Source organism: Nocardia callitridis (genome assembly GCF_039543305.1).
In the GTDB taxonomy this organism is placed as follows: Bacteria; Actinomycetota; Actinomycetes; order Mycobacteriales; family Mycobacteriaceae; genus Nocardia; species Nocardia callitridis.
The window spans coordinates 954,365-1,069,707 of the sequence record NZ_BAABJM010000001.1; the positions used below are offsets into that span (position 1 = coordinate 954,365).

The following is a 115,343-nucleotide window of genomic DNA, read 5'->3' on the forward strand; positions in this document are numbered from 1 at the left end:
TCGAACTGTGGAGCGACACCGAAGGCAGCGACACCGATACCGCGCAGCGCGACAAGGTGGTCGACGCCTGGCTCGGCAGCGAGGCCTACCGTTTGCACACCTTCGGCACTGTCACCCGGCTCGAGGAGGGCGGCAAGCTGGGCGCGGAATCCTCGATCACCAAGGTGTTCTGGTCGGAACTCGATATCGCGATGCACGAGACCGCGCTGGAGGTACTCGGCGCGAACGCCGAACGTGCCAGCACGTGGACCGACGGTTACCTGTTCGCGCTCTCGGGCCCGATCTACGCGGGAACCAACGAGATTCAGCGCAATATCATCGCCGAGCGGCTGCTCGGACTACCGAGAGGAAGCAGCCGATGAGGTTCGCGCTCAGTCCCGAACAGCTCGACTTCGGCGCCAGCGTGCGCAAGATTCTCGAATCCGGTCGCACCCCCGACGCGGTGCGGGCGTGGGCCAAGGGTGATCCCGCGTTCGGACGCCGCCTGCTCGGCCAGCTCGCGGGCGCGGGCGTGCCAGGGTTGCTCGTCGAGGAGCAGTACGAGGGCGTCGGCGCGGAGCCGATCGATCTCGTCGTCGCGTTCCTGGAGATCGGTCGCGCGGCGGCACCCGGCCCGCTGGTAGAAACAGCAGCCGCGATTCCCGCGCTGCTGCAGGCGCTTGCGGACCGGGCGGCGGCGGCGCGATGGCTGCCCGGCCTCGCCGACGGCAGGGCGCTGGGCACCGTGGCCTTCGGCACGACCGGCGCGCTCGACGCCGACGTCGCCGACGTGGTGCTCGTAGCCGAGGGTGACCGGCTGTCGGTCGGTCACCGCGCGGGACTGATCCGGTCGATCGATCCGGCGCGTCGACTGTTCGTACTCGACACCGACGCGGTGGTCGCCGAGGGGCCGCAGGTCGCCGAGGCCATCGCCAGTGGCTTCGACACCGGCACGCTCGCGGCCGCCGCACAGCAACTCGGCGCAGGTCGAGCCCTGCTCCACGTCACGACCGAATACGCCAAGCAGCGCAAGCAGTTCGGTAAGCCGATCGGCGAGTTCCAGGCCGTGAAACAGAAGCTCGCCGACGTCCTGATCGGCCTCGATCTGGCCGAGCCGCTGCTGTATCGCGCGGCGCTCACGCTCGACGACCCCACTCGCGCACGCGATGTGTCGGCCGCCGCCCTCGCCTGTGGCGAGGGTGCCTATCGGGCGGCGCGGGCGGCGCTGCAAGTGCACGGCGCGATCGGCTACACCGCCGAATACGATCTGTCGCTCTGGTTGACCAAGGTGACGGCGCTACGTTCGGCATGGGGCACACCGGATTTCCATCGCGCGCGCATCGCCTCGGCACTGCGCACACCGGCCACGACACCGCGAGGAATCGCATGACCGACACCGAACTCCAGGAGTTCACCGCCTCCGTCCGCGCGTTGCTCGTCAAGCACGCGGATTCGGCCGCCGTGCGCGCGGGCGCGCGCACCGAACTCGGGTACGACACCGCGCTGTGGCGACGACTGTGCGAACAGATCGGCGTCGCGGCGCTCGCGATTCCCGAGGAGTACGGCGGTATCGGCGCCAGCCTGGTCGAATCCTGCCTTGCCGTGGAGGAATTGGGGCGCGTCCTCGCGGACGTTCCGTTGCTGGGTTCGGCGATTCTCGGCGCGCAGGCGCTGCTGCTCTCGGGCGACGAGCAAGCGTGCGCCCGACTGTTGCCCGAGGTCGCCGAGGGTACGCGGGTGCTGGCGGTGTGCTGGGCGGACGAACACGGCTGGGACGGCTACGGTGTTACCGAGACTGCCGGAATACTTTCCGGTACAGCGTATTTCGTGCTCCACGGCGCACATGCGGGCACGTTGATCGTTGTCACGCCGACGGGCCTGTTCGAGGTGGACCCCGCGACGGTGACCCGCCGCACGGTAGCCACCATGGACCCCACCCGAGCACTGGCCGAGGTCACCTTCGATGCGACGCCCGCGCGACGGCTCGGCACCGCCGACCCGGCACCCGTCATCGCACGGTTGCGCCACATCGCCTGGGCGGCACTGGTCGCCGAGCAGGTCGGTGCCGCGCAGCGCTGCCTGGACATGACGGTGGAATACACCAAGTCGCGGGTGCAATTCGGGCGGCCGATCGGCAGCTTCCAGGCACTCAAACACCGCATGGCCGACATGTATGTTCTGGTGGAGTCGGCGAAATCGGCGGCACAGTCGGCGATTCGGGCGGTCGCCGACAACGCCGCATCCGCCGAGGAGGACGTGTGGGTGGCCCGGGTGCACTGCGACACGGCGTTGTCCACGATCGCCGCGGAGACGCTGCAATTGCACGGCGGCATCGCGATCACCTGGGAACACGACGCGCACCTTTTCTTCAAACGCGCGCACGGTGACGGACAGCTGTTCGGGACACCGCGCCGACCGATCCTCGCCGCGACATAATGCCACTTCTCACGCGTGGAAACCCCTGCGGAAACCGGGATTTCACACCTGCGTAAACAGACGAAACCGCAGGTGAATCCGTAGGAGAGCGTCGTCACAGCCCGCTGGTTTCGGCGGCGGGCGTCGGTAGTGTCGTTTTCATGGGGCAGCTAGCGGGCAGGCAGGTCGACGTGCTCGGCCGCATCGACGGCGAGCAGGATGCCGGTTTCGCGCTGCCTCCGGTGACGCGGATGCTGTTGCGTTCCGACGGCTCGACCACCCGACTGTTGGAAGCATTGCTGGACCAAGCGCTTTCGGTGCAATTGGTCGACCAGCACGGCGACACCGCGGGCGCGCTGCCGGCGCACCTGCGCGAAGTGCTGGGTTGTGTGGCCGACGAGGCCGTGGTTCGCCGCAGGTCGGTGCTGGTCACCGCCGACGCGACGCAGGTCTCGCGCAACGAGGTCACCGTCGTCTGCCGCGATTCCGAGCTCACCTCGATCCTCACCGACGCCAGCACACCGATCGGGCACGGGCTAGCGACCGCACGGCGGATGCTCGGGCGCATCCGCATGAGCACCGGGTCGACCCGGTGGGCCGACGAGATCGAAATACCCTGCGTCTACAAGGAATACGTGCTGGTCGACCCGGCCGGTCGGGCGATCGCGCACGTCTACGAACGGTTCAATCCCGACTACGTCCCGCACGGAGTGGCAGCGTGAAGATTCTGATCGTCGGGGCCGGTATCGGTGGGTTGACCGCGGCGCTGAGCCTGCATGCCGCTGGCATCGACGCGCTGGTGATCGACAGCGTCAGCGAGTTGCGTCCGCTCGGTGTCGGGATCAATCTCTTGCCGCACGCCACCAGGGAACTGATCGAGCTGGGACTCGGCGACGCGCTCGCCGAGCTCGCGATCCCCACGGCGGAGGCGATTCACCTCGACCGCCACGGAAATCGCATCTGGGGCACTCCGCGCGGTCTCGCCGCCGGATATCGCTGGCCGCAATATTCCATTCACCGTGGCGAACTCCAGGCGGCGCTGCTCGCCGCGGTCCGCGACCGACTCGGCGCCGCATCGGTGCGCACCGGACTGCGTTTCGAGAGTTTCACCCAGAACACGACGGAAATCACCGGTCGCGTCAGTGATTCGGTGACCGGCGTGCACACCGTGTTGTCGGCGGACGCGGTGATCGGCGCCGACGGACTGAATTCCGCGGTGCGCGCGCAGCTGCACCCGCACGAGGGCAGGCCGCTGTGGAACGGCATCAGGATGTGGCGCGGAATCGCCGAGGCCGCACCCTTTCTCACCGGCCGCAGCATGATTCTGGCCGGTACCAATTCCGCGGCACGGCTGGTGGTCTACCCCATTTCCCGTGCGGCCGAGCGGCGCGGGCGGGCACTGGTGAACTGGGTCGCCGAGGTGCGGGTCGCCGACACCAGGCATCCGACACCCGACTGGAATCACGCGGGACAGCTGGCGGACGTGCTCGCGCACTACGCCGGGTGGCGTTTCGACGGCGTGGAGGTGGCCGCGCTCATGTCGGCCAGCGAGCAGATCCTGGAATATCCGATGGTCGACCGAGACCCGTTGCCGTACTGGGGGTCTGGCCGTGTCACCCTGCTCGGCGATGCGGCGCATCCGATGTATCCGATCGGCTCCAACGGCGCCTCACAGGCCATCCTGGACGGCCGCGTACTCGCGCGCGAGCTCGACGCCGCCGACGACCCGATCGCTGGCCTGGCCGCCTACGAGGCGGCGCGGCGCGAGACCGTGAACGCGATTGTCCTGGCCAACCGCGATATTCCGATGGACGCCGTGCTCAATACCGTCGCCGAACGCGCACCCGAGGGCTTCGACCGGATCGAAGATGTGCTCAGCGCAGCGGAATTGGCCGCGATCGCCGCGGGCTACGACCGGACCACCGGCACCGACGCCGAAGCACTCAACAACAGACCCAGTTTGAGCCCACCGAAACGGCAACACGCCGAGTAGCAGACGAGGAAGCAACCCCCGCGCGGCGGCTCACTTCGGCACAGACGCTCGTGCGCGGTGTCTATCGACGAGCGCGCAAGTACTCGTCGTGTTCCTTGTCTTCGAGGTAGAAGCGCTGGGTATGGGTAGCCAGGCGGTAGATCTCGTTGGCCATGGCGCTGGCGTTCATCGGCCTGGCGACGATCGGATCACCGGTCTTCACGTAGTAGCGGCCGTCCGCGTAATCCATCCACCAGAACCCGCGCCCGTAGCTGGGCCTGGCATCGATGGCGGGGCCTGGGCAGACCATCACCTCACCGAGGGCGATCCGTTCGCGCTGGAAGATCCGGTCGAGCTGATCGATAACGCTCACCTCGTAGTCGGCGCGCACCGGCCGGGTCCGATCGGCGCCGACCTGTTCGCGACGCACCTCGATCGGCGGGTGGGTGCCCGCCGAGCGCTTGGGCAGCGAGGTGACCGCCCGCTTCGCGACTTCTTTCGCGGTGCAGAAACTGGCGAGCACATCCGCACCCGTGTCCTGGTCGCTGCCGGGCAACTGCACGAGGGTGGCGCCGGCTCGGCCACGCACGGCGCCGTGGAACCGGAAGGCGACATCGTGGCCACCCAGTCCCTTGGACTCGATGCGCACTTCGGGGTCGAGCAAGAGGTCGAGCGCTCGTTCCAGCTCGGTGGAGTACCGGGTGAGCAGGGTTTCGACCGCCGCCTCCCGCTCCCGTTTGAGGTCGGCGAAATCCATTTCCGCCGGGCGATACTGCAACGGATAGGGCAAACGGTCGCGGCCGTAGGCCGACCAGAGGATCTCGAATTCTTGTCCGGTGAACCGCCAATCAGCCATGGACACCGTCCTCACCGAGCACGGGAGGCACTGTTGGCCCCTGCGGCGACGGTCGGTCCGCGGCGAGCGGTTTCGGCGTCGGCAGCACGGGGACTCCGTGATCGGCCTGCGTCACCACCTGGCCGTACACCGTGCGCAGCACGCGGCGACCTTCCTCGGTGGCCTCCTGCTCGGTGAAATCCCCCGCCTTCATCACCCCGCCCTCCGGCAATTTCTTGTCGCGCGGGTCCACCGACTGGGTCGCCTGCGGCATCAGCGCCCGGGTTTGATTCAGGCCGGTGTGCAGCTGCGCGAGCGTGCGATACACGATCGTCGCGGCGTCGGCGAACAGCTGCGACTGCACCGTGTAGTTGTTCACCGCCTCCGACGCGGCCCGCGCCGCCTGCCCCGACCACCCCTGGTGCACACCGTCACCCGCGATGGTGCGTTGGAACTGGTGATTGAAGTCGGTGGCGTGGGTGGTGACCGCGGTGGCGATTCTCTGCCACGCCTCGGCGGCCTGGCGCACCGTATCGGGGCGCATACCGTTCACCGCGTCGACCATCTGCGCCAAGGTCATGCTGTCGTAGTTGTCCGGTGCCGCGATCGCTGGAGGTTCGAACTCCCCGGGGAAATCGACTCCCGCCTGCTCGGTAGCGATCTGATCGCGCTCACGATTCCACTGATCCTGTGCGGCGATGACTCGACTGCGATAGTCCGCGTAACTCACCGATCCCCCAACCCCCCGAACTGGTCTGCCCTGCTCTGATCCTGCGCTACGAAATTCGAGATCGCCTTGGCGACCAGCTCTTTCATCGTTTTCACGGCATCGATGTGTTGCTCGAGGACCGCGTCGAGGGACTGCTCGGTGCCGGTGGCTTTGCGCTGGAACTTCCCTTGCAGCGCGATACCGGAAGGCAGCGGCCCGAATCCGGTGATGTCGTGCAGGTACCCCACCTGCTCCACGAGGTCACCGAGATGTTCCAGATAGTCGTCGCAAGCCTTGTCCAACCCCTTCCCCACGTCGGGGTGCAGGGTCAACGCCCCCGCGTCGGCCTGGTCGAGAACCTTGCGCCACTGCGCGGGATCAACGCCGAATTCCACCTGTCCCCCTGTCAACTTCCCGGTAAGTGCGCTGCCAGAAGTTCCTCACCGCCGATGGGGTGCTGTGCTTGCTCGGGCCGGACCGGCTGTTGCGGCCCCCTGACCGTCTTCGGGTCGAGATTACTGACCGGCTCAGTAGCGAGCAAGGCTCGCGGTTTCGGGACGAACCACGCGGCGACCTTCGAACAGGGGGCAGTACGCGAGTTTTCGCCGGTGTCCGCATCAGGCAAGTACGCTGTGCGCATGCCGTTCGCCGCCACCCCGGCGAGGTCGCGAGCATGAGTTCCGCCGAACCGCCGACCACATTGTGGCAGCGCGACGAGGAGATCAAGCGCGGTCCTCGGCCGAGCTTCACCCTCGATGACATCGCGGACAACTGCGTGCGCATCGCCGACGCCGATGGTTTGTCCGCCTTGTCGATGCGGCGCGTCGGCGACCGACTCGGTACCGGTGCCGCCTCGCTGTATCGCTATGTCTCCGGCAAGCAGGACTTGATCTCGCTGATGTGTGATCGCGTCGCCGCAGAGTCCGGTTTCGCTCCGCTCACCGGCGACATCCGCACCGACGTGCACGCGAGCGCCGGGCGAGCGAGAGACACCCATCGTGGCCATCCGTGGCTGGGACTCGTCACGCCCGAACGCATCGGCCCCAACGCCATCCGCTATCTCGACCACATGGCGGGGGCGCTCGCTCCCGCCGGGCTGACACCCGCGGCGACCATGATGGGTGTCGCCATGATCACCGGGTGGATCAAGAGTTTTGCCGCACAGGAGAATTCGGCGGCGGCGGGCGCCACGGTCGGGGTGACCGGCGCCGACCTGGCCACGCTCCTGCCACTCGGGAACTATCCTCACCTTTCCCAGCTTTTCACCGATCGATTTCCGGACGACCCCGTCGACAACGACACCTCGTTCCGCACCGGCATCGACACCCTTCTTTTCGGCATCGCCCCCGCGCGCTGACGCACGACAGACCCGCCGCGCGGCACCCCCTCATGGTGTCGCGCGACAGGTCTGTCGGTCTGCCTGGCCGGACGGATCCGACCGGCCAGGCAATCACCGTCGGTGCCGGGGGTTACCCGGTCGAGACGGCGTGTACCGAGGCGCGCAGATCGCTGTGTCGGATCTCCAGCACCCGCCCGTAGGGCAGCGTCTCCCAGGTTCCCCGGGCTCCCCGGCTTTCCCTGGCCTTCCCGATTTCCCGGTGCCCTTCGGGAGCCATACCGCTCGAGGCCACCACCGCGTCGTCGGGGCCGAGGCGGTAGTACATCCGGAAGAATTCGGGGCCGCGACGTTGGCTGACCTCGGACTCCGGGTCCTCCTGCGAGTACGCGTAGAGCGCGCTTTCGGTGAGCAGCACGCAGTTGAGGCTGGCGAACTCGGCGCGAGCCGTGATGTCCTGCGCGGTATGGACGAGGGCATCGACGGGGTCGGGGTCCTCGCCGCGCAGACGGGTGAGCACGCGCAGGAAGAAGCGTTCCGAATCGGTGTCGCCGCTGGCTCCCGCCAGTAGCTCGGGGGCGATCAGATCGTCCAGCGCGTTTCCTGGGGAGAAGAAACCGTTGTGCGCGAAGGAGAGTGCGCCCGCGGTGAAGGGGTGGGTGTTGCCCGGCTCGATTCGCAGACCCGGTGAAGCCATCCGCAGATGCAGCAGGGCCGTACCGGCGACGGTCTCCAGGGCCGCACGGTAGGCGGGGCTGGCGTGCGCGGGATCGATTCCACGAAGGACGGTGTGCTCGCGGCCGGTGCGGGCGGCGAGGCCCCAGCCGTCGGCGTGCTCATGCGACAACGCGGTAAACGGATCGAGCAGATCCGAGAGGGTGTCGGTGAGCGGCCGGGGGACGCGGGAGACCACGCCGAGCAAGCGGCACATTCCAGAGACCTTTCGATAGAGGCGGCACGAATCCGACACCGCCCGACGGGTTTTCATACGCGGTGTTCGAGCCAGCCGGCCAGCCTGGCCAGCAATGCGTTGACCAGGATGAAGGCCGCGGCGGTGACCAGATAGGCCGAGAGCACGGTGTGCTGGTACTCCCCGAGCACCTGTGCGCGGTGCAGCAGTTCCAGATAACTGACGACGTAACCGAGCGTGGAGTCCTTGAGCAGCCGCACCAACTGGCCGACCAGCGCGGGGACGAGCCGCCGAATCGCCTGCGGCAGAATGACGAAGCGCATCGACCGCCAGCGTGTGAAGCCCAAGCTCGCGGCGGCCTCGCCCTGTCCGGGGTCCAACGCCAGCACACCCGCGCGGACGAGTTCGGCGACCACCGCCGCGTTGGTCAGCACGATGGGAATCACCAACTGCCAGAACGGCGAGAGCGCCACACCGAGCCGTGGCAGCCCGAACAAGAACAAATACAGCAGCAACAGCAGCGGCATCGCGCGCAACAACTCGACCACGCCACCGGCGAGGACCCGCGGCACGGCACTGCGACTGAGCCGCATCAGCGCCAATCCCGCGCCGAGCGGAAAGGCGAGCAACGCGGCGACGGCTGCGACCAGCAGGGTATTCGCCGCACCGGTCAGCAGGTACTGGATGATCGGCGCCATCGTGTACATCTGCCACTGATCTGCCGAAAGCTGGCCGTGCACGGCGAATTGGCGAACCACGAGGGCGACCAGCGCGAGCAGCAGCAGCGGCGAGAGCACGGTGGCGATCCGCACCCGGCGCAGGGCGCGCGGTCCGAGCGCGTCGAACAGTGCGTCATCGGCGCTGGGCCGGGTGCCACGCCGCGAACCGACGAGTTCTTGCGAGGGGTCGGCGTCCAGGGTTGTCATCGGTGCATCGCCACCTTCTTCTCCACCCGCGCGGCGGCGAAGCCCGCGGTCAGGGTGATCGCCACGTAGAGCGCCGTGACCACCGCGAAGGAGGTCAGCGGCTGCCCGGCGAGATTGGCCTGCTGCTGGTACCAGAACGTGAGTTCACCGACACCCGCCGCGGCCGCCAGCGCGGTACCGAGGGCGGACCCGATGAGGATGTTGGTGAGCGGCTGCACCATCGAGCGCAGGGCCTGCGGCAACACCACCAGCCGCAGACAGGCGCCGAGCGTCATGCCGAGCGCCCGCGCTGCTTCCACCTGTTCGCGGGGGACGGTCCGCACGCCGCTGCGCATCACCTCGCAGACGAACGCGGCCCAGTACAGCGCCATCGCGATCGCGGCGTTGTAGTACAGCGGCACAAGCAATCCCACCGCTGGCAGCCCGAAAGTGAACAGCACCAACAGAACCAGCAGTGGCACGTTGCGCAATACCGTCACGTAGGCGGTGGCCGCGGCACGCAGCGGAGGCACCGGAGCGATGCGGCACACCGCGAGGATGATGCCGCCTACGAGCGCACCCGCGAAGGTCAGCACGATCAGGCCGAGTGTTCGCAGCAGCGCCGCGCCGAGATCTGCCCACATCATCTCAGGTCTTCCTTCCCGCTTGGCTGTGTTGTGTTCTCGCCCAGTGCCATCGGTGTCAGCTGCCGTCCACGGAGCCGATGACGGGGGCGGTGGGAGCCCGACCGTCGACGATGGTGCCGACGGTGGATTCCCACAGTGCGGCCCAGGATCCGTCGGCCTGGATCTTCTTCAGCCAGTCGTTGACGAAGGCCTTCATCTCCGGGTGCTCCAGCGACAAGCCGATGCCGTAGGGCTCATCGGTGAAGGGTTGGCCGACCACCTTCACCTTGTCCGGCTGCCTGGACGCGTTGCCCAACAACAGCGCCTCGTCGAGCACATAGGCATCGGCGCGCCCCTGCTCGACCGCGAGCGTGCATTGCGCGTTGCTGTCGAAGAGCACCAGCTCGGCGCCGGGCGCGAAGCGCCGCACCTCCTGTGCGGCAGTAGAACTCGACTCCGTGCACACCTTCTTGCCGTTCAGGTCGTCGACCGTCTTGATCGCGATGTCGTCCTTCTTGACCAGGATCGCGTCACCCGAGGAGTAGTAGGGTCCGGCGAAAGCGACCAGCTGCGCGCGCTTGGGATTGATCGTGTAGGTGGCGATCACGGAGTCCACGGCGCCGGTTTGCAGCAGGGCCTCACGGTTGGCGACCTGCACCTGCACCAGTTTCACGGCGGTCTCACCGGTGATGTATTTCGCCAGCATCGCGGCCAGCCCGGCGTCGAAACCGGTCGTCTTTCCCGTCGTCGGATCAGTGAGGGAGAACACCGCCGCGGTGTCGGTCCCGCCGACGACGAGTTCGCCTCGGGCCTTGATCGCCGCCATCAGGCTGCCTTCGGGGATGTCGGCGGGCGCGGCGACGGGCGCGTTGTCGATCGCCTGTTCGTAGGCGTCGTGGTCGATGCCGCCTTGCCCGTTGACCTGCGGCAGCGTCGACCCGCCACACGCGGTCGCGAAGAGGGTGGTGGCGGTCAGAATCGCGAGGGGCAGTGCCCGGCGCAGCACGGATTTACTCATGGCGGTGCTCTTTCGATGGGTTCGAGGGATGCGGTGCTGATACGGATGCGCGTAATGCGTTCAGTGCGTGAGGATCTTGGACAGGAAGTCGCGGGCCCGCTCGGTGCGCGGCGCGGCGAAAAATTCTTGGGGCGGGGCGATTTCGACGATCCGCCCGGCATCGAGGAACACCACTCGGTCCGCGGCACGGCTGGCGAACCCCATCTCGTGGGTGACCACGACCATCGTCATGCCGTCGGCGGCGAGTTCGCTCATCACGTCGAGCACCTCGTTGGTCATCTCGGGGTCGAGGGCGGAGGTAGGTTCGTCGAAGAGCAATATCCGCGGGTCCATGGCCAGCGCACGGGCGATCGCCACCCGCTGCTGTTGACCACCCGACAGCTGCGCGGGGTAGGCGTTCGCCTTGTCGGCCAACCCGACCCGTGCGAGCAGCAGCTGCGCGCGCTCGCGCGCCCCGTCCTTCGGCAAGAATTTCACCCGAGTCGGCGCGAGGGTGATGTTCTCCAGCACGGTTTTGTGCCCGAAGAGGTTGAAGGACTGGAAGACCATGCCCACCTGGGTACGCATCCGCGCCAATTCCCTGCCCTCCAGCGGCAGCGGGACACCATCGAGGAGGACTTCACCGGAATCCACGGCTTCGAGCCGGTTCACACAGCGGATCAACGTGGACTTGCCCGAGCCGGACGCACCGAGCAGTACCACCACCTCTCCGGCATGGACGTCGAGCTCGATGTTATGCAGAACCTGTTGTGCGCCAAACGATTTGTCGACGCCGGAGAGTCGGAGCAGCGGGGGCGATGCGGTATCGGCGGGCATGGAATAAAGCATGCGCAGCGACGTTGCGCACGTCCAATGCGGGTTTTTCGACCTTTGCGTGGAATTTGTTTATGGATGTGTTTAACCTGAGCCGATGTACGACCCTCGACAACTCCAGGTGCTCGTCGAGGTCGCCCGCCACGGCACCTTCACCGCCGCGGCGGACGCGCTCGGGTACACCCAGCCCGCGGTCAGCTATCAGATTCGCGCACTGGAACGCGTTGTCGGAGCGGCGCTGACGACCCGCTACGGCCGACGCGTCCGGCTCACGCCCGTCGGCGTCGCCTTGGCCAAGCACGCCGATTCGGTGCTCGCCACGCTGCGTAGCGCGCAAAACGAACTGGCCGCGCTGATGTCGGCGGGCGGGGGTCAGGTACGAATGTCGGCGTTCCAGAGCGGTTGTGTCGGCCTGGTCCCCTCGGCGCTGGACACACTGCGGCGCACCCATCCCGAACTGGAAGTCGTACTCACCCAGACCGAGTGCGCGATCTCGCATCGGCTGGTACTCAGCGGCGAGGTCGACCTGGCGGTGGTGTGCGATCTCGACGACGCCGACAACCCACCCGACCCACGTCTGCGGCGCATCCCGCTGCTGAGCGATCACCGCTGTGTGCTGCTGCCCGCCGACCATCCTGCCGCGAATTCCGCCTCGGTCTCGCTCGCCGAACTCGCCGACGAGCGGTGGATTCTGGAGACCGTCCGCACCCGCTTCCTGCGTGCGTGCCGCGAGGCCGGTTTCACCCCGCGCATCGCCGCGACCTCCGACGATCAGCTCACCATCCATTCGCTGGTGGAACACCGTGTCGGACTGGCCATCATGAACGAACTCGGCGTCACCGCGCACACCCATCCCCATGTGGTCGCTCGCCCCTTGCGCGACTGGCCCACCCGCAATATCTACGCCATGCTCTGGCCCGATCTGATGCGATCGTCGCAGGTCTCCGCGATGCTGTCGGCGCTGGGCGCGGCATCGAAAACGCTCGGCCTCGGGTCGGCGGCCTAACTCCGGCCCGACCCCCGAAAGCATCCGCACGGCGGTACCTCCACCCGCCTCGCACCAGGTCCTACTCCGGTGACGTATTCGCCGACAGGACAAGCACTTCGACGAGAAGATCGACCCGCGCGTATCGGTCATTCGATTCACCGCGATCGAAACTACTGACCGCCCAACGTGTTTACGCGAAAGTCATCTGAAGTTACCGGCGCACGACGTCCAGGGCCTGCACGCCGGAACTGAGCAGGATCGACTGACTGTCCATGCCAGGCACCGGCGGTCGACTCGTCCGTGGCATCGGCGCTCGGCGCGAGCCGACCCACGCGGAGGTGAGCGGGGGGTGACGGATGCGCACGTGCCGAGGGGCCCGCATCGGCTACGTCGCACGACCGTGTCGATCGAAAAGCCCTGATCGATGAGCATCGAAATGCCCGAGGGGCTGCAGTGGCTCAGCTATCTCGCTGGCGCGGCATGGCCCAAGGGCGACGAAGACGCGATGTTCGCGCTCGGCGAGGATTGGCGCACGGCCTCCACCGCACTGAACGGCATCGTCGATGCGTTGCGGGCCGCGTGCGACACCGCGTTGGCGAACTATTCCGGATCCGGCTCCGACCAGCTGCGCAGCCAGTTCGACCTGTTCTTCTCCGGCGATCAATCCATCGAGAAGCTCGCCGAAGGCCTGCGGCAACTGGGTGAATCGGCGCGCGAGTGCGGCGCCCAGATCGAGCACGCGAAACTACAGATCATCATCACGCTCGCGCTGCTGGCCGCCGAAATCGCCTACGCGCTTGCCACCCTGTGGGGTGCGTGGGCGGTTCCGCTGCTCGAGGCCGAAGCCGCGGGGATCATGCAGATCATCGGGCGGGCGCTGATCAACCAATTGGCCGCCCGCGCGGCCCGGCTCGCGCAGATGCCGCTGTGGAAACTGGCCGCCATCACCGGTTTGGAACAGGCGGCCATCGGCTTCGGTGTCGAATTCCTCACCCAGGCCATCCAACTCGACAAGGGCCATATCGACGGCTTCGACGTCAAGGAGATGGCCATCATGGGCGCCGTCGGTGGGGTGTCCGGCGCGGCGGCGGCACCGGTCGGCAGCCTCCTCGGTAAGGGACTGAGCACCTGGGTCGGCCGCGATTCGATGACCTGGTGGAAGGCCGGTGGCATCGCCATCGGCGCGGGTATTCCCGCCGGATTGGTCGGTGCGGGTGCGGGTTTCGTCGCCAGCGGCGTACTCACCGGGCAGTGGGAATTCGATCCCGCGATGATCGCCGGTGGCGTTGGCGGTGGTCTCGTCGGTGGCGTGCACGGCGTGGTCAACCACGCGAAGGGTTCGCTGACGCCCGGCGGGTGGACCGCCGACCTCGACCTCGCTCCCCCGGCCAACGACGGCAGCCACGATCGGCAGGGCGGCCGCAACGGCAAGTCCGACGAGGGCACCGGCGGCGACGACCAGTCCCGTGGCCTCCCTAATTTCCGTGGTGCGGTGGAGAATTCGCCCCCGCCGTCGACGCACGCCACGGCGGGCGAGTCGAGCCCGCCGCCGAACGCGGCGCCGACGCGGGGAAACGACTTCGGTACGCCGCCCTCGCGTGTCGAGTCTTTCCACAGCGGCCCGCCCGCAGCACCACATTCGCCGACACCCGCGCCGCCGGCACGGCCGGGAGAAACGTACTCGCCGACGTCCACAAGCCCGAGCAGCAGCAACGAAACAGCGCCGGTGACGTCGGGGAGCGAGCACCGGGCAAGGGTCAGCGACAACGCATCCCCGCCCCCGGCATCCGCGCGAGCCGACAGCGTCTCGCAACCGCCGCGCTCGCCGGTCGCCGCGCCGTCCTCGCGACCGGCGGTCATCCCCCGCGCGAATCCGGACGGCGCGAATGTCCTGGACGGGTCCGCCGCGCACACCGCCAACGAATTCTCCGCACAGCCACCGCCGCCGCGCTCGGCCAGCGCTCCACCACCGGTGACCAACCCGTTCGAACCAGCACCCCGGCCGGAATCCGCGCCGACCTCCCGTTCCGCGTTACCGGTACCGCCGAGGGCGGACCCCACGATCACCTCCCGGCCCTCGTCCGCCGTGTCCGAGGGGGAGAGTTCAGCTCGTCCCCAACCGTCCACAGCCGGACCCAAATCGCCTGTGGACCGTCCGAACGCCGGAATCAGCGCGGCAGCGGCGAAGTCGCCCGAGTCACCTCAGGCCAGGGTTGTCGCGGACCGTCGTGAGCCCGCTCAGGAAACCCGGATCGAGCAAGAAGGACCGGCCGGCCGCGCCGAGCGGGAAATCGGTGGCGACCAGGCTGTTCGACCGAGGCCGGAAGAATCGCCGATCGAGCGGCAGGACCCGTCGCGCCGACCGACGGTCATCGACGAGTCCAACCCCGCGACGAATCCCGCAGGGCCGCAGGAGCTTCCCGCTCGCCCGGACCCTTCGCGCCCACCGGCATCGACCTCGGCGCGTGACGACGGCGCGTATGTCGGCAACGGCCAGCAGGGCAATCCTCCGGCCAAGGGTTGGGCCACGGTGACCGAACTCGGCTCCCACCCACAGCCGATCACCAAGAACGCGTTCGCCAAGCTCACCGAGGACGCGCGCGGTGTCGTCGCGCTCGGCGACAAGTCGGGTGCGCACTATCTCTGGTCCAAGACCGCGGGAATCACCCGCGCCGACGGGAGCCCCCCGCCGAAGTCGGTGCACCTGTCCTCCGTGCTCGCCGACCCCAGGATCACCGATATTCGTGTCTCCGGCGGCACCGATCGGCCGCCCTCGGCCCGGCCGGCGCCGGACGGCGCACGACCCGATGACCGCACACCCGACGCGAATCGTGCACAGCCGCACCAAGAATCCCCGCAGCACCGTGATCCGTCGAATCCGATCGACCCTTCCGGCAACCCCGCACGCGGCGGGAGCGAAGAAACCCCGGCGCAGACCCGTCAACGCATTGCCGAAGCGGAAACCCTTGCCGCCCGACAACGCCAAGAGCAGACCGACCGCATCGCCGAATCCAAGCAGCGAGTCGAAGACGCCAAGCGCGCACTGGATCGGGCCACCGACTCGAAGGACACCGACCTCGGGGCCGCCGAAACCACCTACGCCCAGGCGGTTTCCGACCATCTGCGCACGGTGGATCTAGCGCTGGACACACTGGTCGCGGCCTCACGTGCCAGTGGGTCGCCGCGGTGGGAGGCGTTCCAGAACGGGAAGATCGGCAAAGCGGAAACCTTCGAGGCGGTCGCGAAGCAGCGCGTACTCGCGGCGAAGGCGGCGGCCGACGCACGGCAGGAATACTACGAAATCCAGGCCGGACCGGGAAAGCCGTCGGAGAAATCCGGTCCGCTGGCCAGCATGCGCGACGCGGATCTGGAAAACACCATCAAGTCCGGCTCGGAGAACGAGAAGAACGCGGCGCTCAACGAGCTGAATCGCCGCGTAACGGGCAAGGTGAAGCGGTTCACCCAGGACACGGCGGACCTGCTGATGGAACACGCTCCCGTCGAGGTGGATACCGGCGAGGGCAAGGAGATGCTCGTCGTGCTGCGGTCGGTGCACATCGCCATGGAAGACGGCATCGCGCACGTCATGACCAGTAGCGATCCGCTGGTCGACCATATGCAGCACGAATTCCTGAAGTTGGTGTCCGACCGCAGTCTGAATCTGAATATCTACCACCTGGATTCCGATCTGCCGTTCCCGCGACGGGCGGACGGGGAAAACCTGATCGTGGTCGGCACCGCACAGGACTACGGCTTCCGCGCGGTCAAGGAAGCGCAGGGGATGATCAACGAGCTGAAGGAAGCGGGACTGTCGGGCGGCGACCTGAGGGCTCTCCAGTCCGGACTGGAATCGGCACGGACATTTCCCGAGTACCAGGCATTGCTCGATGACGCGGCGCAGTCCAGGGGTTCGGATTCGCGCTTCGAGCCGTTCCCGGGCGGAAAACTGACCGTCGACGAGATCGATGCCCAGATGGTCGATGAACAGACGCACTACGTGCTTTCTCCCGGCAAGGACGCGGCGGCCAGCCCGGAGTTCGTCGCGCGGACCAAGGATATCTGGAACAGCCTCCAGCAGGCCAAGAACGCAGGCGTCTTGGCGCCAGGCGATTTCGGCAAGAACCCGGACATCCCTGGCATGTTCGATGCCACCTTGTCCGACGCCGGTCGCGCCGAACTGGAAACGATGCTGGACCGCAAGATCACCGATGACGAAGCCGAGGAGTACGCACACGCCGCGCAAGCCGAGTGGGGTCCGCGCGAGAACTCGGACTACCACGTTGGCGAGGGCGGCAAGATCAAGATCATTTCCTCGAAGACCAATGATCAGCTGATGGACGACCCGGAGAAGCAGAGTTCGAGCCGGTGGAACGGCTTCGCGAAATACCTGGAGGCCAAGCACGGCCAAGGCGACGACAGCAATATCACCGCCGATCCGGAGTATTCGATCAGCATCACCGGCAAGCAACTGTTCACCGGCGGACACTTCGATATCCGCGGCACCTCGGGAACCCTGCTCACGCCGACGGAGCACACCCCGCGCGGTGTCGAGGACGTACTGCACAGCGAGTACGGCACCGGACCGATCGCCAGGGTGGAGCGGTTCTTCACCTCGCAGCTCGAGCGGTTGCCCGACGAGCATTTCAGCAGCCGCGACCACAAGTTCGCCCGAATGGCCGAGGACATCCTCGACACGGCCTTCGTCGAGAATCCGGTGACCGGAAAGCTCGAACAGCTCGGCTCGCCACAGCTCGGTGTGGCCATGGACAACGCCGATGTCGCCCGGATCGCCGACGCGGTGCGGATCGAGGCCAATGCGCGCGGTCTCGACGTTCGTTTCGACGCCATCGACGCCGCGTGGATGGACTCCTTCGGCAGCAAGCGCGCGGCCTACGACCGGCTGCAAGAGATCATCGCCGACGGCGGCGGGGTGGGGAAGATCATCCTCGGCAACAAGGTGATGAGCCGCGGCGTGGACATCACCCCCACCCCCGAGGCCATCGAGAAGGGTGGCCTGAAGGTGAAGATCAGTGGTGGTCCGGCCTATTCGGCGCGGGTGAACCACCAGGTCGAGACCAGGGCCGCGCGCAGTGGCGATCTCGAACGTGGCGGTCGGGAAAACGGCGGCACCCCCGGCGAGGCCGTGCACTACATCTCTCCCGAGGACTACCTGAGCAGCGCGCCGACCGACCGGGTGAAGATCATGGTGACCCGTTACGAGGACGCGGCGGCGGCGCACCGCGAAGCCGAGACCGCACACACCGCGGCCGAGCAGACACATCGGGCGGCGCCAACCGCGAAGAACGAAGCCGACCTCGAACAGACCGCGGCCGACCTCGACCGGACCTCGAATGATGTGCGGCAGGCGACCGGCGACCTGCGCGAGTTCGCCACGCCGTGGCAAAAGGCCGCGGTGGAGCAACAATTGGTGAATTCGCACGCCCCACGGGCCTACCTCGCCAACGCTCCCCCCGTCGAAGATGCCACCTTTTCACAGCCGACTACGCCGCCACCCGATCGGGCCGCATCGCAGGAGTCGACTCCCCAAGAAGCAGCGGCGCACGAGCACACGCCCGATCCCGTGGTCGGCCGCCGAGACGATATCCCGCCCGCACTCGACGGCCATGCGCCACGAACACCGCACTTCGACGACACCGACTCCGCGTACGAAACGGATCCCGAGAATTCCCCTCGGACAACGGGTCCGAAAGCGAAATCCACCGAACCCACCAACGAGACGCTGCCGCACCCGAGCGAAACACCACCGCCGCACCACCTGTCGGACAATGCAGAGCCGCGATTCGTCGAGGACGGCCTCGCCACGAATCTCAACGCATGCGGCCCACTGTCGTTGGCGAAGGTCATCGAGCTGACCGGAAGCACCGTCGCCAAGGTGCCCGAGCCCCGGGTCGGGCACACCGGCATGAGCACCGCCGAGCTCGAAGAATCCGCGGGCGCGCCGCTCCAACGTTTCGACGACCACGACGACATCGCCGAACATCTGCTCGACCCCGACCTGGGGCCCGGCTCGGTCGCACTGGTCGTGGACGCCTACCACGGCCCCACCGACCGCTACGGTGTCGGCGCGCACGCCTACCTGATGCGCAACGAGAACGGGAAAATCCAGGTCATCGCACCGGATACCGGGCAATCGCGTCCGCTGCCCGCGCTGAATCGCGGGGATGTCAGCTCCACCCACGCCATCCTCTACACCAACCGCGGCGTGCCGCATCTGCTACCCGATCAGCGCACGAGCCATGCGGAGGATTTCGCCGAGGTCCGCATCGGCACGCATCCCACCGAGGCAGCGCCGGTCACCGAACCGGTCGTCGAAGACGGCACCGAACCAACCACCGAAGACGGCACCGATACGTCGCAGTCGACAAACCCCACCATCGAGATCAGTCCACCCGCCGAGGACGAGCTGCCCGCTGCTGTACGGGAATTCGGCACGCGTCAGGACGGTTCCCAACCGTTGGCACACACCGATCCGGTGCCGCAGGAGACGGTGGACTGGCTACACGAGCAGGTCTTCGCGGTCGTCGAAGGCGACCGTGGCGCGGATCAGAACTTCCGCGACGCGGTCCGCCGGATGCTGACCCCTCGGCTGCTCTCCGGCGAGTGGGGTCGCCTACTGAGCGCATCGGGCATGCCGCTGCGCGTGAAATACCGCGGTCAGAACTATCCGATCTCGTTGCGCCTTTCGCTACGTGCCATCGGCCCCTCGAAAGACCAGATCGAGCCGCTGGCCGACGGACACCCGGTGGGAATCCAGCGCTGGGCGTTCGGCATTTCCGACCTCACCGACAACACCGGAAGCACGAATACTCGAACTTTCTCCCCGCTCGGCTACACCCATACGTGGGACACCGATTACGGCCCGTTGCAGCACATCGCCCTCGGTGGCCAGCTCGACTTCGTCAACAATCAACTGAACTCGACGGTCACAGGCACCTCGACCGTGCAGCCGATGATCCTGATCCGCAGCAAGGGCCGCTCCACCCCCTACGACTACGAGATGGTGTGGGAATTCCGGCGCAATACCGGTTCGGACGCAACGCCTGCACCCGAGATCCCGCTGAAAGGCTGGGAACCCTCGAAGGACAAAGCCCCCAACAAGATGGTGACCTGGTTCCCGAAATATATGTCGGGGCAACCGAACACGCCGATGGATCCCAACGATCCGGGAACGCTGCCCGCCTCGATGAAGCAGATCCTGGACGAGGTTCCGCTCTACGGACCAGTGACCATACCGAATCACGACCGGCTCCTACCCTCGGTCATGGCGACGTTCGGCACCCACCTGCGCGATATCTCCGAACGCTCCGCCGAGCAGCTACGGGAATTCTTCACCGAGGGAAATATCCGCAGCATGATCCCGCTGGCCTGGGACGACCCGGAGGCATGGGCGGCAAGTGCCCATCAAGCGCCCGGCGCGGATTCGCAGACCCTCTACACCAAGTCCGGCTACGCGATCGGGTACCTGCAAATCCGTGTCGAAATGGGCGGCGGCGAGAAAACCACCGGCCCAACCACCGCTTCGTCGGTGCTGGAATCGCATGTGCTGCGGTCACTTCGGAAGTACGGCGGCTCCACGATCGCCAATTCCTTCGGCGGCACGGGAACACTCACCTTCGGTTTCGGTGGCGAAGACACCGACCCCAACACCGGTGTCGCGAGCCGAGGCGGGCAAGTCGCCTTCAAGGGCGGCGGGTCGCAGCAGTTCAGCCACACCCTCGATTACGGAGGCAGCGCGCGGACCTCGCACTCCTTGCGCACCGGCGAGCCGCTGCTACAGGTGACGCCGGACATGACCGTCCACGTCACCCTCGTGCGCCCCACCGGCCCACCGGTCGAAGCACCCGAGGGGACACCGCTGCGCGACGGTCAGGTCTATCCGGTCGAGATGCTGGTGCCCTCACAGCAGACCATCGGTCACGCGCCCACCGAAACGCGCTACCCGCCAGCGGAAATCGTGCATCTGCGCCAACTCGGTGTTTCCACGACACCCGCGCGGGTCGACGGCGTCGCACCGCTGCTGGAGGAGGCCGGGCAATGGCTGTCGGATCACGGTTTCTTCCCACCCGAACACGACGACACCGGCCTGATGAGCAAGGCCACCCAGGAAGCCACCCGCACACAGCGCCTGGCCAACCTGCGCAAGTTCGACGAGATCAGAAGCAGGCTCGGCCAGCGTGCGCTACTCGACGAGATGGTCGAGGCCGGTGGCGTCGTCTGGTTCGAACGACCGGGCAGGAGCGGAACCGAACGGGTATCGATCACCCTCACCGCCGAACGTCGATACGAGTCCGAGGACGACCCGTACGAGGGGATTTCCCACGACTGGACGATCCCGAAGGTGCAGACGCTGAACTACACCGCGTCCACCATTCCTGGCGACGAACAGTTCTCGGAGACGCCGCACGCATGGAAGGCGGGCTTCAACGGCTCGATCAGCAATCCGTTCGACGACAACAGCAGCTTGCCGGTACAGGGCTACACCCCGCTCGACTACACCTACGCGTCGCAGACATCGACGACCAAGGGCTCCAGCGCGGGTACCGGCCACGAGTACTACACCCTCAGTCCGACCGAAAACGGCACCCAGGTGTTCACGGTGCCGGTCACCTACGGATTGACGATGAACTACAGCCACGGCACGGCGCTCGACCCTCGGCACGAAGACGGCAGCGTCCGCCTGATCGTGCCCACTTACCGCACCTCGCCGGAGAAGTCGCCGCAGCCACGCCCGGAACCGGCCACCGTGCGCGAACTCACCGATGAGGACACCGATCTGCTCGCACTGCCCACCAAGGGCCGCTCCCTCGAAGAGGGCGTCCTGCGACCGCCCGAGACGATGCTGCCGGTCATCACCCTCGGCAGCAAGGAGATCATCCAGACCGTCGACGAACTTGTCGCCGACATCCAGGCCGAAGCCGCCAAGGAGGCCGCCGAACCCGACCCACCGGTGCCCGGCTCGTTTCCCACCGAAGAGCACGAGACCGGCACCGAAGCACCGGGGGCGCAGACCGGAGTCACCCCATCGGGCGAGATGACGGCGGTCGGTAATTCCGGCGAAATACATACCCCCGCATCGAATTCCGTCCGCACCGCGCCGGTCGAAGCCATCGAACTCGAGACCTTCGACGCCACAGAAACCACGACGGAACCGACGACAGTCGCCGAAACGGAGACCGAGGCGCAACACCGTTCCGGCACCGCTGCGGACGACACCGAATCGGTGTCGTCGGTAGCCCGCACCGACACCACCGCGACCATCGGCGACACCCGACCCAGCACCGTGTGGTCATCGACGAGTCGGCTCGCGAGCAAGTCCGCGCAGTGGGTGGCCGACCTAGCCGTCGACGGGGCGGTCGGTACAGGTCGGTGGCTCTGGCGTACCGCGGTCGGGGAACCCGCCACGAATCCGGAGTCGATGGGACATGAGGTCACCCACCTCGCGTTCTCGCCACACCATATGCACGGCAACGGGTTACGAATGTTCCGCGACACCTACGTCGTCGAGGGTGCGGGGACCCCTGGCGCGCTGGCCGGTACCGACACGGTCATCGAAGTCACCGCCTATCTCACCGACGTCAAGGTTCTTCCGCAACCACCGAAAATGGATGCCGAACGCTGGTTGCAGTCGGTGACCATGTCCGCCCACTCCGACAGCTCGCAAAACTCGCATCAGATCGGCACCTCACTGAACGGCTCCTACGGACCCGGCAACCGCAGCTTCATGCCCGGCGGCGGCTACCGGTACCAAACCAGCAAGAACGAGAGCGTCACCTACAACGACAACACCGGGGTCTTCCGTGTCACCGTCGAGGACACGACCCCCGTCTATCGCTTCTCCGCGACCCCGCACTACGTCGTCACCGTGCACTCCGGAAGACGCAATTTCGCCGCAAGCAGCATCGGCGCCGGCGAGCGCCGCAAGCGCACCCGCGTGATCGACGTTCCCGACGGCGTGGAATTCCTGCTGGTCGACAACGATCTCCAGAACAATCCCGACCTACTCGCCCTCGTCGAGGCCGCCACCGAGCCCGGGTACGCGCCGGTCGAAGCGAACAAGCCCGATCGTCTGCTGCCCACCTGGTTCGTCGACAGCGGAGGCGTCCTCGGCTACGCCGCCGTCACCGACGCCAACACCGAAGGCGGCCGCGGCAGCTTCCACAAGCTCACTCGAGAACTGGTCGAGCAGCAGGCACCCGGCGTCACCAACCCCACCTCGGCCAACTATCTACCCGGCGTGCTCGAACGCATCAACGAGCACACCACCACCTTGGCGCTGCGCACACTGCCCAATGCCGGGCCGCGTGGACGCGTCGTCTTTCATTTCATCGATCGCTCCCACTTCCTCGGGCCTCGACTGGTCGAGGTCGCGTTCTCGGCCCGACCCGACCCCGACCAGGATCTGCGCGACGTACGGGGCAAGCGGGTGACCAAAACCTCCGGCGTGGACAATATTCTCGGCAACTCCAGTGGTGAGGGCTCGGCACTGGCCATTCCCGGCGCAACCAAGGTGTCCACGGGCAATCAGCGCGGCCACCAGTTCGCTTTCTCCCTCAGCGGCCAGTACAACGGCCATCGGCCCAAACTCGACCTCACCGTCGAACGCCAGAGCAAGCTGACCGAGAACCAGACCTCTTTGCGCGAAATACGTTCGTGGGAACGCAGTTTCGGGAACACCAGTGAATTCCCCGTCCGCTACGTCTACGCCGTCGAAGTCTTCTCACGGCCCCCGGACAAGGTGCTGCTCGCCAAACTGCTCCGGTATGGCCTAGCGGGTTTGGTCATGACCGGGCAATACGCGCAAGTCCTTGGGCCAACCGATGTTTCGCAGTTGATCACACCGACGAGCAAGAGTGGCGACACCATGAAGGTGGACACGCTCATTCGCTTCAACACCTCCGAAACCGAGGACGCCGACGCCCCCGCCAGAGCCGCGACCGCCCCCCGCCTATACCGATCGAACCCCACGATCGCACGCCCCGCGCCGACCAACGGCGATGTCGCGATCGAGATGGAGCTCGACAAAGAAGTCGCGGCCCTGCTCACCGAGTCGAGCTGGGCACCCAAGCGTCCCATCGCAATCTACGAATTCGGTGGTGTCGACCAACTCGCCGACGCCCTGCGCCTCGTCGACCCCGCGCTGGACAACGGTTCGGAATCGGCGGGTAGCACTTCCTCCGAAGGAATGTTCCTTCGCCTGTCCACCTTGGTTGCCAAGAATCGCCTCACGCTCGTGGGACCCGCCGCGACCGCGCCCTTCGTGACCACCAGGGGAACCGACGACCACGAGCAGCTGGAACCAGTGCCGCACCCGAAAGGCGGAAAAACCACCGAGACCTCCATCAAGGTCACGCTTTACGCGCCGCACATCGAGAAGTCGAGCAAAGACGAAGCCATCGACCGCATCGAATGGTCGGGTGACGGCTTCGGGACCCAGGTCGACAACACGCTGGTCACCAACGCGAGCTTCAACCTCAACTACCGCGAGGACGGCAACAATCGCGGCACGTTCTCGAACCCGATCACCGGTGAGAGCGCGAACTTCGGTCAATCCAGCGTCATCACCTCCAACCGCCGCGAATTTCTCCGCTTCGGCACTCCCGCCGAGGGCGCCGAAGGCGCGGGAACGCTCGGTCACCGCGTGCGAAGCGTCGCTGTCCTGGAGGTACGCGGCCCCAAGGGCACGATGTGGGTCACCGGAGATGTGCTGCTGCGTACCACCGAGACGCCACCGGAGCTTCGCGGTCACACGAAAACCATTGCTCCACCGAAGAAGACCGATCCAGAGCAGCCACCCCGATCCGAGGAGGACAAGGCCGAAGCGGAAAAGTCCGGCACCACAAAGAAATCCACTCCGGAGGACAAGACCGAACCAGAAGACAAGGACGAAGCCGCCGAAGCGAAGGCGAAAACCGAGGCGGACGCCAAAGCCGCGGCCGAGACCAAAGCCGCCGCCGAGTCGAAGGCCGCCGAGGACAAAGAAGCGGCCGAACCCAAGGCGCGCGCCGAGGACAAGAACGAGACAGCGGCCGCAGCTGAAGCCGAGGCGCAAAAAGACGCCGAAGCCACCAAGACCGCCGAAGCCACCAAGACCGCCGAGGCCGCGACCCCGGCCCAGCCCGAGGCAAACCCCGAGACAAAGGCCGTAGCAGCCAAGAATGAGCCGACGAAAACCGAGGAGCAGGACAAATCCACGGTCCCCGACCCCGATAAAACCGAGCACCACGCGCTTCCGCCGATCCCGCGCACGAGGGGCGCGCGATCAACCACCGTCGACGGTATCCGCGCACCGGCAGGACACGCATGGGAATCGATGCCCCCCGACGGCGACTGCTTCTTCCACGCCCTCGAACGCATCGTCTACCCGGACCCCGGCGCCCCGGAAACCGATCTCGGCCAACACATCCGCGACCTGCGCAACCGCACCGCCGACGAACTGTCGGGTCCACGGCGCGAGCGATACTTCGAGGTCTTCCGCAGCATCATGCTCGCCGCGGAGAACAACGGTAGGAACCGCGCTCCCGGGCAAGGCGGCGACCGGACTTCCGCGAGCGACATCGCTCAACACCGCGCGGCATACGACGAGCAGGTGCAACAGATCAGAACGCGGGGGGTCTGGCGCACCGGCGTCTTCCACCTCGTTCCCTGGGCCGCATCCGCCGCGCTCGCCGAGCAAAACCTCCTCCTGCGTGTCTACAGCCGACAAATCCGTGGTGGCTGGACCTTCGGCGAAGACACCTCGGCCGCGCCGCACGGCTCGACCCTCGTCGCAGGCGACCACTACTACCTCGCCGTACCGGTCGGCGACGCCGAATCCGATCCGCCACCCAGCGCGCCCGCGACCGAACCGCACACCAGGCCATGGAACGAATTCACCGGGCTCCTCGGACCCGGCGCCCAGATCCACACCCCGCACACCTACGCCGAACCCGTTCTCGACACCACCCGGATCGCGGTCTTCGGCAACCGTGACGCCGCCCGCTACTTCTGGCTCCCGCAGGCAGATACCTGGCCGGGCCAAATGCATGACGCCGTCGGCCAACCGGTGAACCGCACACCTGAGCAGGTCCGCACCGACCCCGCCATCACCATCGTCCACGCCGCCGCCTCCGGCACCGGCGAGTCGAGCCTGGATTGGCACTACCCCGACCTGGCCGCCGCCCTCGCCGCGTCCCTGGCCGAGGTCACGCCACCAACCACCACCGGAACCGACCTCCACCCCGTGCCCAACGAATCGTCTTCCGCGACACCCGCCATGCTGGTCGAAGACCAAGAGCCCGTCCCGGAACCGGCGCCCGTCATCACCGAGGCCACCGAGGCCACCGAGGCCACCGAGGCCACCGAGGCCACCGAGGCCACCGAGGCCACCGAGGCCACGGTACCGACCCCACCCCGCACGGGCGCCGTCGTCGACAAACCACGGTCCGAGGACAACAAAGCAACACCGCCCGACAGCGAGTCGGTCTACAGCACCGACGGTCACGGGCCGGATATCGCCTTCACACTGCGCCCGCGCAGGTCCGCCGCGCCCGCACCGACCCACAAACCACCCACCACCATCCCCCCGCTCGAGCACGATGAGGACAACGTGCTGCACAGCCTGTTCGGCGAACACGACGAACCGGCTTCCGACGGCCGCCACCACGAAATCGGCGTACCACCCACGGCTACCGAGTCTCCCGCCGCGACCGCGACCACCAACGAACCCGAACCCGAGAACTCCAACTCCGAGCCAGCCAAGGTCAAAACCAGCACGACGACGAAAATCGAAGACGAGCACGTCGGCACCGAACTACCGACAGCCACCGTCCCGCAAACCCCGCAGCGCGTCACGACCGGCCTCGGCACCGAGCCCACCGGACAGCAGACCGAGACCAATCCTGCTCTGCCGCAAGAGAAACCCCACACCATTTCCACCGAGACTGCCGAGCTGCCATCTCCGGAGTATTTCGAACAATTCGTCGACACCCAGGCCGCCACGCCTCATCTATCGACCATCCCGCCACCCGAGCACTTCGAACAGCTCCACAACTACTCGGACGTCGACAGTCTTTCGGAACAACAACCATCCCCACCGGCGAAAGCAAGCACGCCACCGACATTGCCTGAATCCACCGAGACTGCCGAGCTGCCACCTCCGGAGTATTTCGAACAATTCGTCGACACCCCGGCCGCCACGCCCCGTCCATCGACCATCCCGCCACCCGAGCACTTCGAACAGCTCCACAACTACTCGGACGTCGACAGTCTTTCGGACAAACAACCATCCCCACCGACGAAAGCAAGCACGCCACCAACATTGCCTGAATCCACCGAGACTGCCGAGCTGCCACCTCCGGAGTATTTCGAACAATTCGTCGACACCCCGGCCGCCACGCCTCGTCCATCGACCATCCCGCCACCCGAGCACTTCGAACAGCTCCACAACTACTCGGACGTCGACAGTCTTTCGGACAAACAACCATCCCCACCGGCGAAAGCAAGCACGCCACCAACATTGCCCGCACCCACTCAACCGCAACGTCAGCCATCCGAGCCGATACCGCAGCCAACCCTCGATACCGACCCTCCGTCCCAGCAACACACCACCGCTTTCCCTACGGTCCGATCCGCGCGGTCCACCGAGTCGATCCGGTACGGACCCATTCCAGAAGGGAAGGAACAGGATTCGTTCGGCCTCAACCATCACCACGAGGTACAGAAGACCGAGTCCGACCAAGAATCCCACGACCGAACGCCGCCAGCGACCCCGTCGGACATACGACACACCGTCGCCGAATCCGAGCTACCCACGGCCCCATCAGGCTCGACACCCACACCCATCAGGCTCGAAAACATCCGAGCCGCACTTCGCATAGACGACGAGGACTCCGCCGAGACACGCGGACCCCACGTCCAGGACCCTCGAACCTCGGCTCACGAAACGTCAGTCGAGCCAGGCACCGCCCGCGATCGTTCGGTCTCCCCGCCGCCGCGCAACCAACGGTCGCGCTCGGTCACCGAGCTGCGGCGATTCACCTTGTCCCCAGAGGAAGCAGCACCGACCCTCGATCCCCGCCTACGCGCCAGCGCACCCACGAGTGCGACATCATCTGTCGAAAACTTCCTATTACCCGGCGATTTCGGGATCACACCGACCGCACAGGCGCAGACTCGCCCGAAGAACATGACAACCGCCGTCCCCACCTCGAGTGGTCTCCCCCACGCCGAACAAGTGACCACTTCGGAGAGCAGCCCCAAGATCCCCGAGGCCAGCAAATCGAGCGGGGCCACCACACCCACCGAACAAACCGCGCCACCACGCGACACCGAACTCACCAAAACAGCCGAGAACCGCACACCACCCGAGTACTCCACACCCGCCGCCGAATCCACACCAACCCGCCAACCCGCAGTTCCCGAAAACTCCACAACCCCCATAGCCTTCGGCCCCGTCGAGCGTTTAGCGCGCTCCGAAACCAGAACCGCCCCCGGGGGCCTCGCGCACGCCGAGCAGGTCGCGCCGGAGGAGAATATCGTTTCGGCCAAGGAATTCACGCCGACCGAGAAAGGGCCACGCACCGAGGATGTCGCGGTCGCGATGGACCTCGCATCGGTCGAGAACGTCACGTCTGCCGAAGATCCGACACATTTCGAGGCACCCGAGGTCGTCGCGGAATCCACGCCCGTCGCGACACCGCTCACCGACAATGTCCCCGCAGCACGGCAAATACCAGGCCGAACTCGCACGGCCCCCGACTTCGACGGCAGCGCACCCGTGCACGCCACCGATGACTCGACCGCACCCACCCCCGGTCTGCGCCGACGCGCGTGGAACCGACTGCGCCGCTTCGCCGACCGAATCCACCTCACCTCGGACCGAACAACCGGCACCCCAACGCCTCGCCCCACCGAAACCACGCCGCGAACACACGTTCGCCTGTTCCGACGCCGTCTGGACCGGGTAGGCCCCCTCGCCACACCCGCCATCCCCGCGCCTACCGCGAGGACACGCGGCGACGGCACCGCTACCCACATCGCGATCGCGCCCCGCACGGTCTCGGTCACACCACCGCACCCACAGTCGAGCATCGACTACGTCGCCGAAACTCTCCACGCCATCCGAAACGACCTGCCCAGCAGCGGAATCCGCCTGCCCGTACGCCGTTCTTCGCTGCCCGGCCACAGCCGAAGCGAACTCGAGCGGGCTGCGGGCGGCAGCCTCCACGGCTACCCCGACGCCACCGCGATCGTTCGCAACCTCCAAATCCACGGACCCGGCGCACAGGCACTCGTCGCCACCCACGCGAGCGGCAGCGGTGCACACGCCTACCGGATGATCAACGACGGTGGCTTCATTCGCGTTCACGACGTCACCGATCCGACCCACACGCTGCCGGGCCGCCACCCCGGCGCTCTCCACGCCATTCTCTACACTCCCGAGGGCAAGACGGCCCGCCCGCTGCTTCCGCCCGGTACCGCGGTCGGCGAGTTCCCGTTCGACATCCGGATCGGCGCCGCTGCAGGCCGTGTCGTCGCCACCGTCGGCAACCTATCGGCCAGCCAGGGCGGAGAAGACAACTCATCGACTTCCCAGGCCGTCCCGGTGTCTCGCCGCGCCGGGGGCCGACTCGACGGCAGTGCACCCACGGGCAATCCCACACACCCACCCGCGCGCAGCCGTGGACTGCGACACCTACAAGGGTTTGTCGACCGTCTACGCAACTGAGAACAGACCTCCGACGGAAACCACCTCCCGCGCACCCCGAGCCAACTACAGCCGAAACCGCACAGTCGCACGCGCAACCATGAACTGGCAACGCGACGCCGACAAGTCAGCCATGGGCCCACCCGCGCACGCGAGCCGTTCCGGAGCTCATTCCCGACGAAGTCACCGCGCTTCGACAACCCACCGGGCGCTACCACGCTGTACGTTCCACGAATTTCGACAAAGCACCGAAATTGACCGAACAGCCCGACCGCGAGACGCGTTCCACGACAACGAAAGCCGCCACCGACCCCGGAGACGCAGGCACCTCGCCATCGCCGAGGGCACTGCGCTACAGCGATCCGACTGGCGCGCCACGCAGCCCGATCCACAGATTTCGCGGCGCGTGTGCCGAGATCCGCACAGGAGGATTATTGTCGGACGGGTGACCGCTCCCGTTGGGGAGCCACGGGGCGAGTTGGGCCCGGTCGCACGCGTTCGCTGAATGATGAGGCAAGAGTTTGAGTTCCATGAAGAAGTTGGCCGGGATGGTCGTCGGCGCATTGGTCGCCACCGCGCTCACGATCGGATTCGCGGCGAACGCGACCGCCGAGCCCGCCCAGGCACCCGCACCGAAAACCGCGCATGTCGTCGCCACCACCGGCGGTCTCACCTATATCGAGGTGCCGTGCGGACTGCCCGGTGACAGCATCGAATTGCGCACCGGCCTCGGCGCCGCCATCGGTGCCGTCGTCGGCGGAATCGTCGGCCTCCCGGTGTTTCTCGTCGGTGCGGTCCCCGGCGCGATCATCGTCGGATTCATCGGCGCACTGATCGGCGCCTCCTCCTACGCCATCGACACCGGCCGCCTGCAACAACAGGGCCTCTGCGGATAACTCGACCGCCGGGCCGTGCTCGTCTGCTGGTCACGACCCGGTGTACGAAGCGAACTCCGCTGCGCCCCTGACATCCTGCGCACGGCGCGGGGACGTCCTGCGCACGATGCGGGCCGTAACACGCATCCCGACGCGGCCCCGTGTGCTAGTGAGCCCACGCGCACCAACACGGACTCCGCCACCGAACCGCCGATGAGCGAACTGGAGATCGCGCCGACCCGCCGACGCGCGGACCGGCGGATCGGCAGCGCGAAACCACGATGCGGCCCAGGGGGCACTTTCCTTGCCGCACTCGCGCCCTCGGTGCGCTGGAGGCGTTACGGGACGATCCCGAGCAGACGCGTCCGCTCATGCATCGATCGCGAGTAACGGCACCGAAGACACCGGCGTTCGTACAACGGCACAGGCATCAGATTGACTGAGCCGTTGTGCGTACGGTCGGCGTATGGCTCTCGGGCCAAACTCCATCACCGGTCAGCAATAGGCTCGAGCCGATGTATCACCGAAACAGCCGGGACTAGGCCGATTCCCGTGGCGCGTTCAGCGCCGCGTGCAGCGTCACCGCCCACTGATGCACGATCGCCTTGCGTCGCACCGAATCATCGGTGAGCACGTCGGCCAGGCCGAGACCACGCGCCAGGTCGAGGGTGGCCTGCACCAGGTGATGGGTCACCGGGTCGCCGTCGTCGACGCCGAGCGCTTCGATGGCGCGGCGGTGCGAGACCCGGCCGAATCGGGCCTCCAGCGGCACAATGCGTTCGCGCAGCGCGGGGTCGGCGGCGGCGTGCGTCCAGACCTGAAGCGCCGCTTTGAACAACGGATCGGTGTAGGACTCGACCAGACCGGCCACCACCGCCTCGGTGCGGCTCACACCGTCGGCCGCGCGCACCTGCGCGGCTTCTTCCTTGGCCTGCTCGGTGCGCGAGTCGAACATGTACTCCAGCGCGGCCGTGATCAGGTCTTCCCTGGTGGGAAAATGATGCTGGGCCGCACCCCTGGACACTCCAGCGCGTTCGGCGACAACCGCGACTGTCGCTGCCGCCCAACCTGTTTGCGCGAGGCAATCGATCGTCGCCTCCAACAGTCGCTGCCGGGTAGCTCGGCTGCGGTCCTGTTTGGGTTCGTGGAGTGTGGCCATGCGCCTATTGTGCCCAGCGTGCCGGACGGCGTTGCAGGAAGGCCGTGATGCCCTCGACCGCTTCTGGCGTGCCGAAGAAACTCGCCGAGCGACGCGCCAGTTCCTCGGCGGAGGCATCGAACTCGGCCAGCGTCGCGGTGTTCACCAGCCGCTTGCTCTCGGCCAGGCCCTGCGGCGACCCCTTGCGCAATTCGGCACACAACCGCGCCACCTCGGCCCCGTGGTCCTCGGCCGCCACGGTGATCAGGCCGATCCGCTCGGCGACCTCGCACCCGAACTTCTCACCGGTGAGGTAATACCTGCTCGCGGCACGTGCGGTGAGCCTCGGCAGCAACGGCAGCGAGATCATGAAGGGCGCGACCCCGATCCGCACCTCGGTGAGCGCGAAACTGCTCGACGGCCCCGCCACGGCGATATCGCAGGCCGCGACAATCCCCATGCCACCAGCACGCACGTGCCCGTCGATCGCGGCGATCACCGGCTTGGGCGTGGACAGCAGCGCGCGCAGCACCTCGATGATCGCGCGGCTACGATCGTCGGCGGCGACGGCGGGGTCGGCCGCGCTCGCCTCGCCGAGATCGGCTCCCGCACAGAAGGTATTGCCGGTGTGGGTGAGCACGATCGCGCGCACCCGGTCGTCGGCGGTCGCGGTGGCGAGGCCGTCGAGGAGTTCGGCGACCAACCGCGCCGACAAGGCATTGCGATTGTGCGGCGAGTCGAAGGTCAGCGTGGCGCGGCCCGCGTCGACATCGACGTCGTAGCGAACCATCGGCGCGGTGCCCCGCAGTGCGTCGTCACTCATCAGTACGACTTCGGGAGGCCGAGCGAATGCTGGGCCACGAAATTGAGGATCATCTCGCGACTCACCGGAGCCACCCGCGCGATCCGCGCCGAAGCCAGCATCGCCGCCAAACCGTATTCGCTGGTCAGACCGGATCCGCCGTGTGTCTGGATGGACTGATCCAAGGCGCGAATACTCGCCTCGGCGCCCGCGTATTTCGCCATATTGGCCGCCTCGGCGGCGCCCATCTCGTCACCGGCGTCGTAGAGCTGCGCGGCATTGCGCATCATCAGTCCCGCGAGTTCCACCTCGATCTTCACCTGCGCCAACGGGTGCGCGATGCCCTGATGCGCGCCGATCGGCGTCTTCCAGACGATGCGCTGGTTGGCGTATTCCACCGCGCGATCGATCGCGTAACGCCCGAGGCCGACGGCACTGGCCGCGCCCATGATCCGCTCGGGATTGAGTCCGGCGAACAACTGCATCAGCGCGGCGTCTTCGCTGCCGACCAGGGCGTCGGCGGGCAGCCGCACATCGTCGAGGAACAGGCTGAACTGGTGATCCGGCTCGATAATGTCCATTTCCTGCGGCGTCTTGGTGAAGCCCGGGGTGTCGGTGGGCACGATGAACAACGCGGGCTTCAGCTTGCCGGTCTTGTTGTCCTCGGTGCGCGAGACGATGAGCACGGCCTCGGCCTGGTCGACCCCGGAGATGAAGACCTTGCGGCCGTTGAGAACCCAGTCGGCACCGTCGCGGCGCGCGGTCGTGGTGATCTGATGCGAATTCGACCCGGCGTCGGGCTCGGTGATACCGAAGACCATCTTGCTGGTGCCGTCCGCGATCTTCGGCAACCACAGCGTCTTCTGCGCGTCGGTGCCGTACTTGCTGAGAATGGTTCCGCAGATCGCGGGTGAGACCACCATGAGCAACAGCACCGCGCCGTGAGCGGAAAGTTCCTCCAGCACGAGCGAGAGCTCGTACATGCCCGCGCCACCACCGCCGTATTCCTCCGGCAGGTTCACTCCGAGGAAACCGAGTTTGCCTGCCTCGTCCCATAATTCGGTCAACGGCTGATTCGCGCGTGCTCGCGGAAGCACGTAGTCGCGGTAGTTGTATTTGGCGGCCAACGCGGCGACAGCGGCGCGGAGGGCGCGCTGCTCCTCGGTTTCGATGAACGTCATGAATTCTCCTCGGATTCCGTCTCGGTATCGACCACCGCGAGCACCGCGGCGACCTCGACCTGTTGACCGACAACAACATTCAGCGCACTGAGCACGCCGTCGGCGGGTGCGACGATGGCGTGCTCCATCTTCATCGCCTCCAACCACAGAATCGGCTGCCCCCGTTCGACCCGATCACCCGCTTCGGCGCCGACGCGAATCACGCTGCCAGGCATCGGCGCGAGCAACGAACCCGCGGCGACCTGCTCGGCCGGATCGAGAAAACGCGGCAGCCGCCGCGCGGCGACCGGACCGAGCGGCGAGTCGACGCACACGAGATCGCCGTAGCGAGCGATCTCGAATTGCCTTCGTACTCGACCTCTTTCGCCGGGCACCGCAAGCGCGACCCGATGCGCGGACGCCTCGATCAGTTCGAGACCCTCGTACCCGGACACGGTGACCGAGCTTCGCCCGAACGAGTAGTCGACATCGTGAATGCCGGTACGGGCGCTGTCGTAGGACTTGCGCTGCGGCTGCGCGGGCAGGTTGCGCCAGCCGCTGGGAAAACCCCCGCCGACCGGTGCGCGTCGACGATTCTCGGCGACTTCGGCCAAGGCGGCGGCCACGATCGACAACGCCTCGTCCGCCTCGGACACCAACGGCGCCGACAGCACATCCAGGCCGTGCGTGGCGAAGAACGAGGTATCGGTGTCACCCGCGAGGAAGGCCGGGTGGCGCAGTACCCGCACCAGCAGATCACGGTTGGTGACGAGGCCGTGGATCTTGGCTCTACTCAGCGCGGCGGCCAACAATCGGGCTGCCGCACTCCGGGTTTCGGCGTAGGAGATGACCTTCGCCAACATCGGGTCGTAGTGCACACCGATCACCGAGTCGTCCACGACACCGGTGTCCAAGCGCACGCCAGGCCGCTCGAAAAGGTCGAATTCGGTGACTACCGAGGGGATCTCGAAGCGATGCAGCGCACCGCTCTGCGGCTGCCAATCCTTGGCCGGGTCCTCGGCATACAGCCGGACCTCGATCGAATGCCCGCGTGTCACAGGCGGTTCGGGCGCCAGGGCCGCACCGGACGCCACCGCCAATTGCGCGCGAACGAGATCGAGTCCGGTGGTGCACTCGGTGACCGGATGCTCCACTTGCAGGCGGGTATTCATCTCCAGGAAAAAGAAATCACCCCGCTCGTCGGCGAGGAATTCCACGGTGCCCGCGCCGGTGTAGCCGATCGCCTCGGTGGCCAGGCGCGCGGCCTCGAACAATCGGGTCCGCATCCCGTCGACCCGCCCGACCAGCGGCGACGGCGCTTCCTCGACCACCTTCTGATGCCGACGCTGAATCGAGCATTCGCGTTCGCCGACCGCCCAGACCGTGCCGAGGGTATCGGCGAGCACCTGCACCTCGATGTGCCTGCCGGTCTCGAGGTAACGCTCGCAGAACACCGTCGGGTCGCCGAACGCCGATTGCGCTTCCCTGCGCGCGCCTTCCAGCTCGGTAGTCAGCTCGGCGAGCTCACGCACCACGCGCATTCCGCGACCGCCGCCGCCCGCCGACGCCTTGATCAACACCGGCAGGTGCGCCGCGGTGACCTCGGCGGGGTCGAGTTCGGCGAGCACAGGGACACCGGCCGCGTCCATCATCTTCTTCGCGGCGACCTTCGAACCCATCTGTTCGATCGCCGCCACCGGAGGTCCGACCCACACCAACCCCGCGTCCAGCACCGCGCGCGCGAATTCGGCGTTCTCGGAAAGGAACCCGTAGCCGGGGTGCACGGCGTCCGCCCCAGCAGCCAGCGCGGCCGCCACCACGAGGTCGCCGCGCAGGTAGGTCTCCGCAGGAGCATTGCCGGGCAAGCGGACGGCGGCGTCGGCCTCGCCGACGTGCGGGGAGTCGGCGTCGGCGTCGGAATACACCGCGACCGTGCCGAGACCCATCCTGCGGCAGGTGGCGAACACCCTGCGCGCGATCTCGCCCCGATTGGCGACCAGAACATTCGTGACAGTCATCGCGCGGCTCACATTCGGAAGACGCCGAAGCCCTCGGCGCCCTTGATCGGTGCGTTGTGGATCGCCGACAACGACATTCCCAACACGGTGCGGGTATCGCGCGGATCGATGACGCCGTCGTCATAGAGCCGTCCCGACATGAACATGGCCAGCGACTCGGCCTCGATCTGTGCCTCGATCATCGCGCGCATTCCCGCGTCGGCCTCCTCGTCGAACGGCAGCCCCTTGGCCTCGCTCGCGGCCCGACCGACGATGGAGATGACACCCGCCAGCTGCGCGCCACCCATCACCGCGGATTTCGCGCTCGGCCAGGCGAACACGAACCTCGGGTCGTAGGCGCGCCCGCACATGCCGTAGTGCCCGGCACCGTAGGAGGCGCCCATCAGTACCGAGATATGCGGCACCGTCGAATTCGACACCGCGTTGATCATCATCGCGCCGTGCTTGATGATCCCCTTCTGCTCGTATTCCTTACCGACCATGTAGCCGGTGGTGTTGTGCAGGAACAGCAATGGCGTGTTCGACTTGTTCGCCAACTGGATGAACTGGGTGGCCTTCTGGGACTCCTCGGAGAACAGCACACCGCGCGCGTTGGCGAGTATGCCCACCGGATAGCCGTGCAGCTGCGCCCACCCGGTGACCAGACTGCCGCCGTAGAGCGGTTTGAACTCGTCGAATTCCGAACCGTCGACGATACGGGCGATCACCTCGCGCGGGTCGAACGGGATCTTCAGGTCCGAAGGGACTATGCCGAGTAGGTCTTCCTGGTCGTAGCGCGGTTCGACCACCTGCGCGCGCGGCGGCGGACCCTCCTTGCGCCAGTTCAATCGCCGAACGATACTGCGGCCGATCCGGATCGCGTCGTGCTCGTCGGTCGCGTAGTAGTCGGCCAGGCCCGAGACCCGCGCGTGCATATCGGCGCCGCCGAGGGATTCGTCGTCGGACTCCTCCCCGGTCGCCATCTTCACCAGCGGCGGACCGCCGAGGAACACCTTCGAGCGTTCCTTGATCATCACCACGTGGTCGGACATGCCGGGAATGTAGGCGCCACCGGCGGTGGAATTGCCGAAAACCAGCGCGATGGTGGGGATACCGGCCGCCGACGCGCGAGTGAGGTCGCGGAACATGCGTCCGCCGGGAACGAACACCTCCTTCTGCGTGGGCAGATCGGCACCGCCCGATTCGACCAACGAGATCACCGGCAGCCGGTTCTCGCGCACGATGTCGTTGATGCGCAACGTCTTTCGCAACGTCCACGGATTCGAGGTGCCGCCACGCACCGTCGGGTCCGGCGCCACGATCACACATTCGACGCCTTCGACCACGCCGATGCCCGCGACAGTGCTGGCCCCCACATGGAATTCGCTCCCCCACCCGGCCAGCGCACACAGCTCCAGGAACGGCGAGTCCTCGTCGACCAGGAGATCGATGCGCTCACGGGCGGTGAGTTTGCCGCGCTTGCGGTGGCGGGCCAGCTTTTCCGGACCACCACCCGCGATGGCCTTGGCGAACTCCGCCTCCACCTCGGCGAGCTTGACATTCATCGCCGCGGCGGCCTCGGCGTACTCCGGCGCCGCGGTGTTCAGCGCGGTGCGCAGGACGGTCATGACTGGTACCCCAATCGTTTCGCGGCGAGGCCGGTGAGGATTTCGGTGGTGCCGCCACCGATGCCGAGCAGCCGCATATCGCGGTACTGCCGTTCGATTTCGGATTCGCACATGTAGCCGAGTCCGCCGTAGAGCTGCACGGCCTGATTGGCGACCCATTCACCCGCCGCCACGGCGGTGTTCTTGGCGAAACACACCTCGGCGATCAGATCGGTTTCGCCAGCCGCGCTGCGCACCACCACGTCTCGGGTATAAACCCTGGCGACGTCGATGTGCCGCGCCATCTCGGTCACCGTGTTCTGCACCGACTGCCTGCTGATCAACGGGCGGCCGAAGGTCTCGCGCGCACGCACCCAGTCCAGGGTGAGGTCGAGGCAACGTTGCGCGCTCGCGTACGCCTGGATCGCGAGGCCGACGCGTTCGCTGACGAACGCGCCCGCGATCTGCGCGAACCCGGAATTCTCCTCGCCGACCAGATTCTCGACCGGCACCCGCACATCCACATAGGACAGCTCGGCGGTGTCGGAAGCCAGCCAACCCATCTTGTCGAGTTTGCGACCGACCGTGAAACCCGGTGTGTCCTTGTCGATCACGAGCAGTGAGACGCCACCGGCGCCGGAACCTCCCGTGCGAACGGCGGTGACGACGAAATCGGCGCGCACGCCGGAGGTGATGTAGGTCTTGGACCCGTTGACCACGTAGTGGTCGCCGTCGCGGCGCGCCGAGGTGGTGAGGTGCCCGACATCCGAGCCGCCGCCGGGCTCGGTGATCGCGAGCGAACCGATCCGGTCACCGGCGAGCGTGGGTCGCACCCACCGCTCGATCTGGGTTTCGTCGCCCGCGGCGATCAGATGTGGCACGGCGATGCCGCAGGTGAACAGGGAGGCGAACAGGCCACCGGAACCACCGGCCTGGTGCATCTCCTCGCAGACGATCATCGCGTCGACAGCGTCGCCGCCCGCGCCGCCGACGGATTCGGGATATTGGATACCGAGCAGCCCGAGCGCTCCGGCCTTGCGGTGCAGCGCGCGCGGGAGCTCGCCGTCGCGCTCCCATTCGGCGAGATGGGGCAGTACCTCCCGGTCGACGAAAGAGCGGACGGTGGCACGCAATGCGCGGCGTTCGGGGGTTTCCCATGCTCGGGTCACGGCAGCAGCTCCACGGGGATCTCCAGGTGTCGAGAGCGCAGCCATTCGCCGAGCCCCTTGGCTTGCGGGTCGAAACGGGCCTGATAGGCAACGCCCTTGCCGAGTAGACCCTCGATGATGAAGTTCACGGCGCGCAGATTCGGCAGTACGTGCCGGGTGATCGTGTGCGCCTCGGTCTCCGGGAGCAGTCGGCGCAGGCGCTCGACGGTGAGCGTGTGCACCAACCACCGCCATTGCGCTTCGGTGCGCACCCACACACCGATATTCGCGTTGCCCCCCTTGTCGCCGCTGCGCGCCAACGCGACGGTTCCCAGTGGCACGCGTCGTGTTTCACCGGTGGGCAACGGTTTTGGCAGCTCGACCGGATCGACGGCCGCCAACTCCCTGGTCTCGGAGGACGGTGCGATCAACCGCTGCGTGCCGTCCGCGAGCACGGCGCGGTGCGCCACCAGCGCTGCGTCGACGAACCCCGGCGTGTAGACGCCATACGGTGAACCATTGCCGGGCAGCGTGGTGAAGCTGCAGCCCGGGTAGCTCGCCAGGGCCAGTTCGACCGCGACCGAGGAGAATGCCCTGCCGACCTTGTTCGGGTCGCAATCGCGTACCACACAACGCAACAGCGCGCTCGCCTGTTCCTCGGTGTCCGCGTCGGGACGATCGAGCCTGGCGAGCGTCCAGCTCAATTCCTCGGGGCGCGCGGGCAGCCAGGATTCCAGCTGGCGTTGCGCCAGTGCGGCTTTGGCCTCGATATCGAGCCCGGTGAGGACGAACTCCATGGCGTTGCGGAATCCACCGAGGGTATTCAGCGAGACCTTCAGACGCGGCGGTGGCGGTTCGCCGGTCACCGCGCTGATCGATACCCGGTCAGGGCCGAGCTCGGTGAGTTCGATCGAATCCAACCGCGCCGTCACGTCGGGCCCCGCATAGCGCGCGTCCTGAATCTCGTACATCAGTTGTGCCGCAACGGTATCGACGGTGACCGCGCCTCCCGTGCCCGCGTGCTTGGTAATAACACTGCTGCCGTCGCGACGAATCTCGGCCACCGGGAAGCCCGGCCTGCCGAGATCGGCCAGTTCGGTGAAGAACGCGAAATTGCCACCGGTGGCCTGGGTACCGCATTCGATCACGTGTCCGGCGACTACCGCGCCCGCCAACTGATCGTAATCAGTTCTGCCCCAACCGAAATGCGCTGCCGCGGGGCCCACGACCACCGACGCGTCGGTCACCCGGCCGGTGACGACGATGTCGGCACCCGCGTGCAAACATTCGGCGATCCCCCAGGCACCGAGGTACGCGTTCGCCGTGAGCGGGGCGCCGAAGCCGAGTTCATTCGCGCGTTCGAGTAGGTCGTCGCCGTCGACGTAGGCGATCTTCGGTGCGAGCGCACGCTCGGCCGCGAGCGTGCGCAGCCGGTCGGCCAGACCCGAGGGGTTGAGCCCGCCCGCGTTCGTCACGATGCGCACGCCACGCTCCAGCGCGAGCCCGAGACAATCCTCCAGCTGCCGCACAAAGGTTTTCGCATAGCCGAGCCGAGGGTCCTTCATGCGATCACGGCCGAGGATGAGCATGGTGAGCTCGGCGAGATAGTCACCGGTGAGCACATCCAATTCGCCACCCTCGAGCATCTCCCGCATGGCGCCGAGCCGGTCGCCATAGAAACCCGAACAGTTTCCGACCCGCAACACATCCGGGTCCGCGGCGAGCATACTCATGAGCGCGATCAACCTCCGAGTTCTGACGAAACCCCGCATAGCCCCACGCCGCGGCACCGATCCGTCCTTGCACCCAGAATCACACCCGCAGCACAAAAAAGCAAGCACGCGTGCTTGTTAATTCAGCTAGTCCACCAATTCACCTCCTCCCGAAGTAATGCCGTCAACTGGACGTGTGCGCGGAGGCTGCCCGGAGGCAGCGCGAGGAAACCCTGGTGATCTTGGTTTCGGCCGTGCCGAGACCCCTGATTGTCGAGCTGGGGGAAGGACCGCGAGACTGGTCGGGTGTCGGATGAGTTGATCGGGGTTTTGTTGGTTGCGCTGGGCGGATTTTTGATCGGCGGCGCCTACACCACGTGGAAGGGGACTCGGCCGCTGGCGATCGCGCTGGGGGTGTGCGCGGTGCTCGCGCTCGGTGGGGCACTCGCCTACTGGATGGGGTAGGTCAGCGGGGCGAGAGGCGGAAGATGCGCAGGTCCTCGGGGACACCGCTGAGTGGGGCGGCGAAGAAGCCGCGGCGATACGGCTTCACCTGGTGGCCCAGTTCGCGCAGCGTCTGCTCGTCCAATGCTGCCAAAGTGGCCTGCGACAGCATGGTGTTGCCGTTGCCGCCCGCCTCCATCACACGCGCGGCGATGGTGACATCGACGCCGAGCCAGTCGCCGCCGATCTCCCTCGGCGTGCCCGTATGCAGCCCCATCCGCATCTGCGGGCGATAACCGTCCACCCGCACCTCGTCCAGGTTGCGCTTCGCGGCGATCGCGGCATGCACGGCACGATCGGGCGAACCGAACACCGCCATCAGGCCGTCACCCATGCGCTTGACGACCTGGCCGCCGCGCTCGGCGATCGGCGGCTCGATGGCCTTGGCGACATGCCGCAACAACTCCAAGGTCGCCTCGTCGCCAGCCGTCAACGACCAGCGCGAAAACGCCACCAGGTCGGTGAACATCACGGTGACTTCCTCGGTGCCCTTGCCGCGACCGACCCGCTCCAGCATCGCCTGCCACACCTGCAACGCGCCGAACCCGATTTCGCGTGCGGCACTGGGGGAATCGCCGACCAGCTTGTCCGCGGCGCGGGCGACCGCACGCGCGCCGCCGGGACCGGTGACCGACAACGGATCACCGAACGCGGGATCGCCGGGCAACTGTTCACGCGCCTTACGCAAGGCGCCGATGAAATCCGGACGCTGATTGGCCGCGTTCATCAACGTGCTGAACTGCGCGCGTCGACCGGGTGAACTCGACCTACGCCGCTGTCCCGACCTCCGCGACTCGGATTCACCAGGCGGCAACGGTATTTCGACCGCGGGCCGCAGATCGTCGTCCTCCGGCGCAGCACCCCCGGCAGGTGTATCGCTCACGGTCCGAGGGTATCTCAGCCCATCAGACGCCGGCGGTTCACTGATCGTCGCCACCTGCTTCCTCCCGTTCGGACGGAGCGAACACATCCAGCGGCGACGCGCCTCGCCACGCTGGAGCGGTCGTTCGCTGAGCGGAGCGGCCGTGCACCCCCTGCGCGAGGCGGGCGAATCGGCGGCCGCCGATGGATCATGTGCTGGTCGCGCTTTCTGCGATGCTACCCGCTAGTAAACCTGCCCCGACAGGCCAGAGCGCGACAGTTTCCCCGATATTCACATCCCCCCGAAAAGCACGCTGCGACCTGCCTGAACGCACGACATCGGCCCGGTGCGAAATCCATCACACCGGGCCGATGAGCGCGCTCGGAGCCGGGCAGTGGCGCCGAGCGCGGGGGACACGGACCTCCCGACAAGGTCCGCGTCCCCTACCCGAGTGGCGAGGGAGTGCGACTCGGGCAGATTCGGGGATCAGGCGTCGCGCTGATTCAAGACTACGAGCGCGGCACCGAACACGATCGCGACGAACGCCGCGAAGTACAGCAGGCTGCCCCACGGGCCCCAATGCCAGTTCCCCGCCATCGTGCTGCTGGTGGAGTAGAAGCGAGAGATATTCGCGAACGGCAGGAACGGAGTCACATTCCTTCCGAAGCTGCCGAACGCGCCGAGCAAGCTCTCGATCAGCAAGGGCCACAACACGATCAGTGTGATCGCCGCCGCCGACTGTCGAACCAGCACACCGACACCGACCGCGAGAACCACGCCGAGGAAGGCGTAGATCGGCACCGCGTAGATCGCCCGCACACTGTCGGAATTCGACAGGTCCATGCTCGCGGTCGCGGCCTCACCACCGATCGCCTTGGCGACGGCGTAGGCGACCAGTGCGAGCACCAGGGTCAACGCCGCGGCATAGACACCGACCAGCAGAGCCTTGGTGGCCACGACCTTGCTGCGATTCGGGGTCGCCTGGAAGGTCGTCCTGATGATTCCGAAGCGGTACTCGCTGGTCACCGTCAACGTCGCCATGATCATCAGGACCATCACGCCGAAGCCGGTGACTCCACTCGTGGCGAAGTCGACGGTCAGGTCGGGCGAACCCTCGCTACCCGCTGTCCCCCGCGCGACCGCCGCGAACAACGCCGCCAACCCGATGGCGAGCACGACGACGACCGCCGAACACCACCACGGCGACCTGGTCGAGGTGAGCTTGATACGTTCCGCTGCCAATACGCCCATCAGAGCGCACCTCCCATCGCCTGCGCGGGAGCCGGCTGTGACGCACCCGCCGCGAGTTGCGCCGCGTCGAGGCCCTCACCGTGATACTGCACGGCACCGCCGGTCATCCGCATGAACGCCTCCTCCAACGACGCGCGTTGCGGCGCGAGTTCGTACAGCGTGATCTCGTTCGCACCCGCGAGCTTGCCGACCGCGTCACTGCTGACACCCGCGACCACCAGGGCCGGGCCGTCCTTACCCTCGCCGTCCTCGCGAATGGTCATGCCATTGGAGGTGAGCAGGCTGCGCAGCTGATCCAGTTGCGGGCTTCGCACACGCACCGACTGCTCGGAGGCGCGCTCGATGAATTCCTGTGTGGTCGAATCCGAGATCAGCCGACCGCGGCCGATCACGATGAGATGTTCGGCCGTCTGCGCCATCTCCGAGAGCAGGTGGCTGGAGACCAGCACCGTGCGTCCCTCCGACGCCAGCCGCTGCATGAACCGGCGAATCCACAGGATGCCCTCGGGGTCGAGACCGTTGACCGGCTCGTCGAAAAGCAACACCTCGGGATCGCCGAGCAGCGCACCGGCCAAGCCGAGTCGCTGCGACATGCCGAGCGAGAATCCGCCGGCACGCTTGCCCGCTACCTCGGACAACCCGACCAGTCGCAGCACCTCGTCCACCCGCGAGGCGGCGATGCCATTGGAGGCGGCCATCCATTGCAGGTGTGCGCGTGCCGAACGATTCGGATGCACCCATTTGGCGTCCAGCAACGCACCGACAGTCGCCAGCGGCCGGCCCAACTGCTGGTAGGGCTTGCCGTTGATCAACGCGGTGCCCGAGGTCGGATTGTCCAACCCCAGAATCATCCGCATCGTCGTCGACTTGCCCGCACCGTTGGGCCCGAGGAACCCCGTCACCATTCCAGGTCGAACGGTAAAAGTGAGGTCCTGCACGGCGACGGTCTGGCCGTACTGCTTGGTCAGCCCGTTCAGCTCGATCATGGTGACTACCTTTCCGGAAAACACGGCGGCGCGCGTCCCTACAAAGTGCCGACTTCGATCATCCTCGAGGATGACTCAGGGCCATCCCCATGGGTGCAAGCCCGTATCGGTGCGTCCACCTTCCTGCGGTTATGCACCCGTGCGGACGGGCATATACGCCCCTGGACAGCTCGAATTGTGACACGTAGGTGACCCGTTCCGGGGTCACGGTGTGGCGATTGCGGCGATCGCCGAAGAACCAGCCAGTCCAGCGTCAACGCCGGATACCCGTCGTACGTCCGCTCGGGATATAGCGTCGTCACTCCGTTGACCTCGCGCAGCTACGCGCGCACCGTCGACGCGGGCAGGTTCACGGTACGGTCGGTGCATGTTCGCACTCGTGGTGAAGTTCAACCTGTACAGCGACGAGAAAGCCACGGCCTTCGACCAGTTGGTTGCCGAGACCGTCGAGCAGATCACTGTCCACGAGCCCGGAACGCTGGTGTACGCCACGCACACCGTTGCCGACGAACCACTGTCACGGGTGTTCTATGAGGTCTACCGGGACCGTGAGGCGTTCGACGAGCACGAGCGGCAACCCCACACCAAGCGTTTCCTCGACGCACGCGGCGAGTACGTCAAGTCCTTCCGGGTCGAGTTCGTCACCCCGACCGTGGTGAAGGGATTGCCGACCTAGGTCACAGACCCCCGGCTATCCCGCACCACACGGCCAGCCCGTGCACGGTGTCGACGCTGCGCGCTTCGGCACGCGCCAACGCCCGGACAGTCTCGTGCACCATCGGGTTGTACCGGGTCTGCGACGGCGCCACATCCTTCGCGGTGAGCAACGCATGCTCGGCGCGACGCCGGTCGCCGTGCAGCAGGTAGGCGCGCGCGAGGTCGATGTAGTGGTGCCCCGCTCGCTCCCTCGGTGCGTCGGCCGGAATCACGAGATGCTGTGCACGAGTGAGCGCGCCGCCGCTGTCCATGCCTTCGACCGCAAGGGCCACTGACCAGATACCGACATTCGTCGGCCCGAACGACAGGATCGGGTCGGCATCGTCACCGACACGCAACGCGGTCTCACGCGCTTCGGCAAGGTGGGAGTCCGCGAGATCTCGCTTCCCGGAACGGGATGCGGCAAGCCCGGACTGCAGGTGCAGGCCACCCCACGCGATGAGATCGGCGCGCTGCCCCGCCCCTAGCCGTGGTTCGATGCTCGACCGGCAGCGGTCGAGGAAATTCAGTGCCGCCGTCCAGTCGCCGCCGGAGGTGAGCAGGGCGGCGCGCTGGAACTGTGCCGTGGCAGTCCACAGCCGATCGTCGGATTCGGTTGCCGCCCAGGAGAGACGGTCGATCGCGAGCGCTGCGAGGTCGGTGTAGCCGAGCTTGTGCGCGAGACTGTGGGCGGAGTAGTACAGCTCGCACAGCATGACCAGGGCGCGGTCACGGTCCGGGCCGTCGAGTCGGTGGACTGCTGCCCGTACTTCGCCGAGCAGTGCGGGGAGCACGTCGCCGAGCTTGTGGAACGACGCGGCCCGGCGGTACCGGCAGACCCGCCCCACCTCGACGGCGATCTGATCCAGTGGGCGCACCTCCAACACGTCGGCGTTGTCGATGTCGTAGGCGGCCAACTCCGTTCGCAATGCGGCAACGGCCGAATGCACCTCGCGGTCCTGCCCCGCTGCGGGGGCGAAGGGCTGCCCATACAGGTCAGCCACGCTCACCCGCAGAACCTTCGAGACCGCACCGAGGAACGCCGGTGTGGCACTCACGCGACGCTGCTCGACCGACCGGACAAGGCCGATCGAGACGTTCGCCCGTTCGGCTAGCTGCCACTGGGTGAGTCCTGCGAGTTTCCGAGCCTGCGCCACTCGGGCGGCCACGCTTTCGCGTTCTTCTCTCACTACTCCAGTGTGCTCCGGCGTTGCCATCGTCGGTACGAAATTCCTTCGTACTTCACCGCGGTTCCCTGCATCACAGTGATTCCAGCACTCGCCGCCGGACGTTGCCGAACTTCCCCCAGGTCAGGCCCGGCGGCGGGTGTCACCAGCCAACACAACACACCTCGAAGGTCTCCCATGGCAGAGATCAACCGATTGACCGAACACGAAGCACACCACGCGCTGCTCACGGTGGCACCCGCCGACATGACGACGCTACAACGAGTCGCCGACGGACTACGGGCGATCAACGACGGGCCGGAGCACCACCGGTGAAGGCCGACCTGGATACGTTGCGGCGCTGGACTTCCGCCGACACCTGCACCCCGCGCCAGGTCGAGGGACTCGACCACGCCCGATGGACACTCGACAGGCACGCCGAACACCGCTGCCCCATGTACTGGGTAGCGCTCGGCCACAGCTCGAAGGTGATCGGATGATCGACGGGGAAGGCTGCGACGACATCACCGGCATCCTCGATGTCGAACAGGCGCAAGGCATTCTGCGGATCCACCGGCACTGCACGCCGCCGTGTCGTCGACGGCAGGCCGCCTCGGAATTCCTGCGCGGCCGGGGTGCCCCACCATTGACAGCGGTGCAACCATGAAGGCCATCGGGCTCATCCACACCGGATGCGGTAGCGACCGCGCCGAGGACGAACAAGCCATCCGAGACGTGGTGATCCAGCGCGGCTACGACTTCGCCGGGCTCCTGACGGTCACGCCGCACACCTACATGCCGACCACGCTGATCGTGCACACCGCGGCGCAGCACAACGCCACGGTGATCGTCGCACCAAGTATCGACCACTTCGGCGCGGCAGCGCACGCGGTCGCACTGGCGTGCGTTCTGGCCACACCTTCGATCACGGTGCCCTGCACGGTCGGTCGCGCGCATTGACGTGCTGGACCGGTCGAGGGCAATCTACCGACTCAGATGACCCACACCCGGAGTTCCCCAGGTAGTCACCTAGAAGACAGATTCCTCGATCGTCGGCGAGGATGCCTGCGCCCAGAATCGTTTGGGAATCCGTCCGGCCTGTCTGGCCAGGTAGCCGGCGCGCACCGCGGCCGCCATCGCGGCCGCCATCAGCTCCGGTTCCCGCGCCCTGGTCACCGCGGTGGCCAGCAGCACGCCCGCGCAGCCGAGTTCCATCGCCTGCGCCGCGTCGCTCGCGGTGCCGATCCCCGCGTCCAGGATCACCGGTACTCCGGCGTCGGCGACGATCATTTCGATGTTGTGCGGATTCGCGATACCGAGACCGGTGCCGATCGGCGAGCCGAGTGGCATCACCGCCACGCAACCCGCGTCCTCCAACCGACGGGCAAGGATCGGATCGTCGTTGGTGTAAGGCAGGACGACGAAACCGTCGTCGACCAACTGCTCTGCGGCAGAGACCAATTCGAGTGCGTCGGGGAGCAGAGTTCGGTCATCGGCGACCACTTCGAGCTTCACCCAATTGGTGTCGAGCGCTTCCCTGGCCAGCTGCGCGGTGAGCACCGCCTCCGCGGCATTGCGGCAGCCCGCGGTGTTGGGCAGCGGCGCGATCTCCAACCGCTTCAGCAGATCGAGCACCCCGGTACCGCCCGAGGAATCCACCCTGCGCATGGCGACCGTGGTGAGCTCGGTGCCCGAGGCGAGCAGCGCGTGCTCGAGCACCGCGAGATTCTCCGCGCCGCCGGTACCCATGATCAGCCGCGAACCGAACTCGCGGTCGGCGATGCGCAGTACGTCGGCCGAGGCAAGGGCGGCGGAAACCTCGGGGACCTCGGGGACCTCGGGGACCTCGGACGTCTCAGCCACCCTGGACCGCCGTGATCACATCGATGTTCCAACCGCGCTCGACCTGCTCGTCCCAGCGCGACTTGGGAAACAGCGCGCCGTCCACCGCGAGCGCGACCCCCTGGCAGGGCAACTCGAGCACGTCGAGCAACTGACGCACCGTCAACGCTTCGGCGAACTCGTGCTCGTCGCCGTTGACCGTGACACCGATGGGGACAACTGACAGCGTCATCGAATTCCTCCTACAGATGAGAAGTGGGACGGCCCATGGATTTTCGTCTGACCGGCCGTCTGCGGTCTGGTCGTCGATGCCGAGTTCGCCGTAGCGAAGCGATACGGATCGGCCGCGCGCGCCTCGGGCAGCGTCGTCCCTTCGAGCACGCTCAGCACCGCGTCGACGGTCAGCGGGGTGGTGAGCATCCCGTTGCGGCCGTGGCCCGCCGCGACCACGACGCGCTCGTCCAACGCGCCGATCAACGGCAGGTTGTCGGGGGTGCCGGGACGCGAACCCGCACTCGCCTCACGCAATTCGTACTCACCGATCCCCGGGAACACCTGTTCGGCGTCGGCGATCAGGTCGCGCACACCGGCGACCGTCACCGCCGTATCGAAACCAGCCTCGTATTGCGTTGCGCCGACCACGATTCCGTCTTCTCTTGGCACCAGATACAGCTGCCTGCCATGCGCGCGCACCCGCACCACCCGCGTCGGCGGTGGCGTCACCCCCGGTCTGCGCGCCAACCGCAGGATCTCGCCCTTCACCGGGCGCACCGGCAACCGCGGCCACAACCGCGCGCTGTGCGCGCCCGCGGCGAGCACCACACGGTCATGGGGCAATGCCGTCAGCGAGTCGACCGACTCGGCGCGGAACTCGACACCGGCGGTGGTCGCCGCCCTGCGCAGCGCCTCGACCACCCGACGATTGTCGACGGCCGATTCGGTCGGCGACAACAGTCCGGCACGCACGGTGCGCGCCAGCATCGGCTCCAGTTCACGCACACCCGCGCGGTCCAACCAGCCCAACTCATGCCCGCGCTCGCCGACCCACTCGCCGATCGTGCGCAGATCGGCGGTGTCGGCACCGTCCATGGCGACCGTCACGGTCGCGTCGGCGACGAACACCGATTCCCCGAACACCGCCGTGAGCTCGGCGCCGAATTCCGGCCAGCGCGCCAAGGCCGCCGCGCCGAAATCGAGCACCGCGTCTTCGCCAGGCCAGCCCTCCGACAACGGCGCGAGCATGCCGCCGGCCACCCACGAAGCACCGGAGGCAACCGCGGGATCCGACAGCGTGACCTGCCACCCCGCACGCGCCGCGCGCCACGCCACGGCCAGTCCGATGACGCCGCCCCCGACGACCGCCAGCGTGCGCATCCGTTCACCTGCCCTCGTCTGTCGACTCGATGGCCTTCGCGGTACTGGTCACCGCCACGGTCTGGCAGCGGCCCCTACCCGCGCGAACACCACCTGTTTCGCTCCTCCAACCGTAGCGCGGCTACGGTCGAGAGCGTGCAACCCTCCCACCCGCCCCGACCTGCCTCGGCCAGGGAACGCCTTGCCACCGCACGGCTGTACCTGTGCACGGACGCGCGCCGCGAGAAAGGTGATCTCGCTCGCTTCGCCGAAGCCGCGTTCGCGGGCGGAGTCGACATCATCCAACTGCGCGACAAGGGCTCGCCGGGCGAAGCGAAGTTCGGCACACTGGAAGCCAAGTCGGAACTGGGCGCGCTGGCGGAGCTGAAGGCTGCCGCGCGCAGACACGGCGGGCTGGTCGCGGTGAACGACCGTGCCGATATCGCGCTCGCGGTCGGCGCCGACGTGCTGCATCTCGGCCAAGGCGACCTGCCGCCGTGGTACGCCCGCCGCATCCTCGGCCAGGACGTGGTGATCGGGCGCTCCACGCACAATCGCGCACAGGCCGGGCTCGCCGCGGTCGACGAACACATCGATTACTTCTGCACCGGCCCGGTCTGGGCGACACCCACCAAGCCCGGTCGCCAAGCGGCGGGCCTCGAGCTGGTGCGTTCCACCGCCGAAGCGCATCCGACGCGTCCGTGGTTCGCCATCGGCGGCGTCGACGCGGGCAACCTGCCCGAACTGCTCGAGGCGGGAGCCAGCCGAATCGTGGTGGTGCGCGCCATCACCGGAGCCGACGACCCGAAAGCGGCCGCGCGCGAGCTCAAATCAGCGCTGTTGGCGAACGCCTAGACCAGCGATGGCCTAAAGTCGACACCGACGTCAAAGGGAAACCGGAATTCGGTCGTGTGTCGACTCAGGACAGCAGCTGACTACGGGTCAGCGAGAACACAGCGTCGCGCCCCGCGCCGCCGTTCGGCTCCGCGCTGCCGTTTCCCCGAACAGCCGAGCCGTCGAGCTCGTCGGTCCGCTCGGGCGCCTTCCGCGTCTGCGCCGCAACGGGATCGATCACCCTGGCCTCCTGGCCAGGACCGTCGAGCACCGCGTGCAACCACACGAAACCCGCTTCGGCCAGATCCAGCGTGCGCGGCAACGCGGCCACCACATCCGCGTCCTCGGCGATGTCGTCCAGGACGACCCTGGCCGGTCGCGCCCGCAGCGACGACCAGGACGCCGCGAAACCAGGGTGGAGCTTCCGGTCGGTCACCTCGGCCTCCGGCACCCAGACCAATTCGGTGCTCTCCCTGTTTCCCTTGGTCGGCAGAATGGTTGGCGCGTCCGCGATCACCGTGGTGTAGGTCCAGCCGCCGCGCACCGTCGCGGTTACCCGCTCACTGCGCACGAACACATCCTCGGGGCGGATTCTGGTCTCCTCCCACGCCTCACGCACCGCGGCAGTCACCGGTGTCTCGTCACTGTCGCGGGCACCACCCGGCAAGGCCCAGGTTCCGCCCTGATGACTCCAGGGTGCCCGATGTTGCAGCAGCACCGCCGATCCGCCGCCCGCCAGCGGCGCACGCAGCAGTAGACCCGCGGCGCCGAAACGGCCCCAGTGTCGCGCCCCGTCCGGCCCGCGCGACCACCCGTCACCGTCACCACGCATCTCGCACCCATTCTCTTTCGCCGTCAGCGCCCGTCCAGCTACCGCACACCCTGGAGGTGTTCTCCGCGCGGCGACGCCCGTAGAACCACAATAAACTCCCCGACAGCACCCTTGGCGTGATCAGATGTCCGGTTGGGCCGTCGAGAAAACCGCGAAAACGACCCGACCGGAGAGGTGGAAGACATGGCTAGAGCCGATGTGGCGACGGCGCAACGGCCCGCGCCACCGGCTGCCGAGCAACCCACCGGTACGCCACGCAGCGGACCGTTGCTCGCCCTGCTTCGCGAGTACCTCGACCCGGCCGGCCTGCGCGCTTTCGCCAAATCCTCACCGGGACGGCTGATTGCGATCGGTCTGGTCCTGATCGGGGTGAGCGTCATCGCCGGCGGGGTGACCGCGGCCTCGATCAGCGCGCGTCAATCGGGTCTCGGCACGCTGCTCGACGACACCGAACCTGACTCGTACTCCGCACTGCGGCTCTACACCTCGCTGTCGATCGCGGATGCCGCGGCGAGCACCGCGTTCATCTCCGGCGGACTGGAGCCGCAGGCGGTGCGTGATCGATACACCCAGGCGGTCGGTGAGGCCGCCGCGGAATTGGTGACCCAATCCGGCCACGCGACCACCGTCGGTACCGATGGCGCACCCGACCCGGATACCCGCTTGCGCACCGGCATCGCGACCAGCCTGCCCATGTACTCCGGCTTGATCGAGGCCGCACGCGCGAACAACCGGACGGGATACCCGGTCGGCGCCGCGTATCTGAGCGAGGCGTCCAACGAGATGCAGACCAAGCTGCTGCCGATGGCACAGGAACTGCACGATCATCGCTCGAAGGCCGTCACCGACGCGCAGCAACGCCATCTGCGACCCCCGTGGACGGCGATCACGCTGCTGGTGGTGGCACTCGGCCTGCTGGTCTGGGTGCAATCCGATCTGATGCGCCGGTGGCGGCGGATGCTCAATCCCGGATTGCTGTCCGCGTCGGCGGCGATACTGATCCTGTTGGCATGGACCGTGATCGCGGGTTCGGTGTCGGCCACCGCGATGATCCGCGGCCGCGACGACGGCGTGGTGCCCGCCGCCAGGCTCACCGAGAGTCGAATTCTGGCGCAGCAGGCGCGTGCGGCGGAGACACTGAAGCTCGTGCGCCGCGACGCCACCGGCGACTACGACCGTACCTACGACACCAATGTCGCCCGCCTCGCCGATCTCCTCGCGGCGTACCCCGATTCCGCGCCCGCGGCCACCGAGGTGAAGAGCGCGCTGCCCGCGCTGGATCGGTGGCGTCGCGCCCACCAGCGGATGAACGATACGTTGGAGCGAGGTGATTTCAGCGGGGCGGCGGCCGTGGCCACCGGTCCGAGCGTCGCCGATTCGGCCGCGCAGGTCGAGGCCATGGACAAAGCATTGGAGCGAGGCATTGTCGAGACACGAAACAATCTGCGCGACAACATCACCCAGGCGACCAAGGTGCTCGGCTTCTTGGCTTCCGGCGGACTCGTGCTCGGCCTAGCCGCGGCGGGCTGTGTCGGACTCGGCCTGTGGCCGCGGCTGCGGGAGTACCGATGACAGCGACACCGATCCTGGCGCGCGCACGCGCGGCGCGCACCGGCTGCGCCTGCGCGCTCGCTGTGCTCGCCCTGGTCGCGGGATGTAGCGCCGAAGCGCAACCGCTGCCGAGCAATCCGCCCGCGTATACCGCGCCGCCGTTCCCCGCCCAGGCCGTGACCATTCCGCCGAACGCGCCGATCCCGCCACCCGACGCGGAGCGCTGCGCCAACCCGACCGCGAGTTTGCGACCGACCGGGGAAGGCAAGAGCGCGCGCGGCAAGGCACTCGACGCGATTCGGGCACGCGGCAGGCTGATCGTCGGCCTGGACACCGGCAGCAATCTGTTCAGTTTCCGCGATCCGATCAGCGGCGTCATCGTCGGATTCGATGCCGACATCGCCAGGGAGGTCGCCCGCGATCTGCTCGGCAGCCCCGATCTCGTCGAATACCACACCCTGTCTTCGGCGGAGCGCATCGAGGCGTTGAAGAACCATGACGTGGACATGGTGGCCAAGACCATGACGATCACGTGTGAACGACGACAATCGGTGACCTTCTCCACCGTCTACGTGTTGGCACACCAGCGGGTGCTCGCGGTGAAGGACTCCGGGGTGAACAGCATCGAGGATCTCGCGGGCAAACGCGTCTGCATCGTCGGCGGCACGACCTCGATCGATCACATCCGCCAGATCCAGCCGACCGCAACGATTCTCACCGTGCCCACCTGGGCCGATTGCCTCGTGGTGTTGCAGCAACGGCAGGCCGACGCGGTGAGCACCGACGACGCCGTGCTCGCCGGTCTTGCCGCGCAAGACCCGTACACCACGCTGATCGGTGGGAGCATCAGCGAGGAGCCCTACGGCATCGGCATTCCGAAGGGCGATGACGACCTGGTGCGCTTCGTCAACGGGACGCTGGAGCGCCTACGTGGGGACGGAACCTGGACCGCGCTCTACAACCGCTGGTTACCGGTACTCGGCCCGACCCCACCCCCACCGACCCCGATTTACCTGGACTGATCGGTCATGCGCAACGCCGACGAATCCGCGACGGGGACCGACGATCCGAACGAGTTTCCCGAACAGACCACCGCCGCACCCGCACGCCCCTTCGCCGCTTCGAGCGAATCGGTGACCACCGCCATGGTCGCGCCCGCGACCCCGGAGATCCCGCAGGAGCACGCGGCTTCCGAGGACGCCACGGTCGGCGCGTGGCGGGCCTCTACCGAGCGTGATTCGAGCCCGCGTACCTCCGGACGCAGTGCGCGCTCGGCACGTTCGCGGCCGACGGTGCGCAGGCTCGGCGTGGGCCTGGTGGAGATTCCCCCGGTCCAACCGGCCGATCCGATGGCGGAGGTGCTCGACAACCCGGTGGTGGCGGAGGGTCGACGCTACTGCTGGCAGTGCGCGAACCCCGTCGGTCGCTCCACCCCGTCCGAGCTCGCCAGCCCGACCGGGGTCTGCGAAAAATGCGGAACACCCTACGATTTCCGCCCCTCGCTGCATTTCGGCGACATGGTCTCCCAGCAGTACGAGATCCAAGGTTGCCTCGCGCACGGCGGTCTCGGCTGGATCTATCTGGCCATCGACCGCAATGTGAGCGACCGCTGGGTGGCGCTGAAAGGCTTGTTACACACCGGCGACACCGAGGCCAACCGGGTGGCCGTGGCCGAACGCCAGTTCCTGGCCGAGGTCGCGCACCCGAGCATCGTCAAGATCCACAACTTCGTCGAACACCCCGGCCACGACGGCGATCCGGTGGGCTACATCGTGATGGAGTACGTGGGCGGACGCTCGCTGCGCGATATTCTCGACGCCTATTCCGGTGCCGACCGCATGCCGGTCACCGAGGCGATCGCCTACCTGCTGGAGATCCTGCCGGCGCTGGAGTATCTGCACTCGATCGGACTCACCTACAACGACCTCAAGCCCGACAATGTGATGGTCACCGACGATCAGGTGAAGCTGATCGACCTCGGCGCGGTCGCGACCATCGAAGCACACGGAAATCTCTACGGCACCAGGGGTTTTCAGGCGCCGGAGATCGCGACGACGGGCCCGACGATCGTCTCGGATATCTACACCGTCGGGCGTACGCTCGCCGTGCTCACCCTCGAACTGCCGATGCGCCACGGCCGCTATGTCGACGGAATACCCGATCCCGCCACGCATTCCGTACTCGCGCGACACGAATCCTTCTATCGCCTGCTGCTGCGCGCGACCGACCTCGACCCCGAACACCGATTCCCCTCGGCGCGCGCCATGTCCGCGCAGCTGGCGGGGGTGTTGCGCGAAATCCTCGCCCATGACACCGGTGTCGAGCATCCCCAGCTGTCCACCATGTTCAGTCCGCCGCGAACCAGCTTCGGCACCGAGGAACTGATCAGCAAGACCGACACCTATGCCGACGGACGCCAGCGCACCGATCAGCTCGATGCCGCGGAGGTGGTCGCGGCGCTGCCCATGCCCCTGCTCGACCCGGTGGACCCCGCCGCAGCACTGCTGGCGGCGACGGTACGCCCGGAACCGGCGCAGACGCTGGAGGCATTGCGCGATGCGCGCGAGCGCGCGGCCACCGACCCCGACAACGCGCCGGAGACACTGGATCTGGAGCTTTCGCTGTCCGAGGTACGGGTGCACCTCGAGCTCGGCGACCCCGAGACGGCCCTGGCGCGGCTAGCGGAATTGCCCGACGACGAGTGGCGCGTCGGCTGGTATTGCGGATTGGCCGAACTGTTGGCGCGGCGCTACGAGCAGGCGTTCGTCTGCTTCGATGAGGTGCTGCGCGCGCTGCCCGGCGAGATCGCACCCAAGCTCGCCTTGGCCGCCACAGCGGATCTCGTACTGCGCCAACCCGATCCGCCGGTCGGCGACCCGCTCGACGACGACCCGACCGTCGAGACGGACATCTCGCACCGGGAACAGTGGCGCGCGTTCGCCGAGAAGTTCTACGACACCGTATGGCGCACCGACCGTGCGGTGGTGAGTGCGGCTTTCGGCCTAGCGCGCCAGCGCACCACCGCCGACCGGGTCACCGACGCGGTACGCGCACTGGATGAGGTGCCGATGGCCTCGCGCTACCACACGATCGCACGAATGACCTCGGTCTTACTGCTGCTCACGGCCGCACCGATCGCCGACCTCGACGAGTCGACGTTGCGCGACTGCGCCACCAGGATTTCGGAGTTACCCGAGAACGAGAGCAGGGCGACGCAACTGCGCGTACTCGTGCTCGGCGCCGCGCTGTCCTGGTTGCAGGCAGGCAATACACCCGCCCGCGACGGCGCGCCCCGTTTCCTCGGGGTCGGGTTCACCGACCGTGACCTGCGTGCCGCCACCGAGAGCGATCTGCGCGTACTCGCGCGCGGCGCACCCGACCGCACCCACCGCTACGCGTTGATCGATCTCGCCAACGTGGTGCGCGCGAAATCCTGGCTCTGACAACGCCGCAGCCGCTCAGCCACACAACCGCGCCGCGGCACGCGCGATCGCCAACTCCTCGTTCGTCGGAACCACCAGCACCGCCACCGGCGCATCCTCGGGCGAGATACGCCGCGCAGCACGATTTTTCGCGGTATTCGCCACGGGGTCGACGATGATCCCGAAGGGGCTGAGTTCGGCGAGAGCATCCGCGCGTACCTGCGCAGCGTTCTCGCCGACACCGGCGGTGAAGACGATCGCGTCGACCACGCCCAGATCGATCAGGTAGGCGCCGAGGTAGCGACGAAGCCGATGGATGTACACCGCGTAGGCCAGGGCGGCCGCCTCGTCACCGTCGTCGATGCGCCGCTGTAATTGTCGAAAGTCGTTGACACCGGCCAAACCGACCAGGCCCGATTGCCGATTGAGCAGCGTATCCACCTGATCGATGGTCATGTCCGCCGAACGCATGAGGTGCGCGATGATGCCGGGATCGATGTCCCCGGAGCGTGTACCCATCACCAGGCCCTCCAGCGGAGTGAGGCCCATACTGGTGTCCACCGGACGTCCGCCACGGATCGCCGAGGCGGAGGCGCCGTTACCGAGATGGAAGACGATCTGGTTCACCTCGCCAGGGTCGCGGTCGAGCAGCCGCGCCGCGACCCCCGACACGTACTCGTGCGAGGTTCCGTGAAAGCCGTATTTTCGGATACCTTGCGCGGCAGCGACTTTCGTATCGATCGCGTAGGTGCGCGCAGCCGAGGGCAGATCATGGAAGTAGGCGGTATCGAACACCGCCACCTGCGCCACACCCGGCAAAAGGGCACGCGCACTCTCGATGCCCAGCGCGTTCGCCGGATTATGCAGTGGTGCCAGCGAAGCCAGGTCGCGGATCGATGCCAGCACCGCGTCGTCGACCAGTGTCGGCTCGTAGAACACCTCGCCACCATGCACGACGCGATGACCGACCGCGCGCACCCCCTGCTCGGTGAGATCGTGGCCGGTCTCGGCGAAGGTGTCGAAGATCAGGCGCAGACCCGCCGTGTGGTCGGCTACCGGCCCGCGATGCTCGGTGGTGACACCGTCGGCGACATGCTCGATCCTGCCGTCGTCCTCGCCGATCCGCTCGACCAGTCCCGAGGCGGCCACGATTCCCGAATCTGGTTCGAGTAGTTGATATTTGATCGACGATGACCCGGAATTGAGAACCAAAACCAGCTCGGTGGCGTCCATCAGGACTCCTGTCCTTGAATAGCGGTGATCGCGACCGTGTTCACGATGTCGGCGACCAACGCACCGCGGGAGAGATCGTTGACCGGCTTACGCAACCCCTGCAACACCGGGCCGATCGCGATCGCGCCCGCACTGCGCTGCACCGCCTTGTAGGTGTTGTTGCCGGTATTGAGGTCGGGGAAGATGAAGACCGTGGCCCGACCCGCTACCTCCGAATCGGGCAACTTCGCCGTCGCCACGCTCGGTTCGATGGCGGCGTCGTACTGAATCGGACCCTCCACCAACAGCTTCGGCGCACGCTCGCGCACCAGATCGGTGGCCACCCGCACCTTCTCCACATCGGCGCCGCTGCCCGACTCACCGGTGGAGTACGACAGCATCGCCACCCTCGGTTCGATGCCGAACCTGGCCGCCGTCGCCGCCGACGAGGTCGCGATATCCGCCAACTGCTCCGAGGTGGGATCAGGGACCACGGCGCAGTCGCCGTAGGCGAGGACCCGATCGGCCAGACACATCAGGAACACACTCGACACCGTCGAAACACCCGGCACCGTCTTGATGATCTCGAACGACGGCCGAATGGTGTGCGCCGTGGTGTGCGCGGCACCGGAGACCATGCCGTCGGCCAACCCGCGATGCACCATCATGGTGCCGAAATACGAGATGTCGACCATGGTTTCGCGCGCACGTTCCATGGTCATGCCCTTGTGTTCGCGCAGCTCGGTGTATTCCTCGGCGAACTTTTCCCGCTCATCGCAGGTGCGCGGGTCGAGCACCTCGGCGGCGGAGATGTCGACGCCGAGTTCCGCGGCCCGCGCACGCACCGTCGTCTCGTCACCGAGGATGATCAGGTCGGCGATCTTGCGTTGCAGCACCCTGCCCGCCGCGCGCAGCACCCGATCATCGTCGCCTTCGGGCAGCACGATGCGTTTGCGATCCTGGCGGGCGCGTTCCAACAACTGGTATTCGAACATCTGCGGCGTCACCACCGTCGCCGAAGGAACGTCGATGCGCCGCAACAACTCCGCAGCGTCCACCTGCTGTTCCATCAGCGCCAACGCCGTATCGACCTTGCGTGGATTACCCGCGGACATCCTGCCGCGCGTGCGGTATGCGGCGCTGGCGGTTTCGAAGGTGCCGAGGGAGGTGGTGAGGATCGGCAACCTCGGCTTCAGACCGGCCATCAGCCGCGCCACCTCGGGATGCGGCAGGATCCCGCCGTTCATGATGATGCCCGACAACGAGGGGAACCCTTCGGCCTCATGGGCATTCACCACACTGAGCAACACATCGGAGCGGTCGCCCGGTGCGATCACCACGTCGCCCTCGACCAGTCGCTCCAGAATATGTTCGGCCGTCATGCCGCCGACCATGATCCGCAGCGCCTCCCGGTTCAGCAATTCCGGGTCGCCGCTGTAGATTTCGCCGTCCACGGCCGCGCACAGTTCGGCCATCGTCGGCGAGATCAGCAATGGAACCTCGGGCAACGACCAGGTGGGGACGTCGAACTTCGCCAATGCCGCGTCGATGTCGCCCAGCTGTGTCGGCTCGCAGCGGTTGGCCAGCACCGCGGCCAGTCGCGCGTGTTCCTGGCTCAACTCGTCGGCACACAGCCGCACCAATTGCCGCACCTCGTCCGGGGTTCGGTCCGAGCCACGCACCACGAGCACCACTGCGGCGCCGAGGTTCACCGCGATGCGCGCGTTGAACCTCAGCTCGCTGGGACTGGCGACATCGGTGTAATCGCTGCCGACCACCACCACCGCGTCGCAGACCTTCGCGACATCGTGAAACCGCATGACGATCTCGCTGATCGCGGCATCGGGGTCGGCGTGCACCTGTTCGTAGGTGGCGCCGACCGCCTGCGCGTAATCGATATCGGCGGTGCTGTGTTCGAGCAGCAGTTCGAGGATGTAGTCCGGCTCGGTGGTCGACCGCGTGATCGGACGAAACACCCCGACGCGCGCGGTGGTCGCGCACAACAGCTGCAAGACCCCGAGCGCCACCGTCGACTTTCCGGTGTCACCCTCCGGCGACGCGATGTAGACGGTGGACGGTGCGTGATCGGCCATAGTGGCCGAGCATAGTGAACCGGCGGCTATCGCGGCGCCCGCGCGCGTGCCGCCTCGCTCACACTCCGCACCGCCGCGCATCGTCGCGGCGTGCGCTCAGCCGAGCGCGCGCAACCGGGGCGCCAGGTCGCGCTCGAACAACTCGAGGAAACGTCGCTGATCATGGCCGGGCGCGTGGAACACCAGGTGATCGAGTCCGGCGTCGATGTAGGGCTTGATCAGCTCGACGGCCTGGTCGGGATCACTCGCCACGATCCAGCGCTTGGCGATCTGCTCGATCGGCAAGGCGTCGGCGGCGGCTTCCATCTCGATCGGATCGGTGATGCTGTGCTTCTGCTCCGGGGTCAGCGACAGCGGCGCCCAGAAGCGCGTGTTCTCCAGCGCCAGTTCGGGATCGGTGTCGTAGGAGATCTTGATCTCGATCATCCTGTCGATGTCGCCGGTGGTGCGGCCCACCTTGGTCGCACCCTCTTCGACGGCGGGCAGCAGTTTGTCGGTGTAGAGCTCCATGCCCTTGCCCGAGGTGCAGATGAAGCCGTCGCCCGCGCGACCGGCGTACCGCGCGACCACGGGCCCACCGGCCGCGATGTAGATGGGGATGCCACCGGGCGGCACGTCGTAGATGGAGGCGCCGACGGTGCGGTAGTACTGGCCGTCGTAGTCGACCCGGTCGCCGGTCCACAGCGCGCGCATCAGGTCCACCGATTCGCGCAGCCGCGCGAAACGTTCCTTGAATTCCGGCCACTCGCCCTGGTATCCGGTGGCGATCTCGTTGAGCGCCTCACCGGTGCCGACACCGAGCATCACGCGCTCGGGGAACAGACAGCCGAGGGTCGCGAAGGCCTGCGCGATCACCGCGGGGTTGTACCGGAACGTCGGGGTGAGCACCGAGGTGCCGAGCTGAATCCGCTTGGTGCGCTCACCCACCGCGGAGATCCAGGCCAGGGAGAACGGCGCGTGCCCGCCCTCGTGCCGCCACGGCTGGAAATGGTCACTCACACTCGCACTGTCGAGCCCGTGCTCCTCGGCCAGTACCGCGATCTCCACCAGTTCGCGCGGTCCGAATTGCTCGGCCGAGGCCTTGTATCCGAGTTTGAGATCACCCATCTGCGCCACTCCTTCGCTGCCATCGAGTGCGGAGGTCTTCCGCATCGTGTCCGGCCGCAGGCAGGCTGCGGTCACCTCCGGCTACAACCACTGCTCGCACAGGAACGTTCCCGGCGTCGCGAGTGATCTTGCGGCCGTGGTTGCACCCTAGCCCGACGCGCACGGGTGCTGCACATACTCGCGTCCCGCCCACGAACGGCCCCGCATGATCGACAATTGTCCGGTGACCGTGGATGACGAACCGATTCTGTCCTATCTCACCGACATGGACGGCGTGCTGGTGCACGAAGACACCCTGGTACCCGGTGCCGACGACTTCTTGGCCGAATTGCGCGCTAACGAGACGCCGTTTCTGGTACTGACCAATAACTCGATCCGCACCCCACGCGACCTGCAGGCGCGCCTGCGCCAGTCCGGATTGGACATCCCGGAGACCGCGATCTGGACCTCCGCACTGGCCACCGCGACCTTCCTCGACGAGCAGCGGCCCAACGGAACCGCCTATGTGGTCGGCGAATCCGGGCTGACCACGGCCCTGCACGAGATCGGCTACGTGCTCACCGAGAACGATCCCGACTACGTGGTGCTCGGCGAGACCCGCACCTATTCGTTCGAGGCGATCACCACCGCGATCCGGCTGGTCGAGCGCGGCGCGCGGTTCATCGCGACCAACCCCGACCCCACCGGTCCTTCCCGCGACGGCTTGCTGCCCGCGACGGGTTCGGTCGCCGCGCTGATCACCCGCGCGACCAATCGCGATCCGTATTACGTCGGCAAGCCCAACCCGTTGATGATGCGTTCGGCGCTGCGTCAGATCGGCGCGCATTCCCAGTCGACGGTGATGATCGGTGACCGCATGGACACCGACATCATCTCCGGACTTGAGGCCGGGTTGCGCACCATCCTCGTCACCTCGGGGATCTCCTCGCGCGAGTCCTACGAGGCCTATCCCTACAGTCCGACGACGGTGATCGATTCCGTCGCCGACCTGGTCGGCCGCACGAAATCACCGTTCGCCGAGTGAACACCGACTCAGTCCGATTCGATCGCGTCCAACGCCGCACGCAGCGTTGTCAGTGCCTCGACCACGTGCGCGAAGCGCTCGTCACCGAGTTCGGCCGTGAGCCGTTCGGCCATCGCGGCATGCCGGGGTGAGATGTCGTGTACCGCCGCAAGACCCGCGTCGGTCGCGACGAGCAGCTTCGCGCGCCGATGCGCCGGATTGGGCCGGTATTCGGCCAATCCTTTGCCCACCAGCAGGTCCGCGATCCGCTGCACCGCCTGACGACTGATGCCCATCGCCCGGCCGATCTCCGACACCGAGAGCGGTTCGCGCAGTACCGCGCCGAGCACCTGCCACCACGCGGCGGTGAGCCCGGCCGGTCTCGCCAATTCCTCGGCGACCGCGAGGAATCGGCCGTTCAACTGGAACGCGGTGATCGCCGCGGTACTGAACAGGTCCTGCCGGGATGCGGCGGAGCCCGACTTTCCCGCCCTCGAATCCCGTTGCGCCCCTGCGGTCATGCGCGCGCTTCGGGCGGCTGCCACTGCGCGAGAACGGCATAGGCCGAAGGATCGGAGTGGGCGAACACCCGATACCAGGCGTCGAGGATGTGCGGCTCGAATACGTCGAGCCTGCCGAGTACCTCGCGCGCGAACGCCACGGGTGCGACGCCGCTCGCGGTGACCAGGTCGCCGTCGGTGACCGCCGGTTCGGCCACGTAATCGTTGGCACCCGCGTACCCGCTCGCGGCCAAGAACTCCGCCGCGTTGCTGGTATGTCGACGCCCGTCGAGCAGTCCTTCGGCAGCCAACCCGAAGGTGGCACCGCAGATCGCGGCGACGGGGGTTCTCGCGTCGAGAAACGCGCGCGCCGTGCGCGCGAAGGGGGCAAGCTCACCCGTGGTCCAGGTGTCGGCACCGGGCAAGATCAGCATCGCGCTCTCGGCCGGGCGCAGATCCGACAGTGCCAGGTCGGGCACGATGCGTAGACCGCCCATCGTGGTGACCGGATCCGTGGTGAGACCGACGGTGCGCACCTGCCACGCTCCCGGTTCCCGATGCAGATCCGGCTGGTTGATGTGCGCAGTGGCCGCGCCCACCTCCCAATCGGCGAGGGTGTCGTAGACCGCCATGTGCACTACATTTTCGACCATGCCAACATCTTGTCAACATGACACCATGTTGTCAATCAACCTCCGGTCCGTGCGCGATTGCCCGGCGGCCGCCTACCCTGACCCCATGCGGATTTCAGTGTCGGCGGACGAACGAGTCGGCGTCGCCGACGAGGTGGTTCGGCTGCTGCGCGAAGCCGGACACGAGCTCATCACCCGTGGCGCACTGGCCGAGAGTGAACGCGACGACTGGGCATGGGCGAGCGAGGCGGCGGCGCGTGACGTCGCACAAGGACGTGCGGATCAGGCCATCGTGTGCTGCTGGACCGGAACCGGGGCGTCGATCGCCGCCAACAAAGTCGACGGCATCCGCGCCGCCCTCTGCGGCGACGCGGCTACCGCGGACGGCGCACGGCGCTGGAACGACGCGAATGTGCTTGCGCTGAGCCTACGTTCGACCTCGGCCGCGCTACTGCGCGAAATTCTCGATGCCTGGTTCGCCGCCGCCCCCAGCACCGAGGCCGACGATCGCGCCAATATCGACCACCTCGCGCGGATCGAAAGCACCGACAACCCCTGACCACACGGCGCCGCGGGCATGCCAGGGCAATACTCGGCCGGTGCTCGCGGCGCCGACAACGATCGACCGCATCGCGGTGCTCGGCACGCCCGACGCGCTGGATGTCACCGACCCCATTGCGCGGCCCAACACCTCCCCGACCGCACTCACCGAGCCAACGCTCGGCACAGGGCTTCCACGGCGGATCGCCGCACCAGCGAACCCACTGCCCGCCGTCGGTACACCACGACTGCTCGGACCGGCTCCCTCGCTGTCCACCTCGTCGACTGAACCCGACCGAAGCAGCGGGAAGCTCAACTCAGCGCGGCATCCAGATCGCCGAGCAGGTCTTCGATGTCCTCCAGGCCCACCGAGATACGCAGCACACCGTCGGTGAGACCTATGCTTGCGCGGCCGTCCGGGCCCATCGCGCGGTGAGTAGTGGTGGCCGGGTGGGTGATCAGCGTCTTCGCATCACCCAGATTGTTGGAGATGTCGATGATCCGCAGGCCGTTCAGCACCTCGAAGGCGCGCTTCTTCGCCTCGGCCTCGGCCGCTTTCAGCTCGAAGGTGACCACGGTTCCTCCGCCACTCATCTGCGAGGTAGCCAGGTCGTACTGCGGATGCGAACGCAACGTCGGATACCGCACCCAGCTGACGGCGTCGCTGCCATCCAGGTATTCCGCGATGCGCGACGCCGAGTCCGCGGACTGACGCACGCGCAGCGGCATCGTCTCCAACCCCTTGAGCAGGATCCACGCGTTGAACGGACTCAGCGCGGGCCCGGTGTGGCGAATCAGCGTCTTCACCGGTCCGTTGATGTAGTCCTCGGCGCCCAGAATGACACCGCCGAGCACTCGCCCCTGACCGTCGATGTGCTTGGTACCCGAATAGACGACCACGTCGGCGCCGAGCTCCAACCCGCGTTGCAGCAGCGGGGTGGCGAAGACGTTGTCCAGCACCACTTTCGCGCCCGCGGCGTGCGCGAGTTCGGCGACCTTGCGCACGTCGACCAGTGTCTGCATCGGATTGGCTGGCGTCTCGAAGAACACCGCCGCCGTCGGCACCGACAAAGCCGCTTCCCACTGCTCGAGGTCGTCACCGTCGACGAAGACGGTCTCGATACCCCAGCGCGGGAGGATCTCGTCGCACACCACATAACAGGAACCGAACAGGCTGCGCGCGGCCACAAGTCGATCGCCCGCGCGCAGCAGCGCACCCAATGCGGTGAATACCGCCGACATTCCGCTGGAGGTCGCGAAGCAGGCTTCGGCACCTTCGAGCAGCCGCATGCGCTCCTCGAACATCGCGACCGTCGGATTGCCGTACCTGGAGTAGACGAAATGCTCGACCTCGCCGGTGAACGCGGCTTCGGCGGCCTCAGCGCTCTCATACACGAAACCCGAAGTCAGATACAGCGCCTCCGAGGTCTCCTCGAAACCCGAGCGCCGCAATCCCCCGCGCACACCGAGGGTCGCGGGGCCGACGCCGTCGGGTAGTGGGCGCTCGAACGCGCCACCGGTGATCACGACTGCCGCCAGGGCAAGCCGAGCGCACGCCATCCGGTGGCGCCGCGGTGGCCGAATTCGTCGATGCCGCCCTCGAAACCGTCGAGCACGTTGTAGGAGGTCGCGAATCCCGCGGCGGTCGCTGCGGTCGCCGCGCCGATGGAACGCTGACCGGAACGACACAGGAAGACGACGGGGGCTTGTTCGCGGCCCGCGAGTTCGGCACGCAGTTGCTCGACGAACGCTTGGTTACGCGCACCCTGCACGTCGACCCACTCGAGCAAGACCGTCGGCCGATCGATCGAACTGGTATCGGGCACACCGACGAAGCGCCATTCGGCATCGGTGCGCACGTCGACGAGCACGGCTTCGGGGTTGTCGCGCAACAGCTCCCACGCCTGCGCCGGGGTGATGTCACCGGCATAACTCATGTGGACCTCCTGTGAATCCGCACTTGCCGCGAGCGGGTTCGACACGCGGCCGGGTCGTCACCCGGAGCACCCCACCGCGGAGGAGGGTTGCCGACCAGTAATGCCGGGGCTTGACACTGGTTCTCATGACCTATGAATGAGATTGCATGCAGCGGGGGCAACCTGTCAAACGGTAGCGCCGAGCGCTCAGCCTGCGGGAATCGGCTGGTTACACACCAGCCATTTGCCCGAGGAGCTGATCAGCCGCCATTGCGCGGTCGTCTCTTTGCCGTCGACTTTCGTGGTTACCGTGGCCTTCCCTTGTTCGCCATTGGCCTCGGGGGTGTCGATATTCGTGACCTCCACGGTCTTTTCGACACCGTCCTGGCCGGCCAACGGCGAACGCCCCGCATCGAAGTCGCGGCATACCGCCCCGGACGGGGCGAGCGTGTGCGCGCTGTTGACGCCCTCGACGTAATTGCGCACCGCGGCGGCGAGCTTGTCGGCCGCTGTGACATTTTTCTCAGCGGGCGAGAGCAGGCCGCCGATGACGATGCCCGCGAGCACGAGGACAGCGAGCACACCCGCCGCGATGAACGGCACGAGCGACCGCGCGTCGGTCTGGTCGACCGTGATCACGTCGTCGTCGGCCTCGGTGGATGGTTGCTCGGTCATGCTCCGATGATCCCTGGTCGCGCGCGGTATCCGACACCGGGGGCCGCGGTGACCTCGACCAGGCACCGGACCAACCGGACAGCACACGGCGATCACCATGAACCGGACGCACCGGACCACCCGGCAACCGTAGTCGCCCGCCGCGAACGTCACGAGATTCACCGCACCGGCACGGGGAACCCCCGTCGCGCACCGATAGAATCGCGGGGAGCGGCCCGCTGTCCTCACCCCGAGAACCGGGAGAACATACAGCTCAGCGGCCGTGGCGACGCGAGCGCCGGATGGCCACCAGCCAGGGGTTTCGCTTCGTTCGCATCGTAGAGGTACCGCCGACCCGGTGCGATAACTTAGCCTGGGCTAAGAAGACGTCTGTCAAAAGTTTTTCCGACCATTAAGGGTGCGCGTAAAGATGACCGAACAGAGTGCAGCGACTCGCCCGCTCCGCATCGCGATCGTGGGCGCAGGACCGGCCGGAATCTACGCCGCCGACGCATTGATGAAATCCGATGCCGAGGTGAGCATCGACCTGTTCGAGCGGATGCCAGCGCCGTTCGGCCTGATCCGCTACGGCGTCGCACCCGATCACCCCAGGATCAAGGGCATCGTCACCGCACTGCACAAGGTGCTCGACAAGCCCCAGGTCCGCCTGCTCGGCAATATCGACTACGGCACCGACATCGCCCTCGACGACCTGCGCACGTTCTACGACGCGGTGATCTTCTCGACCGGCGCCAACGCCGACCGCGCGCTGGAGGTCCCCGGCATCGGCCTGGACGGATCCTATGGCGCCGCCGACTTCGTCTCCTGGTACGACGGCCACCCCGATGTGCCGCGCACCTGGCCGCTGGACGCGGAGAAGGTCGCCGTGCTCGGCGTCGGCAATGTCGCGCTCGACATCGCCCGCGTACTCGCCAAGACCGGCGACGAACTGCTGCCCACCGAGATCCCGCCGAATGTCTACGCCGGGCTCAAGGCCAGCAAGGCCGTCGAGGTACACGTGTTCGGTCGTCGCGGTCCGGCACAGGCCAAGTTCACCCCGCTGGAACTGCGCGAACTCGACCACTCCCCGACCATCGAGGTCATCGTCGCGCCCGAGGACATCGACTACGACGAGGGCTCCGAGGCTGCGCGCCGCAACTCCAAGCAGGTCGACATGATCTCGAACACCCTGGAACAGTGGGCCATTCGCGATGTCGGCGACCGCCCGCACCGGCTGTACCTGCACTTCTTCGAGTCGCCGTCGGAGATCGTCGGCGAGGACGGCAAGGTGGTCGGACTGCGTACCGAACGCACCGAACTCGACGGCACCGGCAACGTCAAGGGCACCGGCGTGTTCAACGACTGGGACGTGCAAGCGGTCTACCGCGCCGTCGGCTACCTCTCGCAGAACCTCACCAGCCTGCCGTTCGACGATCAGGCGGGCACCGTGCCCAACGAGGCCGGTCGCGTCCTCGTCGATGACACAGTGGAGGGCGAGGGACGCTTCATGCCCGCCACCTACGTCACCGGCTGGATCAAGCGCGGCCCGGTCGGCCTGATCGGACACACCAAGGGCGACGCCAACGAGACCGTCGCCTGCCTGCTCGACGACAGCGTGAACTTCGCGGCTCCCGAGCAGCCGGAACCGGAATCGATCATCGAGTTCCTGGAGAGCAAGGGCATCCCGTTCACCACGTGGCAGGGCTGGTACCGCCTCGACGCGCACGAGCGCGCACTGGGCGAGCCGGAAGGCCGCGAGCGGGTGAAGGTCGTGGAGCGCGAAGACATGCTGCGCGCCAGCGAACCCGACAAGGTTCAGACGTAGTCCCGTCCGAGTCTGTGTCCAAGTCCGGTCCAATATTTCCGCCCTGGCAGCGGAGGAATACACACTGAGGCATCCTGTACAGGTGTTCGACGCGCATCTGCACATCTTCGACCCGCGGTTTCCGCTGGCCGAGAACGAGGGGCACCTGCCGGCGCCGTTCACCATCGCCGACTATCGAAAGCGCATGTCTCCCTTCGATATCAGCGGTGGTGCGGTAGTCAGCGGGTCATTCCAAGGCACCGACCAGACCTACCTGAGGACGGCATTGGCCGAGCTCGGACCAGGGTGGGTAGGCGTGACGCGCCTGGATCTGGACGCCACCGACGACGACATCCTCGAGCTCGACCGAATCGGCGTGCGCGGACTGCGTTTCAACCTCAAGCGCGCGGCCACCGACATCACCGGCATGACCCTGCAAGCATTGCGTGCACACGAATTGGCCGGCTGGCACGTCGAGGTCTACATCGACGGCCACATGCTCGGTTCGCTGCAACCGGTGGTCTCCAAGTTGCCCGCGCTCTGCATCGACCATCTCGGACTGTCGGATCGCAGCCTGCCGTTCCTGCTCGACCTGGTCGACCGTGGTGCGCGAGTGAAGGCCACCGGGTTCGGCCGCGTCGATATGGATGTCGCGAAAACGTTGCGGCGCATCCATGCCGTCAATCCGGCGGCATTGATGTTCGGCAGCGATCTGCCGGGCACGCGCGCGGGGCGACCGTTCGAGGTCGCGGACGTCGACCTCATCCGCGAGGTGATCGGCGGCGAGGTAGACGCGGTGCTGGAGGACAACGCCCGCGCGTTCTACCGACTGCCCGCGCGTGAGATCCCGATCCCCGCCGACCCACCGACCCTGCCGTTACGTCGCGATCAGCTCCCGAAAGCGCAGGCGCACGACACGATTCCGTTCCCCGCGATCGAGTAGCTAGGCCAGCACGGCGCCGAGCACCCACACCCCGATCGCGAGCAAGGCGCCGAGTAGCTCGATGATCATCGACAATCCGACCCCCTTGATCGCGTGCACCGTTGCCCGCCAAGCGGGCGCACCCAGGCGCAACCGCTGGAATTCGGAAAGATAAACGCCCAGCACGAAACCCACGAACAGGCCGATCACCGCCGACCACGAAGAACCCGATGATGCCGAGCACCGCGCCGATCCACAGCGCGCGCTGGGAAACCCCCGCCTCCTTCATCTTTCGCCCCGGCCATGTGTATTTGACCACTCCGGACACCACGAGAAACAAGGTGCTGATCGCGAACACGAGCCAAACGCTCACGCCGCCGGTGAGCACCGCCCATACCGCGATCGCGGCGAAGATCAGCAGGACGCGGGGCAGGATCGGCACGATGATGCCCACCAGGCCGACCAGAATCACGAGGCCGACGACGACCTCACCCCACACGTTCATCAGCCCTCGCCACCGCTGTCCGACCGCCGCACCCGTCGGTCGGCAACCGCATTCTCGCCCTGCGCGTTCGGTGCCACCGCACGAGCCAGCTACCCGTCACCGATCCCGAGGCTGATCACGGCATAACCACCAGGGTGATTGTGTCCTACCCGATCCGTCGCAGCGAGAGGCGGTGACATCGGCACGCCCCTATTGTCATACTGTCAATACAGCCGATGGGCGAGTACCGGGGCGAGCCGGTGCGCGAAACGAGGAACTGAGGTAGGGCGTGAGCACTGTCAGGCAGGGCCCCTTGGCGGGCATCAAGGTGGTCGAACTAGCCGGAATCGGTCCTGGACCGCACGCGGGTCTGCTGCTGGCCGACCTCGGCGCCGACGTGGTGCGGGTGCAGCGGGCCGGTCAGCTACCCGGCGGCTTCGACCGGCCGCAATTGCGCGGTCGCACCGTCGTCGAAGCCAACCTCAAGGACCCCGCCGATATCGAGCGCGTCTACGGACTCATCGAGAAAGCCGATGTCCTGATCGAGGGCTTCCGCCCCGGTGTCACCGAACGCCTCGGCCTCGGCCCCGACGACGCGCTTGCCCGCAATCCGCGCCTGGTCTACGGCAGGATGACCGGCTGGGGCCAGGAAGGCCCGCTGGCCGAACGCGCTGGCCACGACATCAACTACATCTCGCTCACCGGCGTGCTGCACGCCATCGGACGCAAGGGCGAACGGCCCGTTCCGCCGCTGAACATGGTCGGCGATTTCGGTGGCGGCTCGATGTTTCTGGTGTTCGGCATTCTCGCCGCGATCATCGAACGCCAGAGTTCGGGCAAGGGTCAGGTCATCGATGCCGCGATGGTCGACGGCGCGCTCGCGCTCTCGCACATGATCTGGGGGATGCGCGGCAGCAACGCCTGGTCCGACGAGCGCGGTGTCAACCTGCTCGATACCGGAATGTCGTTCTACGACACCTATGAGACCGCCGATGGAAAGTACATGGCGGTCGGCGCGATCGAACCGCAGTTCTACGCGCAGGTGCTCACCGGTTTGGAGATCGATCCAGAGGGATTGCCCCTCCAACTCGACCCCGCCGGGCAGCAGACACTGAAAAAGCTTTTCACCGAACGCTTCCGGAGCAAAACTCGCGACGAGTGGGCCGCCATCTTCCACGGCACCGACTCCTGCGTGACACCTGTACTCACCTTCGCCGAAGCCACCGAGAACGAACATCTCACCGCCCGAGGCTCCCTGTTGGAGCTGGAGAACATCACCCAGCACGCACCAGCGCCCCGGTTCTCCCGCACACCCAACGGCGTCCCGACGCCGCCGCCCACCGAAGCGACGCCCATCGAATCCGTCTGGGCCGACTGAGAATTCGCTGGATCTACTTGTCCGGCGGCGCTTCCCCTCCGAGCGCCGCCGGACGGGTTATCAGCGATGAAAAGCGCTGTACCCGTGGCCCGGCGACGGGCCACCCGCACGAAATGTTTCGTGCGCGGGCGGCGTGCGGAAGGCTCATGGCGCGAAAGCCGCGAGCAAGCACGCAGTTCGAGCGGCGGCGCGTACCGAGAAACGGAAATCGGCCTGCTGCTCGCGAGACAGTATGACAGGACATGTGCCCAACTGTCGAACCGTATGGTCTGTTTTAATATTGGACTATCTTCTATAGTGCCACGTCAACGGCGATATCCGAGCGCTTTCGCGGAGAAAATATCCCGCACGTCACCTCGGCGAGCTGGCACCCGCGAGCACGAGACGCGGTCAGTACAGCGGAGTGAGCGGGTCGGCGGCGCGCGGCGTCAACGCGGCATAGGCGGCGGCGATGCCCTTCACCGCCAGCCGCAAATCGGACGACTGATGATTGAACGGCAGCCGCACAAAACGCTCGAACGCGCCCTGCACCCCGAATCTCGGCCCCGCGGCGAGCAATACGCCGTGGTTGGGTGCCGTGGCGGCCAACGCGGTGGACACCGAGGCCGGCAGCTGCGCCCACACCGACATGCCACCGATTCCCGGTGTCACCCGCCAGTCGGGTAGGTCCTCGGCGAGCGCGTCCACCAGGGTCTCGCGCTGTTCGAGCAGCTGCGCGCAGCGTCGATCCAGAATCCCCTCGGCCTGCGTGAGCAGGTGCACGGTGGCCAGCTGATCCATGACCGGCGTGCCGAGGTCGACGGTGGACCTGATGCCGAGCAGTTTGGTGATCAGTGTCTGACTCGTACGAATCCAACCGACTCGCAAACCACCCCAGAACGACTTGGACGCCGAACCGATGGTGACGATCTCACTACCGCGCGCGAACGCGGCCACCGGCGGTGGCAAGACCTCGCCGGTGAGATTGAGATCGGCCATGGACTCGTCGATCACCATCGTCATGCGGGTCTCACGCGCGATGGCAGCCAACTCGGCGCGCCCCTCGGCGTTCATCAACAGGCCGGTCGGATTGTTGTAGTCCGGCACCAGATAGGCCAGCGCCGCCGCGGTTTGCCTTGCCGCACTGCGTATTCCGTCCAGATCCCAGCCATCGGCCGGATCTTCCGGACGCAACGGCACCGGCACCGGCCGCGCACCGACATCGCGAATCGCCTCGATGGCGTTCGGGTAGGTGGGATGGTCGATGAGCACCCTGGCCGCGGGTGCCGTCAGCACGTTCAACAACAAGCGCAACCCATGCTGCGCACCGAGGGTGACGAGGATCTGATCCGGCTCGGTGGGCAGCCCACGCTGGGTGTAGCGCCGCGCGATCACCTCACGCAGCGGCAATACCCCGACCGGGTCCATCCCATGGGTGCCCAAATAGTTCGGGATACCGTCCAGCGCACTCGAATACGCCGCACGCATTTCCGGCGGCGCGGCCATCGCGGCATAGGTGAGATCGATGGTCGGCAGTTCGTTCGGCGACATCATCGCCAGAATGCTGCGCGCGGGCTTGCTGCCGTCGTGCTGGATATCGCCGGGCAGGGCGACGGTGCTGCGCGAGCCCTGCCGACTGATCAGGTAGCCGTTCTCGCGCAACAGCGAGTACGTGGAGGTGATCGTGGTCCTGCTGACCCCCAGGGTGGCGGCCAGGTCGCGCTCACTTGGCAGTGCGACACCGAGCGGCGCTCGACCGTCGTGAATGAGCAGCCGAATCCCCTCGGCGAGCGCGAGATACGCGGGGCGCGAGGAATGCCGTGCGCTCGTAGCGCCGTCGTCGACATTGCGCCACGCACCGAGGTCGCGAGCCAGGCTGCCCGCTCCGATCACTCTCATCGCCATAAAGTCCAGTATCGCCCTAGTGGATATTTAAAAACAAGGCCAGTATGGCGCACGCTTGATCACATGTCCGCACTCGCCGCACTGATCATCGTCGCCGCCTTCGGTTGCCTGGCGTATCGCCTGCTTCCGGACCGCCTCGTTCGCGCCGTCCGCCTCGACCGCTACCTCCCCCACTCCGCATCGGTGGATCACAGTGAGTCTTCCTACGACTACCAGCGGCAATACTCGGATCTTTCCGCCATTTACGCGCGTACGGGCACCAGGGATCCCGTCGCCACCACGCCGCGGAAATCCAGGGCACCGCGTGCGGAAAGCCGACCGGGGCAGCGCACGAGCGACTCGAAGACACCGCACCGGCCATAGCGAGGGCCGGTCGCCATCACCTTCCGCACCGCGTTCTTGATCCAAGGCCAGTTTCGTGCAACTGGCCTTGGATTTAGTTCGTGTCGGACCCGCCGTGCACACTGACGACATGAGTGAGACCACTCGCCGACACACCGACGACGCCACGGTGACCCGCCACGCTGAAGCGGTGCGCGTCGACGCTGCCGCGTACACCGCACCGAGTACCGACGCCGCCGTCGAGCCCACGCCCGCCGACGACATCGCGCCCATGGACTTCGCGTTGTTCGATACCGCGATCGGCACCTGCGCGATCGCCTGGCAGGCCGACGAGGTGGTGCGGTTCCAGCTCCCCGAAACAAGCCCCGAGGCAACCCGCGCGCGCATCGGTCGTCGTCGCCTCGGCGCGGCGAGCGACCAACTGCGCGAAACCGTCCCACCCACCGCGATCGCCGAAGCCATCGACGGCATCCGCGCCCACCTCACCGGCGAACTCGACGACCTACGCTGGATTCCACTGAACACCAACGGCATTCCCGAATTCCACCGCGCGGTATACGCCGTTACCCGGGCGATCGACCCCGGCCGCCTACTCGGCTACGGGCAGGTGGCCGCACGGATCGGCGCACCGGGTTCCGCGCAGGCGGTGGGGCAAGCACTCGGCCGCAACCCGATTCCACTCATCATCCCGTGCCACCGGGTGATCGCGGCCGACAACGCCCTCACCGGTTTCTCCGCACCGGGCGGTGTGCACACCAAACAGCGACTGTTGACCATCGAGCGCACACCGGGTTTCGGCGAACCCACCCTGTTCTAGCCGGGGCATCAGCAGCCGCTGGACCCGCGCCGATCCGGCAGTGCGGGTCCGCCCCACACCGAGGGACCTACCACCACGCTCGGCCGATACGCCGATTTCACGGGCGTACCGGCCGAGCGCACCAGCCGATGTTCTCCGGTGAATAGCGTTGTGCCGCAGGCTATACCGTCGATACCACGCTCGAGTCCAGCCGGACCGGGAGCGAGACCAGTCCGCGAATCAGCAAGCTCTTGCGCCACTTCAGCGCCTCGACATCCCCGGCCAACGCGATCCTCGGCATGCTGGCCAACAACCGCGTGATCGCGATGGTGGCCTCCATCCGTGCCAACGGTGCGCCGAGGCAGTAATGCATCCCGTGACCGAAGGCGATATGGCGGTTGTCGGTGCGGTCGGGGTCGAGCCGGTCGGGGTCGGCGAAACGCTCGGGGTCACGATTGGCGGCGGCCAGCGAGATCATGATGAACTCGCCCGCGTCGATGTCGTGGCCCCCCAAGACGATCGGCTCGGTGGTGTAGCGCGCGGTCGCCAGGTGTACCGGCCCCTGACTGCGCAGGATCTCCTCGAGAAACGCCGGAATCCCATCCGGATCGGCGCGCAGTCGGTCGGCTGTCGCCGGATCGCGCAGTAATTCCAGCACCGCGTTGCCGATCAGATTCACCGTTGTCTCGTGCCCCGCGGCCAGCAGCAGGAACAACATTCCGATGAGTTCCTGCTGGTCGAGCCGGTCGCCGTCGTCCTTGGCGATGATGAGTTCGGAGAGCAGGTCACCGCGCGGATCGTCGGTGCGTTCGGCGATCAGCTTCGTCATGTAGGTGAAGAAGGCGATCCCCGCGGTGGTGCGCTCCTCGATCGTGCCCGAGTCGTCGACGACAGTCGCTGTCCAGGAACGGAATTCGTCCTTGTCCTCGTCGGGCACGCCGAGTAGTTCGCAGATCACCGCGATCGGCAGCGGGAAGGCGTAGCTGTCGATCAGATCGACGGTGTCGGCCGTACCGTCGACCATGTCCGCCAGCAGGGTGTCGGCCAGGTCGGTGATTCTCGCCCCGAGATCGCGCACCGCGCGGCTGGCGAAGGCCTTGGCTACCAGGCGCCGCAGCCGGGTGTGCTGCGGCGGGTCGGCGAAGAGCATGTTGTCGTTGATGGCGGCATTGAACATTTCCGCCGCGCCGTTCTTGGCCAGCACGGCCTGACCTTCGGGAGATCCGATCCGCTTGCTGATCGTGGGTTCCATGAACGCCTGCTTGGCCACGTCGTGGTCGACGATCAGCCAGCCGAGCACACCATCGAGCCGAATGCGATGCAGTGGACCACGCGCACGCAAGGCCCGGTAGGTGGCGTGCGGGTCTTGATAGAAGTCGTCGGTGAGTTCGAGGATTTCGTGGGTGCCGCTCGAAGCCGTCATGCGCGACCTCCTGCGGGTACTGCGATGGCGGCCGAGGCCCTGCCTGATTCGGGGTGGTTCACGTGCCCTCAGTCCTTTCGACGAACGGTTCTGACTGCACCCGTTGCGGCGGCGAGCACCGAGGCGATACCGGAATGACGACGGCTGACGCGGCACGCGACTCGATGAGCGATGGATCACCGGCTGCATCGGGTGGATGGTCGAGCAGTTTCGATCGGTAGGTGAATCAGGAAACCTCGGCACCCGACCCCCGCACCTATTGGCGGGAGCACTCGAGTGTGCGGCGAGGAATTTCCGTACGGCGAGTGTACAGGCACCCCTTTCGGGGTTTGCGGACCCATGAAAGTCGTTGGCATCAGCGAAAATTCGCTGACAGATAGCTGAAAGCGCAGTGTGTGACACCGCACCTCGCTCGCGACGGGCGATCATCCGCTTGGCTACGGCGAGGTAATCCTTTCGCACGACCACCGTCGATACCTGCGGCCGATTCGCGAACACCCGCGCGACCAGCACAATCTGATCCGACCGCAGGTCGCGTCACATGCGAGGGACGGAATATGCGCAGCACACCGGTTCGGATCTCGGCGCCCGGCGGCGCCACGACAGCGCGCACGCGCCAGACATTGCCGCCGGTGGCCTGGGGACCGCTGCTAGTGCTCGCCGGCGCCGTGGGCATCGCGCTGCTCATCGCCAGCCGCAACTACGGCTACTTCTTCGACGAGGCGTATTTCGTCGTCGCCGGACGTGATCATCTGGACTGGGGTTATTTCGATCAGCCGCCCTTGGTTCCCGCGCTGGCGGCGGCGATGGACTGGCTGGCACCGGGTTCGCTGCTCGCCTTGCGCCTGCCCGCCACGCTCGCGGGCATCGGTGGCGTCATCGTGTAGCGCGACGAGGCACTGATCAGCCCTGCCCCGTTTCGCCACGCAGCAACGCGCCCAACGACTCTCGGTCGGTGACGTCCATCTTGATGCAGGCGCGGTAGAGATGCCCCTCCACCGTGCGCACCGAGACCGTCAGCCGGTCGGCGATCTGTCGGTTGGACAGGCCCGCGGCGACCAGGTTGGCGATCTCGCGTTCGCGCGCGGTCAACGGCAGCGGCTGCGCGGCCTTGCGCAGCGCGGGAGTGCTCGCCCCGCCGCACGCCGCGGCGAGCCGGTTCGCCGCGGCGGCCGACTCGAGCAGGCGCCGACGATCCGACGCGCGCTCGTGTGCGGTCGCCGCCTGCGCCGCGGCATCGGCCGCCGAGACAAGTGCGCCGATCTGCTCGAATTCGGCGGCGGCCGCGTCGAGCCCAGGACCGTCATGTGCGGCCAGTGCCACCGCATGTCGTGCCTGCACCTGCACGAGTCGACCGTCCACCCGCGCCGCGAGATCCGCGAGCCGCCCCGCCACCGAGTGCTCGCCGAAACGCGCGGCGGTGTGCAGCGCCATGGCCTCGATCGCGTGCTGATTCGCACGTGCGGCCCCGTCCGCCGCCCCCAATGCCAGTCGCACCGCGGGGGTGACGGTGCCCTCGGCGGCGGCCAACCACGCGCGCGCGAGCTCCAGTTGCGGCTCGTACACCGCACTGTGCCGACCACCGCGCGCCGTCGCTTCCGCGATCGCGTCGGCGGCCTCCCTTGTTCGACCGAGCGCCGAATACGCCTCGGCCAATCGGATTCTCGCGGGGAACATCCACGCGGCGGCACCTTCCGCGGTGAGCGCGGCCAGTGCCTGTTCCAGGTTCTCCACACCGTTCGGGAAATGGCCGTGGGCCACATCCACGGTGCCCTGCAAGATCTTCGACATCCCCCACGCGAGGTACTGACCCGGCGCCGAATACCCGAAATAGGCTCCCGCGCACCGCCGAGCGTCCGCGAGATCACCGGTAAAGGTGAGCGCGAGCACCTCCGCGTGCGTCGACATGAACCGATTGAGCCCGTCGATCTCGGACTCCACCTCGTGTCCCCGCGCCGCGTATTCCTTTGCGGCTTCGCCCTTTCCCATCAGCGCCAAGGCCAGGCCGCCACCGAAAGCCGCCCACCACACCGCCCACGGCGGCGCCTCGTGCGCCGCGATCGCCTTCTCGGCCTCGGTGATCGCGTCATCGATCCGGTTCTCGTTCACCGCGCACGCCGAGGCGAGCCCGTCGAGAATGGCGACGATCTTCGGGTGCCGCGCCTTGCCTCGGATGAGGGCCAGCACCTCGTCGGCATGATCGGCATCGCCCATGGCCCACAACAGGTTCGCGACCCGGGTGCTGCCCCACCTGGCCAACTGCACCTCGTTGAGCTGATCGGGATCGAAGCTGGCCAGAGTGCGCTCGGCCTCGATCCGGTGGCCCTGCCACAGCAGCGCACGCGCGAGCAGGTCCGCCGATTCCACCCCGCCGCGACGCTCCACCGCCGCCCTGGCGAAGCGTTCGCCCAACGGAAGATTCGCCAAGCCGATCGCGTCCGCCGCCGCCGCCTCGAACAGCTCGAGATCGGCGGATTTATCACTGTCCAGTGCCAATTCGGCCAACCGGATGCGGTCGGCGGCGGTATTGATCGGGCGCTGCTCCAGCGCCGAGAACAGCCGACCACGCAGGCGCCGACCCGAGGCGACACCGAGCCTGCGGCGAATCACCTCGCCGAACAGCGGATGGTTGTAACGCACCACCAACTGGTGCGCGCTCTCGACCACCCGCACCACACCGCGGGTCTCGGCGGACTCCACCGCCTCCTCACCCGCGAGCGTGGCGAGCACATCCAGGTCGATCGGCTCACAGAAGGTCAACAGCTCCAACACATTCAGCACCGACTCGGGCAGCTGCTCGACCCGATCCTCCAGCAGCGCGGCCAATTCCGAGGTCACCGCGGCACGGCCACGCAACTGCCACACCCCGTTGACCTGACGCAACGAGCCGGCATCGAGCCCACCCTCGACCAGATGCCGCAGGTACAAAGCGTTTCCGCCCGAGGCCTCCCACATCAGGTTCGCGGTGAACCCCTCCAGCTGCCCGCCGAGCATCGTCTCCACCAGATCGACGCTCTGGCGCTGGGTGAACGGGCGCAGATCGATGCGCAGCAGATGACCGTCTTTCCACAACGAGGTCACCGCGTCGGGGACCTGCACGCCGCTGCGCACCGTCACCACGATGTGCGCCGCCTTGTCGATCGCCAACTGCAACAACAAGGTTGCCGAGAGCTGATCGAGCAGGTGCGCGTCGTCGACACCGATGATGGTGTGTCCGTCGGCGAGCAACGCCTCGCGCGCCGAGGACATGAACGTCACCGGGTCGTGTGCGGTGGAAACCCCGACCATGTGCGCGAACACGCCGAGCGGAATGCTGCGCGCGGACTCGGTGCCCGCGACCCAACGAATATTGCCGCCAACCGCCAGTGCGGCCGACCGTGCCAGCGTTGTTTTCCCGACACCGGCATCACCGGTCAGTACCGCACCGACATGCTCGGACCCCGACAGTGCGGCATGGATTGTCTCGAACTCGCTGTCGCGTTCGATCGTCGGCCAATTCCGAGCCATTCTCCTACTGTAGTTCGTCGCGGATCATGATCGAAGAGCAGAAGGCAGGACCGGTCGCAATCATCACCAACGGTAGAACTTGTTGTCCTACTGCCTAACCGAGAACGTCGTGGCGAACGATCGTCTGATCACGGCCGGGCCCCACACCGATGCAGGAGATCCGCGCGCCGGACAATTCCTCCAGTCGCAACACGTAGGCCTGCGCGTTCGCGGGCAGATCGGCGAATTCGCGCGCGCCGGAGATGTCCTCCCACCAGCCGGGTAGCTGCTCGTAAATCGGCTTGGCGTGGTGGAATTCGGTCTGCGTCGTCGGCATCTGTTCCACCCGCTCGCCGTCGATCTCGTAGGCCACGCAGATCGGCACCGTCTCCAGACTCGACAGGACGTCCAGTTTGGTGAGGAAGTAGTCGGTGATGCCGTTGACCCGGGTGGCGTAGCGCGCGATCACCGCGTCGAACCAGCCGCAGCGCCGTGCGCGCGCGGTGGTGACACCGACCTCACCGCCCGTCTTGGCCAGGTAGGCACCCCACTCGTCGAACAGCTCGGTCGGGAACGGACCCTCACCGACACGCGTGGTGTAGCACTTGAGAATGCCGAGCACCGTGTCGATCTTGGTCGGCCCGACGCCCGCGCCGACGGCGGCGCCGCCCGCGGTCGGGTTCGAGGAGGTGACATACGGGTAGGTGCCGTGGTCGACGTCGAGCAGAGTGCCCTGCGAGCCCTCCAGCAACACGGTCTCACCGCGTTCCAACGCCAGATTCAGCTGTAGCCGGGTGTCGGCGATCCGGTGGGCGAACGACTCCGCCTGCCCGAGTACCTCGTCCACCACCTGCTGTGGGTCGAGCGCGCGCCGGTTGTAGATCTTGACCAGCACTTGGTTTTTGTACTCGAGCGCAGCCTCGACCTTCTGGGTGAGGATCTTCTCGTCGAGCACGTCGGCGACGCGTACTCCGACGCGCGCGACCTTGTCCTGGTAGCAGGGGCCGATGCCGCGCCCGGTGGTGCCGATCTTGTTGTTGCCGAGGAAGCGTTCGGTGACCTTATCGATGGCCACGTGGTAGGGCATGATCAGGTGCGCGTCGGCCGAAAGCAGCAGACCGGAGGTGTCGACGCCGCGCTTGTCCAAACCGGCCAGCTCGTCGAGCAGCACGCCGGGATCGACCACGACACCGTTGCCGATGACATTGCGCACAGACGGGGTGAGGATGCCGGAGGGAATCAGGTGCAGCGCGAATTTGTCACCGTTGGGGAGAACGACGGTATGGCCCGCATTGTTACCGCCTTGGTATCGGACCACCCACTGCACGCGGTCGCCGAGTAGATCGGTGGCCTTGCCCTTGCCTTCGTCGCCCCACTGGGCGCCGATCAGGACGATTGCCGGCATGGTCGTGTCTCCTACGGTTCGACGCGCAACACTGTCGGTGTTGCAGCTACCTGCCGTTTTCGAGGCGGTGGCCGGAAGGACAGTCTAGTCCAACGCTTGTCGCGGCCGATCGATGCCGCCTCGATGCTCGTCGGTGGGGACCGTCACCGGAGCCGGCGCACGACAGCGGCGCCAGCGCGCCGTAGCCTCGATGAGGCGTGTGACGGGGCACGGCACCGGGGTTATGGTTGCACTCGTGAGCGAGCGTCGGCAGTGAACGCACGCGACACACCGTGCTTCCAGCGCACGCCGAGAGCCGAGACAACGGGGGTCAGCGCGGCGGTGTGGGTTTCGCCCGAGCACGGCGGCGCGCCGACGAACATCGCCTGGCGGAGGAGAAGGGTTTAGCGCGGTTTGAGTACCCACGTTCTGCGTTGTGATGGCGCGCCGGTACCGCTGGCCCTCGCGGCGCTACCGATGAGTCACACCGAAATGATCCCGGATACCGACGAGATCGATGAACTGCTCCCGGTGTTGGCCGCCGACAGCCTGCCCAGGCTGATCGTGCTCGGCGAGGACACCGCGCTGGCCGCGGTGCTGACCCACCTGATGCGCACCGAACGACTGCATGTGGAGATCGGTTACGTGCCCACCGAGAAGACCTACGGTTCCCGCGTCTATCAGACCGGCACCGGCAATGCCGCCGCCAAGCGCGCGGTGGAAGGTACCCCCACCGAGCTGCCACTGATTCGCGACGACACCGGCAAGGTACTGGTCGGGCGCGCCATGATCACCGGCCCCGAGGCGAGCAAGCTGGAGGGCGAGGCCTACGTCGACGAGACCAAGCTGTTCTCCGGCACCGTGACGGCGATGCAGATCTCACCGACCGCGCACCTGCCCGGCGTGCGCGCCACGATTCCCCGTCGAATCGGCAAGCGCCGCTGGGTCGAAGGCCGTGCGGCCCAGCTCGGCACACCGGGCGCCGTGGTGACCCGCGACGGCATCACCACCGAGCGGCCGGTGCCGCGCGCGAGCTTCTACCGCCACAACGAGTCCTGGCTGCTGGTGCGATGACGACACCGTTTCCCCCGCAACGCCGCTCGCGCGCGATCCGGCCGAGCCCGGTGTTCCTGCTCGTGGTCGCGATCACCGTCGTCGGCGCGGTACTGACCTGGAATGCCGACTTGGACAGCACGATAGCCAAGGTCGGCGTTTTCGTGTTCGTGGTGTTCGGCTGGATCATCACGCTCTGCCTCCACGAGTTCGCGCACGCGTTCACCGCGTGGCGGGCCGGTGATCACGAGGTGGAGTTGCGCGGGTATCTCACACTGAACCCGCTGAAGTACAGCCACCCGTTGCTGTCGATCGGGTTGCCGATGGTGTTCATCGCGTTGGGTGGCATCGGGCTACCCGGTGGCGCGGTATACGTGCACTCGCACCATTTCTCGCCGCGCACGCAGCGGATCATCAGCGGCGCGGGCCCCGCGGTCAACGCGGTGTGCGCCGTGGTGCTGCTGCTGATCGTGCGCCTGTTCGGTGACTCGGGTTCGCAACCGGTGTTCTGGTTCGCGCTGAGCTTTCTCGCGTTCCTCCAGATCACCGCGACGCTGTTGAATCTGATTCCACTGCCGGGACTGGACGGGTACGGCATCGTCGAGCCGTCGTTGAGTTACCGAACCCGGCGCTCACTCGACCAGTTCAAGCCGTTCGGGATGCTGATCCTGTTCGCGTTGTTGTTCAGCCCCGTGCTGAATCGGGTGTTCTTCGACGCCGTGTACGCCCTGTTCGAACTGTCCGGGGTGCCGTCGGATTGGTCGAAATACGGCAGCTACCTCACCCGTTTCTGGACCTGAGGCACCCATGAGACAAACGGAGCCGTCCGGCTGCGCGCCGGACGGCTCCGCGCTTCGCTCGCCGACGGACCCCCCTAATCCTGCGGTCAGCACACCAGTCCAACCGATGGATGATTCCCGCCCGCTCACGAAGTTCTCGACCGCAACCACCCCTCGTACGCTGCGGTCATCTCTCAAGGTAGGGGCGCGCGCAGGCGCGGACACGAGTAGCGCGCTACGCGAAGATCAATCCGGCAGTGCGGGAAAATAACGGAGCCAACGAAAAGCGCTGAGTAGTGCGGTCATTGCTCCGGCGGCACATACGGGTTGCGGACAGTTGGCGGTAGCAGCGCCATCGCCGAGATTCGCTGGAGGCCACACACCTGCATCAAATCGACCAGGATCGAGCGCAGCTGGGCGAACACCACGTGCGCCGAAAGGCCCGCGCCGACAACGAGTTCCGGACGTGCTTCCTTGGCGATCGAGCGCAACACCCTGGCCGCCTCCGCCTGGTCGGGCTGCTCGCCGGGGTCGGCGAGCATCATCCTGCGCAGAACGTCGATGCTACGGCCGAGGCGTTCCATCGCATCGATCAGTCGCGGGTCGAGAATCTCGTCGTCCTGCACCAGTGTCAGTGAGCGACGCAGCAACACCCTGGTATTGCGGATGGCGTTGTCCAGCGGGTCGGCGGTGGCCTTGATCGCCTCGAAGCGCGGGCGAGAGTTCCAGTACAGCGGGGAGATTCGGCTGATCTCGCGGCCGCCCTCCAGTGCCGAACGCAGCGAGTCGATCTTCGGCTGGGTGGCACGCACCGCGGTCAGCGCTATCCGCACCTTCTCCGCGTCCTGTTCCAGCAGACCGTCGGCGCAGTCGGTCAGCGAACGTCCCATCACGGCAAGCACTTCCGCCGCCTGCACCCTGGCTCGACGCACCGGATGTAGCGGGATCGCCGCCACCACGACCACGCCGACAAGACCACCGACCAGCGCGTCGATCATGCGGGAGAAACCGCCGCCCGCCGAGGGCGGCAGCAGGGTCGCCACCAGCACGGCCGAACCGGCCGCCTGCATGGTGATGATCGAACCACCGTCGAGGAACACCGCCGCGGCCATGGCGACCGCCACCACCAGCGCGATCTGCCACACGCCGGTACCGGCTCGGCTGATGAAAAGGTCACCGATCCCGATGCCGACAGTCACCCCGACGAGCAGTTCCACCGAACGGCGCACCCGCGCACCGAAGGCGACACCGATCGAGACGACGGCCGCGGTCGGCGCGAAGAACGGTTGCGGGTGACCGACAATCGAATGCGCGACGAACCACGCCAGCGCGGCGCCCAGCGCACACTGCAGGATCGGCAGCGCCGAACGACGCAACCGAGTCCACGAGTTGCGCAGCCTGGTTATGCCACTGGCGCGGGCGTCGACGACGCGATAGTTCAGGCCGATCACTTGGTCACCAGGTTCAATCCGGAATGGCCCGGCCCAAGGGCGTTGTCGAGGACAGCGCGGCGGGTGCGGGCACGGTCGGGCAGTGGTGGCTCAGTCGAGGCCGAGCTCGGCCGCGGCACGCGGGTCACAGTCCTCGAGCAGGTCGAGGCAGCGCGCGTACTCCTCGTTCTCACCGACCAGTTTCGCGGCCTTGGCCAGCGCGCCGACGCTGCGCAGAAAACCCTGGTTGGGTTCGTGCGACCACGGCACCGGGCCGAAGCCTTTCCAACCATTGCGCCGCAACAGGTCGAGGCCACGGTGGTATCCGGTGCGTGCGAACGCGTACGCGGCCACCACATCGTGATTCACCGCCTCGTCCTGTTCTTGCGCACGCGCGAGCGCGGCCTCGGCGAGGTAGGCCCATGCGATCGACGCGGCGGGGTGATCGGCCGCCACCCGCACCGGATCGGCCTTGTTGAGTAGTGCCTGTTCCGCCTCTTCGAGGTCGGGAAGCAGCACCGGTTGCGGTCCGAGCAGGTCACCGAACGACGTCATGCGGTTCATTGTGCACCGACGGCGGATTTGCTCGTTAGGCTGGCCGTCGAGTTCAACAATTTTCCTCACCGAGCAAGGGGTGTGCGTGTCCGACCCGAACGACAAAAACAAGCCGGTGCCAGCTAGCGCCGACCCGGGGTCTCCTGGGGCAGACGCACGCCCCGACACCACATCCACCGCCGCCGAAAAGCAGGCGGCGGCGCCGACCAGTCCCCTTTCCGGCACGAAAAAGCCTGCTCCCGACGCTGGGAAGCCGGAGAGTACCGGGGGCGGCGGCGACACGGGGAAGCCGAGCACGCCAGCGCGAGTCACCCCGCGGATCAGCACGCCCGCCACTAAGTCGGGGAAGCCGAATTCGACGAATCGCCCACCCGCCGCTGGCAAGCAGGGTGGCGAGCAGGCGAAGTCACCGAATCAGCCTTCCGCGCCCGCACCGTCGGGCTCCTCGAAACCCGAGGCGGTACAAGATAAGTCGTCGAACCCGCAAGACACCATGGGCGCGGACGCGCAAACCACCGCTATCGAACGCGTCGACCCGAAATCGTCCGGTGCCGACACGGCCGCTGCGACACCGAAACAGTCGCCGCCGAACGCCCCCGGCGCCGCGCGAACGAACAGGCCGTCGCCGCCGCCGAGCCACCCACAGGACCAGCCACCGCGGTCATCGCCGAAACAGGTTGGTGGGCAACAAAATAAGCCCGCCGATACGCCGCCACCAACACGCGGCGACCAAGGCGGGAAAACCGCGCCAGCGCAAACACCGTCGAAGCCCGCGGGAAATTCACCGGACAACCCGGCCGCACGCTCGACCAGCGCACCGAGCCAGCGCGGCGGCCGAGGCGAACCCCAAGGACCCACGCGAGACCGACAGGCACCGAAGAACCCGCAAACACCGGCACCATCGAACACAGCCGAAGAACGACAGGGCAATTCGCCCGCGGGCCCGACGAACACACCAAACCAACGCGACAGCCGAGGCGAACCCCAAGGACCCACGCGAGACCGACAGGCACCGAAGAACCCGCAAACACCGGCACCATCGAACACAGCCGGAGAACGACAGGGCAATTCGCCCGCGGGGCCGACGAGCGCGCCGAGTCAGCCGCGCGGCGGACCCGGCGCACCTGCGGCATCGGCTGGTCCTCGCCAAAACGCTCCGCGAGGACAGGCCCCCGGGTCCGCGAGCGACAAGGGCCCGGACGGAAAAAACACCTCCGCACCCGGAGCGCGCGCCCAAGACGCCGAAACCGTCGAGATCAACAAGCGCGGCACGACCAAGCCCACCTCCGGCTCGACCCCACCCGCAGCGCCCGGCCAGGCGAAAAACGCCGCACCACAACAGAAGACCTCGGGACAGCCCGACGGCGCGTCCGCCGGGTCCGACACCGCGAAGCAGGGCGGTAAGGCCGCCGGTGCGGCAGCTGACGCGGCGACGATCGCCATTCGCAAACAGCAGCCCGCATCGAAATCCGCGCGACAAGATCGCCCGTCCGACTCGAAATCAGCTGCGGCCGAGGCGGCTACGCCGAAACAGGACAGCGACGAAAAGCAGCAGGGCACGACCGGCAAGTCCGCGAAACCGGCCGAGTCCCCGCGCGGAACCGACAAGGGCGGCCCGTCGGGCTCCGACGAGGTCACGACGGCCATTCCCGCCGGCACCGACAGCGAGAAGACCGTCGCCCTGCCGGTGCAGCGACCGGGCGAACGGGCCAATTCGCCCAAGCAGCCGTCGCCCACCGACCGCGTCACCGCACCCGGCGGGGGACGAGGCCCGGTCACCAAACCGCCGAACACACCACGTCCCGCTCCTGGCCCCCGCCAGTCGGGGCCGAAACAACCCGCACCGCAAAGCCCTTCGGGTCCGCCACCTGTCGACCCCGGCTTCCGACCCCCACGCCCGCCGGAACAACAGCGCCCACCCGAGCAACAGCGGCCGGCCAGCGCACCCTCACCGGCCGATCACCAGCCGACGACGCCCGCGCATCCGGTCGGCCCGCGCCCACCACAACCCAGGCCGATCGCCGCACCGCAGCGCATCCCCGCTCCACCACAACCTGCCGCCGAACCGTCGACGCCGAGTTCCCCCTTGGCGGGCAAGTCGAAGAAGTGGCTGCTCGGCGTCGGCGGCGCCGCCGTGCTTGTCGTCGCGCTGATCGTGCTGATCGTGGCGCTCACCACCGGCGGCGCCGACAGCTCCCCGGAGGGCAAGGTCCGCACGGCCGTCACCGATTACACCGCGGCCCTGCAGTCCGGTGACCTCGCGACGTTGCAATCCACCACCTGCGGCGAATTGCACGAGTTCTACCAGGGCATCCCGGCCGACCAGTACGCCAACGTGCACAAGCTCTCCACCGACCGCAAATCGATCCCCGTGGTCGACGGCATCGATACCGTCACGATCACCGACGACACCGCCGTCGCGCAGGGCACCGTGTACACCGACGCCGACCCGGCCAAGCGCAGCACCTACACCTTCGACCTGCAACAGACAGCAGGCGAATGGAAGGTGTGCGACCGGCCCTCGGGCACCGAGTAGCCAACCGGATGCTGATGTCCGGTATCCGGTAGCGCCCGCACACTCACCTGGTCAAGGGTTCGGTTCACCACTAAAGTGGTGGCCGATCATACGCAGGGGAGCTGATGATGACGCCACCGGATACCGACATATCAACGCAGGCAGCGGCGCTGACGGGACACCGATTTCGAGTCAGAGACCACTACGAGGTCGGCCGCGAGAAGGTCCGTGAGTTCGCCAGGGCCGTGCAAAATCACCACGGCGCGCACCAACACGAGACCGACGCCGATGGCCTCGGCTATGACGCCCTGATCGCGCCACCCACCTTCGCCACGGTGATCGGCATGGCGGGCACCGCCACCCTGCTCGACACCGTGCTCACCGACTACGACCTCTCGCGGGTGCTGCAAACCGACCAGGTTTTCGAGAGCTTCCGCCCCATTCTCGCGGGCGACCGGATCACCAGCGAGGTGCTGATCGATTCGATCCGGCAGTTCAACGAGAACGAATTCGTGGTCATCCGCTTCTCGCTCACCAACCAGCGCGACGAAGTGGTGATCCTCGGTTCCGCCACGATCGTCACCCGCAACACCGCCAACGATCCCGCCGAGGAGACCGCCACCAGCGACGCCAGCATCGCGGCGGTGGTCGACAACATCATGATGCAGGGTCGTCCGGCCGACGGCGAGACCACCGCGAAGCGGTTCGAGGAGGTCGACGCACTGGTCGCGCTCGGGCCGAGTGAGCTGGCCGCACCGGCGCGCGACCGCGAGATTCACCCGGTACACACCGTCCCCACCTTCGACGAGTTGTCCGTCGGCGACCGACTACCACCTAACGAATACCGACTCACCCGCGGTGACCTGGCGAATTACGCGGGCGTCTCGGGCGATGCCAATCCGATCCACTTCAGCGAGCACGCGGCCCAACTCGCCGGACTGCCCACCGTGGTCGCGCACGGCATGCTGACGATGGGGCTCGCGGCCGGTTACCTGACCTCCTGGCTCGGCGATCCGACGGCGATCAGCAAGCTCGCCGTCCGCTTCTCCGGGTTCGTCCCGGTTACCGAGGACGCACCCGCGCCGGTGAGCTTTTCCGGCAAGGTCAAGTCGGTCGACCCCGAAACCCGCACCGCGACAATCCTGCTCAACGGCACCTCGGAGGGACGCAAGCTCTTCGGCCGCGCTGTGGCCGACGTGCGGTTGCGCTGAAGGGAACTCGGCGCGACGAGTCTCGGTTATTCGTCGAGCTTCGCGTGCATGAGGTAGACGTTGTAGTCGTTCCACGTCGAGATGGTGAAGTAGAGATCCGACCCCGTCGACCAGGGGTGCAGGAAACCCCCGTACAGCTCGGGGTAATCGCGCACCGTCACCGTCGGCGTGCCGGGCGACCACACGCCCTGCGGTGAATCCGCTTCGCGGACAACGATCGCGGCCTTGGCGGTGTCGAGGTAACTCATCTGCCACACCGCGCGCTCGGCGTCGTAGCGCACCGACAACTCACCCGCCGGGCCATCGACGACCGGGGTCGCCGCGCCGAATCCGCCTACGGGGGTCCAGTTTCCGTCCTGCCAGTACTGGTAGGCGGTGGTGTTGAGGAGTTGATCCACCGGAACGCGGGCGAGGCCGATCGCACCGAGGCGGGTGTTGGGTGTGCCGAACATATAGACGTAGTCACCCTGCGGAACCATCGCGCTCACCTGGAAGTTCGCGAGCCCGAAGATGTTGTCCCACCTGGCATACGGATCTTTCGTCCAGGTCTGGCCGTGATCGTCGGAGTAGGCGATGCCGCCGTAATTGGTGAAGAAGGTACCGGGCAGGCTGTTCCAGGTGCGGATCGACATGTAGCTCATGTACTGCCGTTCACCCACCGCGAACCCCGAGGTCGGGATGGTGGTGACCTCCACATTGTCCATCTTGCGGCTGGAGAGGACCTCCGCGGCGTGGCAGCGGTCGTCGGTGATCATCCGGTCGTAGGTGACCCCGTCGTCCAAATCGTGGTCGCTGCTGAACGCCAGAACATTGCTGCGCCAGTCCTCCCCCATGCCGCCCGGCGGGTGGAAGCCGCGGCCGACGGTGTCGCCGAACGCGGTGGCGATCTCACCCGGCGCGCTTTCCCACATGATGCCGAGGTCGGTGCCGTCGACCTGCCAGCGCTTATCGGTGCGATTGATCGAGTTCGCTCCGGTCTGTTTGGCCACCTCACGCACCTGTCCGACCCGTGGCGCGGCCCGCGCTGGCGCAGGCGCCGCACTCTCCACCGGTGGCTGCAGCGCCGCCGGCGGCGGGGGTACCGGACCAGGATCCGGGCCGGGACCTGGCACCGCGAAGTGGAAAGGCTTGGCGTTCAACAGGATCTGCGGAATACCGAACGCTTGTCCCGGCCACGGCGGCGGGCCCGGCTGGTCGGTGAGGTCGGGGCACGGATTGTGGCACGGGTCGACCGGCAGCTTCATCTCGGTGCGCACCGGCGCGGGTTCGGGCGCTTTCGGCGGAAGAACAGTCACCACCGGATAGGGAATCTGCACGTCAACGGTCTTGGGCAGCACCGACTCGTGCGTCGGCACGGGGTCACTCGCACACGGACCGGCCCCGACGACACCCGCCGCCTCCGGCGCCGCCACGGCCTGCCGTTCGGCCAGCGGCAACACCGCGACCCCCACCACGACAACACCCACCGCAGCCACAAGCCGCCTACCCATATTTTCCCCTCGCAAGTCGCCGGAACCCGCCTCGAGCTGCGCCGACCCTACCGCGCACGTGGAAGAATCCCGCTCATTAGCGAGCCGGGGGATCCACCGGCATCCCGATCGACACCTGAGGCTGCGGCGCCTGACGTTCGGAACACTCTGCGCCACAGACGATTCCCCGGTGGAGTCGAAGCACCACCGAAGACTGGAGTCGCGCCCTGGGTTTCGCTCCCCGAACCGCCGATTCGGTCGACACTGATATGGGCGACGTATCCGGGGGGCGTGGTCGGTGATCCGGCGACGCCGTAGTTCGCGCAGATCACCGGCGCGAGGCCGGGGCGGCGCTGTGACGACCGTGGCCGCGGACCCCGGGGCGGGTAGATACGGGGTTTCGTGCGCGCGCTGCCATTACCGGACGAAAACCTGTCCTTCGACGCTTTCGCCTCGCCGGTAGCCCGGTGTCGCCGCGCGAACAGAGCCGACGGTCCTTTTCACCCCCAGCACCTTGGTTGACCTGCGATAACCCTGCTAGCGTCGGCAGCACGACAACTCCTAGTCGGGGAGAAGTGGCCGTCGGCCGGAGCTGCAGACGACTTCGGCTGGTCCTCGCACCACGCTAGGAAACCTTGCCATGAGAACCCAACGCCCCGTGCGCACGTTGCTCGGCCTCGGCTTCGCCAGCCTGCTCGCCGCGACCACCGTTGCCCTCGGAACCACCACTGCCACAGCAGTTTCCGCATCCGCCCCGCAGAGCAGTGCCCAAACGTCGCCGCGAGCGGTCGATCCCTACTACGAGAACTGCGACGCCGCGCGCGCCGCGGGCGACACCCCCCTCTACCGCGACAGAGGCGACCCCGGGTACGCCGAACACCTCGATCGCGACCGCGACGGTATCGCATGCGAGTAGTCCGAACCGCCGGGGCGCCACGGTGCCGCTCGCCCGACGGGCGGACCATGTGCTGCGAAAAGGCCAGCCGGACAGTTAGTTCAGAATTTGACGGAATTTTTTAGTGTAATTTCCGTCCGGGTGGGTACTCCACCTTGCTAGCGTGACGGCACAGCGACTCCTGTCGGGGGGAGAAGCCGTCTACCTGGGGAATCCTTCGGGTAGCCAGTTCCAGTCACACAGGACATGTCATTCACATGCGAAATACCCTCCCGCTTCGCACGCTTGTCGGCATCGGTTCCGCGGTCGTCTTCTTCGGCGCCACCCTCACGCTCGGAACGAGCGCCAACGCCGATCCGCTCGGTGATCTGTTGTGTCACACCGGGTCCGCGCAACTGTGCCCGCCGAGCCAGCCCGCACCACCGCCACTTCCGGCGCCCGAACCCGCGCCGCGACCACCGCACGCACAACCCCAACCGTTGCCCGCACCACCGCAGGCAGCCCCAGCACCCACACCACCCTCGGTCTACTACAAGAACTGCACCGAGGTTCGCCGCGCAGGTCAGGCGCCCTTGTATCGCGGTGAACCCGGATACGCCCGTCATCTCGATCGCGATAACGACGGCATCGCCTGCGAGTAGATTTCGGCGCAGGATGGAGGGATGAAACCCTCCACCATCGGACGCCGAGCAGTGCCGGTCATCGGCGCCTGTCTCCTGGCAGGCGCCGGTGTGCTGGTACCTCAGGTCGCCACCGCCGAACAGAACACTCCCCCGGAGTTCGTCATGGTCGTCAGCCCCAAGGACTCTGGCTCTCACCCGGTGCCGAAATACCGACCGGGCCCGAAAGGGTCGAATGTGGTGCCGCCCAAAGCAGAACCGAGCCCGAAGATGTACACCAGTTGCGACCAATTACGCGGGTCGAGCAGCGGTCCGGTCTACCGAGGCACACCGGAATACAACCCACAGCTGGACCGCGACCACAACGGCATCGCCTGCGGGTAACCGCGCCGCGAGCCAGTCGGCGCCCCGGCGCCGAACGCGCCACCGCCGCCGCGATCAGAGCACCGAGGGCCCGCGACCCGGCGCACTTCGGCCCGCTGCCGTCGAAGGCTCCGGTCAGGACAACGCGCGAAAGGTGATCATCGTGGCGCCGATCCTGATCTGATCACCGTCGGCAAGCAGCGCACCGCTGTCGATCGGCTCGTCGTTGACGAAGACACCGTTGGCCGAGTGCAGATCCTTGATCAGCAACCCGGCCCGGCTCGGCATGATGTGCGCGTGATACCTGCTGGCCTTGGGGTCGTCGACGATCAGATCGTTGTCGGTCATCCGCCCGATCCGCAGACCACCCGCCGCGATCGGCACCGCACGGCCGTCGGACATCCGCAACTCACCGTTGCGCACCGCCGTCGGCGCCTCGGTCACCGTCTCGGTCATCGCCGCGGCCATCCGCTCGACCTGACGCAACTCGACGGTGCTCAACGGCTCCTGCCGCAACACCCTGCGCTCCAGGTCGATCAACGCGGGCCCTGGATCGATGCCGAGCTCCTCGGCGAGCACCGTCCGCACGCGACGACACGCGTCCAACGCGTCGGCTTGGCGCCCGGACAAATACAGTGCGGTGATCAACTGGCCCCACAGCGGCTCACGCAACGGCTGCTCGGTGGTCATCGAGACCAACTCACCGATCACCGAAGACGCACGCCCACAAGCGATTTCGGCATCGATGCGGGCCGAGGCGGCGAGCACACGCTCCTCGTCCATCGCCGTGGCGAAACCGTCGGCGAACTGCAAACCGGCGAGATCGGCCAACGCACGCCCGGACCACTCACCCAGCGCGAGACCGAAATGCCGTGCGGCAGCGGCATGCTCACCGGCCGCGGCGGCACGAGTGCCTTCCTCACGCGCGGCCTCGAAACGGCCGAGATCGCACGCGCTGTCCTCGATCTCGAGGCGATACCCGGAGGATTCGGTGCGCAGCACCGGAGTGGGATCGATCCCCGAATTACGTAGCGCCTTACGGATATTCGAGATGAATACCTGCAAGCTCGCGGCGTAGGCGTCGGGTGGATCCTCGTTCCACACCATATCGGCCAACGCAGGCGACGACACCGCACGACGCCGATTGACGGTCAACGCGGCAAGCAAAGCCCGCGGCTTGGGCCCGCCGACCGCTACCGGCTCACCGCCGACGAGCAACCGAACGGGCCCGAGCACGCGCACATCAACACTCATGTGCTCCAAGCCCCCGTAATCATGGGTCAGGCGCTGATCGACCGCCCCGCCGACTTCAAATCATTGCACGCCTCGAGCACCCGCGCCGACATCGATGTCTCGGCCTTCTTCAGGTAGCTGCGCGGATCGTAGACCTTCTTGTTGCCGACCTCGCCGTCGATCTTCAGCACACCGTCGTAGTTGGCGAACATGTGCGAGGCGATCGGCCGGGTGAACGCGTACTGGGTGTCGGTGTCGACATTCATCTTCACCACACCGAAATTCAGCGCGTCCTCGATCTCCGACTTCAACGAGCCGGAACCGCCGTGGAAGACGAAGTCGAACGGCTGCGCGTCCGCGCCGAGACCGAGCTTGTCGGCGGCCACGCGCTGCCCCTCGGCGAGCACGTCCGGGCGCAGCTTCACATTGCCCGGCTTGTAGACGCCGTGCACATTGCCGAAGGTCGCGGCGAGCAGGTACTGGCCGTTCTCGCCGGCACCGAGCGCGTCGATCGTCTTACGGAAATCCGCCGGCGAGGTGTAGAGCTTGTCGTTGATCTCGGCCTCGACACCGTCTTCCTCACCACCGACGACACCGATCTCCACCTCGAGGATGATGTTCGCCGCGTGCGTCGCCTTCAACAGCTCCTTGGCGATCTCCAGGTTCTCGTCGATCGGGATCGCCGAGCCGTCCCACATGTGCGACTGGAACAGCGGGTTGCGCCCCTGCTTCACCCGCTCCTGCGACAGCGCGATCAGCGGACGCACGAAGCCGTCCAGCTTGTCCTTGGGGCAGTGGTCGGTGTGCAGCGCGATGGTGACGTCGTACTTCGCCGCGACCACGTGCGCGAACTCCGCCAATGCCGTCGCGCCGACAACCATGTCCTTCACACCCTGACCGGAACCGAATTCCGAGCCACCGGTGGAGAACTGGATGATGCCGTCGCTGCCCGCCTCGGCGAAGCCCTTGATGGCCGCGTTGATCGTCTCGGACGACGTGCAGTTGATCGCCGGGAAAGCGAACGAATTCGCCTTCGCCCGAGCGAGCATCTCGGCGTAGACCTCCGGAGTCGCGATGGGCACTGTAAGACCTCCGTGTTGTTGCGGGGGGCGGCAAAAACCTGATTTGTCCGACCTACATCTGGCCATAAGACTAGGGCAGGACCCCCGCGCCGTACCCCTCGCCCGGACGATTGGCCGTGCACGTCGGACCCCTTCCACCGGCAGCATCGCCCACATCAGGGATTTCTCAGTCGAACCCGGTACTGTGGTCGCGGTAATCGCGCTGGCGGCCGCCGCGATGGTGGCAAAGCAAGGTGGCCAGCTGTATTCGGGACAGGAGGCCACGTGATTCTGCTGGCAGCGACAGAATCGGTGACGAGCAACATCGCGCTGACGCAATTGCTCGACCCGATGCACTTGCTGACCGATACGTGGCTCAAGAACGCGGTCCTACCCGCCATCCTCGTGATGGTCTTCATCGAAACCGGACTGCTGTTCCCGATCCTGCCCGGCGACTCACTGCTGTTCACCGGCGGCCTGTTGGCCGCGCATCCGGCGCCACCGGTCTCGATCTGGGTGCTCGTGCCCGCCGTCGCGGTCACCGCCTTCGCGGGTGATCAGTGCGCCTATTGGATCGGCAGGTCCATCGGCCCCGCACTGTTCAACAAGGAAGACACCCGGCTGTTCAAGAAGCGCTACGTCACCGAGACGCATGAGTTCTTCGAGAAGCACGGGCCGAAGACGATCATCCTCGCCCGGTTCGTGCCGATCGTGCGCACCTTCATGCCGGTGCTCGCGGGCGTCTCCAAAATGGACTACCGCAAGTACGTGTCCTTCGACATCGTCGGCGCCATCCTGTGGGGTGGCGGCGTCACCGTGCTCGGCTACTTCCTCGGCAATATCGCGTTCATCCGCGACCACATCGAAGCCATCTTCCTGCTGATCGTGCTGATCTCGATTTTGCCGGGCATCTTCGCGATCGGCCGCAAGCTGTTGGCCCGAGGCGACAGCAAGGCCGACGACACCGAGCCCGAGCCAGAGCTCGCCGCCCCGGCGAACGATTCGACCCGCTGAGCCCCCAATGTCCACCGCGTCCCTAGCAATGGGCAACTTCGATCCGCTGATGTCGGCGGGCCCCGCGCTCGTCTGGACGGTAGTGCTCACCTTCGTGTTCCTCGAATGCGCGGTGATCCTCGGCCTGTTCCTGCCCGGCGACTCCATGCTGATCACCGCGGGCATCGTCATGGCCTCGCACGCCTCGGGCGAGAAGCACGTCTGGGCGCTCGCCGTCGGCACGATGATCGCCGCGATCGCGGGCAATCAGGTGGGTTACGTCATCGGCAGCCGCACGGGCCACCAATTGGTGGCGCGCAAGAACGGTCGCTATATCAACACCCGTAACCTGCAACGCGTCTCGGATCTGCTGCAACGCCACGGGTTCCTCGCGGTACTGGTGGCACGGTGGATCCCGTGGGTACGCACCCTCTGCCCGACCGTCGCGGGTGCCGCGCAGATGGATCACCGCAAATTCACCATCGCCAGCACCATCGGCGCGATCATCTGGGCGCCGGTGCTGCTGTTGATCGGCTACTACGCGGGCAACTTCCTCGACCGTGTGCCGTGGCTGATGCCGATCGTGATCGGCACGCTGGTGCTCACCCTCGTCGTCGGCACGGTGATCGGCGTTCGACACTATCGGCGCGAGCTCGCCAAGCCCGCCGAGGACTTCGCGGTATCGCCGACGGCCTGAATCGGGCGACTACAACCCCGCCGCGGCCACCTGGTAGGCGGCCTCCATCAGCATCCAGCCCGACAACTGCACCGACAGATCACGCTCGGGAACACGCGAGGACGTCACCGAACCCCCCTCGGTGAAGTGCGCGCCGCCCGCGCTGGCGTCAGGCAGTTGCGCAGCGGTGCTCCAGTCGTGGCCGAACAGCGGCTCACCCTCGACCTCCAGCCGATTGGCCCACGCGGCGTTCGCGCTGAGCCGCACGATGTCGGCGGCGTCGAAGCGGATGGCCTGGTGTTTTTCGTCCGTGCCTGGCAACGACACCGCGAGCAATGCGAGGTAGCGCACCAGGATCCCGTTGAACAGCCCGCCGTCGCCACCGTCACCGGCGTGGACCACGCCGCGCGTCGTCATGTGCTCTTCGACGGCGCTCAGCAGGCGACGCACCCGCGCGAGGTGGTTGGCCTGGCCGGTACGCAAGAGGAGTTCGGTCTCCAGGCCGAGCACGACCCCCTGGCAGTAGGTGAAGACCGGGCGTTCGATCTCACCGGAGGGCAGGTGAATGCCGTCGAGGATCAGTCCGGTCTCCTCGTCGCGCAAGGTCGCGTCCAGCCAGTCGGCGATCTCGGCCGCGCGATCGAGATGACCGAGCCGCAGCAGGGCGATGGCGGCGGGACCGTTGGCGGGCGTATTGAAGTAGTCCGCACCCACCCGCCACGGGATGGCGCCGACCTTCGCGTCCCAACCGTCGTGCAACTGTCGTTCCAATGCGGACAACGCCGTGTGCGTGTGCCCGATGCCCAGCGTGCGTTGAGCGCGTTCGACGGCGAGCGCGAGCCACGCCATGTCGTCGTAGTAACGGTTGGTCCAACCGGTGAGGTTACGCAACCGATGCGAGCGCACGATCGTGGCGACTCGCTTGCGGCGCAACGGAGTTGGTGCGCGGTTCGCGGCATCGATCGCGCAATCGACGAGATGCGCCTGCCACCAGTAGTTCCACGAGAAGAACAGCCGTTCACGCAGCGTCGCCGGCCAACCGACCACGCCGAGTTCGGTCGCTGGCAACGCCCACAGCGGACGCAGGTGACGCGAAACCAGTGCTGCCTCGGCAAGATCGGCGCGCTCCGACCACACCGCCGACGACATCCGCGCGTTCGCGGTGGAGGTAGGACGCGGGGCGGGGTACGGACCGAATCGCGCGATCGGCGACTTCGCGGGGGGCCGCCCGTTTCCCCCCGCGTCCGGCACGCCGAACTCCTCGCTGCCCGAAGTCATCTCCCTATCGTGCCAGGTTCCTGGCCCTTCGGTCGCCCGATCTGTTACGTATCCGACATCGGATTGTTGATTTTCGCTACCACGCCGCCGACAGATCCGCGTGCTGCGCGATCCAGGTGTGCATCGCGATGCCCGCGGCGACACCCGCGTTGATACTGCGGGTCGACCCGAACTGTGCGATCGAAACCGTCATCGCGGCAGCGGTTTTCGCGTGCTCGGTGACGCCGGGACCCTCCTGACCGAACAGCAGCAGGCAATCGCGCGGCAGCGCCGCGGTCTCCAACGGGACCGCGCCGGGCACATTGTCGACGGCCACGATCCGCAGTCCTTCGCGGTGGGCGAACGCCACCAACTCGGTGATATCCGCGTGGTGGGCGATGTGCTGATAGCGATCGGTCACCATGGCGCCCCGGCGGTTCCAGCGCCGCCGACCGACAATGTGCACCGCCGCCGCCGCGAACGCGTTGGCGGTGCGCACCACCGTGCCGATGTTCGCGTCGTGCCCGAAGTTCTCGATGGCGACATGGAACGGATGCCTGCGCTGATCGATGTCCTCGACGATCGCCGCACGGGTCCAGTACCGGTAGGCGTCCACCACATTGCGACGATCGCCCTCGGCGAGCAGCTCGGGATCCAACCTCGAGTCCTCGGGTGCGGGGCCCTCGTGCTCGACCGCCCATGGACCGACGCCGTGCGGATGCGCGCCCCACTCGGTGGGGCCCGCCTGCTGATCGGCGCCGAGCCGATCCGGGTCCGTCACCTGGTGGTCGGGGTGGTCGTGCACTGGCTGATTCACCCCGACGATGCTAATTGCGGCCGAGCGGCGTCAGGACCCGGTATCGGCCGAGACACCGATCACGACCGTCGCGACGATGACCACCACGATCACGAGGATGCTCAATACCGTGATGACCGTGGCGATGATGCCGCAGACGTAGCCCGCCTGCACGCTGCCGCGTCCACCGATCGTGCCGCCGGAGGCATCGATCTCGTTGAGCGCCCTACGCCCCATCACCCAGGCGAACGGGCCGAGGATCTGACACAACACCAGGCTCAGAATGCCGAGGATCATGATGAGGGTCGCGTTACTGTGGTCGGGCGGCGGCCCGTAACCGGGATAACCTTGGTAGCCAGGCGGCGGGGACTGCGGCGGATAGCTCATCACAGGATCGTATTAGGTGTAGCTGGCCACACCCCCTATTCGGCGGCCAGCTCCCTCGAAAACCACTGCGGCGGCGACAAGCATGGACCTATGACCGAAACACCTGTCGAATCGACCCTGGTACTGGGCACAGTGACCGAAACACCGCCGGCGAGACCACGATCGGCGGCGCGCGGCATCCGCGCCGTGCTCCTCGCCCCCTTCCAAGCGCAGACATGGAAGGAATTCGCCTACCTGCTCGCGGTTTTCATGCTCGGCGGGGTGGCCATCAGCTACCTGTTCACCGGTGTCGGCGGTGGTGCGCTGCTCGTCGTGACCATCATCGGTGCGCCGGTGCTGGCGTTGGTCCTGCTCGGTGGACGCCTGTGGAGCGTGATCTACCGCGCGTTGGCCAGGCACCTGCTCGATACCGACGTGCCGGAGCCGCCGCCCTTCGCGCCGAAACCGGGGCTGATCGGGTTCCTCGTCGGCGCATTCACCGATGCGGTGAGTTGGCGTGCGCTCGGCTTCCTGTTCCTCCAGTGCGCGATCGCGTTGGTCGGTGGCTATCTGCTGCTCGTCGGGATCGCGATGACCGTATTCACCGCCCTCTCACCGATTCCGTGGGTGCTGTTTCATCCGACCAATATCGATGCCGATGGCGTGGAGCATCATTCGCTCGGCCAGTTCGGTAACTACTTCATCGACTCGTGGCCGCGGGTCCTCGGCCTCGCCGCGATCGGCGTCATCGGCTGCTTCGTGCTGCCCTGGCTGCTGCGCGTGTTCTGCTGGGTGCAGCGGGTGCTCACGGTCGCCCTGCTCGGCGCGACCACGCGTGAGCAGCAGGTCATCGAGTTGCGCGAGGGTCGGCGTGCCGCAGTGGTGGATTCGGCGGCGACACTGCAACGCCTCGAACGCGACCTGCACGACGGCACCCAGGCCAGGCTGGTCACCATCGCCATGGCGCTCGGGCGCGCAGAGGATCGCCTCGCCGCGGGCAACGACCCGGGCGATCTGATCGCCGACGCGCGTGCCAGCTCCAAGGAAGCGCTGACCGAGCTGCGCGAGTTGGTGCGCGGAATTCACCCGCCCGCACTGGAATTGGGTCTCGAACCGGCCCTGGAGACCCTGACCGCGCGCTGCTCGATTCCGGTGCGACTGCGCGTGGACCTCCCACAGCGCCCGAGCTCCGCGATCGAATCCATCGCCTATTTCTCCACCGCCGAACTGCTCACCAATGTGATCAAGCACGCGGCGGCCACCGAGGCCTGGGTTTCGGTGCTTGCCACCGATGCGCGCACCATCACGGTGACCGTGCGCGACAACGGTATCGGCGGGGTGCGTCAACCCGCCGAAGGCGGATTGGCGGGGGGCAGTGGGCTGCTCGGACTCGCCGCACGCGCCAAAACCGTCGACGGCACGTTGACCGTGCACAGTCCACTCGGCGGGCCGACCGAAGTGAGCATCCGACTGCCCAAGGCGGGACCACGATGACCCGGCCCGAGGGTCTGCGCATCGTGCTCGCCGAGGACAGCGCCATCCTGCGCGACGGGTTGGCCGGGTTACTCACCGAGAACGGTCACGAGGTGGTCGCGATGGTCGGCGACGCCACCAACCTCGACGACATCGTCGCCACGCACAACCCGGATGTGGCGGTGGTCGATGTGCGCATGCCACCGAGTTTCACCGACGAGGGGCTGTTGGCGGCGATCGAGCTGCGCCGCAAATTCCCGATGACGGGCGTGCTGGTCTTCTCGCAATGGGTCGAAACCCGGTATGCCACCGAGTTGCTCGCCGGCGGCGCCAGCGGCGTCGGCTACCTGCTCAAGGACAGGGTCGCCGACGTACGCGAGTTCATCGACGCACTCACCCGAGTCGCCACCGGCGGCACCGCCCTTGACCCCGAGGTGGTGAGCCAACTGATGGGCGCCTCCCGCCAGCAAGACGCACTGACCCGCCTCACCCCGCGCGAACGCGAGGTACTGGAGCTGATGGCTCAGGGCCTGACCAACAACGCCATCGCCTCCGCCCTCACCGTCACCGAACGCGCGGTGGAAAAGCACATCGGAAACATCTTCACCAAACTCGACCTCCCCCCATCCGACACCCACCACCGCCGCGTACTCGCGGTCCTGCGCCTGCGCGGTTGACCGGCTCAGCTACCGCTGTCCTGTGGCAAACTGACACTAGGCGTATTCCATGTGGGGAGGAGGAAGCGATGACGGTCGTCATGTATCAACCGGATCATCTGCTGACCCTGGAGGAATGGATCGACATGCCGCAGGACAGCAGCCGCGGCTACGAGCTCGTCGAGGGGGTTCTGGTCGTGTCACCGAGGCCGGTGTCGCAACATCAGCGTGCGATCTGGCGGTTCGCCGCCCAGCTGGAGCCCCAGCTACCGCCGACGCTGGGTGTGCTGACCGAGGTCGAGGTGATCATCGAATCCGATCCGGTACCCACGGTGCGCGTTCCCGATCTGCTCGTCGTCCCCAGTGCCGGAATCGAGGAGAATCGTGCACGCTGGAATGCCGCCGATGTGCTGCTCGCGGTGGAGGTTCTCTCGTTGGGTTCCAAGCGCACAGACCGGATTACGAAATTCGCCGAGTACGCCGAAGCCGGGATCGAACACTATTGGCTCGTCGACCTGGACGCGCCCGCGAGCCTGCTGAGCTATCACCTTCGGGGCGAGCACTACGAGCCGGTCGGCGACCGCACGGGTCGGGTCGAGCTCGATCTCGGTACGTCACCGATTCGGATCGATACGACGACATTGACGAGCAATCGCGCGAGCTAGCGACACGCTATCGGATCCATTATGGCGTCGGCGTCACGATCACCGGCCGATCGCTCGGCAGCCCGGTTCGGCCTGTACTGCTCGAGCATCGACGAGCCGGCCTACGCTGCGGGGCAGTTCCTGACCGATCCGAGGAAGCCATCCCACTCGCGTACGCAAGACCAGCGTGTCGACGAACATGCCGATCAGGTCGTTGAGTGCGCGCTCACCGGCATCGGACGCATCCTGGGGCCGGCCCAGCGAATGGCGCCCTGAGTAACACAGCAGGGCAGCCGCCGGCAGCGAGCACGCCGCACACGACCACGCGGCGTCCGCTCATCGACTGGCGCAGATGACCACTCGATGGCGTCCTACGCGTTCGCGATCGAACCGGGTGATCGCGGGTTCGCGAGGCTAGGAGCGCGAAGGGGGTTGTGCGTGCGCCCGCGGATCGGCCAAGGCGAGCTGGGCCGTGGCGTAGGTCGCCAGGATGAGGGCCTCGGTGAGGTGGCGGGTGACCTCGCGGCGGGCGAACAGGCGGCGGAGCACGATCATGCCGTCGGACAGGGTGAACAGTAGTGCGCCGAGGGCGAGCCTGCTGCGTGGGTTTTTATCCGGAATCGATATGCCTGCAATGGTTTTCGAGTTCGGTGCTAGGCGAGGATCGGCGGCGAGGGTGCCCGCTACGGCGAGGGTGGCACCGTAGGCGGTGAGCGGGATCGACAACGGGCGCGCTCGCGCGGCGAGCAGGCCGGCGGCTGCGAGCCATCCGCCGACCCTCGGCACGGCGGCGGGGCCGGTCGCTCGCGCGCCGTGGCGCCACCACAGCACCGAATACCCGGTCTGCATGACCGCGAAGGAACTCGCGCCCGCGACGAGTCGACGATCGTCATCCGGATCCAGCAGGAACACATCGCCCAGGGTCGCCGCCGCGAGCGCACCGAACAGCACACCGCGATCGGTGCGCCCCATGGCGCCGCCCTCGACAAGGACATCGACCGCGAGTAACGGCATCAACAGCGGCTTGGCGACCCGTTGCACGCGGTCGCGCCCGGTCACCGCACCGAAAACCGTGGCCGCCGCGGCAACCACATACCCCACGCGCAGCCCGCGCACGGCGTCAGAAACTCGGTTCGTTCGGCTTCGGCGGCAACGTGACGACCTGACCGGCATAGCTGAGCCCGGCGCCGAAGCCGAGCAGCAGCGCCAACTGGCCGCCCTTGGCCTTACCGGTGACCAGCATCTCCTCCATCGCGAGCGGAATCGACGCCGCCGAGGTATTGCCGGTGTTCTCGATATCGTTGGCCATCGGAATGTCGTCGGCCAAGCCGAGATTCTTCTTCATCAACTCGTTGATCCGCGCATTCGCCTGGTGCGGAACGAACACGTCGATGTCTTCCTTCGCGACCCCGGACATCTCCAACGCCGCCGACAACGCTCTCGGCAAAGTGACCGCAGCCCAACGGAACACCCGAGGGCCCTCCATCCGCAACGACATTCGACCCACCGGATGCTCCGCCGGGTCGAGGCCCTGCATCTCCTGCGCCCGATGCATGTATTCGAGAAAGTCGATGTCCTGCATGATGGCCGCGGCATTCTCGCCGTCGCTGCCCCACACCGTGGGGGAAATGCCGTTGCTCTCGCTCGGGCCGACCACCACCGCGCCCGCGCCGTCACCGAAGATCATCGCGGTGCCACGATCGGTGGGGTCGAGGCCGACCGTCATCGTCTCGGCCCCGATCACCAGCACATAGTCCGCCGAACCCGCGCGAATCAAATCGGCAGCCACCCCGAGCGCATAGCCGAACCCACCGCATCCCGAGGTGAGGTCGAAAGCGGGGATGCCATTGATGCCGAGATCGAACGCCACCGAGGGTGCGCCGTGCGGCGTCAACGTCAACCAGCTCGAGGTGGCGAGGATCAGGGTGCCGATCTTGGTGCGATCGACACCGCTGTTGACCAGCGCCCGCTCACCCGCCGCGGCCGCGATCGAACGCAGCGTCTCGTCACCGCTGATCCACCGACGATTGCGGATGCCGGTGCGCTCGAAGATCCACTGATCGGTGGAGTCGAGCACCGCACAGACATCGTCATTGCTGACGACGCGCTGCGGGCGATATGCACCGATTCCGAGCATCGCGACGTTGTCGCGGCTGTTGTTGACTGCAATGCCCACCACTGGTGACTCCACCTGTTCGAGAAAATTAACCGTGGTTCAGGTTATCCCAGCGACAAATCAGCCAGTCCGAGGATCGAACGGTACTCCAACCCCTCGGCGGCAATCACCTGGTCAGCGCCGGTTTCACGGTCGACGACGGTCGCCACACCCACCACGGTGGCACCCGCGTCGCGCAGCGCGCGCACCGCGGTCAGCGGCGAGTTTCCCGTGGTGGTCGTGTCCTCGACCACCAACACCCGCTTACCGACGATGTCGGGCCCCTCGATCTGACGCTGCATGCCGTGCGTCTTGGCCGCTTTACGCACGACGAACGCATCGATCGCGCGCCCCGGCGCGTGCATTACCGCCAACGCCACCGGGTCCGCACCCATGGTGAGCCCACCCACGGCATCGAAGTCCCAGTCGGCGACGAGCTCGCGCAGCAGCTTCCCGATCAGTGGACCCGCGTCGTGATGCAGCGTCGCGCGGCGCAGATCGATGTAGTAGTCGGCTTCCTTGCCCGAGGAGAGCGTGACCTTCCCGTGCACCACCGCCAGCTCACCCACCAAGTGGGCTAGCCGACGCCGGTCGGAACCGGAGGCGGTCTCGTGCGTCGGCTCGCCGGCATCCGACGTGCCGCCAGGCGAGTTGGCGATAATTTCATCGATCATGTTCGAGTCCTTCCGCGTGCGATGAACAGGCGTGATTGCCGTTGAACCGCAAAGGGTCCGGCGATCATTCCGGCGACGCTAGCGCGTGCGGGACACGGGGGATCGACGCGGGCCGACCGATCACCGTGGCACGGGTCCCTGATACGGACGGAAGCCAGGATGGAACGGCCCGCCGGGACGTCCCTGCGGTCGCTCGGGTCGGTCGTCCTCGTCGGCACGTGGCGCGCGCTCGGCATCGAGGTGTTCGTCGTCGAGGTCGGGTTCCGCGCGCACCCTGGTCTTCGCATCGGGGACTACGGCCAGCGAAGGACGGCGCGGCGACTCCTCGCCGATCACCGGGGACAGCGGGGCGCGGTCGTCGTCGAAGTCGCGCTCCGGGTACTCCGATTCGGGGTCTTCCCGTCGACCGGAATCCGCGCGGTCGTCGAAACCGCGATCGTCGTAATCGTCGTAATCGCGGTCGTCGTAGTCGTTCTCGGCGAATCCCGCACCGGCGGGGCCACCGTCGTCCGCGGACTCCACGCTCTTGCTCATACGCGGCGCGCCGGGGCGGCGGCCGGCATCCTCGTGCAACACATGGTGTTCCGGGTCGTCCTCGGGGTGCAGGCGACCGCGGGGGCGCGGGCGACCGGGATCGTGGCCATCGTTGCCGAAGCGCGGCTCGCTGACCGGAGGCAACACGTGCAGCAGGCCCGAAAGGCGCAGCACCGCATCGATCGCCGCTTCCCATTCCCGCGAACTCGTCCCCACCGACAGCATGCCGAGTGTCCAGTTGCCCTCACTCCAGAGCATCTGTACCGAATCCGACAGCATCTCGATGAACGCGACCATCCGCTGATCCACCGCGTGCCTGGCGATCTCGGGGTTCGTCGCGAACACCACGCGGTCGCCGATCGCGCCGAGTAGCTCCAGATCGTGGTCCTTCGGCGGTGCCGCGGTCTTCAGGCGCATGTCGATGTCGATGTCGGAGCCGATCTGGCGACGCACCGCGACCAAGGTGGCGGAATCCTCCAGATCGAACAGCACGAACTTCTCACCCTTGCGGATGCCCGACACCACATCGACCGCGGACAGGTAACCCAACTTGGCCAGCGCACCGCGCCGCCACGTCGCCGGTAACGCGGGCTCCACCGATACATAGGTGTAGCCCTGCGCCTTCGCCCAGACCTGCCGCGCGTGACCGGTCCGCTGTCGCTGAATCCGATCGAAATACAGCAGCACGATCGCACCGACAAGCGCGATCGCCGCCAACCCGAACCACACTGGAGCCATCATCGCCCCCTAGCCTATCCAGCTCAGCGGCCGAATGCCCGTCACCGACCGGCCGTGGCGCGCGACCGAATCCGACGAGGATCGTATGGGGGTACCCGAGATTCGCCGGCGATCGCCCCGAAGGGCTACTGCGCGTGGGTAATTCATCGTTCTCCCCCCGAAAGAGCGGTGCTGATGATGATCTTGGCCTGGATGGATCCGTCCGACGCCTTGTCGCCCTGTACCAACACCATGTCGCCATTTTGCAGGTCCGACACCCGACTTCCGGTCAGCGAGATCACCTGTGTCCTGTCGTCGGTGTGCACCGTGGACGACTGACCGGACAGGGAATCCAACGTCAATGTCGTGCCGTCGTTGGCGGTGATCGTACCCATGGCCGTACCGCCGAGGCCCGGGTCGTCCTGCCCTGGCAGGCCGGGTAGGCCGCCGGGTGGACCACCCGGCTGTCCCGAATCCGGTGACCCCGTGCGTGGCGGAAGGCCGGGATAATTCCTGCTACTCGTGCTCGGATACGCCGAAGGGCCGTCCGCGCTGGTCGACGAATCCTTCCCGCCGACAAAGACTCCCGCGATCACCGCGATCGCACCGATCAGCAAGACCACACCGAGACCGATCGCCAGCCAGAGGCCGACATTGCGCCGCGGCGGCTCCGGCGGCTCATCCTGCGGCGGGAGACCGGGCGGTAGGGCACCGGGGGGCGTCGCACCGGGAGGCGCGGCCGCGGCCTGCCACTGGTCACCGTAGCCCTGGCCGTAGTTGGCCCACTGACTGTCGTAGGTCGGCAGCTCACGGGTGGCGTTCGGTGGCGGCGGCGCCGACCAGTACTGCTCGGTGACCGGATACGCCGACGGGGCACCGTCAGGGCCATACGCCTCGGTGTACTCCGCGGTGTGTGACGGCAGCGGATACCCGGACTGACCGGGTATACGTTCGGTCGGCGCATCCCCCGGCCGCTCTCCCCACGGATCGTTCGGGTTGGTCATGGGGTCCAGGGTAAGCTCTCGTCCTTTTGTCGACAGTGTCGCGGGCTCGGCGACCTCGCACCCGCGTCTCGAGCGCGCCAACGACCGGCCGGACGTGCGGCACCCACCGCAGACCATCCTCGCGGGGCGGCGCTGCCAGGTGCGGTGACCCGCAGGCGATGCCGTTGTGGTCGCGGTCGAGTTGCGGGTTGTATTCCGGTATGCCTCGGTACACCGGACCGCTGCTCGACCCCCGTAACTGGTCGCGACCGGTGTACATCCTCGGGCTGGCGAACGCCGCCCGACACCGGGTCGGGCGGCGTTCGACTCACTCGCTCACGTGCCGACCATCAGGCCGTCACCATCCGGTGTCACGTTCACCCGCACGGTGTCGCCGTCGACGATCGCCCCCGACAGCAGCTCCTTGGCGAGCGTGTCACCGATCGCCTGCTGCACCAGCCTGCGCAGCGGACGCGCACCGTAGACCGGGTCGTAACCGCGCACCGCCAGCCAGAACCGCGCCGAGGAACTGACATCGAGCGTCAGGCGCCGCTGCGACAGGCGTTTCTGCAGCTGATCCAGCTGGATGTCGACAATCCGCTCCAACTGCTCCTCGTCGAGCGCGTGGAACATGACGATGTCGTCGAGCCGGTTGAGGAACTCCGGTTTGAACGCCGAGCGCACCGCGTTCATCACGAACTCCTCGTCACTACCGGCCCCGAGGTTCGACGTGAGAATCAGGATGGTGTTGCGGAAATCGACCGTGCGCCCCTGACCGTCGGTGAGCCGTCCTTCGTCCAACACCGCCAACAGGATGTCGAACACATCGGGGTGCGCCTTCTCGATCTCGTCGAACAGCACCACGGTATATGGCCGACGCCGCACCGCCTCGGTGAGCTGACCGCCCTGGTCGTAGCCGACATATCCGGGTGGCGCACCGACCAACCGTGCGACGGCGTGCTTTTCGCTGTACTCGCTCATGTCGATGCGGACCATGGCGCGTTCGTCGTCGAACAGGAAGTCCGCCAACGCTTTCGCGAGCTCGGTCTTGCCGACGCCGGTCGGGCCGACGAACAGGAACGAGCCGGTCGGACGGTCCGGGTCCGCCACCCCGGCGCGAGCGCGACGCACCGCGTCGGAGACCGCCGCCACCGGCTTGGCCTGACCGACGACCCTGCGCCCGAGCTCCTGCTCCATCCGCAGCAGCTTGTGCGTCTCGCCTTCCATCAGACGACCGACCGGAATACCGGTCCATGCCGCGACAACCTCGGCGATATCGTCCTGGCCGACCTCCTCCTTGAGCATCACCTCACCGTCGGCGGCCGCGCCCGAGACTCGCTCGGCCTCGGCCAATTCCTTCTCCAACGCCGGTATCCGGCCGTAGCGCAGCTCGGCGGCCTTGCCGAGGTCGCCGTCGCGCTCGGCGCGTTCGGATTCCCCGCGCAGCGCCTCCAACTCCTCCTTGCGCACGCGGACCTGATCGATCGCGGTCTTCTCGTTCTGCCAGCGGGTGGTGAGCTGGTTGAGCTTCTCGCGGCCGTCGGCGAGCTCTTGGCGCAGCTTCTCCAGACGTTGTTTGGAGGCCTCGTCGGTTTCCTTGGCGAGGGCGACCTCCTCGATCTCCAGGCGCCGCACCGCGCGCTCGACCTCGTCGATCTCCACCGGGCGCGAGTCGATCTCCATGCGCAGCCGGGACGCGGATTCGTCGACCAGGTCGATCGCCTTGTCCGGCAGGAACCGCGAGGTGATGTAGCGGTCACTGAGGGTGGCCGCCGCGACCAGCGCCGAGTCGGTGATCCGCACGCCGTGGTGCACCTCGTAGCGGTCCTTGATGCCGCGCAGGATGGCGACGGTGTCCTGCACCGACGGCTCGCCGACCAGAACCTGCTGGAAGCGGCGTTCCAGCGCGGCGTCCTTCTCGATGTGCTTGCGGTATTCCTCGAGCGTGGTCGCGCCGACCAGGCGCAGCTCACCCCGAGCCAGCATGGGCTTGATCATGTTGCCCGCGTCCATCGCGGATTCGCCGGTGGCACCGGCGCCGACGATGGTGTGCAGCTCATCGATGAACGTGATGATCTGTCCCGCACTGTTTTTGATGTCCTCGAGCACGGCCTTGAGCCGCTCCTCGAATTCACCGCGATACTTCGCGCCCGCCACCATCGCGCCGAGGTCGAGCGAGACCACGGACTTGCCACGCAACGATTCCGGCACGTCACCGGCGATGATCCGTTGCGCGAGGCCCTCGACGATCGCGGTCTTGCCGACACCGGGTTCACCGATGAGCACCGGATTGTTCTTGGTGCGGCGGCTCAATACCTGCACGACCCTGCGGATCTCGGTGTCCCTGCCGATCACCGGGTCGAGTTTGCCCTCGCGCGCGGCATCGGTGAGGTCGGTGGAGTACTTCTCCAGCGCCTGATAGCTGCCCTCGGGGTCGGGACTGGTCACGCGCGCGCTGCCGCGCACGGTGGTGAAGGCCTCACGCAGCGCCGCGGCGGTCGCCCCGTGATCGGTGAGCAGTTTCGCCGCCTCCGAATCCCCTTCGGCCAACCCGACCACGACGTGCTCGGTGGAGACGTACTCGTCACCGAGTTCGGTGGCCAGCCGTTGCGCCGCGGTGATCGCGGCGAGCGCCCCCCTGCCCAGTTGCGGGGTGGTGGTCGCACCGCTCGCGCGCGGCAGCCGGTCGACGGCGTCGGTGGCCGCGCGCAGCACCGCCTGCGGGTCGGTGCCGACCGCTTTCAGCAGGGGTGCGGCGATGCCGTCGGTCTGTTCGAGCAGCGCGGCGAGCAGATGCTCCGGCCGAATCTCCGGGTTGCCCGCGGCGGAGGCGGTTTGCAGGGCAGCGGTCAGCGCCGCTTGCGTCTTGGTCGTGGGATTGAACGAGTCCACTGGTCACCTTTCCATGGTCGAATCGCGCCGGAGTACCGCTGTGCCGGGTCACTCCATCCAACGTCCGAAAGGTTGAGTCTGTTCCGCTCAACTTTGAAATTTTTGACCGGTCACCCTCTCGATCTGCCCACCAGGCGAAACGCTACGCCGCGACACCGCCGAAAGAGACCAATCCCCCGCCCGAGGTCGGCGGATGCCTAGTATGGCCATGATCGTTTTTCGTTGATGCGTCAGTCCCACCGATCTTCAGCCCAATCGAGGAGCGAACGATGCGTGCGATCGTGGTTCGGAAGTTCGCGGCGACGCCCGAGGTGGCCGAGATGCCCGTCCCCGAGCCGGGCCCCCGCGCCGTGCGAGTGCAACTGGAAGCGGCCGGGGTGAACCCCTACGACCAGAAGATGGCCGACGGCATCCTGGACGGCGTACTGCCACACGACTTTCCGATGATCCTCGGAATCGACGGCGCGGGGATCATCTCCTCGGTCGGACCCGAAGTGAGTCGATTCGCCGTCGGCGACCGCGTGGTCGGCAAATTCCTCACACCCCCCGCGGGACACGGCAGCTTCGCCGAATACTCGGTACTGCCCGAGGACGCCACCCTGGTCCGCATCCCCGACGCCATCCCCTCGATCGCCGCCGCCGCGCTCCCGACCGCGGGCGGCACCGCGCAGGACCTGGTGGACGCGGCCAAGATCGAACCGGACCACACCGTGCTGATCGTCGGCGCCACCGGTGGCGTCGGCTCGTTCCTGGTGCAACTGGCCAATACCGCTGGCGCGCACGTGATCGCCACCGCGCGCGGCGAGGCCGCCGACCGGATGACCCGCCTCGGTGCCGCCGAGACCGTCGACTACAGCGCGGGCCCCCTGCGCGCGCAACTCGCCGCCGCCTACCCCGACGGGATCGACATCCTGTTCGACCTGGTCAGCTCACCCGAAGCCCTCGCTGACCTGACCGGCCTCGTGCACGACGGCGGCATCGTCTACTCGACCGTCGGCGCGGTCGACGAAGACCGCCTGCGGGCCAGGGATATGCGTGGCGGCAATCTTCAGTCCTCGGGCCGAGCACCGGAATTGGCTCGACTACTCGGTCGTGTCGCCGACGGCGACGTGGTGGTCCCGATCGACGCGACGATCCCACTCACCGAGGGACTGTCGGTCATCGGCGCGACCGGGGCGCGCGGCAAGACCGTGCTGACCATCTGACCCGGCCACCACCGAACACACACCGAACCCACCCCGATCGCACCCCTCGCGCCCTCGCGTGCTCGCCGCTGGCGGCGACCCGGGCACCCCGGTTGACGCCGCGCGGGCAGGGCCACTACATGTGCCGATGGGGCACCCATTACCGTGTGCCCGGGTGCCGCCCGCAGCCTTCGGCGCACTTACCCACACGACCACGGCGTTTTCAGGGATACTTGGCTGCGGAGGACCTCCGGTTACGGGTAGTCCCCGTGCAGAACATGAGGGAAAGGAAGCTCCACGTCGTGGATGCGCGTTCAGCTGCGCTGGTCCGCGCCAACTTCCGTTCGGTGATGGAATCACCGGGCGGAGCAGAGCGGTTGATCAGTTCGTTCTACGGTCACCTGTTCGCGGAAAGCCCCCGGCTGCGTGAGCTGTTCCCGCCTGCGATGGAGATGCAGGCGAAACGGGTCACCGCGGCCATCCAATGGGTCCTCGACAATCTCGAGGACTGGGAGCGGGCACAGAATTTTCTCGAACAATTGGCGCGCGACCACCGTAAATACGGCGTCGAGGCCGATGACTACGACACCGCGGGCCGGGCGCTCGTCGCCGCCTTCCGCGCCTATAACGACAATGCGTGGCACCGCGAACTCGAAGAGGGTTGGCGCGACATCGCCCTCCTGATCGCCGCGTCGATGGCCATCGGAGCCAACTCCGACAAGTCCCAGCCCTACTGGGAGTCGACCGTCGTCGGGCACCGCAGGGTGCTCGAAGACCTCGCCATCGTGCGCCTGCAATCCGACACCCCGATCCCCTATCAGGCCGGGCAGTACGTACCACTCACCATCCCGCAGCGGCCGAAGATGTGGCGCTACTTCTCGCCGGCCATCCCCTCCAATCCCTACGGGGAGATCGAATTCCACGTCCGCAAGATTCGCGGCGGCTGGGTGAGTCCCGCCATCGTGAACGAGACCAAGGTGGGCGACCGGTGGCAGATCGCGGCGCCGCTGGGCGGGTTACAGGTCGACAGGGACAGCGGCTACGACGTGTTGATGATCGGCGCCGGCACCGGCATCGCCCCGCTGCGCGCCCAACTGATCGAGATGAGCCGACGCGGCATCAACCCGAGGGTGCACTTCTTCATCGGCGGCCACTACCCCTGCGACCTGTACGACGTGGAGAACATGTGGCAGCTCTCGCAGAGCAATCCGTGGCTCACGATCGTGCCGGTCTGCGAGCAGAAGACCAACCCATGGTGGTACCCCCATCCGCCCTCGGACGCACCGTACGGCATGCACCGCACGCTGATCGGTAATCTCGGCGCGGTGGTCGCGAGCTTCGGCGCCTGGGCGGATCGACAGATCCACATCGCGGGCTCCGCGCGGATGATCGCCGATACCCGCCGCGCGCTCACCGCGGTCGGCACGCCGGAAGCCAACATCAGCTCCGATCCGGTGTGAGCCAACCGCACGTCGAGCGCACCGAACCTAGCTTTTGTCCGAGGAGACCATGATGGGCCAACCCCACCAGCAGGAATGGACCGCGACGGTCGTCGGCCATCACCGTCTGCGCAACGACCTCGCGGTGATCCGGCTCATCGGGGAATTCGTGCCGTTCGCGGCAGGACAGTCTGTGCAGGTGCGGGTACCGCAGCAGCCAGGCGTGCGCCGCAGGCTCTCGCCAGCCTTGCCGCCGTCACTGGACGGAAAGATGGAGTTCCACGTGCGCGCGGTGCCGGGCGGGTGGTGCAGCAGCGCCATCGTCGCCGACACCAAACCGGGCGACGAATGGCAGATCAGCGCTCCGTACGGCAGTTTCGCCGTCGACCCCGACGGCGAGGAGATCATCATGATCGCCGGCGGCACCGGCCTGGCGCCGCTGCGCGCGCAAATCCTCGATCTCGCACGCCATTCCGATCCGCCACGCACCTACCTGTTCATCGGTGGCCGCTCACCGCGCGACCTCTACGCCTCGGACATGCTGTATCTCCTGGCCGACGAACTGCCGTGGCTCACCGTGATTCCGGTGGTCGATGATCCGGATGATCCTGGCTTGGTCGACGAGTGGTACGAGCACAGTCGCGTCGAGGTCGGCTTTCCGCTCGACGACATGCTGGTCGGCACCCTCGCCGAAGTCGTCGGCTCGCACGGTGCGTTCGAGCATCAGCAGGTACTGGTCTGCGGCTCACCGAACATGGTGCGCGCCACCGTCACCCGCCTGCTCGATACCGGGACACCACCGGAGCGGATCCAATTCGAGGGAATTTGAGCCCGGCTCAGAACAGCGGGTCGTGACGGATGTTCTTGGCCTGCGTCCCCGAGGCCATCAGCCGGAACTTGGTGGTTTGCACCATCGACGGTGAGCCGACGATCTGCACGTCGTGGTCGGCCCAGGTGCCGGTCTTGGCGACGACCTTCGCGATCGCGCCGGTCCTGCGCGGCGCGATGCCCGGCCAGATGTTCTCCTGCGGCTTGGATTCGGTGTACCACCACGGGTTTTCGTCCTGCTCGGTGACGGGCGTCACCGACAACCACGGATTGGCCACGGCCAGCTCGCTCAGCGCGTCCATGTCGTAGAGGTCGCAGGGGTGCTTCCCCCCGACGAAAAGGTGCACGTGGGGGTTGGCCCGGCGCTGGGCCATGGTCATGAGTTGGGCACGCAGCGGCGCGATCCCGGTGCCACAGCCGATCATCAGCAGCTTGCGTTTGGGATTGCGTGGCACGCCGAGGCCGCCGAGCGGCGCACCGAGCTGCCATTGGTCACCCACCGCGGTGTGGTCGATGATCGCGGGGCTGACCCACCCGCCCGACACCGCGCGAACATGGAATTCGATCTCACCCTCGGCATTCGCGGGGATCGCTGGCGAGAGGTAGCGCCACATCCTCGGCCGAGCGGGAACCTGCACGCTGACATACTGACCCGCGGCGTACCGCATGGGCTGATCCAGCCGCAGTCGCACCACCCGCAGATTACGCAGCACAGCACGGGATTCGAGCACGGTGCCACCCCACACGGGCGGGGTCGTCTCCTTCTCGGCGGCACCGACCATGGTGTCGCTGATCATCTTCAGACCCTCGTCCCACGCGCGGTCGACCTCGTCGGTCCAGATCTCGGTGTCGGCGCTCAGGCGCATCGCGGTCTTGATCGAGGAGCACATCGCGACGTAATGCTCCGGCAGGACACCGTATTTGCGGTGGTCACGGCCGAGTTGGGCGAGAAATGGCAGCAATTCGCCCGGCTGCTCCAACCGGTCGAGGGTGAAACCGATCGCTTTGACGAAACGGTCGCGTTGGGCGTCCATCGCGGCGGGAAAGAAGTCGCGAAGCGCAGGGTATTCGGTGAACAGGATCGAGTAGCACGATCGCGCCAGTCGCTGCACACCGTCTTCCTGCGCGGCAACCGCTTTGAACGTTGTTCTGATCACAGCGACGGTCCGCGAATCCATTTGTGTCACAACCCCATTTCGCACCTAGAACACAAATTAACCGCCGAGGCAGGCGCTTCGGGACACTCGACAGCAGACGATGGCAAGAGTGTAAGCGAGGATTGCCAGCTACGGCAGAGACCGGATAAATTCCATGGGTGTAATTCGGTGAAATCCGAGGACACACAACGCGAATCGCGGCCAAAACATACCGTAAGGCGGCTGAAAGCCGCGTAATTCGGGCAGCAGCTCATGAACACACAAGGCGCGCTTCACATTTTCCGCACCGCACAAGACCTCGCCAGCGATCTTGCGGCAATCGAGAAAACACGCAGAATTTCTTACCATGGCAAATGATCAGCATCACAACACAATTGCCGAACGACGACAAAAAAATCGGGCCCCGGAATCTCCTGGGGAGAATCCGAGGCCCGTCGAGCCCACTACCACCGCGCTCGAATCAGCGTGGCGAACACCGCATCACGACGACCGCCGATTACGCGGCTTCCACACCACCAGCGCGGTACTGCGCTGCGGCGACAGATCGGGCCGATAACCCGCCCGCGTCCGCTCCAGCTCCGCCGACAACTCGGCGACATGCTGTTGCAGCTCCGACACCTGATTGGTGAGCTCGATGATGCGCTTGATCCCGGCGAGATTGACGCCCTCGTCCTGGGACAACCGCTGCACCTCGCGCAGCAGCTCGACGTCCCTCGACGAATACCGTCGTCCACCACCCGAAGTACGTTGCGGGGTCACCAGACCGAGGCGGTCATACGTGCGCAAGGTCTGCGCGTGCATGCCCGCCAGCTGGGCCGCGACCGAGATCATGAAGAACTCGGCGCGCGCGGCACCACCGGACGATTGCTTCGGATCACCGGACATTACGCACCCGCCCATCCAGCACGCGGATCGAAGCCACTGGCCTTCTCCGCCTCCGCGTAACGACGCAGCGCTTCGACCGCCTCGTCATCGAGCTTCGGCGCCACCGCGACCTTCACGGTGACCAGCAGGTCGCCCGCGCCGCCAGCACGCTTGGGCACACCACGGCCGCGAACACGCAGGATGCGACCGTCCACGGTGCCCGCGGGGACCTTCACCCCCACACGACCCGTCAGGGTCGGCACGGAAACCGTTGTGCCAAGCACCAATTCACTGTAACTGACCGGAAGCACAAGGGTCAGGTCGTCGCCATTGCGCCCGAAGACCTTGTCTTGACTGACGTGCACAGAGACGAACAGATCACCCGAAGGCGCCCCGCGCAACCCGGCTTCGCCCTGACCGGCCAACCGAATCCGCTGACCGTCACTGACTCCCGGCGGAATCCGCACCGTGATGGTGCGCGTGCGGTTCTGCACCCCGCTGCCATGGCAGGTGGCACACGGATCGTCGATGATCGAACCCGTGCCACGGCACTCGTCGCACGGCTCGCTGAAGCCGAACGCGCCCTGGTTCCGGGTGATCACACCGTTGCCGTTGCAGACATGACAGACCCGAGGGCTCGTCCCGGGCTTGGCGCCACTGCCGTGACAGGTGGTACACGGCGAAGGGCTCGTCATCCGCAGCGGAACCGTCACGCCCTGGGTTGCCTCGCGGAAACCCAGGGTGGTCTCGGTCTCCACATCCGCCCCACGCCGAGGTCGGCTACCCTCGGCACGCGTACCGCCGCCTCGTGCGTTGAACAACCCACCGAGCAGGTCACCGAGGCCACCGTCGCCGGCGGTCGCGCCGCCACCGAAGATGTCACCGAAATTCTGCGCGTTGCCGAAATTCTGCGAGAAGCCACCAGCCCCACCGGGACTGAAACCGCCCGCGCCACGCCCCGCGTAACCGCCGCCACCCGAGAACAGCGCTCGGGTCTCGTCGTACTCCTTGCGCTTGGCCGGGTCCGACAGCACGGCATGCGCCTCGCTGACGGTCTTGAACCGCTCCTCGGCCTTGCTGTCACCGGGGTTGGCGTCGGGATGCAGGTCACGCGCCAGCTTGCGGTAGGCCTTCTTGATCTCCTCCTGCGAGGCGCTGGAGGAAACACCCAGATCCTTGTAGAAGTCCTTCTCGATCCACTCCCGTTGGCTCACCGGGCATCTCCTCCTTCCGCACTCTCAGGATCCCGGCACGAGCACGGGGAGGCAAGAAATGCCCGCCCCAACGCTCGCGCCGTGTTGGTTTGGCGACACTCGCGGGGGCCTACGTGGTCACGCTTCGCTACCGCCTCCGGCCCCAACGCTCGCGCCGCGCGACTATCGGTTGTTCGTACCGGCATCAACATCCGATGCCTCTTCCACCGTCCGATCCGTTTGCGCCGAATCGGAGGGACCATCGGTGACCCCGACCAGCGCGTGCCGAAGCACGCGCTCGCCGAGCCGATAGCCCTTGCGCATGACCAGGCCGATCACCGGATCGTTTCCGGAGCCCTCGTGCTGCACGGCCTCGTGCAGGGTCGGATCGAAAGGCTCGCCCTCCGAACCGAATTCCTCCAAGCCCTGCTTGTGCAGCGCGTCGGCGAGCTTGTCGGCCACCGACTTCAACGGCCCCGTCTCCAGGTCGCCGTGCGCGCGGGCCCGGTCGAGATCGTCGAGCACGCCGAGCAGATCACCGACCACCGCCGCCTTGGCGCCGTCGGTCGCGGCCTTGCGGTCACGCTCGGTACGACGCCGGTAGTTGGCGTATTCGGCGGTCAGCCGCTGTAGGTCGGCGGTGCGCTCGGCGAGTTCGCCGGTCGCCTCGGCCGCGCCGGGGATATCGGCGAGACCGGACTCGGCGCCGTTACCGGCCGCCGAATCCGCGAACCCGTCCTGTCCCGCACGCACGCTGTCGTCCGACGCCTCGTCCGCACGCGGAGCGCGGTCCTCGGGGTCGATCTTGCGCTTGTCCACGAAGGAGATCGGCTCCTGCTCCGAGTTACCCTGTGTCACTTCTTCTCCGTGTCGACCGGCTCGTCCACGACCTCGGCGTCGACGACCTGGTCGTCGTCGGAGTTGGAGTCGTTGGGGGCCGAACCGTTGCTCGACGCCCCTTCTTCCTCGGCCGAGGCCTCGTAGATCGCCTGGCCGAGCGCCTGCGACTCGGTGGCCAGCTTCTCGAAGGCCGACTTCACCGCGGCGATGTCGGTTCCGGCAAGCGCGGTGTTGGCTTCGGCGATGGCCTCTTCGACCTTTGCCTTGGTGTCCGCGGGGACCTTGTCCTCGTTGTCCTTGATGAACTTCTCGGTCTGGTGCACCAGCGACTCGGCCTGGTTGCGGGTCTCCGCTTCCTCCCGGCGGGTCTTGTCCTCGGCGGCGTGCGCCTCGGCGTCCTTGACCATCCGGTCGATCTCTTCCTTGGACAAGCCGGAGCCGTCCTGGATCTTGATCGTGTTCTCCTTGCCCGTGCCCTTGTCCTTGGCGGTCACGTGCACGATGCCGTTGGCGTCGATGTCGAAGGTGACCTCGATCTGCGGCACACCACGCGGCGCGGGCGGGATGCCGGTCAGCTCGAAGGAGCCGAGCAGCTTGTTGTGCGAGGCGATCTCGCGCTCACCCTGGAACACCTGGATCTGCACCGAGGGCTGGTTGTCGTCGGCGGTGGTGAAGGTTTCCGAACGCTTGGTCGGGATGGTGGTGTTGCGCTCGATGAGCTTGGTCATCACGCCACCCTTGGTCTCGATACCCAGCGAAAGCGGGGTCACATCGAGCAGCAGGACGTCCTTGACCTCACCCTTGAGCACACCGGCCTGCAAAGCGGCGCCGACGGCGACGACCTCGTCCGGGTTCACGCCCTTGTTCGGCTCCTTGCCGCCGGTCAGCTCCTTCACGAGCTCGGTGACGGCGGGCATACGGGTGGAACCACCGACGAGCACGACATGGTCGATGTCGGCGACCTTGATGCCCGCGTCCTTGATCACGGACTGGAACGGCGCACGGGTGCGGTCGAGCAGGTCGGAGGTGATCTTCTGGAACTCGGCGCGAGTGAGCTGCTCGTCGAGGAACAGCGGGTTCTTGTCCGCGTCGACGGTGATGTAGGGCAGGTTGATCGAGGTGCTCTGCGAGGAGCTGAGTTCGATCTTGGCCTTCTCCGCGGCCTCACGCAGCCGCTGCATGGCCATCTTGTCCTTGGTCAGGTCGATACCCGAGCTGTTCTTGAACTTGTCGACCAACCAGCTGACGACGCGCTCGTCCCAGTCGTCACCACCGAGGTGGTTGTCACCGGAGGTGGCGCGAACCTCGACGACGCCCTCGCCGATTTCC

Annotated in this window: 96 protein-coding genes, 2 pseudogenes and 1 riboswitch (2 of these 99 running past the window's edge); of the genes and pseudogenes, 42 read left to right on the top strand and 56 right to left on the bottom strand. The window is 66.8% G+C overall.

Annotation, left to right across the window (positions count from 1 at the left end; all coding sequences use genetic code 11):
- The 5 genes from ABEA50_RS04100 to ABEA50_RS04120 all read left to right on the top strand — a co-directional run.
- On the top strand, positions 1-362 hold the end of the coding sequence (locus ABEA50_RS04100) for an acyl-CoA dehydrogenase family protein (RefSeq protein WP_345493652.1). 784 nt of this gene lie to the left of the window's left edge; 362 of the gene's 1,146 nt are visible here — the last part of the coding sequence; the start codon falls outside the window, past its left edge; its stop codon occupies positions 360-362.
- Positions 359-1,369: an acyl-CoA dehydrogenase family protein gene (locus ABEA50_RS04105; protein WP_345493653.1), complete on the top strand. Its 1,011-nt coding sequence runs from the start codon at positions 359-361 to the stop codon at positions 1,367-1,369. The genes ABEA50_RS04100 and ABEA50_RS04105 overlap by 4 nt, the downstream gene beginning before the upstream one ends.
- Entirely contained in the window at positions 1,366-2,415 is a 1,050-nt protein-coding gene (locus ABEA50_RS04110; protein ID WP_345493654.1) for an acyl-CoA dehydrogenase family protein, read from the top strand. The genes ABEA50_RS04105 and ABEA50_RS04110 overlap by 4 nt, the downstream gene beginning before the upstream one ends.
- A gap of 140 nt (positions 2,416-2,555) precedes the next feature.
- The gene (locus ABEA50_RS04115; RefSeq protein ID WP_345493656.1) at positions 2,556-3,116 is read left to right on the top strand and encodes a chorismate--pyruvate lyase family protein; all 561 of its coding nucleotides are present in this window, start codon (positions 2,556-2,558) and stop codon (positions 3,114-3,116) included.
- Positions 3,113-4,387 carry a flavin-dependent oxidoreductase gene (locus tag ABEA50_RS04120; RefSeq protein ID WP_345493658.1) on the top strand — a complete coding sequence of 425 codons (1,275 nt, stop codon included), beginning with the start codon at positions 3,113-3,115 and terminating at the stop codon, positions 4,385-4,387. The genes ABEA50_RS04115 and ABEA50_RS04120 overlap by 4 nt, the downstream gene beginning before the upstream one ends.
- A 61-nt stretch (positions 4,388-4,448) precedes the next feature.
- Here the strand turns inward: ABEA50_RS04120 and ABEA50_RS04125 are convergent, their stop codons facing one another.
- Genes ABEA50_RS04125 through ABEA50_RS04135 form a run of 3 tightly spaced genes read right to left on the bottom strand, consistent with a single transcriptional unit; the run spans position 4,449 to position 6,305 of the window.
- Positions 4,449-5,222: an ESX secretion-associated protein EspG gene (locus ABEA50_RS04125; protein WP_345493659.1), complete on the bottom strand. Its 774-nt coding sequence runs from the start codon at positions 5,220-5,222 to the stop codon at positions 4,449-4,451.
- Positions 5,215-5,931: a hypothetical protein gene (locus tag ABEA50_RS04130; RefSeq protein WP_345493660.1), complete on the bottom strand. Its 717-nt coding sequence runs from the start codon at positions 5,929-5,931 to the stop codon at positions 5,215-5,217. Before ABEA50_RS04130 ends, ABEA50_RS04125 begins: the two co-directional genes overlap by 8 nt.
- Positions 5,928-6,305 carry a hypothetical protein gene (locus ABEA50_RS04135; RefSeq protein WP_345493662.1) on the bottom strand — a complete coding sequence of 126 codons (378 nt, stop codon included), beginning with the start codon at positions 6,303-6,305 and terminating at the stop codon, positions 5,928-5,930. The genes ABEA50_RS04130 and ABEA50_RS04135 overlap by 4 nt, the downstream gene beginning before the upstream one ends.
- A gap of 278 nt (positions 6,306-6,583) precedes the next feature.
- Here ABEA50_RS04135 and ABEA50_RS04140 point away from each other — a divergent pair, with 278 nt between their 5' ends.
- Complete coding sequence (locus ABEA50_RS04140) at positions 6,584-7,267, top strand: TetR/AcrR family transcriptional regulator (protein WP_345493663.1); 684 nt, start codon at positions 6,584-6,586, stop codon at positions 7,265-7,267.
- A gap of 112 nt (positions 7,268-7,379) precedes the next feature.
- Here ABEA50_RS04140 and ABEA50_RS04145 read toward each other — a convergent pair whose 3' ends face one another.
- The 5 genes from ABEA50_RS04145 to ABEA50_RS04165 are packed head-to-tail and all read right to left on the bottom strand — an operon-like array spanning position 7,380 to position 11,533.
- Positions 7,380-8,177 (bottom strand): class II glutamine amidotransferase, encoded by a 798-nt coding sequence (locus ABEA50_RS04145; RefSeq protein ID WP_345493664.1) that lies wholly within the window; start codon positions 8,175-8,177, stop codon positions 7,380-7,382.
- A gap of 53 nt (positions 8,178-8,230) precedes the next feature.
- The gene (locus ABEA50_RS04150; RefSeq protein WP_345493665.1) at positions 8,231-9,082 is read right to left on the bottom strand and encodes an amino acid ABC transporter permease; all 852 of its coding nucleotides are present in this window, start codon (positions 9,080-9,082) and stop codon (positions 8,231-8,233) included.
- On the bottom strand, positions 9,079-9,708 hold the full coding sequence (locus ABEA50_RS04155; RefSeq protein ID WP_345493666.1) for an amino acid ABC transporter permease: 630 nt from the start codon (positions 9,706-9,708) through the stop codon (positions 9,079-9,081). Before ABEA50_RS04155 ends, ABEA50_RS04150 begins: the two co-directional genes overlap by 4 nt.
- A gap of 55 nt (positions 9,709-9,763) precedes the next feature.
- Positions 9,764-10,705 (bottom strand): glutamate ABC transporter substrate-binding protein, encoded by a 942-nt coding sequence (locus ABEA50_RS04160; protein ID WP_345493668.1) that lies wholly within the window; start codon positions 10,703-10,705, stop codon positions 9,764-9,766.
- Positions 10,706-10,765: 60 nt separating this feature from the next.
- Entirely contained in the window at positions 10,766-11,533 is a 768-nt protein-coding gene (locus ABEA50_RS04165; protein ID WP_345493669.1) for an amino acid ABC transporter ATP-binding protein, read from the bottom strand.
- An 82-nt stretch (positions 11,534-11,615) separates the two neighbouring features.
- Between ABEA50_RS04165 and ABEA50_RS04170 the strand changes: the two genes are divergently transcribed.
- The 3 genes from ABEA50_RS04170 (at position 11,616) to ABEA50_RS04180 (ending at position 30,107) form a co-directional block, all read left to right on the top strand.
- The gene (locus tag ABEA50_RS04170; RefSeq protein WP_345493670.1) at positions 11,616-12,524 is read left to right on the top strand and encodes a LysR family transcriptional regulator; all 909 of its coding nucleotides are present in this window, start codon (positions 11,616-11,618) and stop codon (positions 12,522-12,524) included.
- 406 nt (positions 12,525-12,930) lie between these two features.
- Complete coding sequence (locus ABEA50_RS04175; RefSeq protein WP_345493671.1) at positions 12,931-29,232, top strand: WXG100-like domain-containing protein; 16,302 nt, start codon at positions 12,931-12,933, stop codon at positions 29,230-29,232.
- A gap of 509 nt (positions 29,233-29,741) precedes the next feature.
- Positions 29,742-30,107, top strand: a complete 366-nt coding sequence (locus ABEA50_RS04180; protein WP_345493672.1) for a hypothetical protein — start codon at positions 29,742-29,744, stop codon at positions 30,105-30,107.
- A 517-nt stretch (positions 30,108-30,624) separates the two neighbouring features.
- Here the strand turns inward: ABEA50_RS04180 and ABEA50_RS04185 are convergent.
- Genes ABEA50_RS04185 through ABEA50_RS04215 form a run of 7 tightly spaced genes read right to left on the bottom strand, consistent with a single transcriptional unit; the run spans position 30,625 to position 39,671 of the window.
- Positions 30,625-31,245: a TetR/AcrR family transcriptional regulator gene (locus ABEA50_RS04185; RefSeq protein ID WP_345493673.1), complete on the bottom strand. Its 621-nt coding sequence runs from the start codon at positions 31,243-31,245 to the stop codon at positions 30,625-30,627.
- 4 nt (positions 31,246-31,249) lie between these two features.
- A complete protein-coding gene (locus tag ABEA50_RS04190; RefSeq protein WP_345493674.1) occupies positions 31,250-32,047 on the bottom strand; it encodes an enoyl-CoA hydratase family protein in 798 nt (265 codons plus the stop codon).
- Positions 32,047-33,207 (bottom strand): acyl-CoA dehydrogenase family protein, encoded by a 1,161-nt coding sequence (locus ABEA50_RS04195; RefSeq protein WP_345493675.1) that lies wholly within the window; start codon positions 33,205-33,207, stop codon positions 32,047-32,049. The genes ABEA50_RS04190 and ABEA50_RS04195 overlap by 1 nt, the downstream gene beginning before the upstream one ends.
- Positions 33,204-35,204 carry an acetyl/propionyl/methylcrotonyl-CoA carboxylase subunit alpha gene (locus ABEA50_RS04200; RefSeq protein ID WP_345493676.1) on the bottom strand — a complete coding sequence of 667 codons (2,001 nt, stop codon included), beginning with the start codon at positions 35,202-35,204 and terminating at the stop codon, positions 33,204-33,206. The genes ABEA50_RS04195 and ABEA50_RS04200 overlap by 4 nt, the downstream gene beginning before the upstream one ends.
- Positions 35,205-35,212: 8 nt before the next feature.
- A complete protein-coding gene (locus ABEA50_RS04205) occupies positions 35,213-36,811 on the bottom strand; it encodes an acyl-CoA carboxylase subunit beta (RefSeq protein WP_345493678.1) in 1,599 nt (532 codons plus the stop codon).
- Positions 36,808-37,959, bottom strand: coding sequence for an acyl-CoA dehydrogenase family protein (locus tag ABEA50_RS04210; protein WP_345493679.1), 1,152 nt, complete (start codon positions 37,957-37,959; stop codon positions 36,808-36,810). Before ABEA50_RS04210 ends, ABEA50_RS04205 begins: the two co-directional genes overlap by 4 nt.
- Positions 37,956-39,671, bottom strand: coding sequence for an acyclic terpene utilization AtuA family protein (locus ABEA50_RS04215; RefSeq protein WP_345493680.1), 1,716 nt, complete (start codon positions 39,669-39,671; stop codon positions 37,956-37,958). Before ABEA50_RS04215 ends, ABEA50_RS04210 begins: the two co-directional genes overlap by 4 nt.
- Before the next feature lie 285 nt (positions 39,672-39,956).
- On the opposite strand from ABEA50_RS04215, the gene ABEA50_RS04220 reads away from it, so the two are divergent.
- A complete protein-coding gene (locus tag ABEA50_RS04220; RefSeq protein ID WP_345493682.1) occupies positions 39,957-40,115 on the top strand; it encodes a hypothetical protein in 159 nt (52 codons plus the stop codon).
- 1 nt (position 40,116) lies between these two features.
- Here the strand turns inward: ABEA50_RS04220 and ABEA50_RS04225 are convergent, their stop codons facing one another.
- The 3 genes from ABEA50_RS04225 to ABEA50_RS04235 all read right to left on the bottom strand — a co-directional run bounded on the left by ABEA50_RS04225 (position 40,117) and on the right by ABEA50_RS04235 (position 43,253).
- A complete protein-coding gene (locus ABEA50_RS04225; RefSeq protein WP_345494645.1) occupies positions 40,117-40,881 on the bottom strand; it encodes an adenylate/guanylate cyclase domain-containing protein in 765 nt (254 codons plus the stop codon).
- Between the two features lie 621 nt (positions 40,882-41,502).
- A complete protein-coding gene (locus tag ABEA50_RS04230; RefSeq protein WP_345493683.1) occupies positions 41,503-42,267 on the bottom strand; it encodes an ABC transporter permease in 765 nt (254 codons plus the stop codon).
- Entirely contained in the window at positions 42,267-43,253 is a 987-nt protein-coding gene (locus tag ABEA50_RS04235) for an ABC transporter ATP-binding protein (protein ID WP_345493684.1), read from the bottom strand. The genes ABEA50_RS04230 and ABEA50_RS04235 overlap by 1 nt, the downstream gene beginning before the upstream one ends.
- A gap of 367 nt (positions 43,254-43,620) precedes the next feature.
- Here ABEA50_RS04235 and ABEA50_RS04240 point away from each other — a divergent pair, with 367 nt between their 5' ends.
- Positions 43,621-43,929 carry a putative quinol monooxygenase gene (locus ABEA50_RS04240; RefSeq protein WP_345493685.1) on the top strand — a complete coding sequence of 103 codons (309 nt, stop codon included), beginning with the start codon at positions 43,621-43,623 and terminating at the stop codon, positions 43,927-43,929.
- Position 43,930: 1 nt separating this feature from the next.
- Here ABEA50_RS04240 and ABEA50_RS04245 read toward each other — a convergent pair whose 3' ends face one another.
- Positions 43,931-45,139: a helix-turn-helix transcriptional regulator gene (locus tag ABEA50_RS04245; RefSeq protein WP_345493686.1), complete on the bottom strand. Its 1,209-nt coding sequence runs from the start codon at positions 45,137-45,139 to the stop codon at positions 43,931-43,933.
- 174 nt (positions 45,140-45,313) lie between these two features.
- Between ABEA50_RS04245 and ABEA50_RS04250 the strand changes: the two genes are divergently transcribed.
- Genes ABEA50_RS04250 through ABEA50_RS04265 form a run of 4 tightly spaced genes read left to right on the top strand, consistent with a single transcriptional unit; the run spans position 45,314 to position 46,075 of the window.
- Positions 45,314-45,451: a hypothetical protein gene (locus ABEA50_RS04250; protein ID WP_345493687.1), complete on the top strand. Its 138-nt coding sequence runs from the start codon at positions 45,314-45,316 to the stop codon at positions 45,449-45,451.
- On the top strand, positions 45,448-45,615 hold the full coding sequence (locus ABEA50_RS04255) for a hypothetical protein (RefSeq protein ID WP_345493688.1): 168 nt from the start codon (positions 45,448-45,450) through the stop codon (positions 45,613-45,615). Before ABEA50_RS04250 ends, ABEA50_RS04255 begins: the two co-directional genes overlap by 4 nt.
- Complete coding sequence (locus ABEA50_RS04260) at positions 45,612-45,782, top strand: hypothetical protein (RefSeq protein ID WP_345493689.1); 171 nt, start codon at positions 45,612-45,614, stop codon at positions 45,780-45,782. The genes ABEA50_RS04255 and ABEA50_RS04260 overlap by 4 nt, the downstream gene beginning before the upstream one ends.
- Positions 45,779-46,075 carry a hypothetical protein gene (locus tag ABEA50_RS04265; protein WP_345493690.1) on the top strand — a complete coding sequence of 99 codons (297 nt, stop codon included), beginning with the start codon at positions 45,779-45,781 and terminating at the stop codon, positions 46,073-46,075. The genes ABEA50_RS04260 and ABEA50_RS04265 overlap by 4 nt, the downstream gene beginning before the upstream one ends.
- A 69-nt stretch (positions 46,076-46,144) precedes the next feature.
- Here the strand turns inward: ABEA50_RS04265 and thiG are convergent, their stop codons facing one another.
- The 3 genes from thiG to thiO form a co-directional block, all read right to left on the bottom strand.
- Positions 46,145-46,903, bottom strand: a complete 759-nt coding sequence (thiG, locus tag ABEA50_RS04270) for a thiazole synthase (RefSeq protein WP_345494646.1) — start codon at positions 46,901-46,903, stop codon at positions 46,145-46,147.
- Positions 46,904-46,970: 67 nt separating this feature from the next.
- Entirely contained in the window at positions 46,971-47,189 is a 219-nt protein-coding gene (gene thiS, locus ABEA50_RS04275) for a sulfur carrier protein ThiS (protein ID WP_345493691.1), read from the bottom strand.
- Positions 47,186-48,331: a glycine oxidase ThiO gene (gene thiO / locus ABEA50_RS04280; protein WP_345493692.1), complete on the bottom strand. Its 1,146-nt coding sequence runs from the start codon at positions 48,329-48,331 to the stop codon at positions 47,186-47,188. Before thiO ends, thiS begins: the two co-directional genes overlap by 4 nt.
- A 135-nt stretch (positions 48,332-48,466) precedes the next feature.
- Between thiO and thiE the strand changes: the two genes are divergently transcribed.
- Positions 48,467-49,165, top strand: coding sequence for a thiamine phosphate synthase (gene thiE / locus ABEA50_RS04285; RefSeq protein ID WP_345493693.1), 699 nt, complete (start codon positions 48,467-48,469; stop codon positions 49,163-49,165).
- A gap of 64 nt (positions 49,166-49,229) precedes the next feature.
- On the opposite strand, the gene ABEA50_RS04290 is transcribed toward thiE, so the two are convergent.
- Complete coding sequence (locus ABEA50_RS04290; protein WP_345493694.1) at positions 49,230-49,976, bottom strand: NUDIX hydrolase; 747 nt, start codon at positions 49,974-49,976, stop codon at positions 49,230-49,232.
- A 183-nt stretch (positions 49,977-50,159) separates the two neighbouring features.
- On the opposite strand from ABEA50_RS04290, the gene ABEA50_RS04295 reads away from it, so the two are divergent.
- From ABEA50_RS04295 to ABEA50_RS04305, 3 genes are read left to right on the top strand one after another with little or no spacing between them, the layout of a single operon-like run.
- Positions 50,160-51,548 carry a hypothetical protein gene (locus ABEA50_RS04295; RefSeq protein WP_345493695.1) on the top strand — a complete coding sequence of 463 codons (1,389 nt, stop codon included), beginning with the start codon at positions 50,160-50,162 and terminating at the stop codon, positions 51,546-51,548.
- Complete coding sequence (locus tag ABEA50_RS04300) at positions 51,545-52,549, top strand: glutamate ABC transporter substrate-binding protein (protein ID WP_345493696.1); 1,005 nt, start codon at positions 51,545-51,547, stop codon at positions 52,547-52,549. The genes ABEA50_RS04295 and ABEA50_RS04300 overlap by 4 nt, the downstream gene beginning before the upstream one ends.
- A gap of 6 nt (positions 52,550-52,555) precedes the next feature.
- Positions 52,556-54,970, top strand: coding sequence for a serine/threonine-protein kinase (locus tag ABEA50_RS04305; RefSeq protein WP_345493697.1), 2,415 nt, complete (start codon positions 52,556-52,558; stop codon positions 54,968-54,970).
- Positions 54,971-54,985: 15 nt separating this feature from the next.
- Here ABEA50_RS04305 and ABEA50_RS04310 read toward each other — a convergent pair whose 3' ends face one another.
- The 3 genes from ABEA50_RS04310 to fgd form a co-directional block, all read right to left on the bottom strand.
- Positions 54,986-56,182 carry an acetate kinase gene (locus tag ABEA50_RS04310; RefSeq protein ID WP_345493698.1) on the bottom strand — a complete coding sequence of 399 codons (1,197 nt, stop codon included), beginning with the start codon at positions 56,180-56,182 and terminating at the stop codon, positions 54,986-54,988.
- Entirely contained in the window at positions 56,182-58,254 is a 2,073-nt protein-coding gene (gene pta, locus ABEA50_RS04315; RefSeq protein WP_345493699.1) for a phosphate acetyltransferase, read from the bottom strand. Before pta ends, ABEA50_RS04310 begins: the two co-directional genes overlap by 1 nt.
- A gap of 96 nt (positions 58,255-58,350) precedes the next feature.
- Positions 58,351-59,361, bottom strand: a complete 1,011-nt coding sequence (fgd, locus tag ABEA50_RS04320) for a glucose-6-phosphate dehydrogenase (coenzyme-F420) (RefSeq protein WP_425577522.1) — start codon at positions 59,359-59,361, stop codon at positions 58,351-58,353.
- 265 nt (positions 59,362-59,626) lie between these two features.
- On the opposite strand from fgd, the gene ABEA50_RS04325 reads away from it, so the two are divergent.
- Positions 59,627-60,385, top strand: a complete 759-nt coding sequence (locus ABEA50_RS04325) for an HAD-IIA family hydrolase (RefSeq protein WP_459077157.1) — start codon at positions 59,627-59,629, stop codon at positions 60,383-60,385.
- 8 nt (positions 60,386-60,393) lie between these two features.
- Here the strand turns inward: ABEA50_RS04325 and ABEA50_RS04330 are convergent, their stop codons facing one another.
- A complete protein-coding gene (locus ABEA50_RS04330) occupies positions 60,394-60,885 on the bottom strand; it encodes a MarR family winged helix-turn-helix transcriptional regulator (protein WP_345493701.1) in 492 nt (163 codons plus the stop codon).
- Positions 60,882-61,517, bottom strand: a complete 636-nt coding sequence (locus tag ABEA50_RS04335) for a type 1 glutamine amidotransferase family protein (RefSeq protein WP_345493702.1) — start codon at positions 61,515-61,517, stop codon at positions 60,882-60,884. Before ABEA50_RS04335 ends, ABEA50_RS04330 begins: the two co-directional genes overlap by 4 nt.
- Positions 61,518-61,602: 85 nt before the next feature.
- Here ABEA50_RS04335 and ABEA50_RS04340 point away from each other — a divergent pair, with 85 nt between their 5' ends.
- Complete coding sequence (locus ABEA50_RS04340; protein WP_345493703.1) at positions 61,603-62,055, top strand: RpiB/LacA/LacB family sugar-phosphate isomerase; 453 nt, start codon at positions 61,603-61,605, stop codon at positions 62,053-62,055.
- A 293-nt stretch (positions 62,056-62,348) separates the two neighbouring features.
- Here the strand turns inward: ABEA50_RS04340 and ABEA50_RS04345 are convergent, their stop codons facing one another.
- From ABEA50_RS04345 to ABEA50_RS04355, 3 genes are all read right to left on the bottom strand, one after another.
- Positions 62,349-63,563 carry an O-succinylhomoserine sulfhydrylase gene (locus tag ABEA50_RS04345; RefSeq protein ID WP_425577524.1) on the bottom strand — a complete coding sequence of 405 codons (1,215 nt, stop codon included), beginning with the start codon at positions 63,561-63,563 and terminating at the stop codon, positions 62,349-62,351.
- Positions 63,560-63,973, bottom strand: coding sequence for a rhodanese-like domain-containing protein (locus ABEA50_RS04350; protein ID WP_345493705.1), 414 nt, complete (start codon positions 63,971-63,973; stop codon positions 63,560-63,562). Before ABEA50_RS04350 ends, ABEA50_RS04345 begins: the two co-directional genes overlap by 4 nt.
- A gap of 14 nt (positions 63,974-63,987) precedes the next feature.
- Positions 63,988-64,104, bottom strand: a riboswitch (SAM riboswitch).
- A 55-nt stretch (positions 64,105-64,159) separates the two neighbouring features.
- Entirely contained in the window at positions 64,160-64,627 is a 468-nt protein-coding gene (locus ABEA50_RS04355; RefSeq protein ID WP_345493707.1) for an Rv0361 family membrane protein, read from the bottom strand.
- Between the two features lie 409 nt (positions 64,628-65,036).
- Between ABEA50_RS04355 and ABEA50_RS04360 the strand changes: the two genes are divergently transcribed.
- Both ABEA50_RS04360 and ABEA50_RS04365 read left to right on the top strand, forming a co-directional pair.
- A complete protein-coding gene (locus ABEA50_RS04360) occupies positions 65,037-66,431 on the top strand; it encodes an FAD-dependent oxidoreductase (protein WP_345493708.1) in 1,395 nt (464 codons plus the stop codon).
- A gap of 82 nt (positions 66,432-66,513) precedes the next feature.
- Entirely contained in the window at positions 66,514-67,353 is an 840-nt protein-coding gene (locus ABEA50_RS04365) for an amidohydrolase family protein (protein WP_345493709.1), read from the top strand.
- On the opposite strand, the pseudogene ABEA50_RS04370 reads toward ABEA50_RS04365, so the two are convergent.
- A pseudogene (locus ABEA50_RS04370) lies at positions 67,354-67,837 on the bottom strand (DUF456 domain-containing protein).
- Positions 67,838-68,105: 268 nt separating this feature from the next.
- Between ABEA50_RS04370 and ABEA50_RS04375 the strand changes: the two are divergent.
- Positions 68,106-69,194: a CaiB/BaiF CoA transferase family protein gene (locus tag ABEA50_RS04375; protein WP_345493710.1), complete on the top strand. Its 1,089-nt coding sequence runs from the start codon at positions 68,106-68,108 to the stop codon at positions 69,192-69,194.
- A 390-nt stretch (positions 69,195-69,584) separates the two neighbouring features.
- On the opposite strand, the gene yczR is transcribed toward ABEA50_RS04375, so the two are convergent.
- Complete coding sequence (gene yczR, locus ABEA50_RS04380) at positions 69,585-71,078, bottom strand: MocR-like transcription factor YczR (RefSeq protein ID WP_345493711.1); 1,494 nt, start codon at positions 71,076-71,078, stop codon at positions 69,585-69,587.
- A gap of 63 nt (positions 71,079-71,141) precedes the next feature.
- Between yczR and ABEA50_RS04385 the strand changes: the two genes are divergently transcribed.
- Positions 71,142-71,441 carry a hypothetical protein gene (locus ABEA50_RS04385; protein WP_345493712.1) on the top strand — a complete coding sequence of 100 codons (300 nt, stop codon included), beginning with the start codon at positions 71,142-71,144 and terminating at the stop codon, positions 71,439-71,441.
- 250 nt (positions 71,442-71,691) lie between these two features.
- Positions 71,692-72,237, top strand: coding sequence for a methylated-DNA--[protein]-cysteine S-methyltransferase (locus tag ABEA50_RS04390; RefSeq protein WP_345494649.1), 546 nt, complete (start codon positions 71,692-71,694; stop codon positions 72,235-72,237).
- 160 nt (positions 72,238-72,397) lie between these two features.
- Here ABEA50_RS04390 and ABEA50_RS04395 read toward each other — a convergent pair whose 3' ends face one another.
- Entirely contained in the window at positions 72,398-73,639 is a 1,242-nt protein-coding gene (locus tag ABEA50_RS04395; RefSeq protein WP_345493713.1) for a cytochrome P450 family protein, read from the bottom strand.
- A gap of 632 nt (positions 73,640-74,271) precedes the next feature.
- On the opposite strand from ABEA50_RS04395, the pseudogene ABEA50_RS04400 reads away from it, so the two are divergent.
- Positions 74,272-74,523, top strand: a pseudogene (locus tag ABEA50_RS04400) (glycosyl transferase family 39); the annotation flags it as partial.
- A gap of 19 nt (positions 74,524-74,542) precedes the next feature.
- On the opposite strand, the gene ABEA50_RS04405 reads toward ABEA50_RS04400, so the two are convergent.
- Together ABEA50_RS04405 and ABEA50_RS04410 are read right to left on the bottom strand one after the other, a co-directional pair.
- Complete coding sequence (locus tag ABEA50_RS04405; protein WP_345493714.1) at positions 74,543-77,146, bottom strand: helix-turn-helix transcriptional regulator; 2,604 nt, start codon at positions 77,144-77,146, stop codon at positions 74,543-74,545.
- A 94-nt stretch (positions 77,147-77,240) separates the two neighbouring features.
- Positions 77,241-78,530 carry an adenylosuccinate synthase gene (locus ABEA50_RS04410; RefSeq protein ID WP_345493715.1) on the bottom strand — a complete coding sequence of 430 codons (1,290 nt, stop codon included), beginning with the start codon at positions 78,528-78,530 and terminating at the stop codon, positions 77,241-77,243.
- Between the two features lie 456 nt (positions 78,531-78,986).
- Between ABEA50_RS04410 and ABEA50_RS04415 the strand changes: the two genes are divergently transcribed.
- Both ABEA50_RS04415 and ABEA50_RS04420 read left to right on the top strand, forming a co-directional pair.
- Positions 78,987-79,583: a hypothetical protein gene (locus tag ABEA50_RS04415; protein WP_345493716.1), complete on the top strand. Its 597-nt coding sequence runs from the start codon at positions 78,987-78,989 to the stop codon at positions 79,581-79,583.
- Complete coding sequence (locus ABEA50_RS04420) at positions 79,580-80,362, top strand: site-2 protease family protein (protein WP_345493717.1); 783 nt, start codon at positions 79,580-79,582, stop codon at positions 80,360-80,362. The genes ABEA50_RS04415 and ABEA50_RS04420 overlap by 4 nt, the downstream gene beginning before the upstream one ends.
- Before the next feature lie 281 nt (positions 80,363-80,643).
- On the opposite strand, the gene ABEA50_RS04425 is transcribed toward ABEA50_RS04420, so the two are convergent.
- Both ABEA50_RS04425 and ABEA50_RS04430 read right to left on the bottom strand, forming a co-directional pair.
- The gene (locus ABEA50_RS04425) at positions 80,644-81,792 is read right to left on the bottom strand and encodes an FUSC family protein (protein WP_345493718.1); all 1,149 of its coding nucleotides are present in this window, start codon (positions 81,790-81,792) and stop codon (positions 80,644-80,646) included.
- Between the two features lie 90 nt (positions 81,793-81,882).
- The gene (locus ABEA50_RS04430) at positions 81,883-82,326 is read right to left on the bottom strand and encodes a DUF3151 domain-containing protein (protein ID WP_425577525.1); all 444 of its coding nucleotides are present in this window, start codon (positions 82,324-82,326) and stop codon (positions 81,883-81,885) included.
- A gap of 85 nt (positions 82,327-82,411) precedes the next feature.
- On the opposite strand from ABEA50_RS04430, the gene ABEA50_RS04435 reads away from it, so the two are divergent.
- Positions 82,412-84,862 (top strand): Rv0361 family membrane protein, encoded by a 2,451-nt coding sequence (locus tag ABEA50_RS04435; protein ID WP_345493720.1) that lies wholly within the window; start codon positions 82,412-82,414, stop codon positions 84,860-84,862.
- A 107-nt stretch (positions 84,863-84,969) separates the two neighbouring features.
- Positions 84,970-86,052, top strand: coding sequence for a fused (3R)-hydroxyacyl-ACP dehydratase subunits HadA/HadB (locus ABEA50_RS04440; protein ID WP_345493721.1), 1,083 nt, complete (start codon positions 84,970-84,972; stop codon positions 86,050-86,052).
- 26 nt (positions 86,053-86,078) lie between these two features.
- On the opposite strand, the gene ABEA50_RS04445 is transcribed toward ABEA50_RS04440, so the two are convergent.
- Positions 86,079-87,542: a DUF4185 domain-containing protein gene (locus tag ABEA50_RS04445; RefSeq protein WP_345493722.1), complete on the bottom strand. Its 1,464-nt coding sequence runs from the start codon at positions 87,540-87,542 to the stop codon at positions 86,079-86,081.
- 619 nt (positions 87,543-88,161) lie between these two features.
- On the opposite strand from ABEA50_RS04445, the gene ABEA50_RS04450 reads away from it, so the two are divergent.
- The 3 genes from ABEA50_RS04450 to ABEA50_RS04460 all read left to right on the top strand — a co-directional run bounded on the left by ABEA50_RS04450 (position 88,162) and on the right by ABEA50_RS04460 (position 89,420).
- On the top strand, positions 88,162-88,437 hold the full coding sequence (locus ABEA50_RS04450; protein ID WP_345493723.1) for an excalibur calcium-binding domain-containing protein: 276 nt from the start codon (positions 88,162-88,164) through the stop codon (positions 88,435-88,437).
- 236 nt (positions 88,438-88,673) lie between these two features.
- Positions 88,674-89,057 carry an excalibur calcium-binding domain-containing protein gene (locus tag ABEA50_RS04455; RefSeq protein WP_345493724.1) on the top strand — a complete coding sequence of 128 codons (384 nt, stop codon included), beginning with the start codon at positions 88,674-88,676 and terminating at the stop codon, positions 89,055-89,057.
- Positions 89,058-89,078: 21 nt separating this feature from the next.
- Positions 89,079-89,420, top strand: a complete 342-nt coding sequence (locus ABEA50_RS04460) for an excalibur calcium-binding domain-containing protein (protein WP_345493725.1) — start codon at positions 89,079-89,081, stop codon at positions 89,418-89,420.
- 114 nt (positions 89,421-89,534) lie between these two features.
- On the opposite strand, the gene ABEA50_RS04465 is transcribed toward ABEA50_RS04460, so the two are convergent.
- Together ABEA50_RS04465 and fbaA are read right to left on the bottom strand one after the other, a co-directional pair.
- A complete protein-coding gene (locus ABEA50_RS04465) occupies positions 89,535-90,653 on the bottom strand; it encodes a BTAD domain-containing putative transcriptional regulator (protein ID WP_345493726.1) in 1,119 nt (372 codons plus the stop codon).
- A 26-nt stretch (positions 90,654-90,679) separates the two neighbouring features.
- Positions 90,680-91,714, bottom strand: a complete 1,035-nt coding sequence (gene fbaA / locus ABEA50_RS04470; RefSeq protein WP_345493727.1) for a class II fructose-bisphosphate aldolase — start codon at positions 91,712-91,714, stop codon at positions 90,680-90,682.
- 330 nt (positions 91,715-92,044) lie between these two features.
- On the opposite strand from fbaA, the gene ABEA50_RS04475 reads away from it, so the two are divergent.
- Positions 92,045-92,707, top strand: a complete 663-nt coding sequence (locus ABEA50_RS04475) for a DedA family protein (protein ID WP_345494650.1) — start codon at positions 92,045-92,047, stop codon at positions 92,705-92,707.
- 7 nt (positions 92,708-92,714) lie between these two features.
- Positions 92,715-93,383, top strand: coding sequence for a DedA family protein (locus ABEA50_RS04480; RefSeq protein WP_345493728.1), 669 nt, complete (start codon positions 92,715-92,717; stop codon positions 93,381-93,383).
- A 9-nt stretch (positions 93,384-93,392) separates the two neighbouring features.
- Here ABEA50_RS04480 and ABEA50_RS04485 read toward each other — a convergent pair whose 3' ends face one another.
- The 3 genes from ABEA50_RS04485 to ABEA50_RS04495 form a co-directional block, all read right to left on the bottom strand.
- Positions 93,393-94,511 carry a glycoside hydrolase family 76 protein gene (locus ABEA50_RS04485; RefSeq protein ID WP_345494651.1) on the bottom strand — a complete coding sequence of 373 codons (1,119 nt, stop codon included), beginning with the start codon at positions 94,509-94,511 and terminating at the stop codon, positions 93,393-93,395.
- A 205-nt stretch (positions 94,512-94,716) separates the two neighbouring features.
- On the bottom strand, positions 94,717-95,400 hold the full coding sequence (locus ABEA50_RS04490) for a TrmH family RNA methyltransferase (RefSeq protein WP_345494652.1): 684 nt from the start codon (positions 95,398-95,400) through the stop codon (positions 94,717-94,719).
- Between the two features lie 66 nt (positions 95,401-95,466).
- Complete coding sequence (locus ABEA50_RS04495) at positions 95,467-95,802, bottom strand: DUF4190 domain-containing protein (protein ID WP_345493729.1); 336 nt, start codon at positions 95,800-95,802, stop codon at positions 95,467-95,469.
- Between the two features lie 90 nt (positions 95,803-95,892).
- Between ABEA50_RS04495 and ABEA50_RS04500 the strand changes: the two genes are divergently transcribed.
- The 3 genes from ABEA50_RS04500 to ABEA50_RS04510 all read left to right on the top strand — a co-directional run bounded on the left by ABEA50_RS04500 (position 95,893) and on the right by ABEA50_RS04510 (position 98,575).
- The gene (locus ABEA50_RS04500) at positions 95,893-97,275 is read left to right on the top strand and encodes a sensor histidine kinase (protein WP_345493730.1); all 1,383 of its coding nucleotides are present in this window, start codon (positions 95,893-95,895) and stop codon (positions 97,273-97,275) included.
- Positions 97,272-97,931: a response regulator transcription factor gene (locus ABEA50_RS04505; protein ID WP_345493731.1), complete on the top strand. Its 660-nt coding sequence runs from the start codon at positions 97,272-97,274 to the stop codon at positions 97,929-97,931. The genes ABEA50_RS04500 and ABEA50_RS04505 overlap by 4 nt, the downstream gene beginning before the upstream one ends.
- 68 nt (positions 97,932-97,999) lie before the next feature.
- Complete coding sequence (locus ABEA50_RS04510; protein WP_345493732.1) at positions 98,000-98,575, top strand: Uma2 family endonuclease; 576 nt, start codon at positions 98,000-98,002, stop codon at positions 98,573-98,575.
- Positions 98,576-98,968: 393 nt separating this feature from the next.
- On the opposite strand, the gene ABEA50_RS04515 is transcribed toward ABEA50_RS04510, so the two are convergent.
- From ABEA50_RS04515 to clpB, 7 genes are all read right to left on the bottom strand, one after another.
- Complete coding sequence (locus ABEA50_RS04515; RefSeq protein WP_345493733.1) at positions 98,969-99,670, bottom strand: lysoplasmalogenase; 702 nt, start codon at positions 99,668-99,670, stop codon at positions 98,969-98,971.
- 4 nt (positions 99,671-99,674) lie between these two features.
- The gene (locus ABEA50_RS04520; RefSeq protein ID WP_345493734.1) at positions 99,675-100,733 is read right to left on the bottom strand and encodes a beta-ketoacyl-ACP synthase III; all 1,059 of its coding nucleotides are present in this window, start codon (positions 100,731-100,733) and stop codon (positions 99,675-99,677) included.
- A gap of 41 nt (positions 100,734-100,774) precedes the next feature.
- Positions 100,775-101,383 (bottom strand): orotate phosphoribosyltransferase, encoded by a 609-nt coding sequence (pyrE, locus tag ABEA50_RS04525; RefSeq protein ID WP_345493735.1) that lies wholly within the window; start codon positions 101,381-101,383, stop codon positions 100,775-100,777.
- A 120-nt stretch (positions 101,384-101,503) separates the two neighbouring features.
- Positions 101,504-102,658 carry a type III secretion system chaperone family protein gene (locus ABEA50_RS04530; protein ID WP_345493736.1) on the bottom strand — a complete coding sequence of 385 codons (1,155 nt, stop codon included), beginning with the start codon at positions 102,656-102,658 and terminating at the stop codon, positions 101,504-101,506.
- 140 nt (positions 102,659-102,798) lie between these two features.
- On the bottom strand, positions 102,799-103,581 hold the full coding sequence (locus ABEA50_RS04535; protein WP_425577565.1) for a DUF5666 domain-containing protein: 783 nt from the start codon (positions 103,579-103,581) through the stop codon (positions 102,799-102,801).
- The gene (locus tag ABEA50_RS30890) at positions 103,514-103,897 is read right to left on the bottom strand and encodes an excalibur calcium-binding domain-containing protein (protein WP_425577526.1); all 384 of its coding nucleotides are present in this window, start codon (positions 103,895-103,897) and stop codon (positions 103,514-103,516) included. Before ABEA50_RS30890 ends, ABEA50_RS04535 begins: the two co-directional genes overlap by 68 nt.
- Before the next feature lie 56 nt (positions 103,898-103,953).
- Positions 103,954-106,509, bottom strand: coding sequence for an ATP-dependent chaperone ClpB (clpB, locus tag ABEA50_RS04540; RefSeq protein WP_345493738.1), 2,556 nt, complete (start codon positions 106,507-106,509; stop codon positions 103,954-103,956).
- Between the two features lie 269 nt (positions 106,510-106,778).
- On the opposite strand from clpB, the gene ABEA50_RS04545 reads away from it, so the two are divergent.
- From ABEA50_RS04545 to ABEA50_RS04555, 3 genes are all read left to right on the top strand, one after another.
- Positions 106,779-107,714, top strand: coding sequence for an NADP-dependent oxidoreductase (locus ABEA50_RS04545; protein WP_345493739.1), 936 nt, complete (start codon positions 106,779-106,781; stop codon positions 107,712-107,714).
- Between the two features lie 281 nt (positions 107,715-107,995).
- Positions 107,996-109,153: an FAD-binding oxidoreductase gene (locus ABEA50_RS04550; protein ID WP_345493740.1), complete on the top strand. Its 1,158-nt coding sequence runs from the start codon at positions 107,996-107,998 to the stop codon at positions 109,151-109,153.
- A gap of 52 nt (positions 109,154-109,205) precedes the next feature.
- Positions 109,206-109,961, top strand: coding sequence for an FAD-binding oxidoreductase (locus tag ABEA50_RS04555; protein ID WP_345493741.1), 756 nt, complete (start codon positions 109,206-109,208; stop codon positions 109,959-109,961).
- A gap of 7 nt (positions 109,962-109,968) precedes the next feature.
- On the opposite strand, the gene ABEA50_RS04560 is transcribed toward ABEA50_RS04555, so the two are convergent.
- The 5 genes from ABEA50_RS04560 to dnaK form a co-directional block, all read right to left on the bottom strand.
- Entirely contained in the window at positions 109,969-111,138 is a 1,170-nt protein-coding gene (locus ABEA50_RS04560; protein ID WP_345493742.1) for an FAD-binding oxidoreductase, read from the bottom strand.
- Positions 111,139-111,597: 459 nt separating this feature from the next.
- The gene (locus tag ABEA50_RS04565) at positions 111,598-112,002 is read right to left on the bottom strand and encodes a heat shock protein transcriptional repressor HspR (RefSeq protein ID WP_345493743.1); all 405 of its coding nucleotides are present in this window, start codon (positions 112,000-112,002) and stop codon (positions 111,598-111,600) included.
- The gene (gene dnaJ, locus ABEA50_RS04570) at positions 112,002-113,195 is read right to left on the bottom strand and encodes a molecular chaperone DnaJ (RefSeq protein WP_345493744.1); all 1,194 of its coding nucleotides are present in this window, start codon (positions 113,193-113,195) and stop codon (positions 112,002-112,004) included. Before dnaJ ends, ABEA50_RS04565 begins: the two co-directional genes overlap by 1 nt.
- Positions 113,196-113,357: 162 nt before the next feature.
- The gene (gene grpE, locus ABEA50_RS04575) at positions 113,358-114,032 is read right to left on the bottom strand and encodes a nucleotide exchange factor GrpE (RefSeq protein WP_345493745.1); all 675 of its coding nucleotides are present in this window, start codon (positions 114,030-114,032) and stop codon (positions 113,358-113,360) included.
- Positions 114,029-115,343, bottom strand: the 3' portion of a protein-coding gene (dnaK, locus tag ABEA50_RS04580) for a molecular chaperone DnaK (protein WP_345493746.1). The gene runs 542 nt beyond the window's last position; only the last 1,315 of its 1,857 coding nucleotides appear in the window; its start codon lies beyond the right edge, outside the window; the stop codon is at positions 114,029-114,031. Before dnaK ends, grpE begins: the two co-directional genes overlap by 4 nt.

Bases quoted from the DNA above. Each gene is read 5' to 3' on its own strand.
- ABEA50_RS04460 (WP_345493725.1), top strand. From the start codon at position 89,079: ATGAAACCCTCCACCATCGGACGCCGAGCAGTGCCGGTCATCGGCGCC.
- ABEA50_RS04165 (WP_345493669.1), bottom strand. From the start codon at position 11,533: ATGCTTTATTCCATGCCCGCCGATACCGCATCGCCCCCGCTGCTCCGA.
- ABEA50_RS04385 (WP_345493712.1), top strand. From the start codon at position 71,142: ATGTCCGCACTCGCCGCACTGATCATCGTCGCCGCCTTCGGTTGCCTG.
- ABEA50_RS04260 (WP_345493689.1), top strand. From the start codon at position 45,612: ATGATCGACGGGGAAGGCTGCGACGACATCACCGGCATCCTCGATGTC.
- ABEA50_RS04560 (WP_345493742.1), bottom strand. From the start codon at position 111,138: ATGGATTCGCGGACCGTCGCTGTGATCAGAACAACGTTCAAAGCGGTT.
- ABEA50_RS04330 (WP_345493701.1), bottom strand. From the start codon at position 60,885: ATGACCGCAGGGGCGCAACGGGATTCGAGGGCGGGAAAGTCGGGCTCC.
- ABEA50_RS04265 (WP_345493690.1), top strand. From the start codon at position 45,779: ATGAAGGCCATCGGGCTCATCCACACCGGATGCGGTAGCGACCGCGCC.
- ABEA50_RS04125 (WP_345493659.1), bottom strand. From the start codon at position 5,222: ATGGCTGATTGGCGGTTCACCGGACAAGAATTCGAGATCCTCTGGTCG.
- ABEA50_RS04295 (WP_345493695.1), top strand. From the start codon at position 50,160: ATGGCTAGAGCCGATGTGGCGACGGCGCAACGGCCCGCGCCACCGGCT.
- ABEA50_RS04475 (WP_345494650.1), top strand. From the start codon at position 92,045: ATGCACTTGCTGACCGATACGTGGCTCAAGAACGCGGTCCTACCCGCC.
- ABEA50_RS04430 (WP_425577525.1), bottom strand. From the start codon at position 82,326: ATGACGTCGTTCGGTGACCTGCTCGGACCGCAACCGGTGCTGCTTCCC.
- ABEA50_RS04555 (WP_345493741.1), top strand. From the start codon at position 109,206: ATGGGCCAACCCCACCAGCAGGAATGGACCGCGACGGTCGTCGGCCAT.
- ABEA50_RS04390 (WP_345494649.1), top strand. From the start codon at position 71,692: ATGGACTTCGCGTTGTTCGATACCGCGATCGGCACCTGCGCGATCGCC.
- pta (WP_345493699.1), bottom strand. From the start codon at position 58,254: ATGGCCGATCACGCACCGTCCACCGTCTACATCGCGTCGCCGGAGGGT.
- ABEA50_RS04155 (WP_345493666.1), bottom strand. From the start codon at position 9,708: ATGATGTGGGCAGATCTCGGCGCGGCGCTGCTGCGAACACTCGGCCTG.
- pyrE (WP_345493735.1), bottom strand. From the start codon at position 101,383: ATGATCGATGAAATTATCGCCAACTCGCCTGGCGGCACGTCGGATGCC.
- ABEA50_RS04160 (WP_345493668.1), bottom strand. From the start codon at position 10,705: ATGAGTAAATCCGTGCTGCGCCGGGCACTGCCCCTCGCGATTCTGACC.
- ABEA50_RS04200 (WP_345493676.1), bottom strand. From the start codon at position 35,204: ATGACTGTCACGAATGTTCTGGTCGCCAATCGGGGCGAGATCGCGCGC.
- ABEA50_RS04170 (WP_345493670.1), top strand. From the start codon at position 11,616: ATGTACGACCCTCGACAACTCCAGGTGCTCGTCGAGGTCGCCCGCCAC.
- ABEA50_RS04505 (WP_345493731.1), top strand. From the start codon at position 97,272: ATGACCCGGCCCGAGGGTCTGCGCATCGTGCTCGCCGAGGACAGCGCC.
- ABEA50_RS04395 (WP_345493713.1), bottom strand. From the start codon at position 73,639: ATGACGGCTTCGAGCGGCACCCACGAAATCCTCGAACTCACCGACGAC.
- ABEA50_RS04325 (WP_459077157.1), top strand. From the start codon at position 59,627: ATGGACGGCGTGCTGGTGCACGAAGACACCCTGGTACCCGGTGCCGAC.
- ABEA50_RS04415 (WP_345493716.1), top strand. From the start codon at position 78,987: ATGAGTCACACCGAAATGATCCCGGATACCGACGAGATCGATGAACTG.
- ABEA50_RS04230 (WP_345493683.1), bottom strand. From the start codon at position 42,267: ATGGGCGTATTGGCAGCGGAACGTATCAAGCTCACCTCGACCAGGTCG.
- ABEA50_RS04235 (WP_345493684.1), bottom strand. From the start codon at position 43,253: ATGATCGAGCTGAACGGGCTGACCAAGCAGTACGGCCAGACCGTCGCC.
- ABEA50_RS04310 (WP_345493698.1), bottom strand. From the start codon at position 56,182: ATGGACGCCACCGAGCTGGTTTTGGTTCTCAATTCCGGGTCATCGTCG.
- ABEA50_RS04405 (WP_345493714.1), bottom strand. From the start codon at position 77,146: ATGGCTCGGAATTGGCCGACGATCGAACGCGACAGCGAGTTCGAGACA.
- ABEA50_RS04305 (WP_345493697.1), top strand. From the start codon at position 52,556: ATGCGCAACGCCGACGAATCCGCGACGGGGACCGACGATCCGAACGAG.
- ABEA50_RS04175 (WP_345493671.1), top strand. From the start codon at position 12,931: ATGAGCATCGAAATGCCCGAGGGGCTGCAGTGGCTCAGCTATCTCGCT.
- ABEA50_RS04445 (WP_345493722.1), bottom strand. From the start codon at position 87,542: ATGGGTAGGCGGCTTGTGGCTGCGGTGGGTGTTGTCGTGGTGGGGGTC.
- ABEA50_RS04105 (WP_345493653.1), top strand. From the start codon at position 359: ATGAGGTTCGCGCTCAGTCCCGAACAGCTCGACTTCGGCGCCAGCGTG.
- ABEA50_RS04335 (WP_345493702.1), bottom strand. From the start codon at position 61,517: ATGGTCGAAAATGTAGTGCACATGGCGGTCTACGACACCCTCGCCGAT.
- ABEA50_RS04455 (WP_345493724.1), top strand. From the start codon at position 88,674: ATGCGAAATACCCTCCCGCTTCGCACGCTTGTCGGCATCGGTTCCGCG.
- ABEA50_RS04250 (WP_345493687.1), top strand. From the start codon at position 45,314: ATGGCAGAGATCAACCGATTGACCGAACACGAAGCACACCACGCGCTG.
- ABEA50_RS04410 (WP_345493715.1), bottom strand. From the start codon at position 78,530: ATGCCGGCAATCGTCCTGATCGGCGCCCAGTGGGGCGACGAAGGCAAG.
- yczR (WP_345493711.1), bottom strand. From the start codon at position 71,078: ATGGCGATGAGAGTGATCGGAGCGGGCAGCCTGGCTCGCGACCTCGGT.
- thiS (WP_345493691.1), bottom strand. From the start codon at position 47,189: ATGACGCTGTCAGTTGTCCCCATCGGTGTCACGGTCAACGGCGACGAG.
- ABEA50_RS04495 (WP_345493729.1), bottom strand. From the start codon at position 95,802: ATGAGCTATCCGCCGCAGTCCCCGCCGCCTGGCTACCAAGGTTATCCC.
- ABEA50_RS04145 (WP_345493664.1), bottom strand. From the start codon at position 8,177: ATGTGCCGCTTGCTCGGCGTGGTCTCCCGCGTCCCCCGGCCGCTCACC.
- ABEA50_RS04485 (WP_345494651.1), bottom strand. From the start codon at position 94,511: ATGTCGTCGGCGGTGTGGTCGGAGCGCGCCGATCTTGCCGAGGCAGCA.
- ABEA50_RS04440 (WP_345493721.1), top strand. From the start codon at position 84,970: ATGACGCCACCGGATACCGACATATCAACGCAGGCAGCGGCGCTGACG.
- ABEA50_RS04290 (WP_345493694.1), bottom strand. From the start codon at position 49,976: ATGCGTGGTGACGGTGACGGGTGGTCGCGCGGGCCGGACGGGGCGCGA.
- ABEA50_RS04190 (WP_345493674.1), bottom strand. From the start codon at position 32,047: ATGAGTGACGACGCACTGCGGGGCACCGCGCCGATGGTTCGCTACGAC.
- ABEA50_RS04510 (WP_345493732.1), top strand. From the start codon at position 98,000: ATGACGGTCGTCATGTATCAACCGGATCATCTGCTGACCCTGGAGGAA.
- ABEA50_RS04225 (WP_345494645.1), bottom strand. From the start codon at position 40,881: ATGAACGCGGCCAATCAGCGTCCGGATTTCATCGGCGCCTTGCGTAAG.
- ABEA50_RS04355 (WP_345493707.1), bottom strand. From the start codon at position 64,627: ATGACCGAGCAACCATCCACCGAGGCCGACGACGACGTGATCACGGTC.
- ABEA50_RS04480 (WP_345493728.1), top strand. From the start codon at position 92,715: ATGTCCACCGCGTCCCTAGCAATGGGCAACTTCGATCCGCTGATGTCG.
- thiO (WP_345493692.1), bottom strand. From the start codon at position 48,331: ATGCGCACGCTGGCGGTCGTCGGGGGCGGCGTCATCGGACTGGCCGTG.
- ABEA50_RS04110 (WP_345493654.1), top strand. From the start codon at position 1,366: ATGACCGACACCGAACTCCAGGAGTTCACCGCCTCCGTCCGCGCGTTG.
- ABEA50_RS04195 (WP_345493675.1), bottom strand. From the start codon at position 33,207: ATGACGTTCATCGAAACCGAGGAGCAGCGCGCCCTCCGCGCCGCTGTC.
- ABEA50_RS04350 (WP_345493705.1), bottom strand. From the start codon at position 63,973: ATGAGTTATGCCGGTGACATCACCCCGGCGCAGGCGTGGGAGCTGTTG.
- ABEA50_RS04185 (WP_345493673.1), bottom strand. From the start codon at position 31,245: ATGGCCACACTCCACGAACCCAAACAGGACCGCAGCCGAGCTACCCGG.
- ABEA50_RS04360 (WP_345493708.1), top strand. From the start codon at position 65,037: ATGACCGAACAGAGTGCAGCGACTCGCCCGCTCCGCATCGCGATCGTG.
- ABEA50_RS04150 (WP_345493665.1), bottom strand. From the start codon at position 9,082: ATGACAACCCTGGACGCCGACCCCTCGCAAGAACTCGTCGGTTCGCGG.
- ABEA50_RS04530 (WP_345493736.1), bottom strand. From the start codon at position 102,658: ATGATGGCTCCAGTGTGGTTCGGGTTGGCGGCGATCGCGCTTGTCGGT.
- fgd (WP_425577522.1), bottom strand. From the start codon at position 59,361: ATGGGTGATCTCAAACTCGGATACAAGGCCTCGGCCGAGCAATTCGGA.
- ABEA50_RS04140 (WP_345493663.1), top strand. From the start codon at position 6,584: ATGAGTTCCGCCGAACCGCCGACCACATTGTGGCAGCGCGACGAGGAG.
- ABEA50_RS04240 (WP_345493685.1), top strand. From the start codon at position 43,621: ATGTTCGCACTCGTGGTGAAGTTCAACCTGTACAGCGACGAGAAAGCC.
- ABEA50_RS04565 (WP_345493743.1), bottom strand. From the start codon at position 112,002: ATGTCCGGTGATCCGAAGCAATCGTCCGGTGGTGCCGCGCGCGCCGAG.
- ABEA50_RS04500 (WP_345493730.1), top strand. From the start codon at position 95,893: ATGACCGAAACACCTGTCGAATCGACCCTGGTACTGGGCACAGTGACC.
- ABEA50_RS04450 (WP_345493723.1), top strand. From the start codon at position 88,162: ATGAGAACCCAACGCCCCGTGCGCACGTTGCTCGGCCTCGGCTTCGCC.
- ABEA50_RS04340 (WP_345493703.1), top strand. From the start codon at position 61,603: ATGCGGATTTCAGTGTCGGCGGACGAACGAGTCGGCGTCGCCGACGAG.
- ABEA50_RS04115 (WP_345493656.1), top strand. From the start codon at position 2,556: ATGGGGCAGCTAGCGGGCAGGCAGGTCGACGTGCTCGGCCGCATCGAC.
- ABEA50_RS30890 (WP_425577526.1), bottom strand. From the start codon at position 103,897: ATGTACACCGGTCGCGACCAGTTACGGGGGTCGAGCAGCGGTCCGGTG.
- ABEA50_RS04465 (WP_345493726.1), bottom strand. From the start codon at position 90,653: ATGAGTGTTGATGTGCGCGTGCTCGGGCCCGTTCGGTTGCTCGTCGGC.
- ABEA50_RS04420 (WP_345493717.1), top strand. From the start codon at position 79,580: ATGACGACACCGTTTCCCCCGCAACGCCGCTCGCGCGCGATCCGGCCG.
- ABEA50_RS04180 (WP_345493672.1), top strand. From the start codon at position 29,742: ATGAAGAAGTTGGCCGGGATGGTCGTCGGCGCATTGGTCGCCACCGCG.
- ABEA50_RS04205 (WP_345493678.1), bottom strand. From the start codon at position 36,811: ATGACCGTCCTGCGCACCGCGCTGAACACCGCGGCGCCGGAGTACGCC.
- ABEA50_RS04545 (WP_345493739.1), top strand. From the start codon at position 106,779: ATGCGTGCGATCGTGGTTCGGAAGTTCGCGGCGACGCCCGAGGTGGCC.
- ABEA50_RS04300 (WP_345493696.1), top strand. From the start codon at position 51,545: ATGACAGCGACACCGATCCTGGCGCGCGCACGCGCGGCGCGCACCGGC.
- ABEA50_RS04215 (WP_345493680.1), bottom strand. From the start codon at position 39,671: ATGAGTATGCTCGCCGCGGACCCGGATGTGTTGCGGGTCGGAAACTGT.